The sequence below is a fragment of the Streptomyces sp. NPDC058051 genome (genome assembly GCF_042885475.1).
Classification (GTDB): Bacteria; Actinomycetota; Actinomycetes; order Streptomycetales; family Streptomycetaceae; genus Streptomyces.
In genome coordinates this window covers 1-114435 of sequence record NZ_JBHVRW010000016.1, presented here as the reverse complement: position 1 = coordinate 114435, position 114435 = coordinate 1, and the positions used below count along the sequence as shown (strand labels likewise).

The following is a 114435-nucleotide window of genomic DNA, read 5'->3' as shown; positions in this document are numbered from 1 at the left end:
TCCTTGAACGTCAGGACGACGGTCTTGCCCTGCACCGCGACCCCGTCGAACGGGATGCCGTTGCCGTTGAGCGCCGGGTGCTTCTTCAGCAGGTCGAAGGTGTACGCGACGTCGTCGGCGGTCAGCGGCTTCCCGTCGGCCCATGTGGCCTTCGGGTCGAGGGTGAAGGTGACCTTGGTGAAGTTGGACTCCCACTTCCAGTCGGTCGCCAGCCACGGGGCGGCCTTGTCCGCGGGGCGGATCTGGTTCGTCATCGCCAGCGGCTCGTAGATCATGAAGCGGTAGCCGAGCGTGGCGCCCGCCGAGGTGCTCAGGAACGGGTTGCTGTTGTTGGTCTGCGGTCCGTCCGGCTTGCCCAGGGTCAGCACCCCGGAGGCGCCGCCCCCTTTACCGGCACCCGAGTTGGCGGACGAGCACCCGGCGGCGAGAGCAACCACCGCGGTAGCGAGTGAGAGCGCTCTCAGAGTTGCGTGACGTCGTACGGACATGGCGGCTCCATGAGGGACTGCGGGTCTGGGAGATCCGGAAACGGACAGCGCTCGACGCGCCGGGTACAGGGCGGTGCGGGACGGTACGGGCGAAGCAGGTGGACGCGCGAGGCGGTGCGGGGCACAGGCGGCCGGGTGTCCGGCCGGACTGCTACGGCGCCGAGTGGCGCACGACCAGTTCGGTGGGCAGCACGACCGGTACGTCGGGTACGGCCGTGCCTCCGAGGTGGGACAGCAGCATCCGGGCGGCCGTCTCACCCATCTGCCGGGTGGGCTGGCGCACGGTGGTCAGCGGCGGATCGGTGTGCTCGGCCATCGCTATGTCGTCGAAGCCGACCACGGCGATGTCGTCCGGTACGGACAGCCCGGCCGCGCGCAACGCCCGCAGCACGCCCGCCGCGCTGATGTCGTTGTGCGCGAAGACGGAGTCGAAACCGGTGCCGGACGAAAGGAGTTGCTCCACGGCCAGTCGGCCGCTGCGTTCGGTGAAGTCCCCGTGGAAGACGAGATCGGTGGGCAGGACCGTACGGAATCCGTCCAGTCGGTCGCGTACGCAGCCGAAGTTCTGGGGACCGGTGATGACCAGGGGCCTGGTGCGTCCGCCGGAGAGCAGATGGCGGGCCGCGGACGCGCCTCCTTCGCGATTGGTGGTCACGACGGAGGGGAAATCGGGGTGGTGGCCGCGATCGTCGATCAGGACGATCGGCAGACCACCGCGGTGCAGTGCGGTGAGGTGGTCGAGCGTGTTCTCGGGTTCGACGACGACGAGACCGTCGAAGGCGCGCGCCGACACCTGGCTGGTGAAGCGCTCCACGGACTCGGCACCTCGGTTGCAGGTGAAGAGCAGCAGTCCGTAGTCCGCGGCCTCGACCGTGTCGACGACACCCTGGAGCACCTCACCCATCCACGGCCAGGTGAGGGAGGGCACCAGCATGCCGACCGTACGGCTGCTGCCGCGGGCCAGTCCGACCGCGCCCGAACTGGGGACGTAGCCGAGTTGTGCGATCACTTCACGAACGCGGGCGGCCGTGGAACCGTCCACGTCGCCCTTGGTGTTGATGACCCGGGACACGGTCGTCTTGCTGACGCCGGCCTCACGGGCGACATCGGCGATGGTGACGCGCATCGGGGGGCCTCCAGGGCAGGACGGGGCAGCTCGGGACCAGGAGTCGGAACCGGTGCCGCAACCGGTTCCGCAACCGGTTCCGGTACCGGTACCGGCGTTGCGGCGTGAGTTAACCCCGCCGGAACAGTGCCGTCAATACTTCACGCCGACATTGGTCCGTACCGATCTCCCGTGCAGGCCGGACGAGTTGTGTGTTCAGGTCATGAACGCACACCCTCTTGACGCGGTCCCCCAGGAGCAGTTCACTCTCGCCTCGATCGACGGCTAATCCCCCACGCTCCCGCCGAGGAAGGCATCAGCCCATGATCCGATCAGGAAGAGCCGCACGGGCCCTGCTCGCCGCCGCACTCGCCGCAGCCGGTCTCACCGGGCTCTCGTCCGGTACGGCCCAGGCCGCCGGCGAAACCGTGAACATCGCCCTGACCAGCACCGACGACTCCAGTGGCCGCCATGTCACGCGCGGCCTGGAAGCTCAGGCCCCGATCTCCTTCACGGCCGGGAACGGCGGCAGCGGTACGAACATCACGGTCGACGAGAACACCCGCTACCAGACCTTCACCGGCGGCGGCGCCTCCTTCACGGACACGGCCGCGTACCTGCTGAACAGCAGCGGAGCGCTCAGCCAGGCGACCCGCGACGCCACGATGAAGAAGCTGTTCTCCCCCACCGAGGGAATCGGGCTGTCCTTCGTACGCAATCCCATGGGCGGCTCGGACCTGGCGAGGTACGGGTACACCTACGACGACGTACCGTCCGGCCAGAGCGATCCCTCGCTCGCGAACTTCTCGATCGGACACGATCTGGAGGACGTGCTCCCGCTCACCAGGCAGGCCAAGCAGCTCAACCCCGCGCTGACGACGGTGGCCTCTCCGTGGACGGCCCCGGCCTGGATGAAGGACAGCGGGCAGTTGAACGGCGGCTGGCTGAAAGCGGAGAACTACGGCACGTACGCCGACTACTTCGTGAAGTACCTTCAGGCCTACCGGGACCAGGGCGTTCCGGTCGACTACGTCACCGCGCAGAACGAGCCGACCTGCTGCTCGGGCTACCCGTCGATGAGCTGGAACGGCTCGGGCCTCGCCTACTTCACCAAGAACGAACTGCTGCCGAAGCTCCAGTCCGCGGGCCTGGCGACCAAGGTCCTGGCCCATGACTGGAACTGGGACAGCTACGACGCGTACGCGGCGGCCACCGTGGACGACCCGGCCGTGCGCGACCACCCCAACTTCGGCGGCGTCGCCTGGCACGGCTACGGCGGCGACATCGGCAAGCAGACCGCCGTGCACAACCAGTACCCGTCGATGGACGCCTTCCAGACCGAGCACTCCGGCGGCACCTGGATCGCCGACCAGCAGCGCGAGGACATGCTCAACATCATCGATTACACCCGCAACTGGGCGAAGTCGGTGACCAAGTGGTCCCTGGCCGTGGACCAGAACCGCGGCCCGCACAACGGCGGCTGCGGCACCTGCGACGGCCTGATCACCGTGCACAACGGGGACAGCAGGAGCGGTCAGGTCGACTACACCATCGAGTACTACACGATGGGTCACCTGACGAAGTTCGTCCGTCCGGGCGCTGCCCGGATCTCGTCCACGGCCAGCTCCACCGTGCCCAATGTCGCCTGGCGCAACCCGGACGGTTCCAAGGCGCTGATCGCCTACAACGGCACCGGCTCGGCCCAGCAGATCACGGTCGACTGGGGCGGCCAGAAGTTCGGTTACTCGCTGCCGGCCCGTACCTCGGCGACCTTCACCTGGTCGGGCACCCAGTCCGGATCCGCCGGCACCTCGGGTGTCTTCTCCGGACCGGCGGACAAGTGCCTGGACGCGGCGGGCGGCAGCGGCGCCGACGGGACGGCCGTCCAGCTCTACGACTGCAACGGCACGGCGGCGCAGCGCTGGACGGTCGCGGCGGACGGCTCCCTCCAGACGCTCGGTGCCTGCCTGGACGTGACGTCGGGCTCGACGGCGAACGGGGCGAAGGTCCAGCTGTACACCTGCAACGGTTCGTCGGCGCAGCGCTGGACGTACAACGCGTCCACCGGCGACATCGTCAACACAGCCGCGGACAAGTGCCTGGACATCACCGACCAGTCGACGGCGAACGGGGCCCGCGCCCAGATCTGGACGTGCACGGGGGCGGCCAACCAGAAGTGGCGTCTGCGGTAGTCCGTCTCTGCCTCCTCGGCCGTCGTCCGGGCCCGTTGCCGGGTCCGGACGACGGCCGAGGACGGACCGCGCTACTCCGTCGGCTCGATCCCGGCGCGCAGCAGGCCGAACGTGTAGGCGTCCTCCAGTGCCTGCCAGGACGCCGCGATGACGTTCTCCGCGACGCCGACCGTCGCCCAGTCACCCGTGCCGTCGCTCGTGGTGATGAGGACGCGGGTGGTGGACTCGGTGCCGGTGCGGCCTTCGAGGATGCGGACCTTGTAGTCGACGAGTTCCAGCTTGGCGAGCTGCGGGTAGATCCGCTCCAGCGCGACCCGCAGCGCCCGGTCGAGCGCGTTGACCGGGCCGTTGCCCTCGGCGGTGGCGACGATGCGCTCGCCCTTGGCCCAGAGCTTCACCGTGGCCTCGTTGGCGTGCGTGCCGTCGGGGCGGGTCTCGACGATGCCGCGCCAGGACTCGGTGCGGAAGTAGCGGCGGGCGCGGCCCTCTGCCTCGGCGCGCAGCAGCAGTTCGAAGGAGGCGTCGGCGGCCTCGTACGTGTAGCCCTTGAGCTCGCGCTCCTTCACGCGCTCGACGACCCGGCCGACGAGTTCGCGGTCGCCGCCGAGGTCGATGCCGAGTTCCTTGCCCTTGAGCTCGATGGACGCGCGGCCCGCCATGTCGGAGACGAGCATCCGCATGGTGTTCCCGACCAGCGCGGGATCGATGTGCTGGTACAGGTCGGGGTCGACCTTGATCGCGGAGGCGTGCAGTCCGGCCTTGTGGGCGAAGGCGGACACCCCCACATAGGGCTGATGGGTGGAGGGCGTCAGGTTGACGACTTCGGCGATCGCGTGCGAGACCCGGGTCATGTCGGCGAGTGCGCCCTCGGGCAGGACGGACCAGCCGTACTTGAGTTCCAGGGCGGCGACGACGGGGAAGAGGTTGGCGTTGCCGACCCGCTCGCCGTAGCCGTTGGCGGTGCACTGGACGTGGGTGGCGCCCGCGTCGACGGCGGCGAGGGTGTTGGCGACGGCGCAGCCGGTGTCGTCCTGGGCGTGGATGCCGAGCCGGGCGCCGGTGTCGGCGAGCACGGTGGAGACGACGGCCTGCACCTGGGCGGGGAGCATGCCGCCGTTGGTGTCGCAGAGGATGACGACGTCGGCACCGGCCTCGGAGGCGGCGCGGACGACGGCCTTGGCGTACTCGGGGTTGGCGCGGTAGCCGTCGAAGAAGTGCTCGCAGTCCACGAAGACCCGGCGGCCCTGCTCGCGCAGGTGGGAGACGGTGTCGCGGACCATCTCCAGGTTCTCTTCGAGCGTGGTCCGCAGGGCCAGTTCCACATGGCGGTCGTGGGACTTGGCGACCAGCGTGATCACCGGGGCGCCGGAGTCCAGGAGCGCCTTGACCTGGGGGTCCTCGGCGGCCTTGCCACCGGCTCTGCGGGTCGCGCCGAAGGCGACCAGCTGGGCGTTCTGGAAGTCGATCTCCTGCCGGGCGCGGGCGAAGAACTCGGTGTCGCGGGGGTTGGCACCGGGCCAGCCGCCCTCGATGAAGCCCACGCCGAAGCTGTCCAGGTGCCGCGCGATGGTCAGCTTGTCCGCGACCGTCAGGTTGATGCCTTCACGCTGGGCTCCGTCGCGCAGCGTGGTGTCGAAGACATGGAAACTGTCGTCGGTGGCCTTGGCCTTGGTGGTCATGCTGGTCTGACTCCTGTCGGATGAGTGGATCCGGACGATCTGGCTCCACTTGCCCCCATCATCCCGCGCGCCACGTCCCGGCCGAGGTGAGGGCCGGAAAACGAAAAAACCCCTCGCGGGTGCGAGAGGTCTGCGCGCGGGTCTGGGGCACGGTGGCCGTACCGCACGTGGTGGTGCGGGACGGTCACTGCGGACCGGCGCGCCTGCTGCCGATAATCATGGCGAACGAGGGCACGGACGCAGTCTTGCACAGCGCCGCCTCCCTGCCGTGCCCCGTCTCAGGATGCGGGCGTGACGCTCGTCCCTCCGGACGGCTCGGGCGAGGCCGCCCGCCCGGCCTTCCCGTCGGCAGCGCCGACCCGGCCCAGGTCGATGTCGCGGGTCTCGCGCATGGTCAGGTAGACCACCAGGGAGACCGCGGCGCAGCCCGCCACGTACCAGTAGAAGCCGGACTCCACGCCTGCCTTCTTGAACCAGAGCGCCACGTATTCGGCGGTGCCGCCGAAGAGCGCGTTGGCGACGGCGTACGGGAGGGCGACGCCCAGGGCGCGGACGCCGGTCGGGAAGAGCTCGGCCTTCACGCAGGCGTTGATCGAGGTGTACCCGGTGACGACGACCAGGGCGAGGAGCGCCAGGCCGAAGGCGGGCCAGAAGGTGCCCGCGTGTTTCAGCATCGTCATGATCGGCACGGTCAGGAAGGTGGAGCCGAGGGCGAAGGTGATCAGCAGCGGGCGGCGGCCGATCCGGTCGGAGAGCATTCCGGCCGGCGGCTGGACGCACATGAAGACGAACAGGGCACAGAAGCTGACGAGCGAGGCGGTCGACTTCTCCATGCCCGCGCTCTTGGAGAGGAACTTGGTGAGATAGGTCGTGTACGTGTAGTACGCGACGGTCCCGCCCATGGTCAGCGCCATCACCAGGAACGCCTCGCGCCTGTGCTGCCACAGCGCCTTCAGCGTGCCGCGGTCCTCCTGCTGGGCGGCGCCGGACTCCGCGTAGACCTCGGTCTCCAGCATCGAGCGGCGCAGGTAGAAGACGATCGCGGCGCCGAGCGCACCGACGATGAACGGGATGCGCCAGCCCCAGCTGTGCAGGGCCGCCTCGGACATGTTGCGCTGCAGGATGATCTGGAGGCCGAGCCCGATGAGCTGACCGGCGGTCATGGACACGTACTGGAAGCTGGAGGCGAAGCCGCGCCGGTGGGGTGCGGACGCCTCGGTCAGGTAGGTGGCGCTGGCGGCGTACTCACCGCCGACGGAGAGGCCCTGGAGCAGCCGGGCCACCAACAGGACGGCCACTCCGCCGTATCCCGCCACGTCGTAGGTCGGCGCGGCGGCGATGAGGATCGCGGAGGCCGACATGAGGGTGACGGTGAGGGTGAGCGCGGCCTTGCGGCCCTGACGGTCACCGATCCGGCCGAGCATCCAGCCGCCGACCGGTCGCATGAAGAAGCCGACGGCGAAGATGCCCATGGTGTTCATGAGGTTGGCGGTCTCGTTGCCTTCGGGAAAGAACGAATCCGCGAAGTAGACGGCGAAGGTCGCGTACACGAACCAGTCGAACCACTCGACCATGTTTCCGGCGGATCCGACCCAGATCTTCTTCCACTGCTCTCGTCCCATGGTCCGCCACCGTGCCGGAACCCGGGGGGACGGAACAAGACCGCAACGGGCGACGAACACGCGTCCTTACGCGCGTGCCGTTCGCACGGGCCCGCACCTGCGTGCCGTTCGCATGGCCGCTTCCGTGCGTGCCGTTCGCGTGCACCCGCGCATACGTGCCGTTCGGACCGGCCGGATCGGTGAGCGGGGCACGTGGGGCTCGGCACACGCCGAGCCCCCGCTCACCGGCCCACGCGGATCCGGACGAAACGCCCTAGCCGAGCGGGTGCATCCAGCCGTGGGTGTCCTCGGCGACACCGCGCTGGATGTCCAGCAGGCGCTCGCGCAGCTTCACCGTGACCTTGCCGGGCGCGCCCTCGCTCTGGGTCCACTCGCCGCCCGCGGACTTGACGGTGCCGACGGGGGTGATGACGGCGGCCGTGCCACAGGCGAAGACCTCCGTGAGGGTGCCGTTCTCGGTGTCGGCCCGCCACTGGTCGATGGAGACCCGGGCCTCCTCCGACTCGTAGCCGAGGTCCCGGGCGACCGTGAGCAGGGAGTCACGGGTGACGCCGGCGAGCAGGGAGCCGGTCAGGGACGGGGTGATGATCTTGTTCCCGTACACGAAGTACAGGTTCATCCCGCCGAGCTCCTCGACCCACTTGTGCTCGACCGCGTCGAGGTAGGCGACCTGGTCGCAGCCCTTCGCCGAGGCTTCCGCCTGGGCGAGGAGGGACGCGGCGTAGTTGCCGCCGGTCTTGGCGTCGCCCATGCCGCCGGGGACGGCGCGCACGCGGTCCTCGGAGAGCCAGATGGAGACCGGCTTGACGCCACCGGGGAAGTAGGCGCCGGCGGGCGAGGCGATGACGAGGAAGAGGTACTCGTTGGCGGGCTTCACACCGAGGCCGACCTCGGTCGCGATCATGAACGGACGCAGGTAGAGCGACTCCTCGCCGCCGTGCGCCGGAACCCATGCCTTGTCCTGCTGGACGAGCACGTCGCAGGCCTCGATGAACGTCTCGACGGGGAGTTCCGGCATGCCCAGCCGGTACGCCGACGCCTGGAAGCGCTTGGCGTTCGCCTCGGGACGGAACGTGGCGACGCCGCCGTCGGGCCCGCGGTAGGCCTTGAGGCCCTCGAAGATCTCCTGCGCGTAGTGCAGGACCGTGGTCGCGGGGTCGAGCGAGAGCGGGCCGTAGGGGACGAGCTGGCCGTCGTGCCAGCCGCGGCCCTCGGTCCACCGGATCGTCACCATGTGATCGGTGAAGTAGCGACCGAATCCGGGCTTGGCCAGGATCGCCTCGCGCTCGGTGTCGGACAGGGGGTTCGAGGAGGGCTTGAGCTCGATCGTGGGCGTCGTCATGAGTGCTTGTCCTTCACCGGTTGTATGTGTCGGACCGCGCTCACGCCGCTCCTGCCGGATCCTGTCGGACAGGTGCTAGGACATCCGAGCTTCCACGCGAGCCACGGCCCCGTTCGATTATCGCTCCCGGGTGGCCGTGCACGAAATGGGTGTGAATGCGGTCCAGTGGTCGATGGTGGCACCCGGGAGCGCATGCGAGAAGCCGCCGGGTGCGGTTGCGACCCGGCGGCTTCTCGATGGAGTCGTCGGGTCAGCTCGCTACGCGTACCGCGAGCGCGTCGCCGATCTGTTCGGTCGTGCGGGTCGTCCCGTCGCGTTCCGCGAGGTCGGCGGAGACGGCCTCCTCGATGCGCGCGGCCTGGGCCTCGTAGCCGAGGTGGCGCAGCAGGAGGGCGACGGAGAGGATCGCGGCGGTCGGGTCGGCCTTGCCCTGGCCCGCGATGTCGGGGGCAGAGCCGTGGACCGGCTCGAACATGGAGGGGAACTCGCCGCTCGGGTTGATGTTGCCCGAGGCCGCGACGCCGATGCCGCCGGAGACGGCCGCGGCGAGGTCGGTGATGATGTCACCGAAGAGGTTGTCGGTCACGATCACGTCGAAGCGCTCGGGCTGCGTGACGAGGAAGATCGTCGCCGCGTCCACGTGCAGGTAGTCGGTGGTGACGTCCGGGAACTCGGCCGCGACCTTGTTGAAGATGTTGGTCCACAGGTGGCCGGCGTGGACCAGCACGTTGTTCTTGTGAACCAGCGTCAGCTTCTTGCGCGGGCGGGCCTGGGCGCGGGCGAAGGCGTCCCGCACCACACGCTCGACACCGAAGGCGGTGTTGACCGAGACCTCGGTGGCGACCTCGTGCGGGGTGCCGGTGCGGATCGCGCCGCCATTGCCCGTGTACGGGCCCTCGGTGCCCTCGCGGACCACGACGAAGTCGATCTCCGGCTGGCCCTTGAGCGGAGTCTCGACACCCGGCAGCAGCTTCGACGGCCGCAGGTTCACATGGTGGTCGAAGAGGAAGCGCAGCTTCAGCAGGAAGCCGCGCTCCAGGACACCGGACGGGACCGAGGGGTCACCGATCGCGCCGAGCAGGATCGCGTCGTGCTGCTTGAGCGCCTGGACATCCGCGTCGGTCAGCGTCTCACCGGTGGCGTGGTAGCGCTTGGCGCCGAAGTCGAACTCCTTGGTCTCCAGCTTCACATCCTGCGGGAGAACAGCGTTGAGGACCTTGAGGCCCTGAGCCACGACCTCCTGGCCGATACCGTCACCAGGGATCACTGCGAGATTGATGCTGCGAGACATGTCCGCACCTTACTGCGCGTCCCATCCCGTGACACGTAACGTCCATCATTCGGACACATGGTGCGCTGTACGTGTATCGTTCACCTATTCGCCGGGGAGGCGTCAGACAACGGGTGGATGTTCTCGTCCATGGACATCCCCCGTTTCGGAATCCCCGAGAAGCTCGCCGACCGCATGAGCATGGCCGAACAGCACGCGTACCTGCGCAGCCGGCTGACCCGGCGTGGCGTACTCCGTACGAGCGTGGCGACCGCGGCCGTGGCCGGTCTCGGCACCTCCCTCGCCGCCTCACCGGCCTACGCGGCGCCGACCGTCCTCACCTCGTCCCGCACCTCCACCCGGGTGGACGGCTCGCTGGTCGCCCCGTTCGGCCGGCACCTGGCGTACGGCGCCGACCCGAAGACGCAGATGGCGGTCTCCTGGCAGGTCCCGTTCGCCGTGCGGCGGCCCTACATCCGGATCGGCCTCAAGCCCTGGGCGCTGAGCCGCAGGATCGACGCCGAGGTCCGCCACCTCACCACCCCCGAACTCAACGGGGGCAAGATCGCGGCCGCCGAGCAGTTCTACGTCCACGCGAGCCTGGAGCGGCTGCAGCCCGGCACGACGTACTACTACGGCGTCGGCCACGACGGCTTCGACCCCGCCGACACCCGCAACCTGGGCACGCTCGGCACCTTGACCACCGCGCCCGCGCACGCCGAGTCCTTCACCTTCACCGCCTTCGGCGACCAGGGCGTCAGCTACCACGCGCTGGGCAACGACCAGTTGATCCTCGGTCAGAACCCGGCGTTCCACCTGCACGCGGGCGACATCTGCTACGCCGACCCGTCCGGCTCCGGGCAGAGCACCGACACCTACGACGCCCGCACCTGGGACCAGTTCCTGGCGCAGACGGAGACCGTGTCGAAGACCGTGCCATGGATGGTGACCACCGGCAACCACGACATGGAAGCCTGGTACTCGCCGGACGGCTACGGCGGCCAGAACGCCCGCTGGACCCTGCCCGACAACGGCCCGGACCCGGTGAACCAGCCCGGCGCGTACTCGTTCGTGCACGGCAACGTGGGGGTCGTCGCCCTCGACGCCAATGACGTCTCCTACGAGATCCCGGCCAACTTCGGAATCAGCGACGGCAGGCAGACCCGCTGGCTCGACCGGCGCCTCGGCGAGCTGCGGGCCCGTCCCGACATCGACTTCCTGGTGGTCTTCTTCCACCACTGCGCGTTCTCGACGACCAACGCGCACGCCTCGGACGGCGGGGTGCGCGACGCGTGGGTACCGCTCTTCGAGAAGCACCAGGTGGACCTGGTCATCAACGGCCACAACCACGTCTACGAGCGCACGGACGCGATCCTGAAGAACGCCGTGCGGCGCACGGTGCCGATCGGCGAGCGCACCGACCCGACGCGGGACGGCATCGTGTACGTCACGGCGGGCGGCGCGGGCAAGGCGCTGTACGACTTCCCGGCGCCGGACACCTACGAGGGACACGTCCGGGACCAGGACAGCGTGGACACGTACCACGTGGTCAAGGGCGGCGGGAAGGCCGTCGAGACCGTGGAGTGGTCCCGGGTGCGCTACACCGGCTTCTCGTTCCTCGCGGTGGAGGTGCAGTCCGGACGGAACGCCCGGATGAAGGTGACGGCACTGGCCGAGTCGGGCGAGCGCATCGACCACTTCGAGATCAGCCGCGGCTGAGCGCCTGCGGAGAGCCGCTCATCGCGGGCCGGTCGGCCACGACCGGCCCCGGCGACCGGTCTCAGTGACCCGTGGAGCCGCCGTTGTCCCTGCGGTCGAGAGCCCGCTGCAGGGCGGCGGCGGCGTTCCGGCGCTCCGACTCGGTCGGGCGGTGGGTGTGACGGACGCGGCGGACTGTGGTCTCGGCCATGGTGGATCGACTCCTTGAGATCGCGAGGATTTCGAGATCGAAACTTCGTGAACGTGATGTCGAGATCGGGATTTCGAGGCGCCGGAAGGGGCGGGGAGCGGGCGTCGCAGGGGTTGCCTGCAAGGGACACGCGCTCACGACCGCCAGTCGCTGGATCGAGCGAGACGTTCGGCTTCTACAAAGTTAGGACAGCTCGGCCGTTCTGTCTCCACAATTACTCGGACTTCCTACTATCTGAGACGGAGGTTTACCGTCATCCGCTCCCGGTTCCCGGACCGGGGCCCGGACCGTGCGCCATCGTGCCTGTTCAGAGGCGGTGGCACGGCCGGCGGATCACCTCCGCCGACGGTGGCCCGGGAGCTGTGATCCCGGTCTCGTCCGCCGCTCTCCGAGTGACACCGGATCTCCCGCCCATGGAAACCGCCTCCCGGCCGGCAGGAAAACCGGGCGGGAGGCGGAAATCGGGGCGGGGCGCCGGCACGGCGGCGCCCCGGGGGTGTCAGCCCTGGTGGGGGTAGGTGTAGTCGGTCGGCGGGACCAGCGTCTCCTTGATGGCCCGGGTCAGGGTCCAGCGCTGGAGGTTCTGCGGGGCGCCGGCCTTGTCGTTCGTACCCGAGGCCCGGCCGCCGCCGAAGGGCTGCTGGCCGACGACGGCACCGGTCGACTTGTCGTTGATGTAGAAGTTGCCCGCGGCGTAGCGCAGCTTCTCCATCGCGTGCGCGACCGCGGCGCGGTCGTTCGCGATCACGGAACCGGTCAGCGCATAGTCGGAGACCGACTCCATCTGCTCCAGCATCGCGTCGTACGCGTCGTCCTCGTAGACGTGCACGGCGAGGATCGGGCCGAAGTACTCGGTCGTGAAGACCTCGTTCTCGGGGTCGCCGCACTCGATGACGGTCGGGCGGACGAAGTAGCCCACCGAGTCGTCGTACGTGCCGCCCGCGATGATCGTGCAGGACGGGTCGGCCGCGGCGCGGTCGATCGCGGCCTTGTTCTTGGCGAACGAGCGCTCGTCGATAACGGCACCGGCGAAGTTCGACAGGTCGGTGACGTCACCCACGGTGATGGAGTCGACCTCGGCCGCGAACTTCTCCTTGAAACCGGAGTTCCAGATGGAGGCCGGGATGTACGCACGGGAGGAGGCCGAGCACTTCTGGCCCTGGTACTCGAAGGAGCCACGGGTCAGCGCGGTCTTCAGGACGGCGTGGTCGGCCGACGGGTGGGCGACGACGAAGTCCTTGCCGCCGGTCTCGCCGACGAGCCGCGGGTAGGTGCGGTAGTTGGCGATGTTGTTGCCGACCGTCTTCCACAGGTGCTGGAAGGTGGGCGTCGAGCCGGTGAAGTGGATGCCGGCCAGGTCGCGGTGGTTCAGGGCCACTTCGGAGACGGCGATGCCGTCGCCGGTCACCAGGTTGATGACGCCCTTGGGCAGGCCCGCCTCTTCGAGGAGCTGCATCAGCAGCACGGCGGCGTGGGTCTGCGTCGGGGACGGCTTCCACACCACGACGTTGCCCATGAGGGCGGGGGCGGTGGGCAGGTTGCCCGCGATGGCGGAGAAGTTGAACGGCGTGATCGCGTAGACGAAGCCCTCCAGCGGGCGGTGGTCCATGCGGTTCCACACGCCCGGCGAGTTGGCCGGGGGCTGCTCGGCCAGGATCTGGCGCGCGTAGTGCACGTTGAAGCGCCAGAAGTCGACGAGCTCACAGGGGATGTCGATCTCGGCCTGCTGGGCGGTCTTCGACTGGCCGAGCATCGTGGACGCGGCCATCGTCTCGCGCCAGGGGCCGGACAGCAGCTCGGCGGCGCGCAGGATGATCGCGGCGCGGTCGTCGAAGGACATCGCGCGCCAGGCCGGGGCGGCGGCCAGCGCGGCGTCGATCGCGTCCTGGGCATCCTGCTGCGTGGCGGCGGCGAACGTACCGATGACGGCCTTGTGGTTGTGCGGCTGCACGACGTCGAAGCGCTCGCCGCCGCCCATCCGCTTCTCGCCGCCGATGGTCATCGGGAGGTCGATCGGGTTCTCGGCGAGTTCCTTGAGCTTCGCCTCCAGGCGGGCCCGCTCCGCGGAGCCCGGGGCGTAGGAGTGGACCGGCTCGTTGACCGGCGCGGGGACGTGAGTGACGGCGTCCATGAGTGCCTTGTCTCCTTGTGTCGTCGGGGGGGTGGGGGTCAGCCGGGCAGGTCAGCCCTTGGTGAGGATGGAGCGGCCGAAGAACAGCAGGTTCGCCGGCTTCTCCGCGAGGCGGCGCATGAAGTAGCCGTACCAGTCGGTGCCGTACGCGGTGTAGACGCGCATCCGGTGGCCCTCGGCCACGAGGCGGACGTGCTCGTCGCTGCGGATGCCGTACAGCATCTGGAACTCGTACTCGTCCAGCTTGCGCCCGGCCTTCCGGGCCAGCTCCTGGGCGATGGCGATCAGACGCGGGTCGTGCGACCCGATCATCGGGTAGCCCTCGCCCTCCATCAGAGTCCTCAGGATGCGGACGTACGCCTTGTCGACCTCGGCCTTGTCCTGGTACGCGACGGAGGCGGGCTCCTTGTAGGCACCCTTCACGAGGCGTACGCGGCTTCCGGCGGCGGCCAGGCGGCGGGCGTCGTCCTCGGTGCGGAACAGGTACGCCTGGATCACACAGCCGGTCTGCGGGAAGTCCTTCCGCAGCTCCTCGTGGATGGCGAACATCGAGTCGAGCGTGGTGTGGTCCTCGGCGTCCAGCGTGACCGTGGTGCCGATCGCGGCGGCGGCCTCGACGACCGGGCGGACGTTGGCGAGCGCCAGCTCGTGCCCACCGGGGAACCGGGACGCGGACCCGGATGTCTCCCCGCCCCGGTCCGTGGCGGGCAACGGGAGGGACTGGCCGAACATGGAGAGCTTGACGGACATCTCGGCCCTGGTGCCCAGGCCCAGGGCCTTCAGGCGCTCGATCAGTTCCAGGTACGCGTCGCGGGCGGCGGCGGCCTGCTCGGGGGTGGTGATGTCCTCGCCCACCACGTCGAGGGTGACTTCGAGACCCTTGTCTGCGGCGTCCTCGATGACCGGCACGACCTGGTCGACGGTCTCACCGGCGATGAACCGGTCGACGACCTGCTTGGTACCGGGTGCGGCCGAGATGAAACGGCGCATCTTGTCGCTGCGGGACGCGGCGAGGATCACAGGAGCCAGCACGGGGCACCTCCACGGAAAGTACGAACAAAGGCCGTACCGGCAGAAAGGGAACAGAGCGGCACAGCACGGAGAACCACCGTGAAATCTAAGGATCCCTCCGATCGTGTGCCATCGACAGCTGTCACGCATCCAGTCCCGGGTTCTCAGACATATGTCTGAAGGGGTGCGAGAATGGCCGGGTGAAGGGCGATTACCAGGAGCTGGTCGACGAGATCTCCGGGCTGCTCGGCGCCCCCGCGACGCTGGAGAACCGGGACTTCGGCCTGGTCGCCTTCGGCGCCCACGACAGCGACGACACGGCGATGGACCCGGTCCGCACCCGTTCGATCCTGACCAGACGCTCCACACCCGCGGTCCGTGCCTGGTTCGAGGGCTTCGGCATCACCCGCGCCACCGGCCCCATCCGCATTCCGGCCGCCCCGGAGGCCGGGGTGTTCCGCGACCGGATCTGCCTGCCGGTACGCCATCGGGGTGTCGTGCTCGGTTACGTCTGGCTGCTCGACGCGGACCCCGGGCCGACCGACGAGCAGCTGAAGGCGGCCATGGAAGTGGCGGCCCGGATCGGCGGCCTGCTGTTCGACGAGGCGCGGGCCGGCACGGATCTCTCCCGGGAGTTCGGCGCGGTGCTCACCGCCGGGCGGGGCTGGCAGCGCGACATGGCGGTGGCCTCGCTGCACGAGGCGCTGGGCCGGGACGCGGAGGGCCTGCACACGGTGGTGTGCGTGACCCCGTGGACCGGCGATCCGCCGTCGGCCCGCACGGTGTCGGCGGCAGCGGCACTGGCCTCGGTTCCGGGGGCCGTCGGCACCCAGTCGCTGGCCGCGCTGGTCCGGCTGCGCTCCGCCGATGTACTCGACCCGGCACTCGGCGCGGCCGACCGGCTGCGGTCCGCCGCGGGCCGGGGCGCCACCGCCGGGGTCGCGGAACCCTGCCGGGGCCTGACGGATCTGGCCGAGGCGTGGCACGAGGCATCGGCCGCGGCCCGGGCGGCGGCGGCCGAATCACGCTTCGGTCCGGTCGCCCAGTGGTCGGCGATCGGCCCGTACCGGCTGCTGACGGGCCTTCCCCGCAAGGCGGCAGCGGACCCCGCGGTCCGTGCCCTGCTCACCCCGTCGCACACGGATCTGGCCCGCACCGCGGAAGTGTTCCTCGACTGTGCGGGCCAGGCGTCCCGCACGGCCGCCGCCCTCGGCATCCACCGCCAGACGCTCTACTACCGGCTCTCCCGGGTCCAGCAGCTCACCGGCCTCGACCTGAACGACGGCGAGGACCGGCTGCTGCTGCACATGGCCCTCAAGGACGCACGGCTCTGACCCCCGGGGCCTTCGCCAACGCCTCGTCACCCTCGCGTTGCGGCGCAGGCGTTCACCGAGGAGCACCCTCGGCGACAGATCCGGTGCTCGGTGACACAGCCGGCGCCGTCACACCGCCCGCCCGTCCAGCACCGCCTTCAGACCGTCCGTCAGATCCTGTGCGGACGGGGCCGATTCGCTGTCCATCAGCCACTGGACCATCACTCCGGCGAGCAGCGCCTGGCAGAACAGCCCCGCCACCCGCGCCTTCTCCGGATCCTTGTCCGGGTCGATGCCGAGCAGGTTCTCGGCCAGGCCGTTCCGGCCCTCGCGCTGCGGGCCCGCCAGGGCCCTGTGCAGTTCGGGATCCTTGTCGATCCGGGAGACGACCTCCATCTGGAGCCGCCAGACGGCCCGGGTCCGCTCGTAGCTGTCGATCACGCGCTGCCAGGTGTCGCGGAACTGGTCGAGCGGTGATCCGGATCCGTCGCCGCCGACCGTGTCCGCGTCCGGCCGCTCGGCGAGCATGCTGCCCCACTCCTCCGTCACCTTGAGGAAGGCGAGGTTGAGCAGGGCCTCCTTGGAGCCGTAGTGGTAGCCGATGGAGGCGAGGTTCGTACCGGAAGCGGCCACGATGTCACGCGCCGTCGTCCCGGCGTACCCCTTCTCCAGCAGGCAGTGCTTGGCGCCTTCGAGCAGATCCTCACGGTGTCCCATGACAGCAGCGTACCCGGCATGTAGACGTCCGTATAAAACGCTCGTCTGAATGCCGGGTACGTGAAGGGTGTCGAAGGTCAGTCGTTGAGGTTCACCGTGCGGGCCGACGTGGCACCGATCTCCGTGGAGATCTCGGCGAGCACCGGCGCCGGGACGTCGTCGTCGACGGTGAGCACGACCAGCGCCTCGCCGCCCGCACCCGTCCGCGAGACCTGCATGCCCGCGATGTTGAGACCGGCCTCGCCGAGGATCCGGCCGACCGTGCCGACGACCCCGGGACGGTCCTCGTAACGCAGCACCACCATGTGGTCGGCCAGTGCCAGGTCGACGTCGTACTCGCCGACGGCGACGATCTTCTGGAGGTGCTTGGGTCCGGCCAGCGTGCCGGAGACGGAGACTTCCTCGCCGCCCGAGAGCGTCCCGCGGACGGTGACCACGTTGCGGTGGTCCGGCGACTCGGAGCTGGTGGTGAGGCGGACCTCGACCCCGCGCTCCTGCGCGAAGAGCGGGGCGTTCACATACGACACCGTCTCGTCGACGACATCCTCGAAGACGCCCTTGAGCGCGGAGAGTTCGAGCACCTTGACGTCGTGCTGGGTGATCTCGCCGTACACCTCGACGTCGAGGCGGACCGCGACCTCGCCCGCGAGCGCGGTGAAGATCCGGCCGAGCTTCTCGGCCAGCGGCAGGCCCGGACGCACGTCCTCGGCGATCACGCCGCCCTGGACGTTGACCGCGTCCGGCACGAGCTCACCGGCGAGGGCGAGCCGCACGGACTTGGCGACCGCGATGCCCGCCTTCTCCTGGGCCTCGTCGGTGGAGGCACCGAGGTGCGGGGTGCAGACGACCTGGTCGAACTCAAACAGCGGGGAGTCCGTGCAGGGCTCCTTCGCGTACACGTCGAGGCCGGCGCCGGCGACCCGGCCCTCCTTGAGGGCGGAGGCGAGCGCGGCCTCGTCGACGATGCCACCGCGCGCGGCGTTGACGATGCGCACCGAGGGCTTCACCTTGTGCAGCGCCTCGTCACCGATCAGGCCAAGCGTCTCGGGGGTCTTGGGCAGGTGCACGGTGATGAAGTCGGCGACTTCGAGCAGCTCGTCCAGCGAGAGGAGCTTGACGCCCATCTGGGCGGCTCGCGCGGGCTGCACATAGGGGTCGTACGCGACGATCTTCATACCGAAGGCCGACATGCGTTGGGCGACCAGGACACCGATGCGGCCGAGGCCGACGACGCCGAGGGTCTTCTCGCTCAGCTCGACACCGGTGTACTTGGAGCGCTTCCACTCGCCGTTCTTGAGGGCGGTGTTGGCCTGCGGGATGTTGCGCGCGGTGGCGACGAGGAGACCGCAGGCCAGCTCGGCGGCGGTCACGATGTTGGACGTCGGCGCGTTGACGACCATCACGCCGGCCTTGGTGGCGGCGGAGACGTCGACGTTGTCCAGACCGACGCCGGCACGGGCGACGACCTTCAGCTTCTTCGCGGCGGCCACGGCCTCGGCGTCGACCTTGGTGGCGGAGCGCACCAGGATGGCGTCGACGTCGGCGATCGCGGGGATGAGCTCGGCGCGGTCCGCGCCGTTGCAGTGCCGGATTTCAAAATCCGGGCCCAGCGCGTCAACCGTGGCAGGCGACAGCTCTTCAGCGATGAGTACGACAGGTTTCGAGCTCACGTGAGTCCTCACAGGTCCAGTGCGGACGGCCGTCCCGACGGCCGCAGGCGGTGGAGGGGCTTGCCGCGTGGAAGACGCACGACACTGTGGGCCTGACGCGTGTATGTGTGGAGAAGTGTAGTCATGCGCCGCGACGCATTCTGCGCCCCGTTGGAAGGATCACCCACACGGGGGTGGACAGCTTGTACACACGTACGGCGCCGCCTCTTCCGGCGGTGAAAAGCGAGCGCCGCCGGGACGGGCAGGATGACCCGTCCCGGCGGCGACCGGGTTACGCGTCCTCGTCGTTGACCCAGCTCATGAGCTTGCGCAGCTCACGGCCGGTGGTCTCCAGGAGGTGGTCGCTGTCCGCCTTCTTGTACTCGTTGTACTTGGGCAGACCGTTGTGGTACTCCGCCATCCAGTTCCTGGCGAAGGTGCCGTCCTGGATCTCCGCGAGGATCTTCTTCATCTCGGCCTTGGTGGCGTCCGTGATGATCCGCGGGCCGGTGACGTAGTCGCCCCACTCCGCGGTCTCCGAGATCGACCAGCGCATCTTCTCCAGGCCGCCCTCGTACATGAGGTCCACGATGAGCTTCAGCTCGTGGAGGCACTCGAAGTACGCGATCTCCGGCTGGTAACCGGCCTCGGTCAGGGTCTCGAAGCCGGCCTTGACCAGGGCGGCGGTGCCACCGCAGAGGACGGCCTGCTCGCCGAACAGGTCGGTCTCGGTCTCCTCGGTGAAGGTCGTCTTGATGACGCCGGCGCGGGTGCCGCCGATGCCCTTCGCGTACGACAGGGCGAGCGCCAGGCCGTTGCCCGAGGCGTCCTGCTCGACGGCCACGATGCACGGAACGCCGCGGCCCTCCTCGTACTGACGGCGGACCAGGTGGCCCGGGCCCTTCGGGGCGACCATGCAGACGTCGACGCCGGCCGGCGGCTTGATGAAGTCGAAGCGGATGTTCAGGCCGTGTCCGAAGAACAGGGCGTCCCCGTCCTTGAGGTTGTCCTTGATGGACTCCTCGTAGACCTGGGCCTGGATCGGGTCCGGAACGAGGATCATGATGACGTCGGCCTCGGCGGCGGCCTCGGACGGGCTCACCACGCGCAGGCCCTGCTCCTCGGCCTTGACCTTGGACTTGGAGCCCTCGTGCAGACCGACACGGACGTCGACACCCGAGTCACGCAGCGACAGCGCGTGGGCGTGGCCCTGGCTGCCGTAGCCGATGACCGCGACCTTGCGGCCCTGGATGATGGAAAGGTCGGCATCGTCGTCGTAGAACAGCTCGGCCACTGGGTCTCTCCTTGTGTGCAGGTGTTGCGTCCCACCGTACGGCGGGGTGCGTCAGATACGTTTTCGGGTCTCGCCATACGAGCGGCGAGGAGGCGGTGCCTGGTGCTTTCGGATCAGGCCGAACGGTCGAGGGCGCGCAGCGAACGGTCGGTGATCGAGCGCGCGCCACGCCCTATGGCGATGGTTCCGGACTGAACCAGCTCCTTGATGCCGTACTGCTCCAGCATCTTGAGCATGGCCTCCAGCTTGTCGGCGCCGCCGGTCGCCTCGATCGTGACGGCCTCCGGGGAGACGTCCACGGTCTTGGCGCGGAACAGCTGGACGATCTCGACGATCTGGGAGCGGGTCTCGTTGTCGGCGCGGACCTTCACCAGGACGAGCTCGCGCTGGATCGCAGCGGACGGCTCAAGTTCGACGATCTTCAGGACGTTGACCAGCTTGTTGAGCTGTTTGGTCACCTGCTCAAGAGGCAGGTCCTCGACATTGACGACGATGGTGATGCGTGAGATGTCGGGGTGTTCGGTGGTACCGACCGCGAGCGAGTCGATGTTGAAGCCGCGGCGGGAGAACAGGGCGGTGATCCGGGCGAGGACACCGGGCTTGTTCTCGACCAGGACGGAGAGCGTGTGCTTGGTGGACATGGAGTCGGTCTCTCTCTGTCTCTCAGTCGTCTTCGTTGTCGCCGAAGTCGGGGCGGACACCGCGGGCGGCCATGACCTCGTCGTTGGAGGTGCCGGCGGCGACCATCGGCCACACCATGGCGTCCTCGTGGACGATGAAGTCGACAACGACCGGGCGGTCGTTGATCGCGTTGGCCTCGGCGATGACCTTGTCCAGATCGGCCGGGTCCTCGCAGCGGATCGCGTGGCAGCCCATGGCCTCGGACAGCTTCACGAAGTCCGGGACGCGGGTGCCCTTCGCCGGGACGCCCTCGGTGTCGGCACCGGAGCCCAGCACGGTGTTCGAGTAACGCTGGTTGTAGAACAGGGTCTGCCACTGGCGGACCATCCCGAGCGCGCCGTTGTTGATGATGGCGACCTTGATCGGGATGTTGTTGAGCGCGCAGGTGGTCAGTTCCTGGTTGGTCATCTGGAAGCAGCCGTCGCCGTCGATCGCCCAGACCGTACGGTCCGGCGCGCCGGCCTTGGCACCCATCGCCGCCGGGACCGCGTACCCCATCGTTCCGGCGCCGCCGGAGTTCAGCCAGGTGGCGGGCTGTTCGTAGTCGATGAAGTGGGCGGCCCACATCTGGTGCTGGCCGACGCCCGCCGCGAAGATCGTGCCCTCGGGGGCGAGCTGACCGATGCGCTGGATGACCTGCTGCGGGGAGAGGCTGCCGTCCTCGGGCAGGTCGTAACCGAGCGGGTACGTGTCGCGCCAGCGGCTGAGGTCCTTCCACCAGGCGTCGTAGTCACCCACGTGGCCTTCGGTGTGCTCGGCCTGGACGGCCTGGACCAGGTCGGCCAGGACCTCGCGGGCATCGCCCACGATCGGGACGTCGGCGACGCGGTTCTTGCCGATCTCGGCAGGGTCGATATCGGCGTGGACGATCTTGGCGTACGGGGCGAAGCTGTCCAGCTTGCCGGTGACGCGGTCGTCGAAACGGGCTCCGAGGGCGACGATCAGGTCGGCCTTCTGCAGCGCGGTGACGGCGGTGACCGCACCGTGCATGCCCGGCATTCCGACGTGCAGCGGGTGGCTGTCGGGGAATGCTCCGAGCGCCATCAGTGTGGTGGTGACGGGCGCTCCGGTGAGTTCCGCGAGGACCTTCAGTTCGGCGGTGGCCCCCGCCTTGATGACACCCCCGCCGACGTACAGCACCGGGCGCTTGGCCTGGGTGATGAGCTTGGCGGCTTCGCGGATCTGCTTGGCGTGCGGCTTGGTGACCGGGCGGTAGCCGGGCAGGTCCTGGGTGGGCGGCCAGCTGAACGTCGTCTGCGCCTGGAGGGCGTCCTTGGCGATGTCGACGAGGACGGGGCCCGGACGGCCGGTGGAGGCGATGTGGAAGGCCTCGGCGATGGTGTGCGGGATGTCCTCGGCCTTGGTGACCAGGAAGTTGTGCTTGGTGACCGGCATCGTGATGCCGCAGATGTCGGCTTCCTGGAAGGCGTCCGTACCGATGGCCTTGGAGGCGACCTGGCCGGTGATCGCGACCAGCGGGACGGAGTCCATGTGGGCGTCGGCGATCGGCGTGACCAGGTTGGTGGCGCCGGGGCCCGAGGTGGCCATGCAGACGCCGACCTTGCCGGTGGCCTGCGCGTAGCCGGTGGCGGCGTGTCCGGCGCCCTGCTCGTGGCGGACCAGCACGTGGCGGACCCGGGTGGAGTCCATCATCGGGTCGTACGCCGGAAGGATGGCGCCGCCGGGAATGCCGAATACCGTGTCGGCCCCCACCTCCTCAAGGGAGCGGATGAGGGACTTCGCGCCCGTGACGTGCTCAACGGTGGCGGCGGACGGTCCGCCGTTACGGGCCCGCGGCTGGGGATGGTGGGCCCCGGTGGCCTGCTCGGTCATCGGCATTCTCTTCTCGAAGCTGAGGGTTTCTGCGGGTGTTTTACGAGGGTTTGCCTGGTATCAGTGCAACAAAAAACCCCTCGTGCCGTGAGGCAAGCGAGGGGAGCGCGCCGGTGCGGTCTGCGAAGTGTCAGTGAGTGACTCCGCTTCAGCCGACGCGCTTTCCAAGTACGAGAATTCGGGTGCGCATGGCAATGACCCTCTCTCCGGCGCATGCGACGTGTCAAGTGGGTGGGACGGGCGTCTCAGCATGTGAGCCACTGTAGAGGGGGATCGAGCCGCCGGTCAGGACCGGCTGGGCGGTGGTGCCGCCGGGCACCGGGAACTCACCGCGGGCCAGGGCGCGGCGCAGCCGGTACTCGTCGAGCGGCCCGGAGAAGGCCATTCCCTGACCGTGTGTGCAGCCCATGGCGCGCAGCGCGAGGACCTGCTCCGGTACGTCGACCCCCTCGGCCACGGACTGCATGCCGAGGTCGCAGGCGATGCGCAGGAGGCCGCTGGTGATCTTGTGCAGCCGGGCGGATTCCACGACGCCCTCGACGAGACCGCGGTCCAGTTTCAATACGTCGATGGGGAGCCGCCGCAGGGCGTTGATCGCCGCGTAGCCGCTGCCGAAGCCGTCGAACGCGATGCGGACGCCGAGCCGGCGCAGCGCGACGAGGCGCTGTTCGAGTTCGTCGAAGGGGATCCGGGGGTCGCTGTCGGCCACCTCGATCATCAGGGCTCCGGAGGGCAGCCTGTGCCGGGTGAGCAGCGCTTCGACGGAGCTGGACGGCACGCCCTTGTCGAGGAGCCTGCGGGCCGGGAGCCGCACGGCGACGGAGACCGTGTGCCCGGCCCTGGCCCGGTCGGCGGCCTGCTCGACGGCCTCTTCGAGGACCCATCGGCCCAGCTCCGCGGTGCGGTCGCTGTCCTCGGCGACCCGCAGGAACTCGGCCGGGGTGAACAGGATGCCCTGGGCGGAACGCCAGCGGGCCTGGGCGGCGACGGCGGCGACGGTGCCGCTGGCCAGATGCACCACGGGCTGGTGGAGCAGGGCGAACTCGCCCTCCCGCAGGGCGGTGCGCAGCCGGGCTGCCAGCTCGGAGCGGCGCACGACTTCGGCCTGCATCTGCGGGGCGTACAGCTCGACGCGGTCCTTGCCGCCCGCCTTGGCGCGGTACATGGCGAGATCGGCGTTGCGCATGAGGTCGCTCGGCGAGATGCCGGGTTCGGCGAAGGCGACCCCGATGGACGCGGCGACCCGGACCTCGCCGGCGCCGATGCGGTAGGGCTGGGAGAGGGTGAGACGCAGCCGGTCGGCGATCTCGTGGATCTGGTACTCCCGGGCGGACTGGTCGCGGATGCCGTCGCCGAGGATGATGGCCGCGAATTCGTCACCGCCGAGGCGGGCGGCGGTGTCACCGGCCCGTACGGATTCCTGGAGGCGGCGGGCGGCGTGGATGAGGAGCTCGTCGCCCGCCTGATGGCCGAAGCGGTCGTTGACCGCCTTGAATCCGTCGAGGTCGATGAAGAGCACGGCGGTGCCGGGGTCGCCGGAGCGGCGCCCGCCGAGAGCCTGGCGCACCCGGTCGGTGAACAGGGCGCGGTTGGGCAGGTCGGTGAGCGGGTCGTGCTCGGCGTTGTGCTGCAACTGGGCCTGGAGACGGACCCGTTCGGTCACATCACGGCTGTTGAGGATCAGCCCGCCCTGGTGGCGGTTGACCGTGGATTCGACATTGAGCCAGTCGCCCGTACCGGATCTGAAACGGCACTCGATCCGGGTGGTGGGTTCGTCGCCCGGGGTGGCGGCGAGGAACCGGCGCACCTCGTGGACCACCTGCCCCAGGTCCTCGGGGTGGATGATCGAGGCGAGTTCGGCGCCGACCAGGTCGTCGGCGTCGCGCCCGTACACACCTGCGGCGGCGGGGCTGACGTAGCGCAGGACACCGGTGGGCGCGGCGATCATGATGACGTCGCTGGAGCCCTGCACCAGGGAGCGGAAGTGGTTCTCCTTCTGCGCGAGCTCCTGGGTGAGCGCGATGTTGTCGACGAGCATGATGCCCTGCCGGACGACCAGGGCGAGCACCACCGTGCAGCCGGTGAAGACCACGACGCGGTCCACCCGGCGGCCCTCGATGACGTTGTACAGAATGCCCAGGGTACAGACGGCGGCGGCGAGATACGGCGTGAGCGCGGCCAGCGATCCCGCGATGGGCCGGCTGGTCGGGCGCACGGTGCCCGGCGGCGGCAGGGCATGGTCCGTCGCACCGCTCGCGGCCCAGGGCGCGTACGCGAGGAGCAGGGAACCGGCGAACCAACCCGCGTCCAGCAACTGGCCCGAGTGGTAGGTCTGGCGCAGCAGCGGGGAGGTGAACAGGGCGTCGCACAGGACCGTCAGGGCGAGCGCGGCGACGGCGGTGTTCACCGCGGAGCGATTGACGTTGGACCGCCGGAAGTGCAGGGCCAGCACCATGGAGACCAGCACGATGTCGAGCAGTGGATAGGCCAGCGCGAGCGCCGCGCGGGCCACGCTCGCGCCCTCGGCGTCGACGAGGTGTGCGGTGTGGGCGAGAGCGAGACTCCAGGACAGCGTGAGGAGCGATCCGCCGATCAGCCAGGAGTCCAGCGCGAGACAGACCCAGCCGGCCCGGGTGACGGGGCGTTTCGCGAGGACGAGCAGCCCGACGATGGCGGGTGGTGCGAAGCAGAGGTAGAAGGCGTCGGCGAGGGAGGGGCTGGGCACCTGGAGACCGAGCACGACCTCGTACCAGCCCCAGACCGCGTTGCCTCCCGCGGCCATCACCGAGGAGAACGAGAACAGCAGCCAGGCGGGCCGGAACCGGTCGTCGCCGGCGTGCGCGTACAGGAAGCAGGAGACGGCGGCGACCAGCGCGGCGGCGCTGAGGCCGAAATCCCCCATGACGAGCGCCAGTTCCGAAGAGCCCCAGCCGAAGGCCGCTCCCACCGCGTATCCGCCGCAGACGAGGCCGAGCAGGACCTGCGAGACCAGTGCGGACGCACCGCCGGCGGTCGACCGCCGGGAGAGGAAAGCCCCGAGGGAGCCGGCCGACGCGCTCACCGGGGCGCACCCGACGCCGCCGGGCGTGCGCGCACCCTGCGGCTCGGCGGGGTCCGCCCCTGACATCCCGGTCGCGTCATGACGCTTGCGTCACGGACGGGCGGCAGGGCACCCGGAGCGGGCCCCGGTCGCCGTCGACCGTGCTGCGGTGTCGGATCGTTCGCCCATCGGCCATGCATCGCCCGTCGCCCCCTCGCGTGTCGCGTCCTCCCCGGCGCAGTCCCTTCCCTGGCTCAGCGCCCCTTTCGGGACGATACACCAGACTGGTCACACAGGGACATACCTTATCTACTCTCTGTGACGACCAGGGGGTTCCTCGGAACGCCGTGCAGTCGGGCGGATCCGTAGCGTGGTCAGCCGGTGGTGCGGACGACGTTGTGCACCGGCTCGCCCGCGGCGAACCGGCTGAGCTGTCCGGCCACCAGACGCTTGGCGCGGGGGCGGAACGCCGAGGTGCTGCCGCCGACATGAGGAGTGATCAGGACGTTCGGAGCATGCCAGAGGGGATGGCCGGCGGGCAGCGGTTCCGGGTCGGTGACATCGAGTGCCGCGCGCAGCCGACCGGACTCCAGTTCGAGCAGAAGTGACGCGGTGTTGACGACGCCGCCCCGCGCGACGTTCACGAGCAGCGCTCCGTCCCGCATCGCGGCGAGGAAGTCGGCGCCCACCAGCCCTTGTGTGGACGGGTTCAGCGGGGTGGACAGCACGACGATGTCGGCCTCGGGCAGGAGTGCGGGCAGGTCGTCGAGCGTGTGTACGGGTCCGCGTGCGGTGGTCCGCGCAGAGCGCGCGACGCGCGCCACCCGCGCGCACTCGAACGGCGCGAGCCGGTCCTCGATGGCGGACCCGATGGATCCGTACCCGACGATCAGCACGGACTTGTCGGCGAGCGCGGGGTAGAAGCCGGACAGCCACTCCTCCTTGTCCTGGCCGTGGACGAACCCGGGAAAGCCGCGCAGGGAGGCGAGGATCAGCGCCAGAGCCAACTCGGCGGTCGACGCCTCATGGACGCCCTTGGCATTGCACAGCCGCACCCCGGCCGGCAACAGGCCGAGCCCCGGCTCGACATGGTCGATGCCCGCGGAGAGCGTCTGCACGATCCGGACCTGTGCCATGTCCGCGAGCGGCCGGACCGCGACCTTCGGACCCTTCATGTACGGCACGACGTAGAAGACGCAGTCGGCCGGATCGGCCGGGTAGTCCTGCTCACCGTCCCAGAAGTGGTAGTCGAGGCCCTTGGGGAGTCCTTCGATCTCATCGGCGGAAAACGGCATCCATACGGCGGGGGTCTTGGTCGAAGTCATGGTCAGGAGGCTAATCCCCGGGAGGCTGCGCGAGGGGCGGTGGGCGGCAGAGGTTACTTTGGGTGCGGTGCGGCCCCGTGACGGTGGGGCCGAGACCCTGTCGTCACGGGACCTTAGGGAGGGTTCGGGGAGTTGGAGCGCAGGAGCCTCGGTGCGGCGGCGCTCGCCGTGGGCGCGGTCGGTCTCGGCTGCATGCCGATGAGCTGGGCGTACAGCACGTCGCAGCAGCGCGGTGACCGTGCGTCGCGTGCGGTGCACGCCGCGCTCGACGCGGGCGTCCACCTGCTCGACACGGCCGACATGTACGGTCCCTTCACCAATGAGCTGCTGGTGGGCCGGGCGCTGAAGGGCCGCCGGTCCGACGCCTTCGTCTCCACCAAGTGCGGGCTGCTGGTGGGCGATCAGCACATCGTCGCCAATGGCCGCCCCGGCTACGTGCGGCGGGCCTGCGACGCCTCGCTGCGCCGGCTGCAGACCGATGTGATCGATCTGTACCAGCTGCACCGGGCCGATCCCGAGGTGCCGGTCGAGGAGACCTGGGGTGCGATGGCGGAGCTGGTGGCCGCGGGGAAGGTGCGGGCGCTCGGACTCTCTGCGGTCGGTGCGCGGGCTTCGCGCCGGCCGGGCGCCCGCAAGTACGACGAAACGATCCGTCAGCTGGAGCGCGTGCAACAGGTCTTCCCGGTGAGCGCGGTGCAGGCGGAACTCTCGGTCTGGTCGCCGGAGGCGCTGGAGTCGCTGCTCCCGTGGTGTTCGGCCCGGGGCGTCGGGATGCTGGCGGCGATGCCGCTGGGCAACGGCTATCTGACGGGCACGCTGACACCGGGGCAGGGCTTCGAACCGGACGATCTGCGCGCCCGGCATCCGCGGTTCACCGCGGAGATGATGGCGGCCAACCAACCGGTGGTGGTCGGGCTGCGGCGGATCGCCGAGCGGCACGGGGCGACCGCGGCGCAGGTGGCGCTGGCCTGGGTACTGCGGCAGGGGCCGCATGTGGTGCCGGTGCCGGGGACCAAGCGGGAGCGGTGGGCGGTCGAGAACGCGGCGGCGGCCGGACTGACGCTGACCGACCGGGATCTGATGGAGATCGCCCGGCTGCCCGCGGCACGGGGGTCGTGGGACTGACCACCGGACCCGCGCCCGCGGCCGGCGATCGAGAAATGTGGCCGGCATACGGAACCCTGGGCGGGGTCGCGGTGTAAGAACAGTGGTCGGGTGGCCGTCGAAGGGATCGGTGTCGTGCGCGGTGTTCTGTTCGGATCTGCACAAGCCCCTGCGGGGCGTCGGGGGCGGCGAGGTGCGCGCCGCGGGGCGGCGGCCTCGCTGGCAGTGAGCGCGCTGCTGCTGGCCGCGGGATGTTCCGGCGGCACGCGGGGGGTGGGGCAGCTGCCGTCGCCCTCCCTGCCCTCGTCCGCCGCCTCGGACTCCTCCGGCTCCTCGGCCTCCCCGTCCGCGTCGACGGCCCTGCCGCCGGCGAAGGGCTCGGTGACGGTGGTCTCCACGCTCACCGAGGGCCTCGACTCGCCGTGGGGGCTGGCGGAGCTGCCCGGTGGCGACCTGCTGGTCTCCTCACGCGACAAGGGCACGATCACCCGGATCGACGGGAAGAGCGGCAAGAAGACCCTGCTGGGCACCGTGCCCGGGGTGGCACCGGGTGGAGAGGGCGGGCTTCTGGGCCTCGCGGTCTCCCCCACCTACGGTGCGGACCATCTGGTGTACGCGTACTTCACGACCGCGTCCGACAACCGCATCGCGCGCATGCAGTACGACGAGAACGGCACGACTCCGGGTCAGCTGCTGGGTGCGCCGGACACGATTCTGCGGGGCATCCCGAAGGGCTCGATCCACAACGGCGGGCGGATCGCCTTCGGCCCGGATCACATGCTCTACGCGGGCACCGGCGAGACGGGGGACACCGGACTCGCCCAGGACAAGAAGTCACTGGCCGGCAAGATCCTGCGGATGACCCCGGACGGCCAACCGCTGCACGGAAATCCCGAGGCCGACTCCGTGGTGTATTCGTACGGTCACCGCAACGTGCAGGGGCTGGCCTGGGACGAGCACAAGCAGCTGTGGGCGTCCGAATTCGGCCAGGACACCTGGGACGAGCTGAACCGGATCGTGCCGGGTGGGAACTACGGCTGGCCGGAGGTCGAGGGCAAGGCGGGAAAGCGGGGGTTCATCGACCCCGTGGCACAGTGGAAGACCTCCGAGGCGTCCCCGAGCGGTATCGCGTTCGCCGAGGGTTCCATCTGGATGGCGGGCCTGCGCGGTGAACGGCTCTGGCGCATTCCGCTGTCCGGCCGGGCGGACGGGGAATCTCTGGCGGCCCCCCAGGCGTTCCTCAAGGGGAAGTACGGCCGACTGCGCACGGTGCTCGCCGCAGGCGGCGACAAGCTCTGGCTCGTCACGAGCAACACGGACACCCGTGGCACCCCCCGGCCGGGAGACGACAGGATCCTGGTGCTGGCGGTGCGGTAGCGGCTACAGCAGGTGAAAGGGCGTGCGACGGTGTTCAACTTCTTCGAGGAACTCTTCGCGCCGGGCCGTAAGCACGCCGCCGAGGAGCAGAAGCGGCTGGAGCTGACCCGGGTGGACCTGGGCGTCGGAGACCCGGGGCGCGGACCGATAGACCTGGCCTCCGGAAAGGTGATCGTCAAGGCGTCGGGTACCGGCAGCGGTCCCGGCACGGACGGTGGAACGGCACCGGAGCACACGGCCGCACCGGAGGCGGACTCCGGCGCCGTACCGGAACCGGAACACGTGACCGCACCGGAGACGGACGGTGCACCGGCACCGGAGCGGACGGCCGCACCGGAGACGGGCTCCGGCGCCGTACGGGATTCCGACGACGACATCGCCGCTCCGGACGAGGGCACCGGCATCCGGGAGAACATCCCGGAAGAGGCCCCCGGGTCACCGGCCGCGGACGCACCGGGGCCCCGTCCGTAAGGCGGCCGCAAACGCCCGCGGCCGGGCACCCGGAGCTGCGGAGGGCGAGGACGGCCGAGGGCGGCCGGACAGCGGCTCAGTGCCGTCAGGGCGTGTTGCGGGCCGGGTACAGGCGGAGCCGGTGGGCCAGCGCCGCCGCCTCACCGCGGCTGGAGACGCCGAGCTTGGCAAGGATGTTGGAGACGTGCACGCTCGCGGTCTTGGGTGAGATGAAGAGCTCCTCGGCGATCCTGCGGTTGGTGTGACCCGCCGCGACCAGCCGGTGCACGTCCTGTTCGCGTCGCGTCAGCCCGAAGGACTCCACCGCCGCGGCTGCCGCCTCGCGCAGGTGTTCCTCGGTCTGTTCGCCGTCCGTCGCCCCGTCGGTGGCGCCGTCCCGGTCGGGGACCGTGACGGCGGTCGGTATCTCGTGAGCGATGCCGTCGGCCGGGGGCCCGTCGGGGACGGTGAGGGTGATACGGGCGCGGCCGGCCAGCAGCTCGATCATCTCGGTCAGCGGGCGTGCGCCCAGTTGCCCGGCGGTGCGGTGGGCCTCGCGCAGCAGAGTGGTGGCCGCGGACCGGTCGCCGGAGGCGATGAGCAGGGCCTCGGCCCAGCGATGGCGGATCTGCGCCAGTTCGTACGGACGCTGAAGGGGGGCGAAGGCGGCGGCGGCGCGGGACCAGTGGTCGGGGGTGTCGAGGCCCTCGGCCCGAGCCAGTTCGGCGTCGACCAGAACCCCGTAGGCGGCCCAGACGGGGACGAGCATCGGCAGCCGCTTCAGATGGGTCCGGATGCCCGCGAGGATCGCCGGCCTGCCGGGGTCGGCGGCGGGCAGCCCCCGGGCGTCGGCCTCGGCGGCGGCGGCGACGTGGAGCAGGGGCAGGGCGTATCGCTGGGTGCCGGGCGGGAAGCCCTCCTCCGAGCGGGCCTCGAACGCTGCCCGCGCCTCGGCGAGCCGACCCTGCTGCACGGCGAGGATCATGGCATGGCGCACCGGCGGGATGAGGTGCTGGGGCTGCGGGTCGCGGGAGCCGAAACCGCGCCGGGTCAGATCGAGTTGGATCTCGGCCTCGGCCAGGTCCCCCTGAGCGAGAGCCAGTTCGGTACGGCGTGCGGCGACGAGCCCCTGCGCCTTGCTGGACTGGGCGACGCGGGCCGCCGCGTCGGTGGTCGCCCGGCTCTCGTTCCAGTGCCCGAGGGAGAAGAGCGAGGTCGCCTGATTGCAGCGGACCCATGCCTCCCTGTCGACCATGCCGTGGCTGCGGCTGATCTCGATGCCGTGGTCCGCGGCGGCCACGGCCTCCAGCGAGCGGCCCATGGATTCGAGCGTGGAGGGGAGGTTGACGCCGGTCCGGCCCATGATGTCGACCAGGTGCAGTTCGTCGGCGCGGTCGCGGACCGCGTACATCTCGGCGATGCCGTCGTCGACACTGCCCGCGTCGGCCGTGAGCCAGCCGCGGGTGAGCCTGGCGTGCAGTTCGATGTGCTCGTCGCCGACGAGCCGGGCGTACTCCACGGCCCGGTCGGCGGCGTGCAGCGTCTCGGCGCCCGGGCGGTGCAGGGCGCCCCATCCCGCCACGCTCATCAGGACATCGGCGTGCACGGCTGACGGTGGCAGCCCGCGAACGAGCTCCTGGGCGTTGGCCAGTTCCTGCCATCCGTCGCCCCGGGCGAGGTCCTGCATCAGCCGGGAGCGCTGCACCCAGAACCAGGCGGCGCGCAGCGGGTCGTCCTCGCCGTCCAGGACGCGCACGGCCTTCTTGGCGATGGCCAGGGCCCGTTCGCGTTCGCCGCCGGACCGGGCGGCGACGGTGGCCTCCGCCATCAGGTCGAGACAGCTCAGAGGGGTGGCGTCGGGATCGCAGCCGCAGGCGGGGTAGCTCTCGGCGTAGTCGATGGGGCGCAGGGTGCGGCGCACACCGTCGGGGGTGTCGTCCCACAGCTCCATCGCCCGTTCCAGCAGCCGGAGCTGTTCGGTGAAGGCGTAGCGGCGGCGGGCCTCGACCGAGGCCTTCAGAATGGCGGGCAGGGCCTTGGACGCGTCGTGTGCGCCGTACCAGTAGCTGGCGAGCCGGGTGGCGCGTTCGCCGGCGCGGACGAGCGTGGGATCGCGTTCCAGGGCTTCCGCGTAGCGCCGGTTGAGGCGGGAGCGCTCGCCCGGCAGCAGATCGTCGCTCACCGCTTCGCGGACCAGGGAGTGCCGGAAGCGGTAGCCGTTGCCTTCCGGCGTGGTGAGCAGCAGGTTGGCTCCGACAGCCGCCCGCAGTGCCTCGATCAGCTCGTCCTCGGCGAGCCCGACGACGGCGGCCAGCAGGTCGTACTCGACGGTGGAGCCGCCTTCGGCGACGATCCGGGCGATCCTCTGGGCATCGTCCGGGAGCGCTTCGACGCGGACGAGCAGCAGGTCGCGCAGGGAGTCGGAGAGCCGGGAGTGGTCGCCGTCCTCCAGGCTGCAGGCGAGTTCCTCGACGAAGAAGGCGTTGCCGTCGGAGCGGTCGAAGATCTCGTCGACCAGGGCGGGTTCGGGGGTGGTGGCGAGGATGCCGGTGAGCTGGCGGCGGACCTCGGCGCGGTTGAAGCGGGCCAGTTCGATCCGGCGGACGGTCCGGAGCCGGTCCAGCTCGGCGAGGAGAGGGCGCAGGGGGTGGCGGCGGTGGATGTCGTCGGAGCGGTAGGTGCCGATCACGACGAGGCGGCCGGTGCGCACGGTGCGGAAGAGGTAGGCGAGGAGGTGGCGGGTGGAGGCGTCGGCCCAGTGCAGGTCCTCCAGGACGAGGACGATCGCGCGCTGCGCGGAGATGCGCTCCAGGAGTCGGGCGGTCAGCTCGAAGAGGCGGGCGGTGCTGTGCTCGTCGGCCGCGTCCCGGTCGGCCTCGCCGAGTTCGGGGAGCAGCCGGGCCAGCTCGCCCTCCTGCCCGGCGCAGGCCGCGGCCATCTCGTCGGGCAGGGTGCGCAGCAGGGCGCGCAGGGCGGTGGAGAACGGGGCGTAGGGCAGGCCGTCGGCGCCCACCTCCACGCAGCCGCCGACGGCGACGACGGCCTCGCGGCGGGCCGCCGCCGCGAGGAACTCCTCGACCAGCCGGGTCTTGCCGACGCCCGCCTCGCCGCCGATGAGCAGCGCCTGTGGCTCGCCTCCGGGGTGACCGGGGAGGCCGGTGTCCTCCGCGGCGGCGCGGGTCAGCGCGTCGACGAGCTTCGCGAATTCACCTGCGCGGCCGACGAACACCGGACTGACGGACCTGGTCTCCACGTCGCCGAGCATCGCACACGGGTCCGACAGCCCGGGCCCCGGAATCGGGTCGTTCTGCATCGTCCGGCCGTCACATGGCTGCTAGGCGGCGTGGGCGAACCGGTTCCGGTCCGTACTCACCGGCCCCTCGTCGTTCGTGCCCCCGGAATCACGGGCGGCCCTGCGCTCGGCCCGGCGGGCGCGGCGGACCTTCCCGGCGAGGCGTTCCCGCTCGGCCCTGCGCAGCAGTTCGGTCTCGTTCAGCTTGTGGATCTCCAGCGCGTACATGTGCTTCTCCCGGAGGACGAAGGCCCTTGAGGGCCTGGGGGGCGGCAGTGCTTCTGCCGTGCCCCCACTGTCGTCTCCCAGGAGGTGTCGCCACATCGGGCAAGTGCCGCATCTTCGCGGGTCAAAGGGCCTTAGCCGGGTACGTGGACCGCCGTATACGGGCCGTGGCCGTCGGGGCGGATGCCTTACTGATCGGTTCAGAATGAGTCGGTCCGCCGGCTTGGCAGTTGAGGGGGGTGTCGGCAGGATCTGCCGGGTGTCTGCTGATCCTGTGCCTGATGACCTGTGGGAACGCACAGCCCCGTTGCTGCCTCCTCGTCCGCCTCGGCGGCATCGGTATCCCGGGCGGTTGCCGGTGGACGAGGGCGGCGCCCTGACGGAGCTGCTCAGGCGGGAGCTGCCGAGGCGCTGCCGATGGCGCCGCACGGGAGCGGTGTGCGGCGCCGGACGGTGGCCGCTAGAAGCGGGCGATGGTGTAACGGTCGACCACTGACTCGTCGAGCTCGATGCCGAGACCGGGGCCGGTGGGGACGGTCAGGGCGCCTTCGTGGAACTCGGGCGGATTGACCAGGATGTTCTCGCGGATGGGGTTGGGCAGCCGGTTGTATTCGTAGGTGCGCAGGTTGGGGGTGGCCGCGCACAGGTGCAGGGCCGCGGCCAGGCTGACGCCGGAGCCGACGCCGTGCGGGGCGATGTCGACGTGGAAGGCGGAGGCGAGGGCCGCGATCCGGGTGGCCTCGGTGATGCCGCCGCATCGGGCCACGTTGGGCATGAAGACGTCGATGGCTTGGTGCAGCAGTGAGTCGCGCAGGTCGAACCGGGTGAAGTGGGTCTCGCCGTTGACGATCGTCAGACCGGTACGGCGGCGCAGCTCGGCCAGGTTGCGCAGGTCGTCGACCTGGAGGGGCTCCTCGTACCAGTTGATGTCCAGGTCGCGCAGGACCCGGCCGACGCGGGTGGCCTCGTCGAGGTCGTAGGCGCAGTTGACGTCGGTGAGGATGTCGATGTCCGGGCCGACGGCCTCACGCACGGCAGTGAGGTGGGCGTGGTCGGTGCGTTCGCCGCGGCCGATCTTCACCTTGAGGGCGCGGAATCCCTTGCTGACGTAGTCCAGTGCTTGGCGGGCTGAGTCCTCGGGATCGCCGTGCAGGGCGACCGGGCTGGCGTAGCAGTCGATGCGTTCGCGGACCGGCCCGCCGAGCAGCCGGTGTACAGGCTGCCCGGCGACCTTGCCCCGCAGGTCCCACAGCGCGAGGTCGATGCCGGCCAGCGCCTCCAGGTAGAACCCGCGGTTGTGGCCGCCGGCCGCCTGTCCCTTGAAGAGCCGGTCCCAGACCGCCGTGGTGGCGAGCGCGTCCTGCCCCACCAGCAGCGGCGCCAGGACCGTGGCGACCACGGTGGCGGTGACCTGGGGAGAGGGCAGGCCGTAGCACTCGCCGATGCCGACGCTGCCGTCCTCGGCATGCACCTTGACGAGCGTCGCGTACTGGCCGTGGCGCGGCAGAACGCGGTGACTGGAGGCAGGGAAACGCAGCCAGTCGGGGACGTCGTCGGGCGAGTCGTACAGGTCGGCGAAGCTGGCGGACAGGGCCAGCGCCTCGACCTTGGTGATGAGAAGAGGGGTATTGCTCACGTCGTACTCCACTGGGTTGGTACGGGCCACGGTGCGGTACCGGCTCAGGCGGGGATGGCCCCGTATTCCTTGGGCGCGCTGTGCGCCGTCTCCTTGCCCGCGAACACGGCGATCAACGTCACGATGCAGCCGGCGATGACGTACAGCGCGACGGGGGTGATGGAGTGGCTGGACGCCTGCAGCGCCGTGCCGATGAAGGGGGCGGTGCCGCCGAAGAGCGCACCGCCGATCTCACGGCCGGCACTGACGCCGCTGAAACGGACGCGGGCGTCGAACTGCTCGGCGACCAGCGCGGCCTGGGGCCCGAAGACCATGTCCTTGCAGATCGGGATGGCCAGCACCATGGCCAGGTAGATCAGCGGGGTGCTCCTGGTCTCCAGCAGGGAGAAGAAGGGGAAGGCGTAGGCGACCGTGCACACCAGACCGATGGTGACCATCATGCGGCGGCCGATCTTGTCGGACATCCAGCCCCAGAACGGGATGGCGACGATCTCCAGGGCTGAGGCGAGGGCGATGGCCCACAGCATGGTCGACCTCGGCAGGTGCAGGGTGCCGGTGGCGTAGGCGAGGGCGAAGGCCTGGATCAGGTAGCCCCAGACGAACCCGGAGACAGTGATGCCCATGGTGCGCAGGATCGCGCCCGGCTGCTTCTTCAGGGCGACGAGGAGTGGAAAACGCTCCCTCTGACCATGGTCCTCCAGCTCGGCGAAGACCGGCGTCTCGTCGATGCCCTTGCGGACCCACAGGCCGAAGAGCACCAGCACCGCGCTGATCAGGAACGGCACGCGCCAGCCCCAGCTGTTGAACGAGCTGTCAGGCAGCAAGGAGACCAGACCGAAGACGGCGCTGGCGAGGACGAAGCCCGCGCCGGTGCCCATGGCGGGAACAGCGCCGTACAGGCCCCTCTTGCCCGGTGGGGCGTTCTCCACCGTCAGCAGCGTGGCGCCGGCGAACTCGCCGCCCACGGCGATGCCCTGGCAGACGCGCAGGACGATCAGCAGGACGGGAGCCCACACGCCGATCGACGCGTGGGTGGGCAGGACGCCGACCAGGGCGGTGGCAAGGCCCATGCCGACCATGGTGATCAGCAGGACGGTCTTGCGTCCTATGCGGTCGCCGAGGTGGCCGAAGAGGATGCCGCCGATCGGGCGGGCGGCGAAACCGACGGCGAACGTGGCGAAGGAGGCCAGCGTGCCGCCGGTGGAGGACGAACCGAAGAACAACGGGCCGAACACCAGCGCCGAGGCCAGGCCGTAGAGGTTGAAGTCGTACCACTCCATGACCGTGCCGACGGTGCTCGCCACCATCGTGCGGCGGCCGGCCTTGGCGCGCCGCGGGTCCATCTCGTTGTCTTCGGTAACCACGACTGTGGTCATGAGGGTCTCCACCTTTGAACAGAGGACGGGCGAGAGGAAGGTATTCGATATACGAAATGAACGCCAGCCTTCCGGAGAAGAAAGTCTGACGATCCTCTCTGTAAGTTGCGCTGCTACACGGAGTGCTGAGTGGATTCCGGGCGGAACGGCCGCGCGGCCGGTGCCGACCACGGCGTGCGGCATGTCAGTACCGCTCCGGCCAGCGGGTCCGGACACTCCAAGCGGTGACGTGCCGTGCTCACGTACATGCGGCCGTGCCCGAAGGCCACGCTGCTGGGGTTGGGCGTCGGCAGGCGCAGGCGCGCCGACACGCTGCCGTCCGGAGCGTAGCGGCGCACTTCCGCGCCGCCCCAGAGCGCGACCCACAGATGGCCCGCACTGTCCACGATCATGCCGTCGGGACGCCCCTCGGCCGACTCGAACCGCGCGAACGTCTCGTGTGCGCCGAGGGCGCCGGTGTCCGGATCGACGGTGAACCTCCTGATGATCCGCTCGGCGCTGTCGGCCAGGTACATACAGCTGCCACAGACGCTGAAGGCGGGACCGTTGGGAACGGTGAGACCGCACAGCACGTGGTGGACACGGCGGTCCGGATCGACCCGGTACAGGCTGCCGACCGTGCCGGTGCCCGTGCGGGCCATGCTCGTGGCCCAGAAGCGCCCGGCCGGGTCGCAGGCGGCGTCGTTCATCCGCATGGGGACCGCGGCGCTCTCCTCCGGCCGGGCCAGCCACTGAAGAATCCGTCCGCGCAGGGCGAGGGCGATGCCCGGACCCGCGGCCACGATCCAGTCGCCGGGGGAGCCCGCGAGGGGTGCCGCCGCCCCCAGCGGCATGTCGAGGCGAAGCAGCCGCTCGGCGGCTTTGCCGGCCCGGTCGGGACAGCGGTACAGCGCACCGCGCAGGAGGTCGACGAAGAACATGGTGTCGTCGTACAGGCGCAGCCCCTCCGCCAGTTGGTAGCGCCCCGGGGTCCACGCCTGCCATTCGGCGTCGGTGTCGAGGGGTGGCCGGCCCCGGTCCGGTGGTGGCTGCGCCTGCATGCCGTGACCCAGGGGGGTGCGGGCGGTGTGGGATCTGCCGTCGCGTTCCGTGCTCATCCGCGGTCACCTTCCATTTCCATGAAAGTCACCTGATGGTGCCGCCTGGCGCGACGGACAACAGGTCCAGCTCCTCACGTGTCGGCGAGCCTTCCCAGTCACCGCGGGAGGCGACCGCGAAGGCACCGGTCGCGACGGCTCGTGCCAGCCGGGCCTGCACCGGCTCGCCGTCGAGAAGGCCGGACAGGTAACCCGCGACGAACGCGTCGCCCGCTCCGACCGTGTCGCGGACCCGGACCGGCAGGGCCGGAAGGGACGTCGAGCCGCCGGCGTGGAACACCTCGGCGCCGTCGGCCCCGCGCTTGATCACCACTTCGTTCACGCCCCTCTCGAAAAGGGACTCCACGCGGGCGCGTTCCGTCGTCGCCCGCTCGTCCGCCACCAGGGACAGCTCGTCGTCGGAGGCGATGAGGATGTCGGTGTACCGGGCCAGCGGACGCAACGCCGATGCGGCCTCGCCGGGCGGCCACAGTCGGCTGCGGTAGTTCACGTCCACGCAGACGAGAGCCCCGCGACCCGCCGCGCGCTGTACGGCTTCTGTGACGGCCCCCCTGGGACCGGGGCCAAGGGCCGCCGTGACGCCGGAGACGTGCACGAGTCGGGCGCCGTCATTGAGCGCTTCGCGCAGATGGACGGCGGACAGAGTGCTGCCGGCGGAACCCGTGCGGTAGTAGGTCACCCGGACCAGGTCGGCGATGCGGGGCTCGAACACCACCAGGCCCGTGGGGCCGGCGTCGGTGGTGCCGGCAAAGGAGACATCGACGTTCTCCGCGCGCAGGGTCCGCAGCACCAGGCGCCCGAACTCGTCGTTGCCGGTCAGCCCGGCCCATCGGGCCGAGTGGCCGAGCCGGGCCAGGCCGATGGCCACGTTCGACTCCGCGCCCGCCACGGACAGGTTCAGGCTGCCACCCAGCTGCAGCGGCTGACCTGCCCGGAGGGCGGCCATGGTCTCTCCGAAAGTCAGCACGTCAATCATCGGGACGTCACCTCTCGAAAGCGCGCCGCACGTTCGGCGAGCGCGTCGAGCGACCCGCCGCGAGCCGCGTCACCGACGAGCGGACCGCCGACCCCGACGGCCAGGGCGCCGGCGGCCAGGTAGTCCCGGGCGGCCTCCGCGTCCACGCCGCCCACGGGTACGAACGGGATGTCGGGGAAGGGATCGCGCAGGGCCTTGAAGTACAGCGGTCCGCCGACGGAGGCGGGGAACAGCTTGACGGCACTCGCGCCCTCGCCCACCGCCGCGGCGACCTCCGTAGGGGTGAAGGCACCGGCGAACACGGGCAGATCCAGGGCCCGGCACTCCGCGACGGCAGCGGTGACACCCGGTGTGACCCCGAAGCAGGCGCCGGCCTGCGCAGCCGAACGGGCTTGCCGCGCCGTCAAGAGGGTTCCGGCGCCCAGCAGGGCGTCCGGGCCGAGCGCGGCTCGTGCCTTCTCGATGACGGTGAGCGCGTCGGTGCTGGTCAGGGACACCTCGACGAGGTCAACCCCGGAACGGAACAGGGTGAGCACCGTGTCGAGCGCGGCTTGCGTGTCGGTTCCGCGCACGATGGCCAGCAGTCTTTGCCTGCCGAGTTTGCTGAGGAGCTGCGGGGTCGGCATGGGCGCCTCCTGGTGCCGTTGCTGTTATTTAGTAGATCGTATACCTTTCTTTCGATCCTTCAACCCCGGCCCCGGGACCGACCCCGAGGCGTCACTGCCGCAGAACAGGTGGTCGTTTCCGAATGAGCAGAACAGCGTTGATCACTGGTGCCGCGGGCGGCATCGGCCGCGCGGTCGCGAGCCGCTTCGTCGCAGACGGCTTCCGCGTGGTGGGTGCCGACCTCCATGACCCGAAACTGAACGGTGTCTTCCCCTGCCGTGCCGACGTGACGTGCGCGCAGGATGTGCGAGAACTCGTCCGCGGTGTGATCACCGACCACGGCGGCATCGACGTCCTGGTCACCTGTGCGGGACTGACCGAGGGGACGGCCCTCCATCACACCAGCGAGGAGGAATGGCACAGAGTCCTCAAAGCCAACCTCACGTCCGTTTTCCTGTGTGTGCGAGAGGTGCTGCCATCGATGATCTCGGCCGGCGGCGGCCGCGTCGTCATGATCGGTTCGGTGCTGCACCGCACGGCGGCTCCCGGGCTTCCGGCCTACGCGGCCGCCAAGGCGGCACTGGCCGCCCTCGGCCGGCAGCTCACCGTCGACTACGGGCGCCACGGCATTTCTTTCGTGACCGTCTCGCCGGGCTGGGTACGCACCCCGGCCACGGAGTCGCGCCTGGGCTCGGGCGACGACGAGGCGAGATTGCGCGAGTCCAACCCCATGCGCCTGCTCGGCACCCCGGAGCAGGTCGCCGCCGCGGTCGCCTACGCCGCGTCCGAAGAGGCGGCACTGCTCGCCGGCTCGGAGCTGGTGCTCGATGCGGGCGCCTCATCCGTCAGCGCTGCCAGTCTGCTGCGTGACGAGCACCGGGAGCACATGGGGCTGCCGCCTCTTCACCAGGGCTGAGGAATCCGGCTTCGAACCCGGCAGGAGGGAACTCGCCCCGTGCCGGTCCTCAGGTGTGATCGGCCACCTCGTGGCCGGCCTGCGAAATGGTGTGTGCCTGGGCGGCGGTGGCCGCTGCCGCGGGATCTTCGCGGCGCAGGGCGTCCATGATGGCGTCGTGCTCCTCGATGATGACGGACCAGTTCTGGGTGTCCTGCGGAGCCGCAATGCGGTAGCGGCGAATGGTCAGCAGCAGTTGCTCGGTCAACTCCGCCAGGATGCGGTAGCCACTGGCCTCGGCCAGGACCCCGTGGAACTCGGAGTTGAGCCGCTGCAGCTCGTCGGTGTCCCCGGTGCGCAGGGCGGCCCGCATCTCGTCCTGCACGCCCTGCAGATCGGACAGGAGCCGGTCGTCGCTCCTCTCGGCGGCCAGCCTGGCGACCAGCCCGTCGATCGCCTCGCGAGCCAGGAACACCCCGCGCATCTCGGTCTTGTCGACATGGGCCACGACCACACCGGAGTGGACGCGTGAGGTGACCAGCCCCTCGGACTCCAGCCGCTTGATGGCTTCGCGGATCGGGATCTTGCTCACCCCCAGGTTCCGGGCCACCTCGTCCATGTTGATGCGCTCGCCCGGGCGCACGTAGCCGGAGACAATGGCGTCGCGCAGGCTGTCGTACGCCAGGTCGGCTTTGCTCTTCACCTCGGGGAGCCGGGTGGCCCAGGTCTTCTCTGCCATTCGTCCATCGTATGCGATATTCGTTCCAGTTCGGAGGCGCTTTCCGGCCCTCCCGGACCCGCACTCCTGCCTCCGTCCGACGGTCTTCCAGGCGCGGTTGCACGCCACGATCCGCCCCTGCCGGAGGGCAGCCGGAGGAGCCGACGGGCCGGCTGCCCGGTCTTCTCGGGTGCATGGTGGCCGGCCTCCCGTCCGGGTGCCGGACCGACCGACGCCACATGCCGTGGCCGTGACCCCGAGCGAGAGGCCGCCCCGCGGAACGGGACGGCCTCTCGGACGGTGGCGTGGTTGGAGCGGGGCGTACTCACCGCTGCCGCTCACTCAGGTGGCGGAGCCGGCGGTCGGCAGGGCGACGATGAGGTCGAAGTACATGCCGACAGAGATCAGCAGGCCGAGGACGCCGAGCGCGATACCCGCTGCCGCGACGGCGCGCACCCAGCCGGGCTGCGGCTGCGCGGACGGTGCGCCGAAGGCCGGACGGACCAGGGCGAAGATGCCGACCAGCAGGGCGAGCAGCGCGAAGAGACCGTTGACCAGCGCGGTGGAGTGCCAGGCATCGCCGTAGATCTCGGAGATCTGCTGGGCCGCGGTGCCGCCGCCCGAGGTCTTGATCTGGCCGATCAGGGTCTCGCGCTCGGCGATGACCTTGCCGGTCCAGGATCCCGTGAGGGCGACGACACCGAGCCCTGCGGCGGCCACGGCCGCGGCGGCCGGTACCAGGCCGGACGGCCCGGTGTCGGAGTCCTCGTCGTCGAGGTCGGTCAGGTCGGAGTCCTCGCCGTCAAGGTCCGTGAGGTCGACATCCTGGACGTGGGAACCGGCGTCGCCGGGGGCCTCGGATCCGGGGTCCTGGCCGGGATCCGCAGCGGCACCCGCCTTGCTGCCGTCCGCCGCCGCGCGCTCTCCTTCGGCTCCGTCCGCCCCCTTGTCGAGGGTGCCGGCCGCGTCCTCGGTGGTGTTCTCGTCGGCCGTGGCCGCCTCGCCGTCGAGCACGGCGGGGCCGGTGGGGTTCTTGGAGGTTCCAGGGTTCATGTCCCGCACGCTAGGCGGCCCGGATGAGAACCCTCTTAACGTCCGCCCGGCCCCGGCGGGCGCCCGCCGGGGCCGGGCCTGATTGCGCAGGGGGTCAGCCGGCCGTGTCGAACGAGTCCTGGAGCCGCGGGATGTAATCGGCCAGCGCGGGGGCCCAGCAGCCGTAGTTGTGGCCGCCGTCACAGGTGGGCGCCAGCGCCGACCCGTCACCGTAGTCGACGAGGCGGCTGGGGAGTCCGAGCCGGTCCAGCCGGGCCTTGACGTTCCGGGCGGCGATCTGGGTGAAGTGGTCGATCAGGCCCTGGTCACCGGTGTAGAGCGTGACGTCGGCACCGGCGAGCTCGGCCAGGTTGGTCGTGGCGGCGGGGTCGACCGCCTTCCAGACCCGGTCCGCGTCCAGCACCGGGTAGGGGGAGCCGAAGATCGCGTCGCTGTCGACGGTGGGGCCGTAACCGGTGCACTGGCCGGTCCCGGACGGGGTGGAGGTGCTCACGGCGCACCAGGCGCCCGTGACGTTGAGTTCCGTGGCCAGGACCGCGCCGCGGACCTCCGCCATGCCGAAGTCGATGCCGCCGGACAGCGAGGCGACATGGCCGAAGAGGTCGGGGCGGGCCTCGCCGTAGTGCAGGGCGCCGAACCCGCCCATCGACAGTCCGACGACGGCCCGGTGGCCCTTGTCGGCGATGGTGCGCAGGTTCGCGTCGATGAAGGGGACGACCTGCTCCAGGTGGAAGGTCTCCCAGTTCGCCGCGCCCTCAGCGGTGTTCTGCATGACCCAGTCGGCGAACCAGCCCTTCAGGCCGGCGTCCGGCACGACGGTGATCATCGCGTCCGAGCGCAGCGCCGGGGCAGCCGCGGCGTCGTTCACGGTTCCGCCTCCGCCGTGCAGGAAGTACGTCACCGGCCAGCGCTTCCCGGGGTCGGCGCGGTAGCCGCTGGGCAGGAAGACGCGGATCTTGTGCTGCCCCGCCACCTGCCGGGTGGTCACGGTGATCGTGAAGTCGGTGTCCGAGCGCACTTCGGTGCCCCCGGCGACCTGGGTCAGGCCGAATCCGTCGGACAGCACCGGCGGGGCGGGGTCCTCGGCGTGCGCGAGCGGGGCCGCGAGTGTCGCGGTCACGGTCAGCACGGCGGCGGCGACAGCCGTCCGCGTCCGCCAGGCGGTCAGCAGCGTTCTCATCGGGTGTCCTCTCCGAGAGCGGGCGGCTCTCGCGGTGGGTGAAGAGCCTTGCCGGGTGGCCGGGCCGCGTATCGGCCCGGCCACCCGGAGCGCCCGTCCGGTCGCAGCTCTCGGAGCGCCCGTCCGGTCGCAGTCCTCAGAGCGCGCAGAACGCGTCCGTCATGGCCGTGCCCGTGTGGGCCTGTCCCTGAGTTCCGGCGAGCATATGGAACTCGTTGTTCGCGTGCAGTGCCTGCTCGGTGCCGTCCTCGCTGGTGATCCACTCGCTGAAGTAGCCGAGCACGGCGCCGTTGTGCCCCCAGGCCCACTTCCCGCAGGACAGCTTCACGTGTTCGATGCCCAGCCCGTAGCCGGCGTCGGCGGTCACCGGGACAGTGGTCTTGAGCTCGGTCATCTGCGCAGGCTCCAGGAGTTGTCCGGTGAGCAGCGCCCGGGAGAAGGTGGCCAGGTCGTCCATGGTCGACACCATGGCACCGGCGCTCCCGCTGACCTGCACGTTGGAGACCGTGGCGTCGTCGATGAGGATCGCCCGGAGTACGTAGCCGTGGAGGTAGTTGCCGTAGAGCACGGGATCGGCGGTGGGGAAGCTGGTGTCGCTCAGACCGAGCGGCTCGATGATGCGCTGCTGGACCTCCGCGGCCGGTTCCGAGCCGGTGACAGCCTTGATCACCATGCCGGCGAGCACGTAGTTGGTGTTGGAGTAGGCGAACTTCTCCCCCGGCGCGGAGGTCGGCGCCCGCAGGCCGAGGCCGACGTTGACCAGGGTCTGCGGCGGCAGGACCTCCCTGGGGTTGATGTTGAGGTAGTACGGCCCGTTGATCTGCACGGCGCTGAGGTAGTCGGGCAGGCCCGAGGTGTGGTTGAGCAGCTGACGGATCGTGATCTCCGAGCCGTCGTAGCCGTTGGCGGCGACCGCCCCCGGCAGCCATCGGGCGACGGTGTCGTCCAGCGAGAGCTTCCCCTCGCCCTCCAGCTGGAGCAGCACGGTGGAGATGAACGCCTTGGTGTTGCTGCCGATCCGGAACGTCGCCTTCGGGTCCGCGGGTACGTTCGTCGCGCGGTTGCCCACACCCGCGTGGACGTACTGGGTGGTGTCGCCCTTCCGGACCATGCCGATCACGCCCGGGTATCCGTCGGCGACCCCCTGCTGGGCGCCGGCCTGCAGGATGTCGGCGGGGGTCTGGGCATCGGTGGCCGGGGCGGCGGCCGAGGAGTCGGCAGCCGGGGCAGCGGCGGTCGCCGGGCCGACGCCGGTCATCAGCAGGCAGGCGGCGGTGGCCACCGGCAGCAGCCAGCGCCGGTGCCCGCGCGCCGGCGAGGGGCGCCCGGCCGCGCCACGGGCGTACGGGGTCAACGGAACGGTCGCACCGGCTGTTCCGAATTCGTCGAACATGCTCATTTTATTTCCTGTCCCTTTCGGTCGGTTGGTCATTCCGGCTACGTGATGGGATTCCGGCCGCGCCTCAGCGTCGACACGCGACCGCGATGATCAGCAACAGGACGATGATTCCCGCCGCTTGAAAACATCCGAGGCCGCCGTCCGGATTTTTCCGATTGGTTTCCACATGGCCGCCTGCGGGAATTTCGGGGTGTTGCTTGGTGTAGTGCTCCAACTGGCGCCGCGCACCCTCGGATTCCGCAAGCCACGGCGTCTTGAATCCGCATTCGCCGCACCAGAACCGGTAGGCCATGTCCACTCCTCATGAGTCGTTGCAGGAGAAAGCCATGAGAGGCGATCACGTCCGACGCCGGAGCCGGCCCGGCCCTGCGGTCCGCGGCGGCCGGCCGGTGGTTCCCCGCCGGCCGGCCGCGGACGCCTTCTGCTTCTCGAATGCCCGGCGGGGTGCGCCGCCCCGTGTCGGCGCACCTGCCGGACACCACCGATCGTGGCGTTCGCGCCATTGCCCGAACAGGACAGGCGACCGGTCATTTATGACCGGTCGTCACCGGTAGGGTCATCGGCGACCGCGCCCGGTGGTGGAGGGATGTCGAAGTGGCGGATCAGCTCGGCACGTTGTTGCGTCGGCTGCGGAATCGATCGGGACTGACGCAGGAGCAACTGGAGGCACGGTCCGGGGTGAGCGTGCGTACGATCCGCAGACTGGAGAACGGCAGAACCGGCGATCACCGGCTGGGGACGGTGAACCTGCTGGCGGACGCGCTGGAGGCCGGGCCCGAGGACCGTCAGCGGCTCGCGGCCACGCTCGCGAGGTCGACGGGCGAGCCGGATGCCGCGGCCGCCGAACCGTCCGACGGCCCCGCGGCACCGGATCACGAACCGGCGCACGAGCCCGTTCCCGGACCCGGACCCGAATCCACGCCCGTCGCAGTTCCCGCGCAGAACTCCGGCCCGAAACCCCGCCCTGCCTCCGTCCCGTCACCGGTTCATGGCGAACTCATCACCGCCGCGACAGAATTGGCGAGGGAAATCAGGCGCCGCTGGCAGCGCGAGGAGGAACACCGGCGCGTCCACGATCCCTTTCCGCTTCCCGTGCGCTGGAAGGACGCACCCGAATCCCTGACGGATCATTCGGAGAACATTCAGCGCCTGCCGCCGGGAGCGACGTCGGAACGAATGGATCTGAGCGGCGATCTGGGCAGTGTGGCCGAGGTCTACCGGCGCATCCTGTCCGGGCGGCTGGTGGTTCTCGGCCGGGCGGGCTCCGGAAAATCGATCCTGACGATCAGGTTCGCCCTGGACCGGCTGGAGGCCCGGGAGGCGCACGACCGGGTACCGGTGATCTTCAGTCTCGGGTCCTGGGATCCCACGGCCGTCGCGCTGCGGGACTGGCTGATCGACCGGCTGGTGCGCGACCACCCGCATCTCACCCGCAGAGCCCCGGGCGGGTCGACGCTGGCCTCCGCCCTGGTCGACGCAGATCTCTTACTGCCGGTCCTGGACGGGTTCGACGAGCTCGCGGAAGGTCTGCGGAGTACGGCCCTTGAGGTACTCAACTCCACCTCGCTCCCACTCGTCCTGACCAGCCGCCGCGGCGAGTTCGCCGAGGCCGTCCAGGAGGCGGGTGCCCCGCTGGTCTGGGCCGCCGGTCTCGAACTCACCGATCTCACCCTCGACGACCTCGCCGCCTATCTGCCCAGGACGGCCCGGCCGGTCCCCCGCGGCGACGGCGGCAGCGGGGCGGTGTGGAACCCCGTCCTGGACCGGCTGCGTGCTCAGGAGGACGGCGCGGGCACACCCCTGGCCAGGGTTCTGAGCACTCCGCTCATGATCATCCTGGCGCGGACGATGTACAGCGAGGCACCCGACAGGAATCCGGCCGAACTGCTGGACGCCGAGCGGTTCCCGGACGAGAACTCGCTCGAAGAGCATCTGCTGGCGGGTTTCGTCCCGACGGTCTACCGGCGCCGCGTCGCCGAGCGGAGCGCCGCCGGCCGCCGGGAGCGGCACCGCGATCCGGAGCGCGCCGAGCGCTGGCTCGGCTATCTCGCTCACCATCTGGCCCGGCTCGACCTCGACCAGCAGGACCTCGCGTGGTGGCGGATCGGTGATTCGCTGCGGCTGTCCACCCGCCTCCTGTCGGTGGTGGTGTCCTCGGCGCTCTGCGTCGCCCTCGCCGAGTGGTTCGTCAACCTGGTCAACCTGCCGTTCCCGGTCGGCGAGGCCCTCCTGCTGGGGGGTTCGATGGGGGCGACCGCGGGTCTCGCCTTCGGGTGCGTCCACGCGATCCTGGCCCGGTTCGGCACCACGGCCTTCGAACCGGCCCATGTGCGGCTGCGGCTGCCCGGCGCGGGCACCGGCGTCGGCCGCAGACCGGTCCGTACGTTCGTCGCCCGGTTCGCCACCGTTCTGCTGGGCGGATTCGTGATGGGGGTCGGATGCGCCTGTGCCCTCGCCCTCCAGCGCTGGCTGTTCTACGGAATTCCGCTCGCGAACGAGCAGGTGGTCAAGGGCACGCTCATCAACATGCTGGTCCTCGGGCTGATCTTCGGGGCGGGCGCCGGACTCGTCTTCGGAATCATGGCCGCGCTCGAAGCGCCGCTGGACGTCGCCTCCGCGGCCACCCCGGCCGGTCTGCTGGCCTCGAACCGCGCAACGGTGGTCCGGCAGGTTCTCGTACTGGTGCCGATGCTCACCCTGGCGATCGCGGTCGGCGGGCATCTGATCACCGGCCTGCTCGACGGCGTCCTCGGACCACTGGTCTGGAGCGCGGCGGACGGGCTGGTCATCGGCGCCATCGGCGGGCTCGGCGGCACGTGCTCGTACGCGCTCTCGTTCACCGCCTGGGGGCGGTGGCTGGTCCTGTCGCGGGTCTGGCTGCCGCTGACCGGCAAGCTGCCCTGGGACACGGTGGCCTTCCTGGACGACGCCTACCGCCGGGGCGTCCTGCGCCAGACCGGCGCGGTGTACCAGTTCCGCCACATCCGGCTCCAGCACCACCTGGCCCGGTCGTACCGCGAGCACCAGAGCACGTACACACCGGCCAGGTTCGGCCCCGGGGCGTAGCAGGCGTGGAGGGCCGGGAGGGCGCAGGGGCGCGGCGCCCCGGCCGGCGGTACGCCGCGCCCGCCCGGTCTCAGCCCTTCCGCGCCCGCCCGGTCTCAGTCCATCCGCGCTCGCCCGGTCTCAGTCCTTGCGCGCCCGCCCGGTCTCAGCCCTTCCGCGCCCGCCCGGTCTCAGCCCTTCCGCGCCCGCCACTCCCGGGCCAGTACGGACCAGATCTCCGAGTCGTGCCGCTCGCCGCGGTAGAGGTAGCTCTCGCGCAGCACCCCGTCGCGGGTCATGCCGAGCCGCTTGGCCACGGCGATGCTGCGGGTGTTCGCGGCGGACGCGTGCCACTCCACCCGGTGCATGCCGCGCTCGTGGACCGCCCAGTCGATCAGCTTCCCGGCCGCCCGCGTGACCAGGCCGCGCCCCTCCCCCGCCGGTTCCAGCCAGCAGCCGATCTCGCAGGTGCCCGACTCCGCGTCGAAGATCCGGAACAGGACACCGCCGACGAGCGTGTCGTCCAGCCAGATGCCGTAGAGCCGCCCCGTGTCGGCCGCCTGCTTCTCCGCGTACCGCCGGAGCAGGGCACGCGCCGAGTCCAGGTCGGTGGCGAAGGAGGCGAAGGGGATCCAGGGGTCGACGATCTCGCGGGCCCGGTCCACGTGCGCGAGGAACTCCTCCGCCTGCCAGATCTCCAGCGGACGCAGTTCCGCGCCGTCGTCGCCCAGGGATGTCGCGAACATCATGCTCCTCCTCGAACCGCTTCCACCGCCCGTGCGGCGGACACGGCTTCCGCCGACGGTGCCGCCTGCGGGATTTTCGCACGCGGCGCACGGCATGCGGGAGGTTCGATGCTGATCCGCGGAAGACGCCGGTCCAGCCAGCGCGGCAGCCACCAGTTCGCGCCGCCCAGCAGGTGCATCAGCGCGGGGACCAGCAGCGTACGGAGGACGAACGCGTCGAGGGCGACCGCCGCGGCGAGCGCGATGCCGAACATGGCGATGACCCGGTCCCCGCTGAGGACGAACGCGAGGAAGACCGAGATCATGATCACGGCCGCGGAGTTGATCACACGGCCGGTCTCGGCGAGGCCGACCCGGACCGCCCGCCGGTTGTCGCCGGTCTCCAGCCACTCCTCGTACATCCGCCCGACCAGGAACACCTGGTAGTCCATGGAGAGTCCGAAGAGCACGGACACCATGATGACCGGCAGGAACGGTTCGACCGGTCCCGAGCTGCCCAGTCCCAGCAGCTCGCTCCCCCACCCCCACTGGAAGACCGCGACGACGACTCCGAACGAGGAGGCGACGGCGGCCACGTTCATCGCGGCGGCCTTCAGCGGAATGCCGATCGACCGGAAGGCCAGCAGCAGGAGCAGACAGCCGAGCGCTATGACGACGCCGACGAAGAGCGGGAGCTTGCCGATGATCACCTGGGCGAAGTCGTCGTAGCCGGCCGTCACTCCGCCCACGTGCGCCCGGAGCGAGGTGTTCTCCTCGGCCTGCGGGAGGACGTCCGCACGCAGCCGGTCCACGAGCGCGCTGGTCTCCCGCGACTGCGGCGACGAGGTCGGCAGGACGGTGACGAAGGCCGCGCTGCCCCTGTTGTTGTACGTGACCGGGCCGACCGAGGCCACGCCGTCGGTGGCTCGCAGCGTGGCCGGAAGGCCGTCCATCGCGAGCCGGTCGTCCGCGCCGTCGAGCTGCGCGGCGATCGTCAGCGGGCCGTTGACGCCGGGACCGAAGGCGTCGGCCAGCAGGTCGTACGCCTGCCGGGTGGTCGACGAGGAGGGGTTGTTGCCCTGGTCGGAGGTGCCCAGGTGCAGGGAGAACGTGGGCAGCGCGAGGACCAGCATCACCACCGCGGCGAACGCCCCGAGCAGCTTGGGCCGGCGCTCGACGAACGCGGACCAGCGGGCGGCGAAGCCGGTGGGCGGTTCCGGCCGCGGTCCGTGCTCGGCCAGCCTTGCGCGTTCGCGCCGGCTCAGCGCCCGCATGCCGATGAAGGACAGCAGGGCCGGCAGCAGGGTCACCGACGCGGCCACGGTCAGGACGACCGTGAGCGAGGCGGCGATCGCGACACCGTTGAGGAACCCGAGGCGCAGGATCAGCATGCCGAGCAGGGCGATACAGACGGTGGCCCCGGCGAAGACGACGGCCCGCCCGGTCGTCGCGACGGCGTTGCGCGCAGCCTCGTCGACCGTCATGCCTCGGCGCAGTCCCGTGCGGTGCCGGGTGACGATGAACAGCGCGTAGTCGATGCCGACGCCGAGCCCGATCAGCATGCCCAGCATGGGGGCGAAGTCGGCGACGGTCATCACATGGCCGAGCAGCACGATGCCCGCGTACGCCGTGCCGACGGAGACGAGGGCGGTGGCGATGGGCAGCATGCTGGCGGCGAGCGAGCCGAACGCGAGGAAGAGGACGACCGCCGCGACGAGGACCCCGATGGCCTCGCTGAAGTGGATGGACGACGCCTCGGTGAGGGCGACGGCCGAGCCGCCCAGCTCCACCTGGAGGTGATCGCCGGCGGCTGCCTTCGCGGTGTCGACGACCGCACGGGCCTGCTGCACCGGTATGTCCTCGGGCTGCCGGTCGAAGGTGATCGTGGCGTAGGCGGTGTGGCCGTCCTCGCTGATCTGCCCGGCGCCGGACTCCCCGTAGGGACTGGTGACGGCGCCCACGCCCGGCAGTTCGTCGATCGCGTGCAGGGTCCGGGTCATCGTCTGCCGGACATCGGCGGCCCGCACGGTGGAGTCGGTGGTGTGCCAGACGACGGTGTCCGTGTCACCGCCCAGGTCCGTGAACCCGCTCTGGAGGATCTCGGCGGCCCGGCCGGCCTCCGTGCCTGGCACGTCGTAGTCGTTGGAGTAGGCGGAACCCGCGAAACCCGCCGCGGTGGCCGCGCCGCCGAGAGCGAGGAGCCAGATGAGAACAGCGACGAGGCGGTGCCGGACGCACCAGCGGGCAATGGCAGCCAACGGACGTGCTCCCTGAGGGTTCGTGGCTCTTTACCGGGACAAGACATGAATTACCCGCAAAGAACACATGACCTGAGAACCGACACTCTGGCAGCCGCCGTTGATCCTTTGCCCCTTTCGTGGCCTTACTCACAACTGCTTGCGCACGCGCGACGGCGTGCTGAAGTCATCGCACCCGCCTCCACCGCGCGTTCCCCGCCCACCGCGTCTTCCGTACCCACCGCGTGCTGCGGACCCACCGCGTCTTCCGTACCCGCCGCGTGCTGCGGACCCACCGCGCCGTCGCCGCCCTCGGGCCTGGTGGGGCCTGTGCACCACCTCGGCATCCGGGCCCGCTCCGCTCCCTGGTCCGGCCACGGGCTCCGGACCGACGGGGTCCGCCGTCGGCTCACCCGGCCAGTCGCTCCTGCTCCGCCTCCAGTTCGTCCTCGTACAGGTCCTCGATCTCCTTGTGGCCAGGGTTTGCGGTTGACCGTTGACCACTTCCTCATCTGGTCGCCGATCGCCTGGAGGGGATGGGGGCAGGCGAGTGACGCCCATGGCTGCCTCAAGTTCTTCTCTCAGCTTCTGGTTCTCCAGAGTGATTCGCTGGATGTGGCAGGCGGCGAGGGTGAGGGTCTCGGTGAGCTCGCGGTTGTGACGCTTGAGCTTGGCGTTTCGGGCGACGAGCCTGTCGTAGCGGGTCGGTTCGCTTGGGGCTCCTGGCGTCGGCGGTGCTGATCGGAGGGCGGCGATCTCCTGTGCGATGTCGGGGAAGTAGCGGCAGAAGGTCGTGTTGCTCATGCCGAACTTGCTGGCCAGGGCCAGGACGCTCGGCTGGGTGCCGTTGGCGCCCGCTCGCTGGCGAAGTTCGTCCAGTGCTGCCCGGACCCGGGATTCGTGGGGTGCGTCAACGCGGCGGGCCGGCAGGCGAGGGGTTGGCGTTGGCCGTGATCGGGCAGCCCTTCGAAGCGGCCTCTGCGGGCTCGTTCGCAGAGTGCCTTGCTGTGGTCGTGGACGCAGGTGATGCAGGTGCCGGGACAGACAGCGGGGTCTTCCCGTTCCATGATCCGTTTCAGGCGCCGTTCGTCGGTGACGACGATGCCCTGGAAGCGGGTCCGGTGGCCGAAGCCTTCGAGGCGGCGGGCCGCTTCGGCGGCAGCCGGGCCGGTCAGGTCGGTGTGTTCGTGGGCGTCGACCATGGCGAGGTAGTGCTCGCCGCGGGCGAGGGCTTGTTCGCTCTCGACTTCCGCGCGGAATCCGGAGTCGCTGGTGCCGGCGTAGCCCTCGAAGATTTGGATGCCGTGGTGGCGGTCTTGCAGGGCTCCGGCGATCGAGCCGCCTGGTCGGCGAGCGATGAACCAGGCCAGGTTGTGAACGCGGTTCGTGACTGACCATTGACCACGTTGAGCCCTCCTTCTGATCTGGTCGGCAGTCAAAACCTGTTCAGCCGGTGCAGGCGGATTCGATACGGTCTCGCCTCATGGGCCTGGAGCATCCCCTCGTTCGCGACGTATTTCCTGAACTTGTCAGCGAGCTGGTTGCCCTTCTGGAGGAAGAGGGCGAGAGCGCGCTCGCCATCTGCGCGTGGGACCTGCGCTTGGTCGCTGGTTGCGGTTGCACCGACGCCTTCTGCCAGAGCTTCAAGACGGAGCCGCATCCCGACGGGCAGCCGTTCGGCCCGGGGCATCGGTGTGTGCCACTGTCACCCTCCAAGGGAATGATCATCCTGGATGTCGTGAACGGGAAGATCATGTATGTCGAAGTGCTCGACAGAGAGCCGCTGCAGGACATGCGCGTCGGCGGGAACGGGCCAGCCACTCAGGTCACGCCCGGCCCCGCAGAACCTGACTGACGCAACTGCTGGCCAGACGGCCTGGCGGCTAAGCTCGCGACATGTCGAGGCAGCACCAAGACGCAGGTTCCATGGATGAGCAGTTGTCGATCATCGACCGGTTGAGCGCGCTGTCGTTTCCAGACCAGGCAGTCAGGCCAGGAGAGAATGGCCTGTGGGGCGGGCCCGGATATCACCTGGCCATTCTTCGAGAGAGCCAGGATTTCTGGGACGACCGGAACGCTGAGTTGGTCGAGACAGCCGAGGCGGAGTTGGAGGGCAACCTCGCCGTCTTGACCCTTGCGCTGGCTGTCCGGTGGGGGGATCGGGCCTTGACCCCGACCTTGGCCTCTGCCTGGTCGATGAGCACCTGGTAGGCGGGATCATCCAGGGATCTTCGGCTGCATCCGATCTGCTGGGCGAGGACCTTGCGGTTGGGTGCTCCCCGCCAGCCCGGCAGCGGCCGACCGCTGCTGACGTACTCCTCCAGATGATCGGAGATCGCCTGGGGCAGGTTGCCGGTGGACCTGTGGAACTTCCGGACCGGAAGCCGCTGGTAGACCCCGGCGAACCGGGTCTTCCTCCACTGCTGGTCGGCGGCGATGATGTCGTGGAGGACGAAGACGTCGTCGCCGGGAAGCGCGACGCTGCGGGCGAGGGCGGTCACATCTGCTCCCAGGGTTCCTCGACCAGGTCCAGCAGGACGTCGGTCGGCTTGACCCGCTCTGCGTGCTCGCGTTCCGCGGGACTGAACTTCGCGAGGATGTCGTGGCGGACCGCGGCCCAGGCAGGCCCGTAGCGGCGCCACCACTCGTCCTCGCTCATCGTCAGGCGACGCTCGGCCAAGGCGTCCCTAACCGGTCAGTGACCGCCTGCTCACAAGCGAGCCCGCCCGGCCCCGTGTTTCTGTCGCGGACATCAGGGGCGCCGACGGAACCCGCTGGTCACGACTTGTACGACTGCCTGCGAAGATCCTTTCCCGCGCCGGTCCCCGCAATTTTTCCCGCGCCTTAAGGTCAAGAGCACACCTACAGTCCACGGGAAGAGTCCCTCGCCCTGTGATCCACGAGGTCTGCATCCGGGCAGACCAGCGTCCAGGGCAGAAAGGTCACGCCGGTGTCCCAGCCAGCTCCACCGCCCTGCGGCGCAGGGAGAGGCAGGCCGGAGCGACCGCCGAGATCACCGCGAGCACCGCGCAGGCACCCAGGGCCGCCGCGAGCGTCGCCCACGGGATCTCGATGGACGTCCACACCGAGAGCAGGCCCAGCGCGCTCCACATGCCCACCAGGTTGAGCCCGGCGACCAGCGCTCCCAGCAGTCCGCCGACCATGACCACCATCAGCGCCTCGGCGCCCACCAGCCGCAGCACCTGCCACCTGGTGGCGCCGGCCAGCCGCAGCACAGCCAGCTCGCGGACCCGGTCGGAGGTCGCCATGACCATCGTGTTGGCCAGCGAGATGCCGGTGTAGAGGAGAGCGATCCCGAGGATCAGGAGGAACCCCATCCGGGTCGTCCGGTTGGTCTCGGGATACGTCGCTCGCACCCAGGCGTCCCTGGTGAGGACCTGCCCGCCCGACGTCCGCACCGCCTGACGCAGACCGGCGGCCACGATGCCTGCGTCGGCCCCGTCCGCGCGGCGTACGTCGACCCGGTCGACGAACGCCGCGGGGGCGTTGCGCGGTGTGACGTAGACGCCGTTGTTGCCGGTGCCGATGGTCATGACCGCGGCGATCTTCAGGGACCTCCTCGCGCCGTCACCGAGCCACACGTCCACCCGCTCGCCCACGGTGTGCTTCTCCCACTCCTCGTTGACGATGATCGAGTCGTCGTCCAGATCGCCCACCTTCCCCGCGGCGAGCGGGAGACGGGCCGTTGCGGCGAGCGGTTCCGGCTCGACGGCCCTGGCATCGGACCTGATGAGCGCCACGCCGTCCTCCAGGACGTACACGGCGCTCGACGAACTCGCCGAGACCTCGGCACCGGACACGGCCCGAAGCCGCTGTAGCGTCGCCTCGTCGAAGCCGGCGTTGCCCGCCGGAGTGACCACGAAGTCGGCGGCCGTCTGATCGCGCACCTCGGTGGCCTTCGCCTCGTTGAGGGTGGCAGTGGCGCCGAGCAGCGAGCCCGCCAGCGCGACCGTGACCAGCACGGGCGCCGCGACGGCGGCGGTACGGCGCACCCCGGTGGCGGCGTTCTCCCGCACCAGCATCCCGCCGGCGCCCGGCAGTTGGGCCGGCAGCCAGGCGATCAGCCGGGCCAGTGGCCGCACCAGCACCGGCGCGAGCAGCGCGACCGCGGTGATCAGCAGCATCGGCCGGCTCACATAGGTCTTGCGCTGCAGCAGGTCGCCCGGGTTCGTCACCAGGGCCAGGGTCAGTGTCACCGCGGCGGTGATCAGCAGGGCCGCGCCGAACAGCCAGCGGCCCCAGGTCATCGGCCGAGTGTCAACGGACGCCTCGCGCAGTGCCTCGGTGGGACCGGTGCGCCCGGCCCGCCAGGACGCGGCCAGCACGCCGCACAGGGCCACGAACAGGCCCGTCCAGAACGCCATGTGATAGGGCCAGGTGTCGTCGCCGATGGTGAACCAGCGGGGCGCAAGGCTCTCGTCGACCGCCCACTCGGCGAGCTTCGGAGCCCCGTAGGAACCGAGCACACAGCCGACGGCCGAGGCGAGCACACCGACCGCGAGCGCCTCGTACACGACCATGCGGCGAATCTGTCCCGGGGTCGCCCCGGCGGTGCGCAGCAGCCCGAACTCGCGGCGCCGCTGGGCCACCGCGAACGCGAAGGTCGAGGCCACCACGAACACCGACACGAATCCGGTGACGCCGCCGGCCGTGCCGAACATGGCGTTCATCGCGGTGAGGGCCTCGCTGTCCCGGTCGGGGTCGGCGTCGGCGTACCGGCGCGCGTTGCCGGTGAGGACCTGGACACCTTCGCTGCCGCGTACCGCCTCGCGCACGGCCGCCGCATCGGCGTCGACCACGAGCTGGAGGCTGCGCGGCGACAGTTCGGCGGCGCGGGTGTCGGTGTAGAACACGGCGTTCTCGAAGCCGAGCCCGGCCACGGTGCCGACGACGCGCACCGTCCCGCCGTCGGTCCGTACCCGGGTGCCCGGACGGGCCCAGTCACCGCTGACGACGACCTCGTCCGCGGCCTCGGGCGCGCGCCCCGCGTCGAGGTGGTACGGCGCGAAGGCCGCCGTGGACCAGGGGTGGCCCACCAGATCGGCGGGCCCGCCCTCGGCCCGCACGGCGAACGACCGGTCCTCGACGACGGTCCCGAGGTCCCGCAGCTTCGCGGCCGCGTCGTCGGGCACCGCACGCGGCTGCGCGAGCTTGTGGGTGCGGTCGCCGATCGAGGTGGGCACCTCAAGGGTGTCCTGACCCTTGACGACGACCGGCGCGGCGGCGAACCGCTCCGCCCCCCGGTCGGGAGCGTCCAGCGAGGACGCCAGGGCCAGCCCCATCACAGCGATCAGCGCCACGCCCAGGGAGAGGGCGACGAAACTGCCGACGAAGGTGACCCAGCGGGTACGCAGGGTGCGCAGCGTCGTGCTCAGCACGACGCCGCCTCAAGCTTGGTCATGCGCGCCGCGATGTCCTCGGCGGAGGCGCCGATCAACTCACCGTTGACCCGGCCGTCGACGAGGAAGACGACGCGGTCGGCGTAGGAGGCCGCGACGGGATCGTGGCTGACCATGATGATCGTCTGGCCGTCCCGGTCGACCATGCCGCGCAGCAGGCTCAGCACCTCGCGGCCGGTCTGCGAGTCGAGCGCGCCGGTCGGCTCGTCACCGAACAGCACTTCGGGGCGGGTGATCAGGGCGCGGCCCAGGGCAACCCGCTGCTGCTGGCCGCCGGACAACTCCGTCGGGCGGTGCCGCGCACGGTCACCGAGTCCGACCTGTTCGAGCACCTCGCGCACCTGGGCCTTCTTCGGGCGGCGGCCGGCCAGCCGCAGCGGCAGGGCCACGTTCTGCTCGGCGGTCAGCGAGGGCAGCAGGTTGAACGCCTGGAACACAAAGCCGATGCGCTCGCGGCGCAGCAGGGTCAGCTCGGTCTCGCTCATCCCGGTCAGCTCGGTGTCGCCCACGGTGACCGAGCCCGACGTGGGCCGGTCCAGGCCCGCGGCGCACTGCAGCAGGGTCGACTTGCCGGACCCGGACGGGCCCATCACGGCGGTGAAGGTCCCCCTCGGGAAGGCGAGCGATACCTGGTCGAGGGCCGTGACGGACGTGCCGCCCGAGCCGTACCGCCGGGTTACGGAACGCAATCGGATCGCATCGTTGCTCATATGTTCCCCACCAGTACCTGCTCCTTGGCTCGTTGATGCCTCCACGAAACCGCGGAAGCCCCTCGTGACGCAGTACGGCCCGACCGAGACTTGGGGTAGTGCCAGGCCTACCCCCGATACGCGCCCTGGACCGATGGCACCGGACCGGTGGGCCGCTTACGGTCATGCACATGCACCCTCGGAATGTGTGGCAGGCCATGTCCCGGCCGGGCTTCCTGCTGTCGGCCTGGCCCTGGCGCTCCGCCGCGTATCTGCTCACCGGCGCGGTGACCGGCGCCGCCACCTTGGTGGGGATCGTGACGGTGGCAGCAGTCTGCGGTGCGCTCGCCATCGTCTTGGTGGGGCTGCCCATGCTCGTCGTGGTTGCCCTCAGCGGTATCCCGGTGGCCTGGGTGGAGCGGCGCAGGGTGCACTTGATCGACCGCAACCCGGTGTCCAGCCGGCACCAGGTGCCGACCGCGCCAGGACTGTGGGCCTGGCTGACCACCCGGCTGCGCGAGCAGGCGACCTGGCGGGAGCTCGGGTACGCGCTGCTGTTCGCCGGACTGCTGTGGCCTGTCGACGCCTTGGTGATCACGGTCGCCCTGCTCTTCCCACTGTCCATGGTCGCCACCCCGTTGCTGATGGCCACGGTTGGCGACGGCCACGAGGCGAAGGTGCTCAAGCAGTGGACGGTCACCACATGGCCGACCGCTTTCGGCGTCGCCGTACTGGGCCTGCTCCTGATGGGCCTGTGCGCTTACGTGCTCGGCGTCACGGCGGGCGCCCGCGCCGAGCTGGCACGGCTGCTGATCGCCTCCCGCGAGGGCGAACTCGGAGCCAAGGTGGTCGAACTGGCCCGCTCCCGCGTCCGGTTGGTGGATGCCTTTGAGGCCGAGCGGCGCCGTATCGAGCGCGATCTGCACGACGGCGCCCAGCAGCGCCTTGTGGCCCTGACGATGGCCCTCGGGCTGGCCCGCCTCGATGCCCCGCCCGGCCCGCTCGCCGACCAGCTCACCAAGGCCCACGAGGAGGCGGGCAAGGCGCTCGCGGAGCTGCGCGAGCTCATCCACGGCATCCATCCCAAGGTCCTCACGGACTACGGCCTTCAAGCCGCGGTCGCCGACGCCGCGGACCGCTGTGTGGTCCCCGTCGACGTCGACCTCGAACTGCCGGGCCGGCCAACCCAGGCGGTCGAGTCCGCGGCGTACTTCGTGGTCTGCGAGGCGCTGGCCAACGTCGCCAAACACAGCGGGGCCGACGGCGCGCAGGTGAGCGGCGGTCATCACGACGGACGCCTGTTCCTCGAGGTGCGCGACGACGGCTGCGGCGGCGCGGATCCCTCGGTGGGCAGCGGCCTCACCGGTCTCGCGGACCGGGTATCGGTCCTTGATGGCAGACTTGCCCTGACCAGTCCGCCGGGTGGACCGACTCTGTTGCGTGTGGAGTTTCCTTGCAAGTTGACCAAGGCGGCCAATCGCTCCGCGTAGTGCTGGCCGAAGACAGCGTGCTGCTGCGGGAAGGGCTCATCGGCCTGCTCAGCCGCTGCGGCCACGAGGTGGTGTCGGCCGTCGGGGACGCGCAGGCACTGGTCGCCGCGGTCGAGGAGCACGCCCCCGACATCGTGGTGACGGACGTACGCATGCCGCCCGGATTCCAGGACGAGGGCCTGCACGCGGCCGTGCGGCTGCGCGCGAAGCGCCCCACACTGCCGGTCCTGGTCCTCAGCCAGTACGTGCAGCGGACATACGCCGCCGAACTCCTGGACTCCGGCGACGGATCAGGCGTCGGCTATCTGCTCAAGGACCGGGTCGGCCAGGTTGAGGAGTTCGTAGAAGCGCTGCACAAGGTGGCGGACGGCGGGACGGTGGTCGACCCCGAGGTGGTGCGCCAGTTGCTGCGCCGCCGCCGCGATCCGCTGGAGCAGCTCACCCCGCGCGAACGCGAGGTGCTGGCACTGATCGCCGAAGGCAAGTCCAACGGCGCGATCGCCAAGGAGCTGGTGGTTTCCGAAGCGGCGATCGGCAAGCACATCGGCAACATCCTCACCAAGCTGGACCTGCCTCCGACGGACAAGACCCACCGCAGGGTCCTGGCCGTCCTCACTTACCTGCGGGCCTGACCCACCGAGCGCACTGGCCGCCATGCCTGGCTGACATCAGCCGCAAGGTACGGCGGCGACACAAGCCCGTTTTGATACTCGACACAGGTTGTCGCCAGGGCCGGCGTTCGGCGTGCGCTCCCACGTTGGCCGTGACTAGCACAAAGCCGATAGGGCGCGTCCTTCAACTTGTTTACGGCACGGGGGAACGAAGCGGTGCTTCGGGGCCCGCCCCGAAGCACCGCTTCTGCAGATGGTCACTGCCCGACTGTGCACAAGGGCCCGCGACGCCCTTCGTCACGATGTCCGCCAGATGGACGGGACAGGCCAGCAGCGCGCTCGCGGGGCCCTCGCCGGGGGCGGGGCAGGTGTCGGGGGCGTAGAGGTGTGCGATGCGGGCATCGAGGTCGTCGGTGTGACGGGACGCGTGGCCGTCCACGTGGGCACAGGTGCCGCCGGGCAGCGTGGTGGCAGCGGTACGCAGGACGCCGAGGATCTCCCGGGCGATCCCGTACGACAGGTCCAGGGAAGAGGCCGCGGTGCCCATCAGGAGGAGCAGGACGGTCCGGTCGAGCTCGGGCCCGTCGGGGCCCAGCTCCTCGTACCGCCGCGCGGCCCAGAGGGCCGCCTCCTCGGAGGCCGTCCCGTCCCGGTACGGGACGTGCCGCGCGGACAGCGGCGCTATGTCGAGCCGGCCGTCGGAGCGCAGTTGCACGGGTCCAGATGTGCCGTCTCCCGGGTACCGAAGAGGGTGTCCAACGCCTCACGCAGGTGGTCGCGGGCCTCGACGGCAAGCCCTCGGAGGAAGGTCGTACAGGTCCATGCCTCCAACGAGGCCCCGACTCCGGCCCTGTGATCGTCGCGCAGGACGGCCCGGCCACCCGGGCTCTGCAACTGGATGCCTTCGGCGGCCTGCCGATCGGTGCCGGATCCCACGTGCGGGTGCTCGGCACGCGCGTGCGCGCACGCCTCGTCCGGCAGCAGCGGCAGTACGGACTCCAGTCCCTCGATCATGTCGTCCAGCAGCGACCGTTGCCTGATCCTGCCCGAACCGGCGTACCAGCAGCTCGCATGGGCGACGACGACATATGCGGCGAGAGCGCCCCGGGAGGGGCTGCTCGGCGGCGCGGCGTGGATCTCCAGGTCCCAGAGCGGATCGCCTTCGGGATAGTCGTTCAGCACGTTGCCCAGTCTCCGGATGGAGCGCTGGTCGTACTCCGGGATGATCTCGGGGATGCCGTCAGCGCTGCCCGGCAGAATCACATCGGCGACTGTCCGCGCCCATCCGGCGGCGTTGCGGGGGCAGACCTCGGCCTCGTCCCACACCTCCGGCCCGTCCTGCGTATCCGGCGCGCTGAGCAGCGCGTCCACGTCCCCGTCCCACTCCTCCAGACTGTCGGTGTACGGATGGTCAGGGTGGCCGCACCCGCCGGCCCGGAGCACCCGCTCGTCCATGGCCTCCGCGGCGGCGACGAGCGCGTCCACCACGGCGCGTTCGACGGGGGTGCCGGGTCGTCCGAGGACGTACGGGGCCATGTTCACCAGACCGAAGGCGAGCAACACCGCCTGCTCGCCGCCCGGTTCGTCGGCCAGCAGCCGGGCGCACTCCAGAACGACGGGATCCGCCTCAGCGGGGTCGGCGCCCGGCGTGACGTCCGCCCATTTCTCGGTTGCTTCATTCATGATCGAGGAAACGCCGGTCGCGCCTCCTGCGGTTCCCGTCGGTGCCGCACTCTTTTTGCTCATCACGGCCCTGACGGGCCGACGGACGGACGGTCTGATGACCGGCCACTCGGCCACGCGGCAGGTCAGCCGCTCCACGGCCGTCCCGGCATGCCCCGTCAGCCGGTGCCGGAAGACAGCGTCCCCGGCGGACTCCGGTCCACGACGCCGGGCCGGGGACGTCACACCCCGATCACCCGCAGCGCCCCCCACAGCGCGACCGTCGACACCGCCAGCGTCGCCGGTACCGTCAGCAGTCCCAGCCGGGTGAAGTGGCCGAGATCCGGAGCGGCTCCGTGGGTGTGCAGGATGCGGCGCCAGAGCAGGGTGGCGAGCGAGCCGACGTACGTGAGGTTAGGGCCGAGGTTCACCCCGATCAGGGCGGCGAGCAACGGGCCGGGACCGGCCGCCGCGACGACCGGAAGCAGGGCGAGGATCGCGGGCAGGTTGTTGATCAGGTTGGCGAGCACGGCCGCCACCGCGGCCACCGCCAGCAGCGCGGGCAGTGACGTGCCGTCCGGCAGGAAGGTGCTGATGCCCGCGCCGAGGCCGTTGTCCACCACGGCCCCGACGACGACGCCCAGGGCCAGGACGAACAGGCAGAACAGCGGGTTGGCGGAACGGACGAGCCCCGTGACGGTGGTCTCGCGCCGCACCAGCGCGCGCACGGCCAGCACCGCGGCACCCGCCAGCGCCGCCCACAGAGGTTCCGCGCCGGCGAACGAGGTGACGACGAATCCGGCCAGGGTCAGGGCGAGGACGACGAGGGTGAACACGGGGACGCCCGGACGGTCCTCCTCCGGCTTCGGCGGATGGGCGCCCGCTGCCAGGTCGGCAGCGAAGACGCGGCGGAAGACGAGGTACTCCACGGCGATGGCGGCCAGCCACGGAAGGGTCATCAGCGCGGCGAAGCGGGTGAAGGAGAGGCCGCTCGCGGTGAACGCCAGGAGGTTGGTGAGGTTGGAGACGGGCAGCAGCAGGGACGCGGAGTTGGCCAGGTGCGCACAGGCGTAGACGTACGGGCGGGGGCGGGCGCCTACGCGGGACGCGGTGGCGAGGACGACCGGGGTGAGCAGCACCACGGTCGCGTCCAGGCTGAGCACCGCGGTGATCACGGCGGCGACGGCGAAGACGCCGCCCAGCAGGGGGACGGTCCGCCCGCCGCAGACCCGGGCGACCAGATCACCGGCCGCCGTGAACAGCCCCTCGTCCGCGCAGAGCTGGGCCAGGACCAGAATCGCCGCGAGGAAACCGACGACCGGAAGCAGGTCGCCCACCTGCTCGCGGGCCTGCGGCCACGACACCGCGCCGACCGCGGTCACCAGCACCGCCGCGGGCACGGCGAGGGTCGCCTCCGGCAGTCCCCGGGGGCGTACGACGGCGAAGGCCAGCACGCCGAGCAGAAGAGCGACGGCGACGATCTCGGCAGGGACGGTACTCAGCGGAATCGGACTCTCGGGATGGGTGAAGGGGCGGTGCACCCGGGGTGCACCGCCCCTTCGGGGACGTGCGGGAACCGCTCGCGCGGGGGCCGGATCAGCCCTCGACGCCGAGCTTCTCCAGGATCAGCTCGCGCACCCGGGCCGCGTCCGCCTGGCCGCGAGTGGCCTTCATGACCGCGCCGACGAGCGCACCGGCCGCCGCGACCTTGCCGCCGCGGATCTTGTCGGCGACGGCCGCGTTGGCGGCGATCGCCTCGTCCACGGCCGTGCCCAGCGCGCCCTCGTCGGAGACGACCTTCAGGCCGCGCCTCTCGACGACGGTGTCCGGGTCGCCCTCGCCCGCGAGGACGGCCTCGATGACCTGGCGCGCCAGCTTGTCGTTGAGGTCGCCCGAGGTGACGAGCTCGGCCACTCTGGCGACCTGCGCCGGGGTGATGGGCAGCTCGTCGAGGCCGCGGCCGGTCTCGTTGGCGTTACGGGCCAGCTCGCCCATCCACCACTTGCGGGCCTGGTCCGAGGGGGCACCCGCGTCGGTCGTGGCGACGATGAGGTCGACCGCGCCGGCGTTGAGGATGGACTGCATGTCGTGCTCGGAGACACCCCACTCCTCCTTGAGCCGGTTGCGACGCAGCCGCGGCATCTCGGGAAGCCCCTTGCGGAGCTCCTCGACCCACTCGCGGGCCGGGGCGACCGGCACCAGGTCGGGCTCGGGGAAGTAGCGGTAATCCTCGGCGTTGTCCTTGATGCGGCCGGCCGTGGTCGAGCCGTCCTCCTCGTGGAAGTGCCGGGTCTCCTGCACGATCGTGCCGCCCGAGCTCAGCACCGCGGCGTGGCGCTGGATCTCGAAACGGGCGGCGCGCTCGACGGAACGCAGCGAGTTCACGTTCTTCGTCTCGGACCGCGTACCGAACGTCTCGGTGCCGTTGGGGCGCAGCGACAGGTTGACGTCGCAGCGCATCTGGCCCATTTCCATCCGCGCTTCCGACACCCCGAGCGCCTTGATGAGCTCGCGGAGCTCGGCGACGTACGCCTTGGCGACCTCGGGGGCGCGTGCGCCGGCGCCCTCGATCGGCTTGGTGACGATCTCGATGAGCGGGATGCCGGCGCGGTTGTAGTCGAGCAGGGAGTGGGACGCGCCGTGGATACGGCCGGTGGCGCCGCCGACGTGGGTCGACTTGCCGGTGTCCTCCTCCATGTGGGCGCGCTCGATCTGGACCCGGAAGATCTCCCCGTCCTCCAGCTGGACGTCCAGATAGCCGTTGTAGGCGATCGGCTCGTCGTACTGCGAGGTCTGGAAGTTCTTCGGCATGTCCGGATAGAAGTAGTTCTTCCGGGCGAAGCGGCACCACTCGGCGATCTCGCAGTTCAGCGCGAGACCGATCTTGATGGCGGACTCGATGCCGATCTCGTTGACGACCGGCAGCGCACCGGGCAGGCCGAGGCAGACCGGGCAGGTCTGGGAGTTGGCGTCCTGCTTGAGTTCGGTCGAGCAGCCGCAGAACATCTTGGTCTTGGTGCCGAGCTCGACATGGACCTCCAGGCCCATGACGGGGTCGTAGGACGCGAGCGCGTCCTCGTACGACACCAGGTCGATGACAGTCACGGTGAAACTTCCCTCTCAGCCCAGCAGTACGTCGTCATCGCCGATGCGCTTGAGTTCGCGCAGCAGCAGGGCGACACCGGTGGCGATGGCGGCGGCGGAGACGACGGCGTCGATCAGTCGGAGCGTGTCGTGTTCGTAGCGGGCCTTCTTGGCCTGCTTGATGACACCGAGCGCCCCGAAGGCGGTGGAGCCGATGGACAGGTACGTACCGGTCTTGGACTTCTTGAAGCCCTTGGCCTTGGTCAGTGCACTCACAGCGACGGAGCCTCCTCCAGCAGTGGGTGTCCCCACTTTTCCACGAAGGCGGCCTCGACGGCGGCTCCGACCCTGTACAGCCGGTCGTCCTTCATGGCGGGGGCGATGATCTGCAGTCCGACCGGCAGGCCGTCCTCCGGGGCCAGGCCGCAGGGCAGCGACATGGCGGAGTTGCCGGCGAGGTTGGTCGGGATGGTGCACAGGTCCGCGAGGTACATCGCCATCGGGTCGTCGGCGCGCTCGCCGATCGGGAAGGCCGTGGTCGGCGTCGTCGGGGAGACGATGACGTCAACCTGCTCGAAGGCCTTCTCGAAGTCCTGGGTGATGAGGGTGCGGACCTTCTGCGCCGAGCCGTAGTACGCGTCGTAGTAGCCGGAGCTGAGCGCGTACGTACCGAGGATGACGCGGCGCTTGACCTCGTCGCCGAAGCCGGCCTCGCGGGTGAGCGCGGTGACGTCCTCGGCGGACCGCGTGCCGTCGTCGCCGACCCGCAGGCCGTACCGCATGGCGTCGAAGCGGGCCAGGTTGGAGGAACACTCGGACGGCGCGATCAGGTAGTACGCCGACAGGGCGAGGTCGAAGGACGGGCAGTCCAGCTCGACGATCGTGGCGCCGAGCGACTTCAGCAGCTCGACCGACTCGTTGAAGCGCTGGACGACACCGGCCTGGTAGCCCTCGCCGGCGAACTGCTTGACGACGCCGACGCGCATGCCGTCGACGCTGCCGTTGCGGGCGGCCTCGACGACCGGCGGGACCGGGGCGTCGATGGAGGTCGAGTCGAGCGGGTCGTGTCCGGCGATCACCTCGTGCAGCAGGGCCGCGTCCAGGACGGTGCGGGCGCAGGGGCCGCCCTGGTCCAGGGAGCTGGAGAACGCCACCATGCCGTAGCGGGAGACGCCGCCGTACGTGGGCTTGACGCCGACGGTGCCGGTCACGGCCGCGGGCTGGCGGATGGAACCGCCGGTGTCCGTGCCGATGGCGAGCGGGGCCTCGTACGACGCGAGCGCCGCGGAGGAGCCGCCTCCGGAGCCGCCCGGGATCCGGGTGAGGTCCCACGGGTTGCCGGTCGGGCCGTAGGCGCTGTTCTCGGTGGAGGACCCCATGGCGAACTCGTCCATGTTGGTCTTGCCGAGGATGACGACGTCGGCGGCCTTCAGCCTCTTGGTGAGGGTCGCGTCGTAGGGCGGGATCCAGCCTTCGAGGATCTTGGAGCCGACGGTGGTCGGCATGCCCTCGGTGGTGAAGATGTCCTTCAGCGCGAGCGGCACACCGGCCAGCGGGCCCAGCTTCTCGCCGGCCGCCTTCTTCGCGTCGACGGCGCGGGCCTGCGCGAGCGCGCCCTCGCGGTCGATGTGCAGGAAGGCGTGGACCTTCTCGTCGACCGCGTCGATCCGGGCCAGATGGGCCTCGGTGACCTCGACGGCCGTGAGTTCGCCCGACGCGATCTTCGCGGCGATCTCGGCGGCGGTGAGCTTGATGATGGTGCTGTGGTCCGTCATGGCTGTTAGTCCTCCCCCAGGATCTGCGGCACCTTGAAACGCTGCTGCTCCTGGGCCGGGGCGCCGGAGAGCGCCTGCTCGGGGGTGAGCGACGGACGGACCTCGTCCGCCCGCATGACATTGGTCAGCGGCAGCGGGTGAGAGGTCGGCGGTACGTCTTGGTCGGCGACCTCGGAGACGCGGGCGACCGCGCCGATGATGTCGTCGAGCTGTCCGGCGAAGTGGTCGAGCTCTTCGCCCTTCAGCTCCAGACGCGCCAGCCGGGCGAGGTGGGCGACCTCCTCGCGCGTGATGCCAGGCATGCAGCGATCCTCAGGGGTTGGTGTGTTGTTTTGGCCCAATCCTATGGTGTCGCCCACAGGCCCTCCCGCCACCCGGGCGAACACCCTGGTCGGCGGCCGGTCCCGACCCGCCCGGCGAACCCGGACGACCGGGGCGAGGGCAAGGCCGCGCACGGGCCGGCGCCGTTCCCTCCCAGGTCCTCGGGCAGGCCCCGCTCAGGTCGTTGCGGGCCGTGACCCGACCGCCCGCTCGGAGGGCTGCTGCTCCAGCTCGGGCGCCGCGGCGGCCCCCGGCCGCCGCCACCCGTGCTCGCCCCGCGCGCGCAGCCAGGCCGTCGTCTCCAGCGGCGGCATCGCGGCGGCGACCAGCCATCCCTGCACCGCGTCGCAGCGCAGATCGCGCAGCCGTTCCCAGGTCTCGTCGTCCTCGACCCCTTCCGCGACGACCAGCAGACCGAGCGAGTGGGCCAGGTCGATGGTGCAGCGGACGATCTCCGCGTCCTCGTTGTCGACGGCCAGCCGGGCCACGAACGAGCGGTCGATCTTCAGCTCGCTGACCGGCAGCCGGCGCAGGTGGACCAGCGAGGAGTACCCCGTGCCGAAGTCGTCGAGCGACATCTTCACGCCGTGCCCGGTGAGTCCGGCGAGGGTGTCGGCGGCGCGCTGCGGGTCCTCCAACAGCACGTGTTCCGTTATTTCCAGCTGCAGCGCCCCGGCCGGGACGCCGTGCCGGGCGAGCCGGGCCGCGACGCCGCCCGCGAACCCGGGGGTGTGGACGTCGCGCGGGGAGACGTTCACCGCGACGGGCACGAACAGCCCCTGCGCCCGCCACCGGGCGACCTGGGCGAGCGCCGTCTCCAGGACGTACTCCGTGAGGTGCGGCATCAGACCGGACGACTCGGCGATGGCGATGAACTCGTCCGGAGGAACCCGACCGCGCTCCGGATGCACCCAGCGCACCAGCGCTTCGAGCCCGGCCACCTGGCCATCGAAGCGGACCTTCGGCTGGTAGTGCAGCTCCACCTCGCCCGCGTCGAGCGCACGCCGCAGGTCGCCGAGGAGCCCCAGCCGGTCCGGGGTGTTGCTGTCCCGCTTCGACTCGTACACCTCGACGCCCGTGCGGTCGCGCTTGGCCTGGTACATCGCCACGTCCGCGCGCCTGAGCAGTCCTTCGGCGTCCAGTGCGTGGTCCGGGTAGACGGCGACTCCGGCGCTCGCCTCCAGCACCAGGGTCAGACCGTCCAGGTCCAGCGGGGACGACAGCTCGGCGACCAGGTGACGGGCGACCCGCTGGGCACTGGTGGTGGAGTCGGCGGTCGGCAGGAGCACGGCGAATTCGTCACCGCCGAGCCGCGCCGCCTCCGCTCCTCGCGGGAGCGCGAGCCTGAGGCGTTCCGCTATCTGCAGCAGCAACCGGTCTCCCGCCAGATGCCCCAGGGTGTCATTGACCGCCCGGAAACGGTCGAGGTCGATCAGTACGAGAGCGGACCGGGCACCGATGGACTCGGCTTCCTCCAGGGCCGTCCAGGTGCGCTCCAGGAGCCATTGCCGGTTGGGCAGTCCGGTCAGCGGGTCGCGCAGTTGCTCCTCGGCCCGGGCACGGGCGATCCGGAGAGTGGAGTCCAGGGCGATCAGCGGGACCGCGAACAGCGGCAGGAGTACGGGCATGGCCATCGCGACGACGCAGATCAGCGGGGCGATGCCGAGGAGGGCGACCGCGACGAGGCCCTGGCGCAGCAGGGCGGTGCGGGCGACGGTCGGCAGCCCGCCGCCCTGGGGTGCCCGCGCGTACCACAGCAGGACCCGGGTCACCAGGAGATAGGTGGAGGCGGCCAGGAGGACTTCCGGGACGGCGGCGATGCCCCAGTCGAGTGGATGCCAGGGCGATTCGACCGTCTGCACGTCCCCGAACGCGGCGAGCACCAGGGCTGCCGCGCCGATCCCCAGGATGTCCACCGAGCCGTGCAGCAGCCCCTGCCACCAGCGGTGCCTGCGGGCCACACCGACGAGAACGACGACCACCAGGCTGACCAGACCGGCCGGCACCCAGCCGTAGAGAAGCAGCACGGCAAGGGTGAGTGCGGCTCCGGAACCGGTGCCGCCCCACCAGCGGTCGCGTCCGAGCGCGACCAGATGGCCGACGATGACTCCAGTGAGAACGGCGAGGGACCAGCCGACCCGGCCGTCGGGGAAGAGTGCCCGGCCTTCGCTCAGGGTCCGGTAGAAACCGGTCGCGAGCTGGACAACGGCGATCACCACGACAACGGCACCCACTTTGGGCGTGAGGCCGACGAAACCCTGCAGCCGCGACACCGATGCGGCGCTCTCGGTCGGTTTCATTCCGTCCCTCTCACAGCCGGCGGTGCCGATGGCGCCCGATGGTTCGGCTCCATGCCACCACGACCCGATTTCCCACCCCGTGGCCGGGCACGGCAGGTGCACCTCTCAACAGTAGGCCGCAGAGGCCCTCTACGGGCAGCGCTCTACAGCTCTTGCCCGAATGCGAACCGATCGTCCGTCACCATCTGCTATGCGCCGATCGGGTGAACCGGCTGCCCGACGGCACCTCTTGCCCCCACCCATCCACGTACACCCGTTCTGTGTACATGTGTTCGCCATGCAGCCCGGCCAACCGGACCGCTCCCCCGGTTTCCTGCTTCCTCCGGCGGGGATTTGTCGGATCCGCCCTATTCCGCCGGTTCTGCGGCGGGTACGGCTGCCTCGCGCGCGGCGTCGGGCCCCTGGCCGAGCAGTACGGCGAAGCCGTTCTCGTCCAGCACGGGCACCTTCAGCTGCACCGCCTTGTCGTACTTCGAGCCCGGGTTGTCGCCGACGACCACGAAGGAGGTCTTCTTCGACACGGAGCCCGTGACCTTCGCCCCGCGGCTCTGGAGCGCCTCTTTCGCGCCATCCCTGGTGTGCCCGGCCAGCGTGCCGGTGACGACGACGGTGAGTCCTTCGAGCGGGCGCGGCCCCGCTTCCTCCCCCGCGCCCTCGTCCGCCATCCGGACCCCGGCCTCCCGCCACTTGCGCAGGATCTCCCGGTGCCAGTCCTCGGCGAACCACTGCTTCACCGAAGCGGCGATGATGGGGCCGACCCCCTCGGTGTCGGCGAGTTCCTGTTCGGTCGCCTCGTCGATCCGGTCGATGGAGCGGAACTGACGGGCCAGCGCCTCGGCCGCGACCGGGCCGACGTGGCGGATGGAGAGTCCGGTGAGGATCCGGGCCAGCGGGGCGTCCTTGGCCGCGGCGACGGCGTCGAGCATGGCGAGGGCGTTCTTCTTCGGCTCGCCCTGCTGGTTGGCGAAGACCCAGGCGGTCTTCTCCTCGCCGGTCTTCGGGTCGCGCTTGGGCAGTCCGCTGTCCTGGTCCAGGACATAGGCGCGGATCGGCAGCAGCTGCTCGACCGTCAGCCCGAAGAGATCGCCCTCGTCGCGCAGCGGCGGCTCGGCGGGCTCCAGCGGCTTCGTCAGGGCCGCGGCCGCGACGTAGCCGAAGTGGTCGATGTCGAGGCACTTGCGGCCCGCGAGATAGGCGAGGCGCTCCCGCAACTGGGCGGGGCAGGAGCGTGCGTTGGGGCAGCGGACATCGACGTCCGCCTCCTTCATGGGCTTCAGCTCCGTACCGCACTCCGGGCAGTGCGTCGGCATCACGAACGCCCGCTCGGTGCCGTCGCGCAGATCGACGACCGGGCCGAGGATCTCGGGGATCACGTCGCCCGCCTTGCGGAGCACCACGGTGTCCCCGATGAGGACGCCCTTCGCCTTCACCACGTTCTGGTTGTGGAGGGTGGCGAACTCGACCTCGGAGCCCGCCACCTCGACCGGCTCGACCTGCGCGTACGGGGTGACCCGGCCGGTGCGTCCGACGCCGACCCGGATGTTCACCAGCTTGGTGTTGACCTCTTCCGGCGGGTACTTCCAGGCGATCGCCCAGCGCGGGGCGCGCGAGGTGGAACCGAGCCGGCCCTGGAGCGGGACCTCGTCGAGCTTGACGACGACGCCGTCGATCTCGTGCTCCACGGAGTGCCGGTTCTCGCCGAAGTACGCGATGAACTCCCGTACGGCGCCGAGGGAGTCCACCACCTTGTTGTGCCGGGCGGTGGGCAGACCCCACGCGTGCAGGAGTTCGTAGGCGTGCGAGAGGCAGTCGATGTCGAAGCCCTCACGGGCGCCGATGCCGTGCACCACCATGTGCAGCGGGCGGGTGGCGGTGACCTTCGGGTCCTTCTGGCGCAGTGAACCCGCCGCCGCGTTGCGCGGGTTGGCGAAGGGTTTGTCATCGGCCTCGACGAGCCGGGCGTTGAGCTCCTCGAAGGCGTCCATCGGGAAGAAGACCTCGCCGCGGATCTCGACCAGCGCCGGAACCCGGTCGCCCTTCAGCCGGTGCGGGATCTCGGCGATCGTACGGATATTGGGAGTGATGTCCTCGCCGGTGCGGCCGTCGCCACGGGTCGCGGCCCTGGTCAGCCGCCCGTGCTCGTAGGTGAGGTTGACGGCCAGTCCGTCGACCTTGAGCTCGCACAGGAAGTGGTGGCCGGCGGAGCCGACGTCCTTGGCGATCCGCTCGCCCCAGGCCGCCAACTCCGCGTCGTCGAAGGCGTTGTCCAGCGAGAGCATCCGCTCGCGGTGCTCGACGGAGGTGAAGGCCGTCTGGTACGGCCCGGCGACCTTCTGCGTCGGCGAGTCCGGGGTGCGCAGCTGCGGATACGTCTCCTCCAGGGCCTCCAGCGCGCGCATCAGCCGGTCGAACTCGGCGTCGCTCACGACCGGCTGGTCGTTCACGTAGTACCGGAAGCGGTGTTCCTCGATCTGCTCGGCAAGGAGCGCGTGCTCCTCCCGAGCCTGTGCGGGCACTGCCGTCTGCTGTTCGCCGGCCATCGTCTCGTCCTCCCGTTACCCCATGGCCCCGTTACTCAGGGTTGTCTGCGAGCGATCTCGCGGCCCGGGCGCAGTGGGCGAGCGCGGCGCGCGCGTACGCGGGCGAGGCACCCGCGAGCCCGCACGACGGGGTGATCACCACGGAATCCGTCAGAATCCCCGGATTCAGCCCCAGCCTGCGCCAAAGCGTCCTGACACCCATGACGCTACCGCCCGGGTCCGACAATCCGCCCGAGGCCGGGTCGGTGCCCGGCACCACCCCGAGGAAGAGCCGGGTGCCGCCCTCGACCGCTTCCCCGATCGCGTCCTCCTCACGCTCGGTGAGCAACGAGAAATCGAACGAGATGCCGTCGGTCCCGGCCCGGCGCAGCAGGGCGAACGGCACGTCGGGGGCGCAGGTGTGCACGACCGTCGCCCCGTCACCGGCCGCCGCCAGGACGTCGCGCAGGGCGCCCTCCACGACCTGACGGTCCACGGCCCGGTAGGTGCGGTAGCCGCTCGCCGTCCTGATCTGCCCGCGCAGGACGCTCGTCAGTGACGGCTCGTCGAGCTGGAGGATCACCTCGGCGCCGGGGATCCTGCGCCGTACCTCCGCGAGATGGGTACGCAGCCCTTCCGTCAGGGAGCCCGCGAGGTCGCGGCAGGCTCCGGGGTCGCCGAGCGCGGACTCGCCGCCCCGCCGTTCCAGCGAGGCGGCCAGCGTCCAGGGACCGACGGCCTGGACCTTGAGCGGTCCCTCGTACCCCTGGGTGAACTCCTCCAGCGCGTCGAGGTCCTCACCGAGCCAGGACCGGGCCCGGCGGGTGTCGCGCCCGGGCCGGTCGCTGATCCGCCAGCCGCTGGGCTCGACGTGGCCGTACAGGTCGACGAGCAGCCCGATGGTCCGCCCGATCATGTCGGCGCCGGGCCCTCGGGCCGGCAGTTCGGCCAGATACGGCAGGCCCTCACCGTCCCCGAAGGAGCCGGTGACGGTCTTCGCCGCCTCCCGTGCGTCTCCCCCGGGCATGGAACCGATTCCGGTGGCCGGGCACCGGCTGAACTTGCTCTTCTCGCTCACACGGGAAGCCTAAGGCCGTGCCCGGCCCGTCCGGTCGGCGGCCGTCGAGGGCGGCCGGGCGGCACGGTGGTGGCGGTACCCGGTCCGTCCGGTCGGAGCCGCCCTGACCGTCCGGTCGGAGCCGCCCTGGGCCGGACGGGACGGCGGCGGTCAGCGTCCGGGGCGGACCGTGAGGTCGTTGACCTCGGCGTCGCGCGGCAGGTCGAGGGCCATCAGGATCGTTTCGGCCACCGACTCCGGATCGATCCAGCGCGAGGGGTCGTACTCCTTGCCCTCCTGCTGGTGGACCTTGGCCTGCATGGGGCTGGCGGTGCGGCCCGGGTAGACGGAGGTCACCCGGACGCCGTTCGCGTGCTCCTCCTGGCGCAGGGAGTCGGCAAGCGCCTTCAGGCCGTGCTTGCTCGCGGCGTACGCGCTCCAGTCGGCATGGGCCGCGAGGCCGGCGCCCGAGTTCACGAAGACCACCTGGCCCTGGGCGACCCGCAGCTGCGGCAGGAAGAGCCGGGTCAGCTCGGCGGGCGCGACGAGGTTGGTGTTGAGCTGGAAATGCCATGCCTTGGGCGTGAGGTCACCGACCCGGCCGAGTTCGACGACGCCCGCCACGTGCAGGAGCGAGTCGATCCGCTCCGGCACCGGCTGCTGGGCGAACGCCCAGGAGAGCCGGTCCGGGTTGGAGAGGTCACCGACGAGCGTCCGGGCACCGGGGTGCAGCGCGGCCAGCTCCTTCGCGCGGCCGGCGTCACGGGCCAGCAGCACGGTCTCGTCACCGCGCTCCAGCAGACGACGGGTGACAGCTGCGCCGATACCGGAGCCGGCGCCGGTGATGACATGAGTGGACATCCCGCCATGATCGCACCCGGCGCCGCGTCACCGGAGGCCGGACCACTCCTCCAGGTGGGCGAGGGCGCCCACGCCGTCCTTCGCGAAGAACACCAGGTCGCTCAGCGGGAGGGGCAGGAAGCCCTCGTCCTCCATGCGCTGGAACTGCTGGCGCAGCCCGTCGTAGAACCCCGCCGTGTTGAGCAGGACCACCGGCTTGTCGTGCTTGCCGTGCTTCTTCAGCTCCAGGATCTCGGTCGCCTCGTCGAGCGTCCCGGTGCCTCCCACCATGATCACGATCGCGTCGGCCTTCTCCAGGAGGAGCGCCTTCCGCTCGGCGAGGTCGCGTGCGATCACCATCTCGTCCGCGTCGGTGCGCGCCTTCGCGGCCAGGAAGTCGACCGAGACCCCGACCAGCCGTCCGCCCGCTTCCTGCACCCCGTCGGCGACGACCTTCATCAAGCCGCTCTCCGACCCACCCCAGACCAGGGTGTGTCCGCCCCGGCCGAGCAGTTCGGCGAACTCGCGGGCGGGCTGGGTGTAGCGGTCGTCGAGATCGGCAGCGGAGAGGAAAACGCAGATATTCATTCTGCAACCGTACGGGCCACCACCCACATTCCGGACTCCCAGGTCGAGAACCAGCCACGCCATGCCGAAAAGGGGAAGAAATCGGCACGTGCCGGGGCTTAATGAGACATGACTTCCACACAAGGCCACGTCATCACCGTCGAACCCGGTACCGAGCACGTACGTGTGGTGCACAGCGGGCAGGTGCTGGCCGAGAGCCGGCGCCCGGTCGTCCTGCGCGAGACGGGCTGTCCGGACCGCTACTACCTGCCGCCCGAGGACGTCCGTACGGATCTGCTGACGGCCTCGGACACCCGCACCCACTGCCCGTTCAAGGGCGACGCCTCCTACTGGTCACTGCCGGACGCCGCAGATCTCGTCTGGGCGTACCCCGAGCCCAAGCCCGAAGTAGCCGCGATCAAGGACCACTTCTGCTTCTACGACACCGAGAAGGTCTCCGACTGATCGTCAATCACCGTGACGGCCTGGGGATTTAAAGACATCTCACATATCTCCCGGTCGCGGCGATGACTTTTCGGCGCCGTCGCAGTCCACCTTCACATGGACAAGACTCTCTCCCGCGACGGCGCCTCGATCGCGTACCGGCGCCGGGGCGACGGACCGCCGGTGATCCTGGTCGGCGGGGCACTGAGCACGGCGGTGACCGAGGCCCCGCTGGCGCGCCTCCTCGCACCGCACTTCGAAGCCGTCACGTACGACAGACGCGGTCGCGGCTCCAGTGGCGAGGGCGGGCCGTACGCGGTGGCCCGTGAGATCGAGGACCTGGGCGCGCTGGTCGCCGCCGTGGGCGGCCGGGCGTCGGTGTTCGGCGTGGGCGCGGGCGGGGCGCTGGCCCTGGAGGCCCGGGCTGCCGGGCTCCCCGTCGACCTGGTGGCGGTGTACCAGCCGCCGTACACCCCCGGGGCCTCGGGGGCGCAGTTCAAGACCTGTTCCACGGCCCGCCTGCACCGGCTGCTGTCCGCCGGGGACCGGGACGGGGCCGTGGAGCTGTTCCTGTCCGTGACGGGCGTCCCGACCGACATGATCGCCCGGATGCGACGTGCACCGATGTGGCCCGGTCTGGTGTCGCTGGCGCACACGCTGGCGTATGACGACGCCCTGCTCGGCGACGGCTCGATCCCGGCCGAGCGGTTCGCGTCCGTGACGGCGCGCACGCTGGTGGTCTGCGGCGGTTCCAGCCCCGCCCCGGCCCGGCTGGCGACCCGCGCCCTCGCCGACGCGATCCCGCGCGCCCGCCACCGCACCCTGACGGGTCAGACACGCGAACTGGCACCGCAGGCGATCGCCCCGGTCCTGACCGAGTTCTTCGGCACGGACCTGTACGCGGGGCGAGTGGCCTGAACCCACGGTCCACCCGCACGGCCACGCCCGTACAGGGGTCGGACGTGACCGGGCGGGGGGGGCCAGTGCGAGCGTCGCAGGGCCGTATCCCCTGGTAAGGGGTGGGGCCTGTCGTTCGGACCCGGGGCGCCGCGGCGCCCCGGCGGTCAGCCGGCTACCGCGGTCTCCCGCCGCACCGTCGTCGCGATCGTCGCCGAGCCGACCACCCTGGTGCCGTCGTACAGCACGACCGCCTGGCCGGGGGCCACGCCGCGTACCGGCTCGGTGAAGGTGACGTGCAGCGTGCCGTCCAGCAGCTCTGCCGTCACCTCGGTCTCGCCGCCGTGGGCGCGGAGCTGGGCGGTGTACGTGCCGGGGCCGGACGGGGCCGTGCCGCACCAGCGGGGCCTGATGGCGGTGAGCGCGGTGACGTCGAGGGACTCGGCCGGGCCGACCGTCACCGTGTTGTTCACCGGGGAGATGTCCAGGACGTAGCGCGGCTTGCCGTCGGGCGCGGGGTGGCCGATGCGCAGGCCCTTGCGCTGGCCGATGGTGAAGCCGAAGGCGCCTTCGTGGGTGCCGACCTTCGTGCCGGACTCGTCGAGGATGTCGCCCTCCGCCTTGCCGCCGAGGCGGTCCGCCAGGAAGCCCTGGGTGTCGCCGTCGGCGATGAAGCAGATGTCGTGGCTGTCGGGCTTCTTGGCCACGGCGAGGCCCCGTCGCTCGGCCTCGGCCCGGATCTCGTCCTTGGTGGTGAGGGTGTCGCCGAGCGGGAACATCGCGTGGGCGAGCTGCTTCTCGTCGAGGACACCGAGGACGTACGACTGGTCCTTGGCCATGTCGGAGGCGCGGTGCAGCTCGCGGCTGCCGTCCTCGTTCAGCACGACGGTGGCGTAGTGGCCGGTGCACACGGCGTCGAAGCCGAGCGCGAGGGCCTTGTCGAGCAGCGCGGCGAACTTGATCTTCTCGTTGCAGCGCAGGCAGGGGTTGGGGGTGCGCCCGGCCTCGTACTCGGCGATGAAGTCGTCCACGACGTCCTCGCGGAAGCGTTCCGCGAGGTCCCAGACGTAGAACGGGATGCCGATGACATCCGCGGCGCGACGGGCGTCGCGGGAGTCCTCGATCGTGCAACAGCCCCGCGCTCCGGTGCGGAAGGACTGCGGGTTCGCGGAGAGGGCGAGGTGCACACCGGTCACGTCGTGGCCCGCCTCGGCGGCGCGGGCCGCGGCGACGGCGGAGTCGACACCGCCCGACATGGCGGCGAGCACACGGAGGGGGCGCTGGGAAGTCTGAGTCATAGCCCCACCAGAGTACGGGCACAGCCCCGCCGAAGTGCGGGGCGCCGGGAACCGAACGCCCGCGGGCGAGCGTTGTGGATCACATGGGCACCAAGGGGACAGCGGGCGCCGAGGGGTCCGCGGGGGCGAAGTCCGGGATCGGCATCAGTCGCCGCGGGCTGCTGATCGGCGCTGCCGTCACGGCCGCGGGTACGGCGGTGCTGGCCCGGGAGAAGCTGGAGCGTGCCTGGTGGCGGCTGCCCGGGGTGGACAAGCCGCGCACGCCGGGCGCGGTGGACTACGCGCGGGCCGAGTGGATAGCGGCCTCCTCGGCGAACTGGCGGCGGGCCGACCGCCCCGCCGACTACCGGATCGACCGGGTCGTCGTCCATGTCACCCAGGGCAGCTACGGGAGTGCGGTGAAGGTCTTCCAGGACCCGGGGCACGGAGCGGCGGCGCATTATGTGGTGCGCAAGGACGGTCATGTGGCGCAGATGATCCGTGAGCTGGATGTGGCGTTCCACGCGGGCAACAGGTCGTACAACGAGCGCAGTGTCGGAATCGAGCACGAGGGGTTCGTCGACCGTCCGCAGGACTTCACGGCGGCGATGTACGCGGCGTCGGCGCGCCTGACAGCGGCGATATGCGGGCGGTACGGCATGCCGGTCGACCGCGAGCACATCGTCGGGCATGTGGAGGTGCCGGGTACGGACCACACCGATCCGGGGACGCACTGGGACTGGGACCGGTATCTGAAGCTGGTCCGGGCGGCGGATCCGGGACCGTCAGGCGCTTGAGGAAGTCCTCCGAAGGAAGTTCTCCGCGCCTGCCGGACGGAGTGGAACCCTTCGGCGGGCTTGAGCCGGTCAACGGGCCTGATCCGCTCGACGGCTCGACGTGGAAGATCCGCTCGACGGGTCCGGTCCCGTCTCAGCTGAGGCCCGCCGTCCGTGCCCGCTTCACCGCCGGTCCGATCGCGCGGGCCACCTCGTCGACGTCCTGCTTGGTGGAGGTGTGGCCGAGCGAGAAGCGCAGGGTGCCGCGGGCCAGGTCCGGGTCGGTGCCGGTGGCCAGCAGGACGTGGCTCGGCTGGGCGATCCCCGCGGTGCACGCGGAGCCCGTGGAGCATTCGATGCCCTGCGCGTCCAGCAGCAGGAGCAGGGAGTCGCCCTCGCAGCCGGGGAAGGTGAAGTGGGCGTTGGCGGGAAGCCGGCCGCCCGGGGCGGGGTCGCCGCCGAGAACGGCGTCGGGGACGGCCGCCAGCACGGCTGCGACCAGATCGTCACGGAGACCGCCGATCTCGCGGGCGAACTCCTCGTACCCGTCGGCGGCCAGCCGTCCCGCGAGAGCGAAGGCGGCGATGGCGGGCACGTCGAGGGTGCCCGAGCGGACGTGCCGCTCCTGGCCACCGCCGTGGAGCACGGGTACGGGGGTGTACTCGCGACCGAGCAGCAGCGCACCGATGCCGAACGGTCCGCCGATCTTGTGCGCACTGACCGTCATCGCGGCGAGCCCGGACCGGGCGAAGTCGACCTCCAGCTGCCCGAACGCCTGCACCGCGTCGGCGTGCATCGGCACATCGAACTCACGGGCCACGTCCGCCAGTTCGCGGACGGGCATGATCGTGCCGATCTCGTTGTTCGCCCACATCACGGTGACCAGTGCGACATCGTCGGGGTTGCGGAGGATCGCCTCGCGCAGTACGTCCGGGTGGACACGCCCGTGCTGGTCGACCGGGAGGTATTCGACGTTCGCGCCCTCGTGCTCCGCGAGCCAGTCGACGGCGTCCAGCACCGCGTGGTGCTCGACGGGACTGGCCAGCACCCGGGTGCGGTGGGGGTCGGCGGCCCGGCGGGCCCAGTACAGGCCCTTCACCGCGAGGTTGTCGGCCTCGGTGCCTCCGGAGGTGAAGACCACCTCGCTGGGGCGTGCGCCGAGGGCGTCGGCGAGAGTCTCTCTCGACTCCTCGACGGTACGGCGCGCCCGGCGGCCGGCGGCGTGCAGGGAGGACGCGTTACCGGTGACGGCGAGCTGGGCGGTCATCGCCGAGATCGCCTCCGGAAGCATCGGCGTGGTCGCGGCGTGGTCGAGGTAAGCCATGGTGGGCTCGATTCTACGAGCCCGCGGCGGGGCGTATGGCGGGCGCATCACAGCCCGACCCCCGCGCACCGGCTACGCCACCCCGTCGCCCGCCCTGATCCGGAGCCCGATCCGGTCACGGACGGCGTCGGCGGCGGCCGGCGCAGGCGGTGCGTACGGGCCATCGGCGCGGGCCGCACGTGTCGGCCGAGCGTGTCGGCCCCGGTCAGCCGACGGCGTTCCAGGAGACGGTCCCGCTGCCGGTGACCAGCAGGGCCAGCACCACGAGGTCGGCGATGCCCAGGGCGAGTCCGAGGCAGGCACGGCCGCGGCGGGAGGTGGAACGCGCCAGAGCGATGATCGCCATGACGATGGCCGCGGGGCCGAGCAGGAGGTTCATCACCAGCAGGCCGACGAGCCCGAGCACGAAGGAGGCGACGGCCAGTCCGTCGGCGTCCCGGGTGCGGCCCGGGCGGCTCACGGGCCGGGTTCCGGCGGCGGCTTCGACGGCGGCTCCGCTACCGGCCTCGGTGGGGAGCTCCGTCCTGGCACCGGGTCCGGTGCCGGGTCCGGCGTGCGTCCCGTTGCCGGCACCCGCCTCCGTAGCGGGGCGGCGGATGGATGCGCCGAGTGTCATGGTGCGGACCCCTTCGGATCGTTGGTCGTCGGATCGATGGCCGTCGGATCGATGGCCGCGGGCATGATCGGATCGGAGAACAGATCGGCGGCCGGGTCAGCCATTGGATCGGCCGTCGGATCGGCACCGGTCGGCAGTCAACGGGACCTGCGCCGCACACCCGTCCGCTCCCGCACGGCGAAGATCAGCAGCCAGCAGCCAATCAGGGCGGCGAGTACGAACGACAGCGGGAGCGGAATCTGGACCACCGCTCCGAGCACGACCCCGAGCAGGAGCAGGGCGGCGACGAGGACGATCATGTTCAGCCTTTCTGCGGGCTCTCCACGGAACTTTGAGAGCACAACTGTCCACTGACCACTCAGTCTAGACCGGCCACCCCTTCCGCACCTCAGAGAACAGTTGTTTACTGAATGGCATGAGTCACACCGTCGGTATCCGCCAGACCCAGAAGCTGAGAACCCGTCAGGCACTGCTGGACGCCGCACTCGGACTCCTCGAACACCAGAGCCTCAGCAGCCTGGGGCTGCGCGAGGTGACCCGGGCCGCGGGCGTCACGCCCACCGCCTTCTACCGGCACTTCGACGACACCGCCGCCCTCGGCGTGGCGCTCGTCGAGGAGACGCTGGGGAGCCTGCACGGAATGATCGGCGCGATGCTCGCCGAGACCGGCGACAGCGAGGAACGGCTGGACCGCAGCGTGGAGCTGATCGCGCGCCATGTCGGCGCACAGCCCGGCCACTTCCGCTTCATCGCCCGCGAACAGCACGGCGGAGTGGGCCCGGTTCGCGAGGCGATAGCGGCCCAGCTGCGGCGATTCGCCGAGGAGGTGGCATCGGCGCTCGCCGAGGAGCCGCAGTCCCGGGGCTGGAGCCGGGAGGACCTGCTGATGCTGGGCGGCCTCTATGTCGACCACATGGTGACCACCGCCTCGGCGCTGCTGGACGCGGGGCCGGACGGCGAGCGGCAGGTCACCGAAGTGGCCCGCCGCCGGCTGAGGCTGGTCACCCTCGGCAGACGGCACTGGCTGGACAGCACGGACGCCTGAGCTGCCCGGCTGAGGTCAGCCCGCCTTGCCCCGCGCGCCCGGCCGGACGGCACGGACGCCTGAGGGCTGCCCGGATCAGGCCCGTCCACCTTGCCCCGCGCCCCGGGCCAGTGGGTCCACCTTGCCCCGCGCCCCGGGCCAGTGAGTCCGCCTTGCCCCGCACCCCGGTCCAGTGCCCCTCCCGGAACTAGCCGAGCGTCAGTGGGCGGACGGTGAGGATCTGCTCGGCGTGGCCGACGGGGCCGTTGATGTCGTGAAGAACGCTGCTGGTGAGCCCTTGTCCGGAAGGGCCGAAGGTGACGGTGGTGTCCAGTCCGGTCCAGGGGCCCTGGGGCGGGCGGTGCAGGTGGATCGTCAGGTCGACGTTGGGGAACATCCACTCCGTGGGGTCCTGCTGCACCGCGATGCCGTTGGCGGTGTCCACGAGGGCGATGTAGGAGGCGAGTGGGCTGCTGGGCTCGCCGGCGACCAGGTCGAGCCGGGTGGAGACCCAGGCGGTCGCGCGGCCCCTGCGGCCCGGTGGCATCCGTCGGACGTCGATGGACGCGATGTAGCCGCCGTTCCACACGTCGCTCATCGCCCACGGCGCGAGGACCTCGGGGGCGGGGAGGGGGTCGTGCGGGGTGTCGGCCACGGCTGAGGTGTCCAGGGAGGCCAGGAGCCAGGCACGGGCGCGGACGACCGGACGGTCACCGATGCTCAGGACAGCTTCGAGGAGTTCGATGGTCCGGCCGGGGCGGACCGTCTTGACCTCGATCTCGCACTCGTCCAGGGCGAGGGGCCCGAGGATGTCGTAGCTGATCCGGGCGGGCGTCAGGCTGCTGCCGGGGCGTTGAGCGAGGTGGCGGTCGAGCGCGTGGACGATGAGGCCGGCGAGTGGGCTGAAGTGCTGCTCGTCGGTGTTCCATGCGCCCCCCGCATGGGCCGTGGGCTTGTAGCGGTGCTCGCCCGTGCGCTCGTAGTAGCTCTCGCGCGCCGCGGTGCCGTTGGTCACGGGACGGATCTCCTTAGAGGGAACAGGGAGGTGCGGGGGGACGGCTGCGACGGCCGCGCCCATGCCCGTGACCAGGATCGTAGGCGGCCGAGCAGCCCGCGCGCCGCAGCCGTGACACATCCCACAACCGGTCCGCCCGGCACACGGGGGCGGGCTCGGGCACCCGCTTCGGCGCAGTCGGCGCTGCCCCCTCGCCGCACCGCGCGATGCACCGCGTCCGACGCCGCGCGCTCATCCACCAGGGACCGCGGAACAGCCCTCAGGAGCGCGGCGCCCGGGCCAGTTGGCGGGACTGGGCCACCAGCCGGTCCGCACTGTCCCAGACGTCCGCATCCTCCTCCAGGAAGCCGCCCGCGAGGTTGCGGGTGGTGATGGAGACGCGCAGCGGGCCGGGGGCCGGGCGGCAGCGGATGTGGGCGGTGAGTTCGATCGTCGGCGTCCAGCCCTTGAGTCCCAGCTCGAACGAGGTGGGCGGCAGCGCGTCGACGGCGAGCAGCAGCGAGAGCGGGTCGGCGTCGCGGCCGTCCGCGAGACCGAACCAGCCGCGCATCTCGCCCTTGCCGGAGGGGGCGCCGACGGCCCAGCCGACCGTCGCCGGGTCGATCCTGATGTCGAGCCGCTCGGTGATGGCCGAGCTCCCCGCGATCGGGGCGGGGCCGTCGCTCGTGCCGAGGCAGTGCTCCAGCGGCGGCATGGCCGGCGGCTTCGCCACGGTGCGGACCTCGTCGGACAGCTTGTCCAGGTCGCCGTACGTGCCGATGACACGGATGCGTTCGATCTCGGAGCCGTCCTCCGCGAACTGATGGAGGGACGCCTGACCGGTGGAGAGGGTGCGGCCCGAGCGGGCGACCTGGGTCCGGATCACCGCGGGACCGGGGACGGATGCGGTGAGGTAGTGCGCGGAGACCGAGAAGGGGTCCTGGTGCGGCAGGGCCTCGCCGAGCGCACGGCCGAGCATGGCCAGCAGGTAGCCGCCGTTGACGGCCTCAAGGATGGTCCATCCCGCCGAGAGTTCGGCGTCGTACACGCCGCCCCCGCGAGGGGTGACCGCGGTGTCGCGGTCGAACTCGCTGTCCCCGATGGTTGCCCGCGCGGTCCGTGCCGTCCGCTCTGCTGCCTGTGCCATGCGGCGCACAGTACAGTAATTGTATTACTGAGCGGTAGCTTTTTTGTGGCCGGAAGATGTCCGCGCGGATGTCCGGGGCCGTGGTGCCGATGGGAGCCTGGTCAGGTGGCCGGGGGCCCCTCCTCGGCCGTCGCCGAGCGCCGGTTGTAGGCGCGCGGGGCCCGCAGGTGGTAGCGCATCGAGAGCAGCCGCAGCGCGAAGGCCAGGATGGCCGCCGCGCCGCTGGTGAAGGCGTTGAGCACCTCGAAGCGGATGCACAGCACGATCATGGCGGCGCCGACGATCGCGGGCACCGCGTACAGGTCGCGGTCCCAGCGCAGCAGCGACGGCACCTCGTTGGCCAGTACGTCGCGCAGCACACCGCCGCCCACCGCGGTGGCCAGCCCCAGGGCCGCCGAAGCCGTGAGGCCGAGCCCGTAGTCGTACGCCTTCACCGTGCCCGTGACGCAGAACAGTCCGAGGCCGGCCGCGTCGAAGACATTGACTCCCACCTGGATCCGCTCGACCTGCGGGTGCAGGAAGAACACCAGGCCGGCGGCGAGGAGCGGGGTGGTGAAGTAGCCGAGGTCCGTGAACGCCGCGGGCGGGACCGCCCCGATGACGACGTCACGGAACAGCCCCCCGCCCAGCGCTGTCACCTCGGCGAGTACCGCGATGCCGAAGACATCGAAGTTCTTGCGTACGGCGAGCAGAGCGCCGGAGATCGCGAAGACGAAGATTCCGGCGATGTCGAGCGCATGCTGGACGGAGGGCGTGAACAGTTCGTTGAGCACCGGGCAATTGTGCCGGTACTACTCCTTCGGGTTGTCCTCCGACGTATCGGACGACGCGACGCCGTTCTCCGGCGTCTCCGACGGCGCGGTGCCGTTCTCTGCCTCACCGGACGACGCGGCACCGCTCTCCGGCGCTTCCGACGGCGCGGCACCGTCGTCCGGCTCCTGTCCCGCACCGGCGTCCGGCTTCGACACGTCGACGATCTCGATCGCCTCGCGCGCCTCGGCCGTCACGGTCTCGCCGGGCGCCTGGTCGGGGGCGTTCTCCGGATGGTGGCAGGCGACCTGGTGCCCGGTCTTCAGCGCGGCCAGCGGCGGTTCCTGCGTCGTGCAGATCTCCGTCGCCTTCCAGCACCGGGTGTGGAAGCGGCAGCCGCTGGGCGGGGCGATCGGCGACGGCACGTCGCCCTTCAGCAGGATGCGCTCGCTCTTGACCGAACGGCGCTTCGGGTCCGGGATCGGGACCGCCGAGAGCAGCGCCTTGGTGTACGGGTGCATCGGCGCCTTGTAGAGCGACTCGCGGTCGGCCAGCTCCACGATCTTGCCGAGGTACATCACCGCGATCCGGTCGGAGACGTGCCGGACGACCGAGAGGTCATGCGCGATGATCACGTACGTCAGGCCCAGTTCCGCCTGGAGGTCGTCGAGGAGGTTCACGACCTGCGCCTGGATCGAGACGTCCAGCGCCGACACCGGCTCGTCCGCCACGACCAGCCTCGGGTTGAGCGCGAGCGCGCGGGCGATACCGATGCGCTGGCGCTGGCCGCCGGAGAACTCGTGCGGGTAGCGGTTGTAGTGCTCGGGGTTGAGGCCCACGACCTCCAGCAGCCGCTGCACCTCCTTCTTGACGCCGCCCTCGGGCTTGACGCCCTGGAGCTTGAAGGGGGCGCCCACGATCGTGCCGATCGTGTGCCGGGGGTTCAGCGAGGAGTACGGGTCCTGGAAGATCATCTGCATGTCGCGGCGCATCGGGCGCATGGCGCCGACGCCGAGGTGCGTGATGTCCCGCCCCTCGAACTCGATCTTCCCCGCGGTGGGTTCGAGCAGCCGGGTGATCAGCCGGCCCATCGTCGACTTCCCGCAGCCGGACTCCCCGACGACGCCCAGGGTCTCGCCGGAGCGCACCTCGAAGTCGATCCCGTCGACGGCCTTCACGGCACCGGCGCTGCGCTGCAGCAGCCCCGCCTTGAGGGGGAAGTGCTTCTGCAGCCCGGTCACCCTGAGCAGCACCTCGCGGGAGGCGGTACCCTCGGCCGCCGCGCCGCTCCCGGCAGACCTCTGCCCCGGAACCGGAACGTCCACGGCCGCCCCGCTCGCCACGGTCTCGTCCCCGCTCGTCAGCGCCTTGTCCTCGCTCGTCACGGCCTTGTCCTCGCTCACAGCTTGGGCGCAATCTCTTCGGTCCAGATACGCTCCCGCTGCTCCTGCGACATGTGGCAGGCCGCCCAGTGCCGGCTGCCGACCTCCTGCAGCTCGGGCCGTACGGTGCGGGTCACGTCGTCCTTGGGCACGTCCGCGTACCGGCAGCGCGGGTTGAAGGCGCAGCCCGACGGGATGTTGATGAGCGACGGCGGAGAGCCCTTGACCGGGATGAGCCGGTCGGTCTGGTCGCGGTCGAGACGCGGCATCGAGCCCAGCAGACCCCAGGTGTAGGGGTGCCGGGGCTCGTAGAACACCTTCTCGGCCGGTCCGCGCTCGACGCAGCGCCCGCCGTACATCACGAGGATGTCGTCGGCGAGCTCGGCCACGACGCCCAGGTCGTGGGTGATGATGACGACCGCGGAGCCGAACTCCTTCTGCAGGTCCCGGATCAGGTCGAGGATCTGCGCCTGGACGGTCACGTCCAGGGCGGTCGTCGGTTCGTCGGCGATCAGCAGCTCGGGGTTGTTGACCAGCGACATGGCGATCATCGCGCGCTGACGCATGCCGCCGGAGAACTCGTGCGGGTAGCTGTCGACGCGCTTGTCGGGTTGCGGGATGCCGACCCGGTCGAGCATCTCGACCGCGCGCTTGCGGGCGGTCTTCCGGTCCACGTCGTGGTGGACCCGGTACGCCTCCACGATCTGCTTGCCGATCGTGTAGTACGGGTGCAGCGCGGACAGCGGGTCCTGGAAGATCATGGCCATGTCGCGCCCGCGCAGCGCGCGCACCTCGTCGGGGTCCGCGGACAGCAGTTCCCTGCCGTTCAGCCAGATCTCGCCGGAGACCTGTGCCTTGCGCTTGCCGTACTGGCCCACGGTGTGCAGGCCCATGATGCCCAGCGACGTGACGGACTTGCCGGAGCCGGACTCGCCGACGATACCGAGGGTCTTGCCCTTCTCCAGCTGGAAGCTGAGCCCGTCGACGGACTTGACCAGTCCGTCGTCGGTCGGGAAGTGCACCTTGAGGTCGCGCACTTCGAGGAAGGCGGTCGGAGCGGGCGAGTCGGCCGGGGCGGGTTCGCCCAGCGCGGCGCCGCTCTTGTGCAGTTCGGTCATCCCAGCCTCACTCGCGGGTCGATGACGGCGTACAGGATGTCGACGAGGAGGTTGGCGACGGCGATCGCGAGAGCCGCGAACAGGGTGACGCCGAGGATCACGGGCAGGTCCTTGTTGCTGATGGCCTGGACGGCCGCGAGCCCGAGCCCCGGCAGGTTGAACGTGGACTCCGTGAGGACGGCGCCGCCGAGGAGCGCGCCGATGTCGAGGCCGAAGACCGTGAGGATCGGCGTCATCGCGGACCGCAGGGCGTGCCGGGTGATGACGGCGCCCTCACCCAGCCCCTTGGAGCGGGCGGTGCGGATGTAGTCCTCGCCGAGCACTTCGAGCATGGTGGCCCTGGTGAGCCGGGCGTACATCGCGGCGTTCAGGAAGGCGAGCACGATCCACGGCAGGATCAGTGTCTGGAACCAGGTGCCGACGCTGTCGTCCGTGGAGAGGTTGTCAGCGATCTTCACCCAGCCGAAGTTGTGCACGAACAGGCCCATCGCGACCATGCCGGTGAAGAAGATCGGCAGGGAGACGCCGGCCAGGGCGGTGGTCATCGCGGCGCGGTCCCAGATGCTGCCGCGCCGCAGCGCGGACACCACACCGGTGGCGACGCCGCCGAGGAGCCACAGGACGCAGGCACCGGCGGCGAGCCCACCGGTGACGGGCAGAGCGTCCTTCAGCGTGGTCCAGACCGGCACTTCCGTGCGGAAGGAGTAGCCGAAGCAGGGCGCGGCGCAGTGGGTGACGTCGTCACCGTTCGCGTAGTCGCGCCCCATCGGGATGCCCTTGACGAAGTCCCAGAACTGGACGAGGAGGGGGTCATCGAGACCCAGTTTGATCCGGATGCCCGCGAGCTGCTCGGCACCGGATGCCTTGCCGGCGAAGAGGACGGCGACGTCCTGACCCGCCCACTTGGGCAGCATGAAGAAGATGGTGAACGTCGCGAGCAGGACGACGAGCACCATGATGACTACGGCGAACAGGCGCCGGATGAGATAAGCAAGCACTGTGCGCGGCCCGGCGGTGGCCGGGAACCCCTTGTGGGGGCTCCCGGCCACCGCCCCGGCCATCACCTGCCCTTCGGACTGGCGGGTTTCGGCGGCGGTGGGGCAGTCAACCGGATTGACTGCGAATGCTGTTGGCTACAGCGATTACTTGACGACGCCGAGCGAGACGTAGTCGTAACGGCCGTTGAAGGCGTCGGACATGTAGGCGTTCGTCAGCCGGTCGCCGCGCCAGGTGATGTTCTTCTCGTAGATGAAGGGCATCCAGTCGGCCTGGTCGAGGATCCGCTTGTCGAGGGCCTTGTAGATCTCGCCGGCCTTGGCCGGGTCGGTCTCCGCGATCGCATCGTCGAAGAGCTGGTCGATCTGCGGGTCCTTGAGCTGCGACTCGTTGTAGTTACCGGTCTCCGAGAGGAACCGGCTGTCCCACAGCGGCTGGCCGAAGCCCTGGCCGGACGGGAAGTCCGGGCCCCAGCCGCTCATCGTCATGCCGTAGCCGCGCTTCTTCACGACAGCCGGGGAACCGGTGATGCTGGATGCCTCGGCGCCGTCGATCGAGTCGACCTCGATCTTGATGCCGACCTTGCCGAGCTGCTCCTGGAGCGCCTCGGCGGTGTCGACCTCGCCCGGGTTGTTGGTACGGGCGGTGATCTTGGTGGAGAAGCCGTTCGGCTGGCCGCAGGCCTTCAGCTCTTCCTTGGCCTTGGCCGCGTCCGGCTTGCCCTTGCGGGCGAGAACGCCGTACGGGTCGTAGTCGCTGTGACCCTTGATGGAGGCCGGAAGCGTGCTGTTGGCGATCGCACCACCGGCGATCTCGCCACCGCGGGTCTGCTGCAGGCCCGCGAAGTCCGTGGCGTAGAAGACGGCCTTGCGGCAGTGGACGTCGTCCAGCGGCTTGGCCGTGTGGACGAGCGCGACGTAGCGGACGAAGGACGTCTGCATGTTGTCGACGCTGCCCTTGTGGTCCTGGACGGCGGTGACGCGGCCGGACTGGGTCATGCCGGTGCCGTTGAGGTCGACGTCGTAGTCGCCCTCCATCAGCTTCTTGTCGTTCTCCTCCAGGTTGGCGGAGATCGTCACGGTGACCTTGTCCGGCAGCGCGGCGCGCACCGAGTCCGAGGACTTCTGCCACTTGTCGTTGCGCACGAGCACGATGCTCTTGCCCGGCTTGTACGACTCGAACTTGTACGGGCCCGAGGAGAACGGCCGCTGGGTGTACTTCGCCTTGGTGTCCTCGGACGCCTTCACGGGCGAACCGGTCGGCATGGCGAGGAACTGCTCGAAGTCACCGTTGGGCTTGGGCAACTTGAAGACGACGGTGGTGTCGTCGGGCGTCTCGATCGCCTTCAGGCCGAGCTTGTCCGCAGACGTGTCCTTGTAGGGGCCCTTGTACTCGCCCTTGGGGTCGAGCGTCTGCTTCAGGTACTGCGGGCCACCGGTGATGGTGTCCGTCGCCCAGATGCGCTCGATGCCGTACTTGACGTCCTTGGACGTCACCGGGGAGCCGTCCTCCCAGGTGACGCCGGGGCGCAGCTTGTACGTGTACGTCTTGCCGCCGTCCGAGATCACACCGGGGCCGGTGGCGAGGTCGCCGACCAGCTTGGTGGAGGCCGCACCCGGCTTGGCGTCGTACGTGACCAGCTGGCGGGTGTAGAAGCGCATGAAGTCCCAGGCCATGCCGTAATAGGAGCGCTGGGGGTCGGCGGAGTCGAGGTCCTGCTTGCCGATCATCTTCAGCGTTCCACCCTTTGCGGTGGAAGGGTTGGCGACCTTGTCGAACGCCGCGTTGAAGCCGGCGGCCTTCGCCTTGCTCCCACCGCCGCTGTCGCCGTCGTCGTCGCCGCCGCACGCCGTGGTGGTCATCAGCGCCGCGACCACGAGGGCCGCACCAGCGGTGAGCCGTCGTTTCGAGGTAACTGTGGACATTTTCTCGTAACCTCCGAGATCGCGGTCCCAGGCCGTTGCTTGCCTCAGAACCATGGGAAGAGCCACCTGACAGTGCGGCAGGGGCAAGTCGTGGGCTATCGGGTTCCCTTGGGGTCCAGGGCGTCGCGCAGCCCGTCCCCGAAGAGGTTGAAGGCCAGTACGGTGATGAAGATCGTCACGCCGGGGAAGACCATGAACATCGGGTCGTGCTCGTACGTCTCCAGGGCGTCGCGCAGCATGCCTCCCCAGGAGGCCGTGGGCGGCCGGACACCGGCGCCGAGGAAGCTGAGGGCCGCTTCGGTCAGGATGTTGGTCGGGATCATGAGCGTCGCGTAGACGGTGATCGGCGCCACCAGGTTCGGCAGCAGTTCGCGGAAGAGGATGTGCGTCCGCCCGCCACCGAGGCTGCGCGCCGCTTCCACGTATTCGCGTTCGCGCAGCGAGAGCGTCTGGCCGCGGACGATGCGGCCCACGTAGGGCCAGCCGAAGAAGCCGATGACGGCGACGAGTACGGCGATGCGCACCCCGCTGCCGGTGAGGCCCAGCAGGTCGTCGGGGAGGACGGAGACGAGGGAGATGATGAAGAGGAGCTGCGGGAAGGACAGCAGCACGTCCATCACCCGGCTGATCAGCGCGTCCACCCAGCCGCCGAAGTAGCCTGCGACGATCCCGAAGAGCGTGCCGAGCGCCACCGCGACCAGGGCCGCCAGGAACGCCACGAGCAGCGAGATCCGGGCACCGTAGACGATCCGGCTGAAGACGTCGCGCCCCTTGTTGGGCTCGACGCCGAAGAGGAAGTCGCCGCTCACGCCACCGAGGGAGCCCGTGGGGAGATTGGTCAGCGGATCGAGCTTGTCCTGGTGGAAATCGTTCGGCGGGTGTCCCAGCAGACCCACGATCAGGGGCGCGAAGACGGCCACCACGATCAGGGCGAGGACAACGATGCCACCCGTCAGAGCGACCTTGTCCTGCTTGAGGCGATTCCAGGCGATCTGCTTGAGGGAACGCCCCTCGACCTTCTTCACCCCGGAGTCGGCTGCGGGACCGCCGGTCGCGATCGGGTCCGCTTCCGTGCTCGGCTCGTGCAGTGGTGCCGTCATCGTGGCAAGGACCCCTCTCAACCGGCGGTGGCCGGGCCGAACTGGCCGCTGTAGCGGCTCGATCAGTCAGTCGTACGCAGAGGCGGCAAGACGCCCTTGCTGCGGGAGTCTTCATTGCGGTCGCGCGCCGTAGCCATACCGTCAGGCGAATGGATGCCTAACCGTGATGCGGTCAGCAGTGTTCCGTTATCCGGACGCATGTGAACGCCCGTCGAACACTGGTCAGTTGAGGCGGAAAGTGGGCAGGCTCATGGATTCACGCCGTTTTCACCACAGAGACACCAGCACGGAAATGCCGGACATGGAGGGTCCGGGACCGGCGTGCCCGCACGGGCGCACATGGATCAGCCGTGCGGAACGGGATGTGCGGCAGCATTCCGGAAGTCGGTTGCGTACAGCGGCATTTCGGGCAACGGGAACGGGTGACTACGCTTCCGGCACCGTCAGTACGCGCCCTGCGGCGGCGGATAGCCGTAGCCCGCCGCCGGGGCGTGGGCCTCGCGGTCGTAGAACGGGCGGGAGTTGGCGCGCAGCCACATCGCGACCGGGTCGTACTCGTCGGACATCGCGACGGTGGAGACGGGCAGCCCCTCCGGGACCGCGCCGATCGACTGCTGCATCATCGCGCGCACCGCGTCCACCGACGGCTGGCTCGTGTCGTAGAGGTCGAGACCGATGGCGAGGTACGGGACGCCGAGCGCGGGCTGCACCCAGGCGCGACGCAACGAGCGGATCGCGGGGGTGTGATGGGCGTTCTGGGTGAGGAGGGCGTAGAACTGCGGGATCTCGATGGCCGGCTCGGTGAGCCGGAGCGGGCCCGCGGGCATCCGGTCGAGGCCGGTGGCGATCCGGCGCAGGTCCAGCCAGGGGATGCCGACGCCGCCGCCGGGGGCGTGCGGATTGAGCCAGATGCCCCAGCGGTCGGGGAACAGGGCTCGGGCGATGTCGCGGCCGGTGACGAGTTCGTGGGCCCGGTTCCAGCCACTGGCGGAGAGCTCCTGGGCGGAGGTCACGCAGGGGGCGTAGCCGAGGCCGTCGACCTCCATGTTCCCGTACTGGGCGTCGGGCGAGCCCGCCCGGCCGTGCCAGAGGAGCATCCAGACCCGGTCGTTCGCGAGGGCTTGCAGCAGTGCCTCGTACGCGTCGTAGCGCCCGGGCGTCACTTGGCGCAGCATGTGCTCGACCTGCCCGGCCGCCGCGGTGCCTGACGCACTCACCTGGTCCCGCCCCTCATCGATCCACTGTTCGGCCCGCCGCTCCGGGGCACACGGATGCGGCATGGTGCCGTGGCATCAGCCATCAAACCAGCTTATGCGCCGGTCCTGACACCGACTTGACGCCATGGGTCGGCGTGGTGGTCCACTCCGCGGGCGTCCGCGTGGTACCGGCCGCTACGGGGCCGCGCGCCGGTAGAACGGCCGGAGCTTCTCCCGCATCCAGTCGCCGACCGGGTCCTGTGCCACATCGAGCAGGACCAGATTGACCGGCCAGGGCACCTCGACGCGGCCGAGTGCGCGGCCGAGGGCGTCCATCGGGGCGTTGCGCCCGGCGCCCTCCCAGGTGGAGAACTCGACGCCGATGAAGAGGACGGGGTCGCCGCCCTCGATGCTGGCCAGTGCCCTGCGGGCGGTGAGCACGACACCGCTCTCCTCGAATTCGCCGGCTGCCGCGGCGAGGAAGTCGACGGGCTCCTCCTGCCAGGCCGGTTCGTACAGCCGGACCCGGCCTCCGGTGGTCGGTCCGTCCAGCGGGGTGCGTCCGGTGCGGCAGAGTTCGGCCACGGCGGGGGGCGGCAGCGGCAGGCCGACGGCTCCGCCCGGGTTCACCGCGATGCCGAGCTGCGGAGGCAGGCCGCGGGCGAAGTCGCGGGCGGGCGCGACGGTGAAGGACATGTGCCTGCCGACGCAGCTGAAGAACTGCTGTTCGGAGCTGAACACGGGGACGAAGGCGGCTCCCTCGATCTCCATCGTGGGCAGGTCCAGGTCGGGGGAGTCGGGTGCGCCGCCGTTGGGCAGGGGCACCCAGACGTGGCTCCGTCCGAGCACCTCGACGAGCCGTCCGCCCGCCTCCGGGACGCCCACCGAGGCCGCCAGGACCTCTTCGAGCTCATTGGCCGGCCATCCGCTCTGCGGATGGGACTGGACCTGTGCCGGAATGTCCACTGCTTCCCCTTCTTGCCCGAGCCTTCCGGCAGAAGGTTAACGTCCGTCCGCCGGACCCTCCGGGCGCTCGCCGTCGCCGGGCGCATGCCATACGTCCGCGAAGGCGATCACGTCCAGCTTCGCCGCCGCCGTCCGGTCCAGGAGGACCGCCGAGGCGCAGCCGAGCGGCAGCAGGCCGGTCCCGGTGTTCCGCAGCAGTCTCCCCACCGCTCTGCGGTGCCGGGCGAAGGCGTATCCGGAGACGCCTCGTCCACGCTCCCGCTGCCCCTCTCGCGCCGTCCGCGCCGGGACGTCGAGCAGGACGAGGTGGAGAACGCGGCCCCGGCGTCGTGCGTCACGGGCCAGCCAGCCGCGTACCCACGCCTGGGTTCCGCAGTCGTGGACGACGAGGGACGCTCCGGAGCGCAGGGCCCGCCACAGTCCCCAGTAGTGGGCGGCGCGGACGAGCGGCCGGTAGAGGGCGTACGGGAGTAACCGGGGCATCAGTCGCGCCCAGCGCTCCCGGGTGTCCTGGGAGTCGATGGCGCGGGCCGTCGTGACCGCCCTGCGGATGAGCGTCGACTTGCCGCTTCCCGGCAGCCCGGAGACCACCACCACATCGCCCGCCGCGAAACGCAGGGCGCGCGGGCTGCGACCGGACCGGTCCCGCAGATCCCGTACGACGGGCGCGTGCGCGCCGAGTGCTTCCGCGACCGGGGCCCCCGGTCGTGCGGGACTCGCGTCGTGCGCGACCCCCACCGTCGTCGCGTACCGCTGCAACGTCATCGCCCTCCCCCTCGCCTCGCCCCACGTATGCCCATGAAGTGTAAAGAAAAGGTAATGCGGCACAACCGTCCACGCCGCCGAATTCCGGTCAGGGACCGGGGCCCCACTCCGGCGCGATGCATGCGATGATGGCCCGGCCAACTGCATAAAGGCCGCTTGAATCCGCGCGGGAGAGTCCCGGTCACTGCCTGTGCCGGGCGCCGAAGGAGCAAGTTCCTCCCTTGAATCTCTCAGGCCCCGTACCGCGTGGATGAGGCAGATCTGAAAAGCGGGCCGCTCCGCGGCTCCACCCAAGGTGCAAGCCGATCCCTTCGGGGCTCTCGGCGAACCTCTCAGGTTCCGATGACAGATGGGGAGGGATCGTCCTCGTCGTCATGCCCTGGGAGCCACATCCATGAGCACTGCCCCCCGTCTCACCGCCCTCGACGCGCTGCACCGTTCGCTGGGCGCGACCATGACCGACTTCGCGGGCTGGGACATGCCCCTGCGCTACGCCAGTGAGCGCGACGAGCACCACGCGGTCCGCACCAGGGCCGGTCTCTTCGACCTGTCGCACATGGGCGAGATCACCGTCACCGGACCCGAGGCCGCCGCGTTCCTGGATTTCGCGCTGGTCGGCAACATCGGGACCGTCGCCGTGGGCCGCGCCCGCTACACGATGATCTGCGCCGAGGACGGCGGCATCCTCGACGACCTGATCGTCTACCGCCTCGGTGACGCCGCGGCCCCCGAGTACCTGGTCGTCGCCAACGCGGGGAACGCCCGGACGGTGCTGGACGCGCTGACCGCGCGGGCCGACGGCTTCGACGCCGAGGTGCGCGACGACCGCGACGCGTACGCCCTGCTCGCCGTCCAGGGCCCCGAGTCCCCCGCCATCCTGGCCTCCGTCACCGACGCCGACCTGAATGGCCTGAAGTACTACGCCGGTCTGCCCGGCACGGTCGCCGGTGTGCCCGCGCTCATCGCCCGTACCGGTTACACCGGCGAGGACGGCTTCGAACTGTTCGTCGCCCCCGAGCACGCCGAGCGCCTGTGGAAGGCCCTCACCGAGGCGGGCGCCTCCCACGGCCTGGTCCCGTGCGGTCTCTCCTGCCGCGACACGCTGCGCCTGGAGGCCGGCATGCCGCTCTACGGGCACGAGCTGACCACCGAGCTGACGCCGTTCGACGCGGGTCTGGGCCGGGTCGTGAAGTTCGAGAAGGAGGGCGACTTCGTCGGCCGCAAGGCCCTGCAGGCCGCCGCCGAGCGCGCCGAGACCGCTCCGCCCCGCAAGCTGGTCGGGCTGATCGCCGAGGGCCGGCGGGTACCGCGTGCCGGTTTCTCCGTCGTCGCCGGGGGCGAGGTCGTCGGCAGTGTCACCTCGGGCGCCCCGTCGCCCACCCTGGGCAGGCCGATCGCCCTCGCGTACGTGGACGCCGCGCACGCCACGCCCGGCACCGAGGGCGTCGGAGTGGACATCCGGGGCAGCCACGAGCCGTACGAGGTCGTGGCACTGCCCTTCTACAAGCGCCGGAAGTGAAGTCCCCGCATCCCGGAAGTGACGCAGTCGCGTCTCACACCGTAAGACCACCGTTCATCAGCACTCCCCCGCGTACAGGAGAATTCAGGTCATGAGCAACCCCCAGCAGCTGCGTTACAGCAAGGAGCACGAGTGGCTGTCGGCCGTCGAGGACGGTGTGGCCACGATCGGCATCACGGAGTTCGCCGCCAACGCGCTCGGCGATGTCGTCTACGCCCAGCTCCCGGAGGTCGGTGACACGGTGACCGCGGGCGAGACCTGCGGCGAGCTGGAGTCGACCAAGTCGGTGAGCGACCTGTACTCGCCGGTGACCGGCGAGGTCACCGCCGCGAACCAGGACGTCGTGGACGACCCGTCGCTGGTGAACTCCGCTCCCTTCGAGGGCGGCTGGCTGTTCAAGGTACGCGTGGCGGAGGAGCCGAAGGACCTGCTCTCCGCCGACGAGTACACCGCGTTCTCCGGCAACTGAGACCCCAAGGGACCACCTGATGTCGCTTCTCAACTCCTCCCTCCACGAGCTGGACCCGGACGTCGCCGCCGCTGTCGACGCCGAGCTCCACCGCCAGCAGTCCACCCTCGAAATGATCGCCTCGGAGAACTTCGCTCCGGTCGCGGTCATGGAGGCCCAGGGCTCCGTCCTGACCAACAAGTACGCCGAGGGCTACCCCGGCCGCCGCTACTACGGCGGCTGCGAGCACGTCGACGTCGTCGAGCAGATCGCCATCGACCGCATCAAGGCGCTGTTCGGCGCCGAGGCCGCGAACGTCCAGCCGCACTCCGGCGCACAGGCCAACGCCGCCGCGATGTTCGCGCTGCTGAAGCCGGGCGACACCATCATGGGCCTGAACCTGGCCCACGGCGGGCACCTGACCCACGGCATGAAGATCAACTTCTCCGGCAAGCTCTACAACGTGGTCCCGTACCACGTCGACGAGACCGGCGTCGTGGACATGGCCGAGGTCGAGCGTCTGGCCAAGGAGTCCAAGCCGAAGCTGATCGTCGCCGGCTGGTCCGCGTACCCGCGCCAGCTGGACTTCGCCGCCTTCCGCCGCATCGCGGACGAGGTCGGCGCGTACCTGATGGTCGACATGGCGCACTTCGCCGGACTGGTCGCCGCGGGCCTGCACCCCAACCCGGTGCCGCACGCCCACGTCGTCACGACCACCACGCACAAGACCCTCGGCGGTCCGCGCGGCGGCGTCATCCTGTCGACGCAGGAGCTCGCCAAGAAGATCAACTCCGCGGTCTTCCCGGGCCAGCAGGGCGGTCCGCTGGAGCACGTGATCGCGGCCAAGGCGGTCTCGTTCAAGGTCGCGGCGAGCGAGGAGTTCAAGGAGCGCCAGCAGCGCACCCTGGACGGCGCCCGCATCCTCGCCGAGCGTCTGGTCCAGCCGGACGTCACCGAGGTCGGCGTCTCCGTGCTCTCCGGCGGTACGGACGTCCACCTGGTCCTCGTCGACCTGCGCAACTCCGAGCTGGACGGCCAGCAGGCCGAGGACCGCCTCCACGAGATCGGCATCACGGTCAACCGGAACGCCATCCCGAACGACCCGCGACCGCCCATGGTCACCTCGGGCCTGCGGATCGGTACGCCGGCCCTGGCCACCCGCGGTTTCCAGGCCGAGGACTTCACCGAGGTCGCGGAGATCATCGCGTCGGCGCTCAAGCCGTCCTACGACGCGGACGGCCTGAAGGCCCGCGTCGTCGCGCTGGCCGAGAAGTTCCCGCTGTACCCCGGCCTGAAGTAGGTCCGGAACGCGGACCGGCCCGAGGTACGCACCGGGCTCGGCCCGTCCCGACGTGGTTCGGGACACAGTTCGTCACCTTTCGGGCGGGGCACCACGCACACTGGCCAGTGAGCGTGGTGCCCCATCCCTTGTCCCCACCGCTCTTCGGGCCGACCGGCCCGTACCGCACCACCTGGCAGACGACGGCGTCTACCAACCCTGAGGAGTTCCCCGTGGCCATCTCGGTCTTCGACCTGTTCTCGATCGGCATCGGCCCGTCCAGCTCCCATACGGTCGGCCCGATGCGCGCCGCCCGTATGTTCGCGCGCCGGCTGAAGAACGAGGGCCTGATCGCCCACACCGCCGTGATACGCGCCGAGCTGTACGGCTCGCTCGGTGCGACCGGCCACGGCCACGGCACCCCGAAGGCCGTCCTCCTCGGCCTGGAGGGCGAGTCGCCCCGCACGGTCGACGTGGAGTCCGCCGACGAACGGGTGGAGCGGATCCGCACCACCGGCCGGATCAACCTGCTCGGTATGCACGAGATCGACTTCGACGCCGACGCACACCTGGTCCTGCACCGCCGCAAGGCGCTTCCCTACCACGCCAACGGCATGACGATCTTCGCGTTCGACCACGAGGGCGCCCTTCTCCTGGAGAAGACCTACTACTCCGTCGGGGGCGGCTTCGTCGTCGACGAGGACGCGGTGGGCGAGGACCGGATCGTCCTCGACGACACCGTGCTGAAGCACCCCTTCCGCACGGGCGACGAGCTGCTGCGGCTCTCGAAGGACACCGGTCTGTCGATCTCCTCGCTGATGCTGGAGAACGAGAAGGCGTGGCGCACCGAGGACGAGATCCGCGCGGGTCTGCTGGACATCTGGCGCGTCATGCAGGCCTGCGTCTCGCGCGGCATGTCGCGCGAGGGCATCCTGCCGGGCGGCCTCAAGGTCCGCCGCCGTGCCGCGACCAGCGCGCGCCAGCTGCGTGCCGAGGGCGATCCGCAGACCCACGCGATGGAGTGGATCACTCTCTACGCGATGGCGGTCAACGAGGAGAACGCGGCGGGTGGCCGCGTCGTCACCGCACCCACCAACGGCGCCGCGGGCATCATCCCGGCCGTGCTGCACTACTACATGAACTTCGCGGCCGGCGGCGCCACCGAGTCGGAGAAGGAGGACGGCGTCGTCCGCTTCCTCCTCGCCGCCGGGGCCATCGGCATGCTCTTCAAGGAGAACGCCTCCATCTCCGGCGCCGAGGTCGGCTGCCAGGGCGAGGTCGGCTCCGCCTGCTCCATGGCCGCGGGCGCCCTCGCCGAGGTGCTCGGCGGCAGCCCCGAGCAGGTCGAGAACGCCGCCGAGATCGGCATGGAACACAACCTCGGCCTGACCTGCGACCCGGTGGGCGGCCTCGTCCAGATCCCCTGCATCGAGCGCAACGGCATGGCCGCGGTCAAGGCCGTCACGGCGGCGAAGATGGCACTGCGCGGCGACGGCAGCCACAAGGTCTCCCTCGACAAGGTCATCAAGACCATGAAGGAGACGGGCGCGGACATGAGCGTGAAGTACAAGGAGACGGCGCGCGGCGGGCTTGCGGTGAACATCATCGAGTGCTGACGGGACAGGCCCTGACCAGTGCCTTTGCATCTTTCGGCGCTGTCGGGGCCTTCCCTGCTTACGCGGCGGAAAGTCCCTGGCCCCCCCTGGGACAGACGTGAAAGTCCCTGCGAAATCCCTGGGAAATCACTTGCGGATGGGCGTCTGACCTGCAGGTTCGTGGCGCACAGTCAAGGACGGAAGCTCTGCCCCCCACCATCTGAATGTATCAAATCGATCCCCTAGACACACCAAAGGGGTATCATTCGATACATGAGTGCTGCTGAAATCTCGCGCCTGGAGCAGCGGCTGGCCGGTCTCTCCCCGACATTCACGACAGCGCAGGCACGTCAGGCCCTGCTCTCCGCTCGCGATCTGGCATACCTGGTCACCGAAGGGGAGATAGATGAACTGTCCCGTGGTGTGTACCGGCGGGCAGACGCGCCGGAGACCGCATACGCAGACCTACTGGCCGTGTGTACGCGGGCGCCTCGCGCTGTCCTGTGCGGGGAGTCCGCCCTGGCTCTGCACGAGCTGATCGACGACATCCCCAGTGCCGTACACATCGCCGTACCACGCGGATCACGCCGTCCCGCGATCTCTTATCCCCCGACCGTGGTGGCGCAGTACGCGGCGAAGACCTTCAACCTTGGCGTCGAACGGTTCGAGGCCGCACCAGGAGAGACCATTCCCGCATACAACGCCGCCCGCAGCGTCGTCGACGCGATGCGCCACCGTGGCAGAATCGGCGAGACCATGGCCCTGTCCGCACTCGGTCGCTACCTGCGTCGCAGCGGGCGGAGTGGGGTCGGCGAACTCCAACTCATCGCCCGCGAGCTGGGCGCGCTCTCCGTCATCCGCCCCGCCGTAGAGGCGGTGCTCGCCTGATGGTCAACCCAACTCGCGATACCACCGCAGGCCGCGTCTACAACGACCTGCGCAATCTGGCTCGTCGCAACGGCCGTTCAACGGACGAGGTCATGGTCGAGTACGTACTCGAACGCTTCCTGTACCGCCTGGCAGCATCCCCCCTCGGCCGCGAGCACTTCGTCCTCAAGGGCGGCCTGCTGCTCGCCCAGTTCGGCGCCCGCCGGATGACCCGTGACATCGACATCCTCGGCCGCGCGTTCTCTGGCGAGGAAGCCGAGATCATCCGCAGAATCGCCGCGATCGCCACCACTGAGGTCGACGACGGCGTGGCATACGACTCCGCCACGCTCAGAACCGTACCCATCCGAGAGGAAGACGAGTATCACGGCCTACGGCTGTCCATGGCCGCATCGATCGCTCGGGCACGTCTCAAGCTCCAACTGGACATCAGCTTCGGCGACCCCGTCACTCCCGGACCTCAGACCATCAACTACCCGCAGCAGCTCACCGCGGACAGCTTCCAACTTTTCGGTTACCCGCTCGCCACCGTCATCGCCGAGAAGCTCTCCACCGCCATCTCGCTCGGCGATCTCAACACCCGCGACCGGGATTACGCGGACCTCTACCGCCTGCTGACGCTCAACAACCTCAACGGCGAAGAACTGGCCGCAGCCCTGACCGCCACCGCCACACACCGCGGCATCGAGCTGAAGCCCCTCAGCGCCGCGATCACCGACCTCGCCAAGCGCCGCCAATCCTCCTACGCCGCCTGGCTCCGCCGACAGGGGCCTTCCTCGGCCGGCTATCCGAATCTCTTCACTGACGTGGTCGGCCTAGTCATCGCATTCGCAGACCCACTGCTCGCAGGCACTGCCGCCACACGTAGTTGGAACAGCTCAGCCAGTACGTGGACGTGATCCAGCTCCCTGATACACCGCAGGAGATGCCCACCCCCTGAAGCGTCAATGACGTCCCGTCACTGACTGTCGGAGGCGCGTCCGACACACGGAGTGGTGGATGCCCAGTCGTTCGTGACACCAGGGAAATGCGGGAACTTCCCATCCGTAGGACACCGTTGCGAACCGGGGCTACGTGGGTCCGGAACAGTGGGTCCGGAGCCCGGCGGCCAAGGCAAGGAGGCTGCGGGCGCGAGCAGGAAGCAAGGAGGACCCGTTCGACCCCGGCGATCACGCTGCGAGGACCGCATCCGAAACGCGGAGGCAGGCACCGGGGTGGGCGCCTGCCTCCCGGTCGACAGCAACTACACGGTAATGGTCGTCACATAGGCGGCTGTGGCCTTTACTCCACCTGCACAATGACTGGTGGAGAGTATACCGGCCTTCACCCAGGGGCCGACTCCCGAGTATTTTCCATTGCAGTAGAGCATGACGGCGTGGCGGCGATTGGACGGAAGCTGCGGACAGGACGAATATCCGGTGCCACCGCCCTGGTCTGCGTCTATGGCGTAGAACTTCGCTTTGCATCCCCAGCGGGTCTCGGAATCCGCTGCCGCCGATCCGGCGGTCGATATGATCCCCGTCATCGCCATCGCGGATATGACGAATGCCGTCACTGTTCGTCTCAAGGCGTTCCCCCTTCATTGCCGTTGGTTCGATTACGCCGACGAGCGTAGCCCGACGTCACAACAGGCCGACAGGACAGTGGGGTGCTGTTACCGGTCTCGCACGAGGTGAGAACACGTTCGTCACCGAAGCCGCCCGGACGGCCGGCCGGTGTCGTCTGCACGGTGGCCCGTCCGGTCAACTCTGTGTCCCGGGCAGGTGACATCGGGCCCTGCGCCCCGGCTGCGGAGCAGCCCGGTGTCACAACCCCTCTCATCGGCCGCCCACTCCGGGCCTCGGCCGGTGATCGTCGTCGTCTGCGGCAGCATCGTCCCGCCCACCGAAGCCATCGCCCGCCACGCCGGCAAGCTGCTCGCCGCCGTCGGCCTGCACGGCCACAAGTACGCCCTCGGCGCCCTCGGCGCCCTCGCGGCTGCCACCGCACTGGCCTCGCCCGCTCCAGGAACCGTCTTGACCTCAGCCCCCCGAAGATCTCCTGATGCTGAGCGGCCCCGGCGTACGCGTGGTGAAGATCTGACCCGCACCGCAACTCATGGCGGAGAGAGCTGCCCGGACACGGCACGCTTCACCAGTACGCGAGGCAGCGCCCCCGGTCCGAGGTCTGTCGATGCCGTCCCTGCTTCTTGCTCGACGTCCTGGCACCGTCCTTGCCGGGTGCCGACGCGCCGGATGCCTCGCAGGCTCGCAGTGAAACTGTCGCTCACAGGTAGAGCTGGCGCTTGCAGGTGCCGCAGTGGGTCTTGCCGTCGCGTTGCTCGGTCTGCCGGTGCTCGCACGTCAGGGGCTTGTTCGTGGCCGGGTCCGTGGTCCTGTTCCCGGACGCGCTCCCCGCCCTGTTCCCGTACGTGCTCCCGGTCGTACTCCTGAATGTGTGCCTGGCCTCCGTCCTTTCCGTCAGGTCTCCCCCGCGGGCGGGTACGGCGGGCTGCGCGGTGGGGGCGGCAGCGGGTGCGTCCCTGTCGTGCGACTGGAGGCGCACCATGTGGTTGAGTTCCGCGACGCACGGGCCGCACGCATACATGTCACCCGTCGCACCAGGGGTGCGTACGGAGCCGATCCACAGCACGCGCACGCCCGCGCGTCGGCAGTACAGCCAACAGGTCCCCGTCACCCACGCGTTGCCGTCGTCCGGCTGCGCGACCAGCGGCCACGCGTCGCGCCACGGACGTGCGACGGCCGGGGCGAAGATCATCCCGCGCGTCCGGTCGCGTCGTCGGAGACGCGACGGGCCTCGTACTCCGGCTCCGCCGTCGCGCCCTGCTCGATGGTGAACGGGACGTGGCGGAAGTCCCGCCGGGTCACCGCGCCGCCCCCTTCTCGATGACCGCCGCCAGCGCGCAGGCCACGGGCGCGGAGCAGTCGCCGAGGGTCACCAGGGCGTATCCGGCGCCGTCGGTGCGCGCCACGGGACGGACGTCCAGCGCGGGAAGCTGGATGCCTGCCCGCCGGAGCGCCGCGCCGAGCGCGTCGCGCGCTTCCTCGGCTTCGTTGATCTTCTTGACCGCTCGCCGCTGCGTCGTCATGAGTTCCGCTCCGTTCGCCCAACACCTGCGTGAGATGCGAGGACTTCGACTACTGTGCGTGTTCCGGGCATTACGAGAATGGACCCGGAACAGGGAACGAACACCATCGGCGGGCTGTACTTCCCCGGCCCCGGCGGTAGTTCCACACCTTCCACGGAGGAGCACGTCATGCCGCCGAGACGGGTGGTCACGGGGCGGAGCCAGCAACCACGTCAACGGTTCGTCGAGGAGCTGCGGTTACTCCGCTCGCAGCGCGGACACAGCCTGCGCAAGCTGGGTGAAGTGCTCGGCTGGGACTGGTCGTTGTTCGGCAAGATGGAAAGCGGCGAGACCCTGGGCGGTCCGGAGGTCGTGCAGGCACTCGACCAGTACTACGGGACGCCCGGCCTCCTGCTCACGCTGTGGGAGCTGGCCGTAGGTGACCCGACCCAGTTCCGCGAGCAGTACCGCCGGTACATGACCTTGGAGGCGGAGGCGGTGAGCCTGTGGCAGCACTCCGTGAGCGCCCCGCCGGGTCTGCTCCAGACGGGCGGATACGCACGCGAAGCACTCGCGGCGGGCGGCATCCGGAGCGAAGAACTGAACCAGCAGGTCGAAGCGCGCATAGGGCGACGGAAGCTGCTGGAGAGGGACGACGCACCGCCGTTCCGCGTCATCCTCTCCGAGGCGGTGCTGCGCACGCAGTTGCGCGACGCCCAGGCATGGCGGGAGCAGGTGGAATATCTGGCCGAGGCGTCGGACCGCCCCAACATCACCCTCCACGTACTGCCGTTCAGTGCCGGTCCTCACGGTCTGATGAACACCGACACCATGTTCCTGCGGCTGCCGGACGGTCGTACCGTGGCCTACACCGAGAACGACGTACGTGGTGAACTGATCGAGGAATCAAGCAGAGTCGAGCGTGTGCAGCGCAGATATGATGCGGTGCGTGACCTGGCGCTGTCCCCGGTCGCGTCACGGAAGTTCATCATGCGGATGTTGGAGGAAGTGCCGTGCGAGCCATCGACCTGAGCAATGTGACATGGCGCAAGAGCAGCCACAGCAACACGGACGGCGGCAACTGCATCGAGGTCTCCGACGACTTCCTGAGCGCCGTCGCCTGGCGCAAGTCCAGCTACAGCAACTCGGACGGCGGCGCGTGCATCGAGGTCGCCGACGGCTTTCCCGCCGTCGTGCCCGTGCGTGACAGCAAGAACCCGGACGGCCCCGCGCTCATCTTCGAGTCGGCCGCCTGGTCGTCGTTCGTGACCGCCGCCAAGGGCGGGGACTTCACCGTCTGAGCCACGCGACAGCCTTCGAACGACCGGCCCTCGCCCGACAGCGGGGGCCGTCGTCGTGCCGGAGCGCCAGCGAAGTCCGCGAGAGCCGGTCACCGTGGTCCACTGTGCGATGCGCCGCGGAGCGTTCCCCCGGGGCTGAGTCCAGAGGCGCGGACACCGACCGGCCCTGCCGGGCCCCACGCGGCGAGAAGTGCCGCCGCCGAGCGCACCAGTGGACGCCCGGCGTGTCCCAACCGCTCGGCGGCCCGCACGACATCGGCCAGGACGTCCGGATCGTGTGCCTGGACGCCGAGTGCCAGCAGCGGATCGAGGTGCACGGCCCAGGCCGTACGTACGGGGGCCGGGGCGGTCCCGGCCGCTTCGGTCGCCCTGCGCAGCCACTGCCGGATCTCCTCGGGGTCCGCGCGTGGCAAAGGGAATCCGGTGAGGTCCGGGGCCCGGGTGCGCTGCGTGTCCGGGCTTCGAACGGTGGCGGCGAGGGCAGCCGCGAGGGTGGTGTGGTAGCAGGTGCCGAAGAGGTAGGCGGTGGCGCGGTCGCCCGTGAGACCGGCCAGGACCTCGGGGTGGTGCACGGGGCTGGGCACGGCACCGTCGGCGTGCTGGGCGGCGGCCAGGGCGTTCCACCCGGCGAGCCTCAGCGGCCCCGGCCCCGCGTTCTCGTTCTCGTTCTCGTTCTCGTTCTCGTTCTCCCAGCCGTCGTCCAGGGCCGCGTCGCACAGCAGCAGTTCCGCCAGGAGGTCCAGACCGCCCCGGGCGAGGTGGACGCCGAGCAGCACCCGTACCGTCTCGCGCACCTCGGCCACCGCCCCGCTCCGGTCGGGCAGACGGCGGTGGTGTCCGAAGTCCGTCACGTAGAAGAGGACATGGGTCAGCGCGTACGTCTCGCTCCCGGTCAGTTGGAGGACGTCGGGGCCCCGGGCGGCGACGCTCTCCCGGTAGAGCGCGCCGATTCCCGGCAGCGCGGGGGGAGCCGTGAAGCCGCCGCGGTCGATGAAGTAGCGCAGCTCGGCCCTGGAGAGGACCGGTTTGTACGGGCGGCAGTGGCCGCCCGCGTCCGCCGCGAGCAGTGCCTCGCAGGCCGTGCGCAACGCGGGATGGGGGCGGCCGAGCAATTCCAGGAGCGCGGTCAGGTTGAGGTGGTACGGGAAGAACGCGTCGCCACGGTGCAGGCCGCGCACGAAGTCGGCGTCGTGGACGGCCTCTTCGGCGAGGGTCAGTGCGCGACGGCACACGGGTGCGTCCCTGGTCACGATGCCCGACCGGTCCAGCACCCGCACCAGTGCGAGGAGTTCGAGGAGAGGGCCGGGACGGAAAGGGCGGCGGGGCAGGAACTCCTCCCAGCGACGCGGCGCGAACCACTCCAGGTGCGTCTCGATCCAGCGCAACGCACCCGTCAGCACCCGCCGGGCCGCCTGCTCCTCGTCGTCGAGAGGCGCACCGACGGCCCGCGCGTGGGCCGGGAGCGCGGGCCAGTCGGCGTTCATCGTCCGCTCCGCAGTCTCAGCAGCGCCAGGCCGGCCACGAGCATTCCGGCCAGTGCGCAGAGGTCCACCAGGGGCGGCAGCAGGCCGCCGCCGTCCAGCAGGGTCTGACGGGCCAGATCGACGGCGTACGTCATGGGGTTGATGTGCATGATCCAGCCCAGCCAGGCCGGAACGTCCTTGGCGCTGAAGACCGATCCGGACAGGAACAGCATGGGGAACATGACGAGTTGGACGGTGGCCTGGAGCGTCTGGACCCGTGTGATGACGGTGGCCAGACAGAGTCCGATGACGCTGAACACGGTGGCGGCGAGCGCGTAGCAGCCGACCCCGGCGGCGAACCGGCCCGCGGTCAGTTCCACCCCCATCAGCGGCGAGAAGGCGAGCATCACCGCGCTCTGCACGGTCACCGTCCCCGCTCCCGCCACGACCTTTCCCAGAGGCAGGCAGACACGGGGCACGGGAGCGACGAGGAGTTCACGCAGGACGCCGTACTCGCGGTCCCAGGCGTATGTCTGACCGGAGGCGACCCCGATCGAGACGACCTGGATGGCGATGATCCCGGGGAAGACATAGGCGCTGAACGGGACCTGGCCGACCGCGCCGATCATCCCGTCGAAGCCGACCGCGTAGACCAGGACGAAGAAGAGGATCTGCGCGGCCTGACTGAGCAGCACACCGGGACGCCTGCCCTGCCGCAGCAGATCGCGATGGGCGATGACGCCGACGGCGAGCAGCGCCACCCTCAGCCGGCCGTCACGCGCGCCACGGGGCAGTGCGCCGGCGATGGTCACGGTCATGGTGTGCCCACGCCTTCCCGCGTCTGTTCCGGTCCGCTCCGGCCGGCAGCCGCCACGTAGACGTCGTTCATGGACGGATGGTGCACGGACACGGTCAGTGCCGGGACGTCCAGCGCCCGTACCAGCTCCGCGACCCGGGCCTCCGGGTCGGCGCAGTGCACCGCGACTCCGCCGGGCCCGATCAGCGGCTCGAAGCCGGCGGCGCGCAGCTGCCGGGCGGCGGCCTCGTCGTCCGCGCAGCTCACCACGCAACGGGACGATTCCAGGCTGCTCTTGAGCTGGGCGACGCTGCCCCGCCGGACAACCCGGCCCTGGCGCAGGATGACGATCTCGTCGGCATACTCCGCCTCGTCCATGTAGTGCGTCGCGTACAGGACGGTGACGCCCAGATCGTCGCGCAACCGCAGCAGATCGTTCCACACGGTGGCGCGCGCGGTCGGGTCCAGGCCGTTGGTGGGCTCGTCCAGGATGATCAGGCCGGGGCGGTGCAGCAGGGCGCGGGCGATCTCGACCCGTCTGGCGAGTCCGCCGGACAGCTCCTCGACGGGCTGACGCCGCCGGTCGGTGAGGTCGAAGCGCTCCAGCATCAGGTCGATCCCGGCTCGCGCGTCCGCCCGCTTCATGCCGAACAGGCGGGCGTGGAACCACAGGTTGCGCTCGACAGAGAGTTCCTTGTCCAGGGTGCGTTCCTGGAAGACGAGCCCGAGGCGGCGGCGTGCGGCGGCCGGGGCCTCGCGGACGTCCTGGCCGAAGATCCGGACCGTCCCCGCATCGGGCCGGGACGCGGTCGACACCGCACCCAGCAGGCTCGACTTCCCCGCACCGTTGGGGCCGAGCAGCGCGGTGACCCGGCCCGGTGGCGAGCTGATCGACACGCCCTGTACGGCGGTCGCCCGGCCGTGACGCACGACGAGACCGATCACCTCGAAGGCGGGAGGGCCGTGCGCCTCGGACGAGGTTGCGGGAGCGTCGGACGGGGTTGCGGACGCTTCGGACGGGGTTGCGGGCACGTCGGACGGGGTTGCGGGCGCTTCGGACGGGGTTGCGGGCGCTTCGGCCGAAGTGCCGGACGCGTCGCCCGCCTGCGTCGGCCGGCCGGTCATGCCAGCCCCAGGGTGCGGTCCCACGGGTGGGGGCCGCGGCCGACGGGCAGGAGCGCGAGGGCGACGCCCGCGGCGCCCTCCAGCATGCCCGCGGTGTTCACCGCACGGTGCGGTACGGGTGAGCGGGCGGCGGCGGGGAAGCGCATGAGGTGGCGGAACCCGAAGGGGGCGTTCTCATCGGCGCACGCCAGTACCTTGCCGGTCAGGCGACGGCGTCCGGCGTGCAGTTCGGGATCGCCCGTCGCCTCGGCCACGCGGGCCACGATGCGCAGCAGGCCGGCGTAGCCGTGGCAGACCGTGGCCCCCTCGATCGCCCACGCCGATTCGTCGCGCCGGAGTGCGACCCGTAGCGCGTCGGCAGCGGTGGCGCACCAGTCCGGCCGGTCCAGGGCGGTCCCGGCCCGGAAGAGGGCTGCGGCGACCCCCGGGGTGCCGTAGCACCAGGCGGTACGGGTGAACAGCTCGCGTGGACGCCGCGGCGCCAGTTCGTGCTCCCAGGCGGCCCGCGCGGGCCAGTACGGTCCGGTCTCGTCGCGCAGTGTCCAGCCGAGCAGCCAGTCGGCGATGCGGTGGATGGCGTCGCGGATGTCCGGCGTCCCGTGCCCGGCCTCGTAGGCCGAGCTGAGCACGGCGAGCGGTCCGGCGATGCCGTGGGCCATCCCGAGGTTGAAGTCCCCGCGGGGGTAGGTCTCGCGGTCCCGGGCGCCGACCTGGAGCCCGGCGGGCACCCACCATCCGGGGATCTGATGGCCGTCGACCGGGACCGGAGCGGTGAGGTCGACGAGGTGGCGGAGGGAAGCGGCGAGCGCCGCCTCGACGGCGGGACCGGCCTCGGCGGGGTCGGCCACCGAGTCCAGGAGCAGTCGGGTCGTCCCCGAAACACCGTTGACCAGGTCGTACGCGGCCCAGTCGACACCGGTGGCACCGCCCTGGGCGCGGGCACGGAAGAGACGCAGCCGCTCGGTCTGGTCCTCGGCGACCCAGGCCGCCAGCCCCCGCCGCAGGGAACGGTAGTGCCCTTCCGGGCCCGCGCAGGTCTGGGCGGCGGCGAGCAGCGCGGCCGGTCCCGAGAACAGGCCCCGGCTCGGCGCGGCCCCCATGACGCGCCCGGCGGCGGCGAGGTGACGGTGAGCGGTTCGCCGCCGGGCGTCGTCGGTACGGGCCAGTTCGCCATGGAGGAGCGCGGTGCCGGGGAGGCCGTTGGCGAGCGTCAGAGGGCCCCACATGACGGCGCCGTAGACCGGGTCGCGGTTGTCGTCGTGCGAGGCCACGGCGGCGATGTGTTCGGGGTCGGCGAGCCGCTCGGCAACGAGGTGGACGATCTCATCGGTTCGGGCGGACTCGTGGGTCGAGGCGGACCCGTGGGTCGGGGCGGTGCTGTCGGTTCGAGTGGTGCTGTCAGTTCGAGTGGTGCTGTCGGTTCCAGTGGTGCTGTCGGTCCGGGCGGACTCGTCGGTTCCGACATCGCTGGGGGGATTCACTGTCGGTACCTCCGGCGGTTGGCGTGATCCTGTACAGCGCCGCGGGCGACGCCCAGCACGGTCAGCTCGCGGGCGCTGGAACCGCCGAAGAGGCGGTTGCACACCATGTGCAGCAGACTGCCGACGACCCGGCCCTCCGCCGTGTCCCCGGACTCCCGTACGCGTGCCGCCAGTCGGCGCACCTCCCGGTCGCGCGGGCGCAGCGCGTCGAGGACGCGGATCCCGGCCGGATCCCCGGTGAGCGCCGGCCAGCCGCCGTAAGGGTCGACGAGGTGGCGCCAGCGTGCGGAACGGGCGCGGAAGGCCGTGGGCAGGTCGCGGCGCTCGCCGGTCATGGACAGCCAGGTCGCGGCACAGTCGTCGCCATAGCTCTCGGTGAACCGCGGACCGGTGCGGGTCGGCGGTCCGAAGGCGTGGGCCAGCGCGGCGCAGGAGACGACGGCGAGATCGTCGACGTCGTAGCCGTTCGCCGGGTCCTTGGCCACGCGCAGCAGCTCGACGGCGGCTTCGCTGTCGTACCGGAAGACCTCCTCGGCCTGCCGCCGGGCGGAGGGTCCGCCGTAGCGCTCGGTCTCCGGGTCGTACTGGTCGAGGGTGTGGCCGCGCAGCAGCCCCGCCAGCTGCCACCCCCGGAGCAGCTCGCCGACCGCCGGAGCGACGGCCCCCCACAGCTCGTCCGGACGGGCGCCGTGCAACCGCAGGCGCACATGGTGGCCGGTGTCGTCGGTGTACCGGACGAAGAACCATCCGTCGGCGCCGTTCCGCCCTGCCACGTCGACCAGTTCGGGGATGTGATCACGCAGCAGGTCGTCCTGGGTACGGACGGAGCCGTGCAGTTTGAGGTAGAGCCACTCTCCGCCGAGGCCGTGGACAGTGCGGGTGGAACGTGCGATGGGTGCGGTAGGTGGAGTGTGAGCGGTGCGTGGGGCGTGTGCCGTGGGTGGGGTGTGAGCGATGCGTGGGGTGTCTGCGGTAGGTGGGGCGTGTGCGGTACATGGGGTGCGTGCGGCCGCAGCGTCGGCTTCGGTGGCACGGCGCGCCCCTGCATACGGCCTGCGGCGGGGATGGCCGGCCTCGCGGCGGACCATCGGCACGACCAGTTCGACGGTGTGCCCGGCGAGTGGGCTGTCCAGCCAGTTCTCGTACTCACCGGGGACTTCCTGGGCGATCAGGTCGGGATGGCGCAGCAACTGGTCGAACAGCAACTCGCGGTGCCACGCGTCGTCGAGATCGAGCAGCAGCCGCTGGTCGGCGGTGACCGCGAGGATGTGGCGCGGTACGTCCCAGGCGGCCCGCCAGTCGGCGATCGACCGCTCCCGGTCGGCCACGCGCGCGTCGTCGCTCCGCGCGCGCGTCTCCTGGGCCCGCGCGTGGAGCACGTCCAGTCGCCAGACGGCACAGGCCAGTACGAACCGTCCGTAGCGCACCCGCGGCACGAAGGGCGCGTCGGCGAACGGGCCCCAGTTCCACGGCTCCCAGAGCCGTTGGCCCTCCAGTCCGATCTCCCACAGCAGCCGCACGGCGTTGGGGGCCTGGGCGGGTGCACTGATCATGTTGCCGAGTACGGGCACGATCTCGCGGCCGGTGGGCATGTGCACGGCGGTCAGCCGGTTCAGAGTGGCACCGATCCCGATGTCGCTCAGGCGCAGTTCCTCGGTGTCGGGGGCGTCGGGGAGCCCGACACCGATGCGACGGCCGGTGGCCGGGGCGGTGTGGGCGAGGTTCGCGGCCCGGCCCGAACGCGGCCTGAAGGCAAGATCGACGGGGAACGCGTCCTGGATGTGCACCGGGTTGTCCCGGTGCAGTGCGGCGAACTCAGCGCGCCAGTCGGGGTGCTGGTCGGCGAACCGGGCGAAGGTGGAACCGGCCCGGTGCGATCCGGGCGAGGGCGACAGGAAGACGCGGAACTCGCCCTCGTCCAGCGCCTCCACCGAGGGGGCGACGACCTGCACCGTCACCTCGCAGGAGTTGGGTACGTCCGCGTGGTCGGCCGTGTCGTGGCACAGCTCGTCGAGGTCCGTGTCGCGGAGGACGACCTCGCGCCGTCCGGCGCGCTGTGCGAGCGCGACCAGCCGGGCCATGGCACGGTCCCGGCGGGCGGTGCGGGGGACGTCGGGCGAAACGGGCGGGGCCTCGCTGTTGGGCCAGCCGTAGCCGGCCGGGGCGCCCGGTCCGGTCGATGCGTCGAGCAGCTCCAGGACTGGCACGAGCCGGTCGGCCCCGTACACGTCGAGGAAGCGGCGGTGGTGGTCGCGCAGGGCGAGCAGCCCGAGCTTGGGGCGGGAGAGCCGCCACATCACACCGGTGGCTGCCTCGATCTCCTCCCGCACCGCGTACGGCAGGCGCACAGCGGCATCGAGGCGGGTGTCGACGTGCAGGGGCGTGTCGTCGGGCTCCGCCGAACGGGCCGTGCTCAACAGCCGGTTCAGACGCGGGCGCCCGTCCCCGACGGGCGTGGCGTCGTACTCCTGCCGTTGCCGTTCCACGTCCAGCAGCGTGTCCCGTATCCGCCGGGTCTCCTCGGACGGGTCGACGACCGCGGCGAGCAGACCGAGGACATGGTGCAGCGGGTCGCCGCCGTCCAGGGGCGGGCGCAACCCGGTGACGAGGATCTCCTGGCGGACCAGATCGACGAGCAGGCCGCGTACCCGCTCGGGTGGTGCGCCGGGGAACGCCTCGGTGGTGCGCCGGAGCAGTTCCTCGTACGGCAGGGGTGAGGCGGCCTCGGCCACGGCTCGTTCGACGACCGGGGTCCTGCGTACGGACACCGTGGAGCGTCCCTCGCCGCCCGCGCCCGGAGGCACCCCCTGGGTGGAGGGCGCGGTGAGGACGAGCCGGTTGCCGCGCGGGACCAGGGCCTGGTGGGCCTGGACGGTGAGCGTGGACAGGACGGCCGGGTCTCGTTCGAGACGATGGCCGATCCGGGTGAGCCACTGCATGTCGGCGTGGGTACGGGTGCGGTGCGCCGTGCCGCGCTCGACCTCGGCCGTGGGGCCGAACTGCCCTCGGGCGACACCCGCGAACAGGCCGAAGGGGGTGGGCCTGGTCCGCATCCTGATGTCGTAGCGGAGCAGGGCGAGCGCGGCCCGGCGCAGCTGCCCCGCCTTGATGCCGGCCGCGCCGTGGTCGGTGACGCGGCGGACCATGGAGGCGAGGCTGGGGGACGCGAGGTCGAGGGCCTCGCCCAGCACCCCGTCCACGGGAACGGAGGCGAGCAGGTCGGCGCAGGCGGCGAGGGACCGGGGGTCGGCCCCGACGGGGACGCGCAGACCGGATCCTCCCCGGTCCCGGGCCTCTGCCGGAAGCAGCGGCGCACGGTACAGGAAGACGTCCCTCGCCTCGAACGGTGCCTCGAACGGTGCCTCCCGCGGCGGTTCCCTCACGGGTGTCCCCCCTCTCGTCCTCGTCCCGGCAGGCCCGGGAACAGCCCGTGGAGCCGGGCCGGTATCCGCCCGACCCCAGGGATGCGCGCCGTCAACAGCAGTGGCTGCAGCCGGAGCCGCCGCCCTCGCTGGTGCAGCCGGGGGTGCAGTAGGAGACGCTCGTGATGGCGGGTCCGGCGACGGACTGCTCCACGCCGATCTCCAGGTCGAGATCGAACAGGTTCGTATCGTTCTGTGACTGCGGACTGGCCTTGATTCCCATGCTGGCTCCTTACGGAAAACCGAACGATGGTCACGGATCGTGACCTGTCCCTCACCATCCATGGCCGCCCACCGCCGTTCAATAGGTTCGCTTCCGCTTGGCAGTCCTGGCAGTCCGGGCAGTCCCCGCAGTCCGCTCCGCGGCGGGCCGGGTTCATTACCACGGAGGCCCGTGGCGCGGCTGTCGCACACCACTCCCCCGGCTGAAAAATCGGCCCTCGTGGCGACGGACAGTGAACCGGCCGTCACTTTCTTGATACGTACCTGGTGTGTGCTCGGACGAAGCTCTGCTATCCGCCGTCGCCCACGGCGACCAGACCGCTCTACGAACCCTCTACGAGAGGCATGCCGGCGCAATGCTCCGCCTCATCCGCAGACTCACCTCGGACCAGGGCGTGTCCGAGGAGATCCTGCAGGAGACCTGGCTGGCCGTCTGGCGCTCGGCCGCGGGATTCCGTGGCGACTCCTCCGTACGGGGCTGGCTGATGGGCGTGGCCAGACGGCAGGCACACAACCAGCTCCGCAGGTCACGGCCGCACCTGACGGATCTGTCGGAGGCGCGGCATGTGGCCGACTCGGCGCCGAGCGTCGAGGACCAGATCGTGGTGGAGTCCGAACACACCGCCTTACGGACAGCCGTGCGCGCGCTTCCCGAGCATCTGCGTGAGGTCCTCGCGCTGGTGCTGTTCGAGGAGATGGCCTACCCGGAGGTGGCTGCCGCGCTCGCCATTCCTGTGGGCACCGTCAAGAGCCGCATGTCCCACGCCCGAAGGCGCCTGGGCGCCATGCTCGCCGCCACCCGGCTGGAAGGATCGGGACAGCTATGAGCGATCACCTCTCAGACGACGTCCTGGCATGTCTGGCGCGAGCCGGAGCCCTCGCCCCGCACCGTGGTGGACACCTGGCCGACTGCTCCGACTGCCGTACGAGATTGGCAGTTTGGCAGGACATCACGTGTGCCGTGCGCGCCGAAGCGGCGGAAGAGGCCGTGCCCGTACCGTCCTTCGACGGCTTGCTGGGGGCCCTGCCCACCGCTGTCGGCCCCGTGAGCACGAGCGGCGGGCCCCCGGCCGTGCCGGTCGCCGTGCACGGACGGAGCGCCCGCGTCGGGTCCGGCAGCCTGCGCATCCCCCCGGCCCGGCCCGGACCGGCCGCGAACGGCGGACGCCGCGCGGCTCCCGGCCTCGCCCGGCCCTGGCGGACCGCGTGGCAACTGGCCAGGGGACAGGCGCTGCTGATGCCCGGGCTGTGGGCACCGCTCAGCGCGATCTTCCTGGTCGCCGCAGCCCTTGTGGCATCGGCCCAGGTGCACGAACGGCTCGGGGTGCGGCTGTTCGGCGCGTCCGTCGTGCTGCTGGTGCTGTTCGGGGCGCTGATCGTCGCCTCGCCACGGCGGGATCCCCGGCGCGAGCTGCTGTTCACGCTGCCGGTGCCGCCCGCAGCGGTGTTCCTGGCCAGGCTGGCGGTGGTTCTCTGCGTCGATCTGGCACTCGCCATGATCTGTTCGGTGCTCGTTCAGGGGCCCGGCTGGTGGGCGGTGGTGGCCAGTTGGCTCGGCGAATCACTGCTGGCCGCGTCGCTCGCGCTCGCGCTCTCCGTCCGCTTCTCACCACCGGTGGGCGCGGCGGCGGGCGGCACGCTCTGGTTCCTGGGCGTGGTGGGCGGTCCGCACGGACTGTTCAGCACACCGGTCGACGCGTTCTTGGACGTGATCCTCGCGACGACACCGTGGACGATCGCCTCGGCCGCCGTCCTGCTGGCCTGGGCCGCTCGTGCCATGCGGTCCTACCGCGAGCCCGCACCGTCCTAGTGCCGCAACAGACAGGGATTGCCCGCCGCGGCACCGGCCGGGCGCCCGCGCGCGATACGTCGCTCACACGGCTGGTCGTCGGCTCCAGGCGTGAACCGCCACAGGCCGGACCGCTACGTACGGGGTGTACGGGAGGCTGGGGAACGACGGGAGGAGCAGCGCCATGGCCGCTGCATCATGGTGGGCCCACGAAGCACGCCGCTGTGGAAAGCAAGCGATCGTGCTGCCGGTTCTGGCCGCGCTCCTGGCATCCGCGGCAGTGGCCGCAGGCCCCGGCGCGGGAGTGGTCCTGGACCGCGCGCTGCTGAGCTGCGCGCTCCCCACCGCCACGGCCCTGGTCTGTGCGGCAGCGGTGGCACGCGAGCCGATGCTGGAGCTCCATCTGTCGCTGCCCACCCCCTATCCACGCACCGTCGCCCGCCGGTTGGCCTGGCCCGGCTCCGTCGCGTCGATCGCCGCTCTCGCTCTGGCAGGGCTGGTGGCTGCCACCGGACATCGCCCCGGCCCCGTGGTCACCCTGCTGGAACTGGCCGGTCTGACCGCGTTCCTGAGCGGGGCCGCCGTGTGGTCGGCGGTCCGGACCGGATCGGCCGCGCCGTCCGCCGGTCTGGTCGTCGCCGTCGTCCTCGCCAAACTGCTCCTGATCGACCAGGTGGTACCGGAAGGAGTGGGGCAGGCGATTCCCGCGCTGCTGGCCGGCGCCTGGCTGACCGCGCTCGCACTGCGTGCGCTCGGCCCGGCCGGACGCCCCGGCGCCCGGCTCGGCAGCGGTGCGGGCGCACATGTCGGCCCCCGGGAGGCATGATGACCGCCCTGCTGTGGACCCTGCGCTACGAAGCCCTGATGGCGGCTCGCCGAAAGGTCGTATGGGGTGCGGTGCTGCCCCTGGTCCTGCTCAGCCTGCTCCTGGTCGCCACCTCACCCGTCATCACCGGCCACAGCGATCCGGCCGCCAGAGCCGGGGCGGCAGCGGTGGTCATCAACACCTTCTGCACCCTCGGCGTGGGCATCGCGCTCGCCGACCGCTTGCACCGCTCCCTCGAAGCCCGCGGCATGACGGAGCTGTTGGCCGCCACTCCTGCCGGACCGCTTCCGCGAACCGCCGGGATACTGGGCGGCCCCCTCCTGACCGCCCTGGCGCCGGTCGCCGGTCTCTTCCTGCTGTACGCCGCGGTGTTCTCGGTGGCCGAGGGTTCCCCGGCACCGTTCGGCTCGGCGGTCGTCTCGCTGGTGGCGGTCATCGTTCCGGCGGCCCTGCTGGTCACCACTTTCGCCGGACTCCTCGGCGTACTGCTTCCGGTGGCCGCGGCGCGCGCCGTCACGGTCGTGGTGTGGCTGTGGGCCTGTCATTTCCCACCGGCCTTCTCACCCCTTCCCACGCCGACCGGCACCGTCCTCTCCCCGCTCGGCGGCTACCCGCTGGTCGCCTGGGCGCACGCCCCCGAGGTGTGGGCAGCCCGGCAGGGCACCGGCGCGCTGCGGCCCGCAGTCGGCGACGCGACCGCGGGGGTGAACGTCGCCCTCGTCCTCACGATGGCCGCGGTCTGCTACGCGCTCGGCCATTTCGTCGCCCGCATCAGACGACACGGAGCATCATGAACATCACCACGGAACGACTCACCAAGGTCCACCCCGGCGGCTTCCGCGCGCTGAACGCAGTCGATCTCCACATCGAGAGCGGCACGGTGGGACTGCTCGGCGCCAACGGAGCAGGCAAGACCACCCTGTTGCGCATCCTGACGGGCGTGCTGCGGCCCACCTCGGGCCGGGTGTTCGTCGCCGGACACGACCTGTCGACCGGCGCCGGACTCGCCGCCGTCAAACGCACCCTGGGCTATCTTCCGCAGGAACTGTCCCTCTACCCCGACCTCACCACACGCGAGTTCCTCGACTACATCGGCGTGCTCAAGGGCATGCACGACAAGCGTGAGCGCCACCGTCAGGTCGACGAGCGGATCGCCGAAGTCGGCCTGGACGAAAGGGCCGACGAGCGGCTGGCAGGGTTCTCCGGCGGTATGAAGCGACGGGTCGGCATCGCACAGGCATTGATGGGCGCCCCCTCGGTGCTGATCGTGGACGAGCCCACGACCGGCCTCGACCCGCACGAACGGATGCGCTTCCGCGCGCTGCTCGCCCGTCTCGGTCACGGCCGCACCGTGCTGCTCTCCACCCACATCCTCGACGATGTCGCCCAGACCTGCCCCGAAGTGGCCGTGCTCGCCGCCGGCCGTCTGGTCTTCCACGACTCGACCACCGCTCTGGTCAGCCAGGCAGCCGGCTGCACCTACGTGTGGCGGGCCGGGAGCTCCACCGAAGGGCCGCCGCCGGGCGCCGAAGTGGTGAGCGCGGTGACCACCTCCGAAGGCACCGAGTACCGCGTCGTCACCACCACACCACCCACCCGTGCCCGCCCGGTCGAGCCGACTCTGGAGGACGGTTACGCCGCCCTGCTGGACGCCGACGGCCAGGCACACCCCACCAGCATTCCGACAGTGAGGTAGCCGACACGTGATCGCGAAGAACCGGTACGCAGCCGTCACATACGCAGCCGTCACAGCCGTGGCAGGTCTGGCGCTGCTGACACTGACCGCCTGCGGGGGCAGTGGCCGCAGCGAGCCGACCACCACCGATCCCGTACCGCTCCCGAGCCCGACCGCCACCAAGCAGCGGATCAGTGAAAAGAACCTCGGCTACACCTGGCCGTTGACGGTCGATCACGGCACCGCCGAATGCCGTAAGGGCGACCAGGCCGTCTTCACCGTCCCCGACGGCATGACGTACGCGCTCAACGACCGTGCTCGGGACGCCGGTTATGACGACATCGCACCCGTGCGGGTGTCCGGGGACAGCGGCGACAAGGTGAGCCTCGGCTCACTGATCAGCAGGACCCTGAAGCTCTGCAAGGCGGGCCGATGACGGGACACGGATGGGCGCGGGCGCGGGGGGCGCGGGCGCGGGCGGCGCGGGCGCGGGCGGCGCGGGCGCGGGCGGCGCG

At 70.5% G+C, this 114435-nt stretch carries 99 protein-coding genes, 2 pseudogenes and 1 riboswitch (1 of these 102 only partly in view); of the genes and pseudogenes, 31 read left to right on the top strand and 70 right to left on the bottom strand.

The window, feature by feature from the left end; genetic code table 11:
- Positions 1–488, bottom strand: the start of a protein-coding gene (locus ACFVUT_RS24235) for an ABC transporter substrate-binding protein (RefSeq protein ID WP_389659248.1). Its footprint begins 1186 nt before the window's first position; the window shows 488 of its 1674 coding nt (coding positions 1–488); its start codon is at positions 486–488; its stop codon lies beyond the left edge, outside the window.
- A gap of 151 nt (positions 489–639) precedes the next feature.
- Entirely contained in the window at positions 640–1614 is a 975-nt protein-coding gene (locus tag ACFVUT_RS24230; protein ID WP_389659245.1) for a LacI family DNA-binding transcriptional regulator, read from the bottom strand.
- 302 nt (positions 1615–1916) lie between these two features.
- On the opposite strand from ACFVUT_RS24230, the gene ACFVUT_RS24225 reads away from it, so the two are divergent.
- Positions 1917–3785, top strand: a complete 1869-nt coding sequence (locus ACFVUT_RS24225; RefSeq protein WP_389659242.1) for a lectin — start codon at positions 1917–1919, stop codon at positions 3783–3785.
- A gap of 71 nt (positions 3786–3856) precedes the next feature.
- Here ACFVUT_RS24225 and cimA read toward each other — a convergent pair whose 3' ends face one another.
- The 4 genes from cimA to ACFVUT_RS24205 all read right to left on the bottom strand — a co-directional run bounded on the left by cimA (position 3857) and on the right by ACFVUT_RS24205 (position 9719).
- The gene (gene cimA, locus ACFVUT_RS24220; protein ID WP_389659239.1) at positions 3857–5464 is read right to left on the bottom strand and encodes a citramalate synthase; all 1608 of its coding nucleotides are present in this window, start codon (positions 5462–5464) and stop codon (positions 3857–3859) included.
- Between the two features lie 278 nt (positions 5465–5742).
- The gene (locus tag ACFVUT_RS24215; protein WP_389659236.1) at positions 5743–7086 is read right to left on the bottom strand and encodes an MFS transporter; all 1344 of its coding nucleotides are present in this window, start codon (positions 7084–7086) and stop codon (positions 5743–5745) included.
- Between the two features lie 253 nt (positions 7087–7339).
- Entirely contained in the window at positions 7340–8428 is a 1089-nt protein-coding gene (locus tag ACFVUT_RS24210) for a branched-chain amino acid aminotransferase (RefSeq protein WP_389671038.1), read from the bottom strand.
- Positions 8429–8678: 250 nt separating this feature from the next.
- Positions 8679–9719: a 3-isopropylmalate dehydrogenase gene (locus ACFVUT_RS24205; RefSeq protein ID WP_389656966.1), complete on the bottom strand. Its 1041-nt coding sequence runs from the start codon at positions 9717–9719 to the stop codon at positions 8679–8681.
- A gap of 129 nt (positions 9720–9848) precedes the next feature.
- Here ACFVUT_RS24205 and ACFVUT_RS24200 point away from each other — a divergent pair, with 129 nt between their 5' ends.
- Positions 9849–11417: a fibronectin type III domain-containing protein gene (locus tag ACFVUT_RS24200; protein WP_389656963.1), complete on the top strand. Its 1569-nt coding sequence runs from the start codon at positions 9849–9851 to the stop codon at positions 11415–11417.
- A gap of 61 nt (positions 11418–11478) precedes the next feature.
- On the opposite strand, the gene ACFVUT_RS24195 is transcribed toward ACFVUT_RS24200, so the two are convergent.
- The 3 genes from ACFVUT_RS24195 to ACFVUT_RS24185 form a co-directional block, all read right to left on the bottom strand.
- On the bottom strand, positions 11479–11607 hold the full coding sequence (locus tag ACFVUT_RS24195; protein WP_266748797.1) for a hypothetical protein: 129 nt from the start codon (positions 11605–11607) through the stop codon (positions 11479–11481).
- 499 nt (positions 11608–12106) lie between these two features.
- Positions 12107–13738, bottom strand: coding sequence for an L-glutamate gamma-semialdehyde dehydrogenase (pruA, locus tag ACFVUT_RS24190; RefSeq protein WP_389656960.1), 1632 nt, complete (start codon positions 13736–13738; stop codon positions 12107–12109).
- Between the two features lie 51 nt (positions 13739–13789).
- The gene (locus tag ACFVUT_RS24185) at positions 13790–14770 is read right to left on the bottom strand and encodes a proline dehydrogenase family protein (protein WP_389656957.1); all 981 of its coding nucleotides are present in this window, start codon (positions 14768–14770) and stop codon (positions 13790–13792) included.
- A 179-nt stretch (positions 14771–14949) separates the two neighbouring features.
- Here ACFVUT_RS24185 and ACFVUT_RS24180 point away from each other — a divergent pair, with 179 nt between their 5' ends.
- Entirely contained in the window at positions 14950–16083 is a 1134-nt protein-coding gene (locus ACFVUT_RS24180; protein WP_389656954.1) for a PucR family transcriptional regulator, read from the top strand.
- Positions 16084–16191: 108 nt separating this feature from the next.
- Here the strand turns inward: ACFVUT_RS24180 and ACFVUT_RS24175 are convergent, their stop codons facing one another.
- The 7 genes from ACFVUT_RS24175 to ACFVUT_RS24145 form a co-directional block, all read right to left on the bottom strand.
- Positions 16192–16779 (bottom strand): TetR/AcrR family transcriptional regulator, encoded by a 588-nt coding sequence (locus tag ACFVUT_RS24175; RefSeq protein ID WP_389656951.1) that lies wholly within the window; start codon positions 16777–16779, stop codon positions 16192–16194.
- Between the two features lie 77 nt (positions 16780–16856).
- Entirely contained in the window at positions 16857–18449 is a 1593-nt protein-coding gene (gene serA, locus ACFVUT_RS24170) for a phosphoglycerate dehydrogenase (protein WP_389656948.1), read from the bottom strand.
- 271 nt (positions 18450–18720) lie between these two features.
- A complete protein-coding gene (gene ilvC, locus ACFVUT_RS24165; protein WP_389656945.1) occupies positions 18721–19722 on the bottom strand; it encodes a ketol-acid reductoisomerase in 1002 nt (333 codons plus the stop codon).
- Between the two features lie 113 nt (positions 19723–19835).
- Entirely contained in the window at positions 19836–20363 is a 528-nt protein-coding gene (gene ilvN, locus ACFVUT_RS24160; protein ID WP_018102507.1) for an acetolactate synthase small subunit, read from the bottom strand.
- A gap of 22 nt (positions 20364–20385) precedes the next feature.
- Positions 20386–22242: an acetolactate synthase large subunit gene (locus tag ACFVUT_RS24155; protein ID WP_389656941.1), complete on the bottom strand. Its 1857-nt coding sequence runs from the start codon at positions 22240–22242 to the stop codon at positions 20386–20388.
- Positions 22243–22459: 217 nt separating this feature from the next.
- Complete coding sequence (locus tag ACFVUT_RS24150; protein ID WP_389656938.1) at positions 22460–25297, bottom strand: putative bifunctional diguanylate cyclase/phosphodiesterase; 2838 nt, start codon at positions 25295–25297, stop codon at positions 22460–22462.
- Positions 25298–25650: 353 nt separating this feature from the next.
- Complete coding sequence (locus ACFVUT_RS24145) at positions 25651–26601, bottom strand: 2-hydroxyacid dehydrogenase (RefSeq protein WP_389656935.1); 951 nt, start codon at positions 26599–26601, stop codon at positions 25651–25653.
- A 132-nt stretch (positions 26602–26733) separates the two neighbouring features.
- On the opposite strand from ACFVUT_RS24145, the gene ACFVUT_RS24140 reads away from it, so the two are divergent.
- From ACFVUT_RS24140 to ACFVUT_RS24130, 3 genes are all read left to right on the top strand, one after another.
- Positions 26734–27726: an aldo/keto reductase gene (locus ACFVUT_RS24140; protein WP_389656932.1), complete on the top strand. Its 993-nt coding sequence runs from the start codon at positions 26734–26736 to the stop codon at positions 27724–27726.
- Between the two features lie 114 nt (positions 27727–27840).
- Positions 27841–29082, top strand: coding sequence for a PQQ-dependent sugar dehydrogenase (locus ACFVUT_RS24135; protein ID WP_389656985.1), 1242 nt, complete (start codon positions 27841–27843; stop codon positions 29080–29082).
- A 30-nt stretch (positions 29083–29112) separates the two neighbouring features.
- Positions 29113–29553 (top strand): DUF6191 domain-containing protein, encoded by a 441-nt coding sequence (locus ACFVUT_RS24130; RefSeq protein ID WP_389656929.1) that lies wholly within the window; start codon positions 29113–29115, stop codon positions 29551–29553.
- 85 nt (positions 29554–29638) lie between these two features.
- Here the strand turns inward: ACFVUT_RS24130 and ACFVUT_RS24125 are convergent, their stop codons facing one another.
- From ACFVUT_RS24125 to ACFVUT_RS24095, 7 genes are all read right to left on the bottom strand, one after another.
- Positions 29639–32797, bottom strand: coding sequence for an AAA family ATPase (locus ACFVUT_RS24125; protein WP_389656982.1), 3159 nt, complete (start codon positions 32795–32797; stop codon positions 29639–29641).
- 69 nt (positions 32798–32866) lie between these two features.
- Positions 32867–33052 carry a hypothetical protein gene (locus tag ACFVUT_RS24120; protein WP_389656925.1) on the bottom strand — a complete coding sequence of 62 codons (186 nt, stop codon included), beginning with the start codon at positions 33050–33052 and terminating at the stop codon, positions 32867–32869.
- A gap of 457 nt (positions 33053–33509) precedes the next feature.
- On the bottom strand, positions 33510–34685 hold the full coding sequence (locus ACFVUT_RS24115; RefSeq protein WP_389656922.1) for a mandelate racemase/muconate lactonizing enzyme family protein: 1176 nt from the start codon (positions 34683–34685) through the stop codon (positions 33510–33512).
- 44 nt (positions 34686–34729) lie between these two features.
- A complete protein-coding gene (locus tag ACFVUT_RS24110; protein ID WP_389656919.1) occupies positions 34730–36061 on the bottom strand; it encodes an MFS transporter in 1332 nt (443 codons plus the stop codon).
- Between the two features lie 113 nt (positions 36062–36174).
- A complete protein-coding gene (locus tag ACFVUT_RS24105) occupies positions 36175–37158 on the bottom strand; it encodes an SMP-30/gluconolactonase/LRE family protein (protein ID WP_389656916.1) in 984 nt (327 codons plus the stop codon).
- A gap of 28 nt (positions 37159–37186) precedes the next feature.
- Positions 37187–38134 (bottom strand): sugar kinase, encoded by a 948-nt coding sequence (locus tag ACFVUT_RS24100; protein WP_389656913.1) that lies wholly within the window; start codon positions 38132–38134, stop codon positions 37187–37189.
- Positions 38131–38760: a bifunctional 4-hydroxy-2-oxoglutarate aldolase/2-dehydro-3-deoxy-phosphogluconate aldolase gene (locus ACFVUT_RS24095; protein WP_389656910.1), complete on the bottom strand. Its 630-nt coding sequence runs from the start codon at positions 38758–38760 to the stop codon at positions 38131–38133. The genes ACFVUT_RS24100 and ACFVUT_RS24095 overlap by 4 nt, the downstream gene beginning before the upstream one ends.
- A 122-nt stretch (positions 38761–38882) precedes the next feature.
- On the opposite strand from ACFVUT_RS24095, the gene ACFVUT_RS24090 reads away from it, so the two are divergent.
- Positions 38883–39656, top strand: a complete 774-nt coding sequence (locus ACFVUT_RS24090) for an SDR family NAD(P)-dependent oxidoreductase (RefSeq protein ID WP_389656907.1) — start codon at positions 38883–38885, stop codon at positions 39654–39656.
- 49 nt (positions 39657–39705) lie between these two features.
- Here the strand turns inward: ACFVUT_RS24090 and ACFVUT_RS24085 are convergent, their stop codons facing one another.
- From ACFVUT_RS24085 to ACFVUT_RS24065, 5 genes are all read right to left on the bottom strand, one after another.
- Positions 39706–40374 (bottom strand): GntR family transcriptional regulator, encoded by a 669-nt coding sequence (locus ACFVUT_RS24085; protein WP_389656904.1) that lies wholly within the window; start codon positions 40372–40374, stop codon positions 39706–39708.
- A gap of 321 nt (positions 40375–40695) precedes the next feature.
- Positions 40696–41406, bottom strand: a complete 711-nt coding sequence (locus ACFVUT_RS24080; RefSeq protein ID WP_389656901.1) for a hypothetical protein — start codon at positions 41404–41406, stop codon at positions 40696–40698.
- Between the two features lie 94 nt (positions 41407–41500).
- Entirely contained in the window at positions 41501–42586 is a 1086-nt protein-coding gene (locus ACFVUT_RS24075; protein ID WP_389656898.1) for an alpha/beta hydrolase, read from the bottom strand.
- Between the two features lie 136 nt (positions 42587–42722).
- Positions 42723–43985, bottom strand: a complete 1263-nt coding sequence (locus ACFVUT_RS24070; protein WP_389656895.1) for a serine hydrolase domain-containing protein — start codon at positions 43983–43985, stop codon at positions 42723–42725.
- Positions 43986–44049: 64 nt separating this feature from the next.
- Positions 44050–44277, bottom strand: coding sequence for a hypothetical protein (locus tag ACFVUT_RS24065; protein ID WP_389656892.1), 228 nt, complete (start codon positions 44275–44277; stop codon positions 44050–44052).
- A gap of 302 nt (positions 44278–44579) precedes the next feature.
- Here ACFVUT_RS24065 and ACFVUT_RS24060 point away from each other — a divergent pair, with 302 nt between their 5' ends.
- Positions 44580–47051, top strand: a complete 2472-nt coding sequence (locus ACFVUT_RS24060; protein ID WP_389656889.1) for a helix-turn-helix domain-containing protein — start codon at positions 44580–44582, stop codon at positions 47049–47051.
- 170 nt (positions 47052–47221) lie between these two features.
- Here the strand turns inward: ACFVUT_RS24060 and ACFVUT_RS24055 are convergent, their stop codons facing one another.
- Together ACFVUT_RS24055 and ACFVUT_RS24050 are read right to left on the bottom strand one after the other, a co-directional pair.
- Positions 47222–47776, bottom strand: a complete 555-nt coding sequence (locus tag ACFVUT_RS24055; RefSeq protein ID WP_389656980.1) for a GNAT family N-acetyltransferase — start codon at positions 47774–47776, stop codon at positions 47222–47224.
- Entirely contained in the window at positions 47776–50013 is a 2238-nt protein-coding gene (locus tag ACFVUT_RS24050) for an MMPL family transporter (RefSeq protein ID WP_389656886.1), read from the bottom strand. The genes ACFVUT_RS24055 and ACFVUT_RS24050 overlap by 1 nt, the downstream gene beginning before the upstream one ends.
- Before the next feature lie 923 nt (positions 50014–50936).
- Here ACFVUT_RS24050 and ACFVUT_RS24045 point away from each other — a divergent pair.
- Positions 50937–51386 carry a hypothetical protein gene (locus ACFVUT_RS24045; protein ID WP_389656883.1) on the top strand — a complete coding sequence of 150 codons (450 nt, stop codon included), beginning with the start codon at positions 50937–50939 and terminating at the stop codon, positions 51384–51386.
- An 89-nt stretch (positions 51387–51475) separates the two neighbouring features.
- Positions 51476–51847 (top strand): hypothetical protein, encoded by a 372-nt coding sequence (locus ACFVUT_RS24040; RefSeq protein WP_389656880.1) that lies wholly within the window; start codon positions 51476–51478, stop codon positions 51845–51847.
- 172 nt (positions 51848–52019) lie between these two features.
- Here the strand turns inward: ACFVUT_RS24040 and ACFVUT_RS24035 are convergent, their stop codons facing one another.
- The 4 genes from ACFVUT_RS24035 to ACFVUT_RS24020 all read right to left on the bottom strand — a co-directional run bounded on the left by ACFVUT_RS24035 (position 52020) and on the right by ACFVUT_RS24020 (position 56122).
- Complete coding sequence (locus ACFVUT_RS24035) at positions 52020–52493, bottom strand: hypothetical protein (protein WP_389656878.1); 474 nt, start codon at positions 52491–52493, stop codon at positions 52020–52022.
- Positions 52490–52651, bottom strand: coding sequence for a hypothetical protein (locus ACFVUT_RS24030; RefSeq protein ID WP_311586116.1), 162 nt, complete (start codon positions 52649–52651; stop codon positions 52490–52492). Before ACFVUT_RS24030 ends, ACFVUT_RS24035 begins: the two co-directional genes overlap by 4 nt.
- 283 nt (positions 52652–52934) lie before the next feature.
- Complete coding sequence (locus tag ACFVUT_RS24025; RefSeq protein WP_389656872.1) at positions 52935–55391, bottom strand: FtsX-like permease family protein; 2457 nt, start codon at positions 55389–55391, stop codon at positions 52935–52937.
- Positions 55385–56122: an ABC transporter ATP-binding protein gene (locus ACFVUT_RS24020; protein ID WP_389656869.1), complete on the bottom strand. Its 738-nt coding sequence runs from the start codon at positions 56120–56122 to the stop codon at positions 55385–55387. Before ACFVUT_RS24020 ends, ACFVUT_RS24025 begins: the two co-directional genes overlap by 7 nt.
- A gap of 197 nt (positions 56123–56319) precedes the next feature.
- On the opposite strand from ACFVUT_RS24020, the gene ACFVUT_RS24015 reads away from it, so the two are divergent.
- Positions 56320–57591: a sensor histidine kinase gene (locus ACFVUT_RS24015; RefSeq protein ID WP_389656978.1), complete on the top strand. Its 1272-nt coding sequence runs from the start codon at positions 56320–56322 to the stop codon at positions 57589–57591.
- Positions 57591–58223, top strand: coding sequence for a response regulator transcription factor (locus tag ACFVUT_RS24010; RefSeq protein ID WP_345203355.1), 633 nt, complete (start codon positions 57591–57593; stop codon positions 58221–58223). The genes ACFVUT_RS24015 and ACFVUT_RS24010 overlap by 1 nt, the downstream gene beginning before the upstream one ends.
- A 172-nt stretch (positions 58224–58395) precedes the next feature.
- Here ACFVUT_RS24010 and ACFVUT_RS24005 read toward each other — a convergent pair whose 3' ends face one another.
- The 12 genes from ACFVUT_RS24005 to ACFVUT_RS23950 all read right to left on the bottom strand — a co-directional run bounded on the left by ACFVUT_RS24005 (position 58396) and on the right by ACFVUT_RS23950 (position 72348).
- Entirely contained in the window at positions 58396–58917 is a 522-nt protein-coding gene (locus ACFVUT_RS24005; RefSeq protein ID WP_389656865.1) for a hypothetical protein, read from the bottom strand.
- Positions 58884–59885, bottom strand: a complete 1002-nt coding sequence (locus tag ACFVUT_RS24000; RefSeq protein WP_389656862.1) for a hypothetical protein — start codon at positions 59883–59885, stop codon at positions 58884–58886. The genes ACFVUT_RS24005 and ACFVUT_RS24000 overlap by 34 nt, the downstream gene beginning before the upstream one ends.
- A 221-nt stretch (positions 59886–60106) precedes the next feature.
- The gene (locus ACFVUT_RS23995; protein ID WP_389656859.1) at positions 60107–61405 is read right to left on the bottom strand and encodes an SLC13 family permease; all 1299 of its coding nucleotides are present in this window, start codon (positions 61403–61405) and stop codon (positions 60107–60109) included.
- A gap of 55 nt (positions 61406–61460) precedes the next feature.
- Positions 61461–62969 (bottom strand): Asp-tRNA(Asn)/Glu-tRNA(Gln) amidotransferase subunit GatB, encoded by a 1509-nt coding sequence (gene gatB, locus ACFVUT_RS23990; RefSeq protein WP_389656856.1) that lies wholly within the window; start codon positions 62967–62969, stop codon positions 61461–61463.
- Between the two features lie 15 nt (positions 62970–62984).
- Complete coding sequence (locus ACFVUT_RS23985; protein WP_389656853.1) at positions 62985–63224, bottom strand: hypothetical protein; 240 nt, start codon at positions 63222–63224, stop codon at positions 62985–62987.
- The gene (gatA, locus tag ACFVUT_RS23980; protein ID WP_389656850.1) at positions 63221–64723 is read right to left on the bottom strand and encodes an Asp-tRNA(Asn)/Glu-tRNA(Gln) amidotransferase subunit GatA; all 1503 of its coding nucleotides are present in this window, start codon (positions 64721–64723) and stop codon (positions 63221–63223) included. Before gatA ends, ACFVUT_RS23985 begins: the two co-directional genes overlap by 4 nt.
- A 5-nt stretch (positions 64724–64728) precedes the next feature.
- Positions 64729–65025 carry an Asp-tRNA(Asn)/Glu-tRNA(Gln) amidotransferase subunit GatC gene (gatC, locus tag ACFVUT_RS23975; protein WP_015036350.1) on the bottom strand — a complete coding sequence of 99 codons (297 nt, stop codon included), beginning with the start codon at positions 65023–65025 and terminating at the stop codon, positions 64729–64731.
- A 195-nt stretch (positions 65026–65220) separates the two neighbouring features.
- Positions 65221–67344: a putative bifunctional diguanylate cyclase/phosphodiesterase gene (locus ACFVUT_RS23970; protein WP_389656846.1), complete on the bottom strand. Its 2124-nt coding sequence runs from the start codon at positions 67342–67344 to the stop codon at positions 65221–65223.
- 347 nt (positions 67345–67691) lie between these two features.
- Entirely contained in the window at positions 67692–69884 is a 2193-nt protein-coding gene (gene ligA, locus ACFVUT_RS23965; RefSeq protein WP_389656843.1) for an NAD-dependent DNA ligase LigA, read from the bottom strand.
- Positions 69885–69915: 31 nt separating this feature from the next.
- A complete protein-coding gene (locus ACFVUT_RS23960) occupies positions 69916–70941 on the bottom strand; it encodes a methionine synthase (RefSeq protein ID WP_389656840.1) in 1026 nt (341 codons plus the stop codon).
- 150 nt (positions 70942–71091) lie between these two features.
- A complete protein-coding gene (locus ACFVUT_RS23955; RefSeq protein ID WP_389656837.1) occupies positions 71092–71781 on the bottom strand; it encodes an SDR family oxidoreductase in 690 nt (229 codons plus the stop codon).
- 27 nt (positions 71782–71808) lie between these two features.
- A complete protein-coding gene (locus ACFVUT_RS23950; protein ID WP_389656834.1) occupies positions 71809–72348 on the bottom strand; it encodes a TIGR00730 family Rossman fold protein in 540 nt (179 codons plus the stop codon).
- A gap of 108 nt (positions 72349–72456) precedes the next feature.
- Here ACFVUT_RS23950 and ACFVUT_RS23945 point away from each other — a divergent pair, with 108 nt between their 5' ends.
- Positions 72457–72792 carry a DUF427 domain-containing protein gene (locus tag ACFVUT_RS23945; protein WP_389656831.1) on the top strand — a complete coding sequence of 112 codons (336 nt, stop codon included), beginning with the start codon at positions 72457–72459 and terminating at the stop codon, positions 72790–72792.
- 96 nt (positions 72793–72888) lie between these two features.
- Positions 72889–73689, top strand: coding sequence for an alpha/beta fold hydrolase (locus tag ACFVUT_RS23940; protein ID WP_389656828.1), 801 nt, complete (start codon positions 72889–72891; stop codon positions 73687–73689).
- Positions 73690–73835: 146 nt separating this feature from the next.
- On the opposite strand, the gene mnmA is transcribed toward ACFVUT_RS23940, so the two are convergent.
- Positions 73836–74966: a tRNA 2-thiouridine(34) synthase MnmA gene (mnmA, locus tag ACFVUT_RS23935; RefSeq protein WP_389656825.1), complete on the bottom strand. Its 1131-nt coding sequence runs from the start codon at positions 74964–74966 to the stop codon at positions 73836–73838.
- Between the two features lie 83 nt (positions 74967–75049).
- Here mnmA and ACFVUT_RS23930 point away from each other — a divergent pair, with 83 nt between their 5' ends.
- Entirely contained in the window at positions 75050–75742 is a 693-nt protein-coding gene (locus ACFVUT_RS23930; protein ID WP_389656822.1) for an N-acetylmuramoyl-L-alanine amidase, read from the top strand.
- A gap of 133 nt (positions 75743–75875) precedes the next feature.
- Here the strand turns inward: ACFVUT_RS23930 and ACFVUT_RS23925 are convergent, their stop codons facing one another.
- From ACFVUT_RS23925 to ACFVUT_RS23915, 3 genes are all read right to left on the bottom strand, one after another.
- A complete protein-coding gene (locus ACFVUT_RS23925; protein ID WP_389656819.1) occupies positions 75876–77045 on the bottom strand; it encodes a cysteine desulfurase family protein in 1170 nt (389 codons plus the stop codon).
- A gap of 205 nt (positions 77046–77250) precedes the next feature.
- Positions 77251–77661, bottom strand: coding sequence for a DUF4190 domain-containing protein (locus ACFVUT_RS23920; protein WP_389656816.1), 411 nt, complete (start codon positions 77659–77661; stop codon positions 77251–77253).
- Between the two features lie 137 nt (positions 77662–77798).
- A complete protein-coding gene (locus tag ACFVUT_RS23915; RefSeq protein ID WP_389656813.1) occupies positions 77799–77960 on the bottom strand; it encodes a hypothetical protein in 162 nt (53 codons plus the stop codon).
- Between the two features lie 116 nt (positions 77961–78076).
- On the opposite strand from ACFVUT_RS23915, the gene ACFVUT_RS23910 reads away from it, so the two are divergent.
- Positions 78077–78706: a TetR family transcriptional regulator gene (locus ACFVUT_RS23910; RefSeq protein WP_389656810.1), complete on the top strand. Its 630-nt coding sequence runs from the start codon at positions 78077–78079 to the stop codon at positions 78704–78706.
- 187 nt (positions 78707–78893) lie between these two features.
- On the opposite strand, the gene ACFVUT_RS23905 is transcribed toward ACFVUT_RS23910, so the two are convergent.
- The 11 genes from ACFVUT_RS23905 to ACFVUT_RS23855 form a co-directional block, all read right to left on the bottom strand.
- The gene (locus ACFVUT_RS23905) at positions 78894–79700 is read right to left on the bottom strand and encodes a thioesterase family protein (protein WP_389656807.1); all 807 of its coding nucleotides are present in this window, start codon (positions 79698–79700) and stop codon (positions 78894–78896) included.
- A 259-nt stretch (positions 79701–79959) separates the two neighbouring features.
- Positions 79960–80826, bottom strand: a complete 867-nt coding sequence (locus ACFVUT_RS23900) for a thioesterase family protein (protein ID WP_389656804.1) — start codon at positions 80824–80826, stop codon at positions 79960–79962.
- Positions 80827–80927: 101 nt separating this feature from the next.
- Positions 80928–81599 carry a trimeric intracellular cation channel family protein gene (locus ACFVUT_RS23895; protein ID WP_389656801.1) on the bottom strand — a complete coding sequence of 224 codons (672 nt, stop codon included), beginning with the start codon at positions 81597–81599 and terminating at the stop codon, positions 80928–80930.
- Between the two features lie 18 nt (positions 81600–81617).
- Complete coding sequence (locus ACFVUT_RS23890) at positions 81618–82901, bottom strand: dipeptide ABC transporter ATP-binding protein (RefSeq protein WP_389656975.1); 1284 nt, start codon at positions 82899–82901, stop codon at positions 81618–81620.
- Between the two features lie 74 nt (positions 82902–82975).
- A complete protein-coding gene (locus ACFVUT_RS23885) occupies positions 82976–84076 on the bottom strand; it encodes an ABC transporter ATP-binding protein (protein ID WP_389656798.1) in 1101 nt (366 codons plus the stop codon).
- Complete coding sequence (locus tag ACFVUT_RS23880; RefSeq protein ID WP_389656972.1) at positions 84073–85074, bottom strand: ABC transporter permease; 1002 nt, start codon at positions 85072–85074, stop codon at positions 84073–84075. Before ACFVUT_RS23880 ends, ACFVUT_RS23885 begins: the two co-directional genes overlap by 4 nt.
- A 144-nt stretch (positions 85075–85218) precedes the next feature.
- Positions 85219–86997: an ABC transporter substrate-binding protein gene (locus tag ACFVUT_RS23875; protein ID WP_389656795.1), complete on the bottom strand. Its 1779-nt coding sequence runs from the start codon at positions 86995–86997 to the stop codon at positions 85219–85221.
- 95 nt (positions 86998–87092) lie between these two features.
- Positions 87093–88097, bottom strand: a complete 1005-nt coding sequence (locus ACFVUT_RS23870; protein WP_389656792.1) for an ABC transporter permease — start codon at positions 88095–88097, stop codon at positions 87093–87095.
- 443 nt (positions 88098–88540) lie between these two features.
- The gene (locus tag ACFVUT_RS23865) at positions 88541–89314 is read right to left on the bottom strand and encodes an enhanced serine sensitivity protein SseB C-terminal domain-containing protein (RefSeq protein WP_389656789.1); all 774 of its coding nucleotides are present in this window, start codon (positions 89312–89314) and stop codon (positions 88541–88543) included.
- A gap of 174 nt (positions 89315–89488) precedes the next feature.
- Positions 89489–90259 carry an enhanced serine sensitivity protein SseB gene (locus tag ACFVUT_RS23860; protein ID WP_389656786.1) on the bottom strand — a complete coding sequence of 257 codons (771 nt, stop codon included), beginning with the start codon at positions 90257–90259 and terminating at the stop codon, positions 89489–89491.
- A gap of 36 nt (positions 90260–90295) precedes the next feature.
- Positions 90296–91024, bottom strand: a complete 729-nt coding sequence (locus ACFVUT_RS23855) for an AAA family ATPase (protein ID WP_389656783.1) — start codon at positions 91022–91024, stop codon at positions 90296–90298.
- 157 nt (positions 91025–91181) lie between these two features.
- Positions 91182–91279, top strand: a riboswitch (glycine riboswitch).
- A 139-nt stretch (positions 91280–91418) separates the two neighbouring features.
- Here ACFVUT_RS23855 and gcvT point away from each other — a divergent pair.
- The 5 genes from gcvT to ACFVUT_RS23830 all read left to right on the top strand — a co-directional run bounded on the left by gcvT (position 91419) and on the right by ACFVUT_RS23830 (position 96753).
- Entirely contained in the window at positions 91419–92543 is a 1125-nt protein-coding gene (gene gcvT / locus ACFVUT_RS23850) for a glycine cleavage system aminomethyltransferase GcvT (protein WP_389656780.1), read from the top strand.
- Positions 92544–92634: 91 nt separating this feature from the next.
- Entirely contained in the window at positions 92635–93012 is a 378-nt protein-coding gene (gene gcvH / locus ACFVUT_RS23845; protein WP_389656777.1) for a glycine cleavage system protein GcvH, read from the top strand.
- A 19-nt stretch (positions 93013–93031) separates the two neighbouring features.
- On the top strand, positions 93032–94291 hold the full coding sequence (gene glyA, locus ACFVUT_RS23840; RefSeq protein WP_389656774.1) for a serine hydroxymethyltransferase: 1260 nt from the start codon (positions 93032–93034) through the stop codon (positions 94289–94291).
- A 212-nt stretch (positions 94292–94503) separates the two neighbouring features.
- The gene (locus ACFVUT_RS23835; RefSeq protein WP_389656771.1) at positions 94504–95886 is read left to right on the top strand and encodes an L-serine ammonia-lyase; all 1383 of its coding nucleotides are present in this window, start codon (positions 94504–94506) and stop codon (positions 95884–95886) included.
- 252 nt (positions 95887–96138) lie between these two features.
- Complete coding sequence (locus tag ACFVUT_RS23830) at positions 96139–96753, top strand: type IV toxin-antitoxin system AbiEi family antitoxin domain-containing protein (protein ID WP_389656768.1); 615 nt, start codon at positions 96139–96141, stop codon at positions 96751–96753.
- A gap of 37 nt (positions 96754–96790) precedes the next feature.
- Here the strand turns inward: ACFVUT_RS23830 and ACFVUT_RS23825 are convergent.
- Positions 96791–96937: pseudogene (locus ACFVUT_RS23825) on the bottom strand (hypothetical protein); the annotation flags it as partial.
- Here ACFVUT_RS23825 and ACFVUT_RS23820 point away from each other — a divergent pair.
- Both ACFVUT_RS23820 and ACFVUT_RS23815 read left to right on the top strand, forming a co-directional pair.
- The gene (locus ACFVUT_RS23820; RefSeq protein ID WP_389656969.1) at positions 96873–97652 is read left to right on the top strand and encodes a nucleotidyl transferase AbiEii/AbiGii toxin family protein; all 780 of its coding nucleotides are present in this window, start codon (positions 96873–96875) and stop codon (positions 97650–97652) included. The pseudogene ACFVUT_RS23825 and the gene ACFVUT_RS23820 sit on opposite strands and share 65 nt — an antisense overlap.
- A gap of 969 nt (positions 97653–98621) precedes the next feature.
- Positions 98622–98835: pseudogene (locus ACFVUT_RS23815) on the top strand (DNA-binding protein); the annotation flags it as partial.
- 183 nt (positions 98836–99018) lie between these two features.
- Here ACFVUT_RS23815 and ACFVUT_RS23810 read toward each other — a convergent pair.
- The gene (locus tag ACFVUT_RS23810; RefSeq protein ID WP_389656765.1) at positions 99019–99510 is read right to left on the bottom strand and encodes a hypothetical protein; all 492 of its coding nucleotides are present in this window, start codon (positions 99508–99510) and stop codon (positions 99019–99021) included.
- 106 nt (positions 99511–99616) lie between these two features.
- Positions 99617–99841, bottom strand: a complete 225-nt coding sequence (locus ACFVUT_RS23805; protein WP_389656762.1) for a hypothetical protein — start codon at positions 99839–99841, stop codon at positions 99617–99619.
- Positions 99842–100009: 168 nt separating this feature from the next.
- Between ACFVUT_RS23805 and ACFVUT_RS23800 the strand changes: the two genes are divergently transcribed.
- Together ACFVUT_RS23800 and ACFVUT_RS23795 are read left to right on the top strand one after the other, a co-directional pair.
- Positions 100010–100852: a helix-turn-helix domain-containing protein gene (locus ACFVUT_RS23800; protein ID WP_389656759.1), complete on the top strand. Its 843-nt coding sequence runs from the start codon at positions 100010–100012 to the stop codon at positions 100850–100852.
- Positions 100834–101121 carry a DUF397 domain-containing protein gene (locus ACFVUT_RS23795; RefSeq protein ID WP_389656756.1) on the top strand — a complete coding sequence of 96 codons (288 nt, stop codon included), beginning with the start codon at positions 100834–100836 and terminating at the stop codon, positions 101119–101121. Before ACFVUT_RS23800 ends, ACFVUT_RS23795 begins: the two co-directional genes overlap by 19 nt.
- Before the next feature lie 89 nt (positions 101122–101210).
- Here the strand turns inward: ACFVUT_RS23795 and ACFVUT_RS23790 are convergent, their stop codons facing one another.
- From ACFVUT_RS23790 to ACFVUT_RS23765, 6 genes are all read right to left on the bottom strand, one after another.
- The gene (locus ACFVUT_RS23790) at positions 101211–102605 is read right to left on the bottom strand and encodes a DUF6895 family protein (RefSeq protein WP_389656753.1); all 1395 of its coding nucleotides are present in this window, start codon (positions 102603–102605) and stop codon (positions 101211–101213) included.
- A complete protein-coding gene (locus tag ACFVUT_RS23785) occupies positions 102602–103402 on the bottom strand; it encodes an ABC transporter permease (protein ID WP_389656750.1) in 801 nt (266 codons plus the stop codon). Before ACFVUT_RS23785 ends, ACFVUT_RS23790 begins: the two co-directional genes overlap by 4 nt.
- Positions 103399–104505: an ATP-binding cassette domain-containing protein gene (locus ACFVUT_RS23780; protein WP_389656747.1), complete on the bottom strand. Its 1107-nt coding sequence runs from the start codon at positions 104503–104505 to the stop codon at positions 103399–103401. Before ACFVUT_RS23780 ends, ACFVUT_RS23785 begins: the two co-directional genes overlap by 4 nt.
- Positions 104502–105986 carry a lanthionine synthetase C family protein gene (locus ACFVUT_RS23775; RefSeq protein WP_389656744.1) on the bottom strand — a complete coding sequence of 495 codons (1485 nt, stop codon included), beginning with the start codon at positions 105984–105986 and terminating at the stop codon, positions 104502–104504. Before ACFVUT_RS23775 ends, ACFVUT_RS23780 begins: the two co-directional genes overlap by 4 nt.
- Positions 105983–109369, bottom strand: a complete 3387-nt coding sequence (locus ACFVUT_RS23770; protein ID WP_389656741.1) for a lantibiotic dehydratase — start codon at positions 109367–109369, stop codon at positions 105983–105985. Before ACFVUT_RS23770 ends, ACFVUT_RS23775 begins: the two co-directional genes overlap by 4 nt.
- A gap of 91 nt (positions 109370–109460) precedes the next feature.
- On the bottom strand, positions 109461–109631 hold the full coding sequence (locus ACFVUT_RS23765; protein ID WP_389656738.1) for a gallidermin/nisin family lantibiotic: 171 nt from the start codon (positions 109629–109631) through the stop codon (positions 109461–109463).
- Positions 109632–109899: 268 nt separating this feature from the next.
- On the opposite strand from ACFVUT_RS23765, the gene ACFVUT_RS23760 reads away from it, so the two are divergent.
- The 6 genes from ACFVUT_RS23760 to ACFVUT_RS23735 all read left to right on the top strand — a co-directional run bounded on the left by ACFVUT_RS23760 (position 109900) and on the right by ACFVUT_RS23735 (position 114356).
- Positions 109900–110457: an RNA polymerase sigma factor gene (locus ACFVUT_RS23760; protein ID WP_389656735.1), complete on the top strand. Its 558-nt coding sequence runs from the start codon at positions 109900–109902 to the stop codon at positions 110455–110457.
- Entirely contained in the window at positions 110454–111440 is a 987-nt protein-coding gene (locus ACFVUT_RS23755) for a hypothetical protein (protein WP_389656733.1), read from the top strand. Before ACFVUT_RS23760 ends, ACFVUT_RS23755 begins: the two co-directional genes overlap by 4 nt.
- Before the next feature lie 163 nt (positions 111441–111603).
- On the top strand, positions 111604–112245 hold the full coding sequence (locus ACFVUT_RS23750; protein ID WP_389656730.1) for a hypothetical protein: 642 nt from the start codon (positions 111604–111606) through the stop codon (positions 112243–112245).
- Positions 112245–113039, top strand: coding sequence for a hypothetical protein (locus ACFVUT_RS23745; RefSeq protein WP_389671036.1), 795 nt, complete (start codon positions 112245–112247; stop codon positions 113037–113039). The genes ACFVUT_RS23750 and ACFVUT_RS23745 overlap by 1 nt, the downstream gene beginning before the upstream one ends.
- Complete coding sequence (locus ACFVUT_RS23740; protein WP_389656724.1) at positions 113036–113941, top strand: ABC transporter ATP-binding protein; 906 nt, start codon at positions 113036–113038, stop codon at positions 113939–113941. Before ACFVUT_RS23745 ends, ACFVUT_RS23740 begins: the two co-directional genes overlap by 4 nt.
- 7 nt (positions 113942–113948) lie before the next feature.
- Complete coding sequence (locus tag ACFVUT_RS23735) at positions 113949–114356, top strand: DUF2511 domain-containing protein (RefSeq protein WP_389656721.1); 408 nt, start codon at positions 113949–113951, stop codon at positions 114354–114356.
- Positions 114357–114435 lie beyond the last annotated feature (79 nt).

Bases quoted from the DNA above. Each gene is read 5' to 3' on its own strand.
- ACFVUT_RS24230 (WP_389659245.1), bottom strand. From the start codon at position 1,614: ATGCGCGTCACCATCGCCGATGTCGCCCGTGAGGCCGGCGTCAGCAAG.
- ACFVUT_RS24225 (WP_389659242.1), top strand. From the start codon at position 1,917: ATGATCCGATCAGGAAGAGCCGCACGGGCCCTGCTCGCCGCCGCACTC.
- cimA (WP_389659239.1), bottom strand. From the start codon at position 5,464: ATGACCACCAAGGCCAAGGCCACCGACGACAGTTTCCATGTCTTCGAC.
- ACFVUT_RS24215 (WP_389659236.1), bottom strand. From the start codon at position 7,086: ATGGGACGAGAGCAGTGGAAGAAGATCTGGGTCGGATCCGCCGGAAAC.
- ACFVUT_RS24210 (WP_389671038.1), bottom strand. From the start codon at position 8,428: ATGACGACGCCCACGATCGAGCTCAAGCCCTCCTCGAACCCCCTGTCC.
- ACFVUT_RS24205 (WP_389656966.1), bottom strand. From the start codon at position 9,719: ATGTCTCGCAGCATCAATCTCGCAGTGATCCCTGGTGACGGTATCGGC.
- ACFVUT_RS24200 (WP_389656963.1), top strand. From the start codon at position 9,849: ATGGACATCCCCCGTTTCGGAATCCCCGAGAAGCTCGCCGACCGCATG.
- ACFVUT_RS24195 (WP_266748797.1), bottom strand. From the start codon at position 11,607: ATGGCCGAGACCACAGTCCGCCGCGTCCGTCACACCCACCGCCCGACC.
- pruA (WP_389656960.1), bottom strand. From the start codon at position 13,738: ATGGACGCCGTCACTCACGTCCCCGCGCCGGTCAACGAGCCGGTCCAC.
- ACFVUT_RS24175 (WP_389656951.1), bottom strand. From the start codon at position 16,779: ATGGGACACCGTGAGGATCTGCTCGAAGGCGCCAAGCACTGCCTGCTG.
- ilvN (WP_018102507.1), bottom strand. From the start codon at position 20,363: ATGTCCACCAAGCACACGCTCTCCGTCCTGGTCGAGAACAAGCCCGGT.
- ACFVUT_RS24155 (WP_389656941.1), bottom strand. From the start codon at position 22,242: ATGCCGATGACCGAGCAGGCCACCGGGGCCCACCATCCCCAGCCGCGG.
- ACFVUT_RS24145 (WP_389656935.1), bottom strand. From the start codon at position 26,601: ATGACTTCGACCAAGACCCCCGCCGTATGGATGCCGTTTTCCGCCGAT.
- ACFVUT_RS24125 (WP_389656982.1), bottom strand. From the start codon at position 32,797: ATGCTCGGCGACGTGGAGACCAGGTCCGTCAGTCCGGTGTTCGTCGGC.
- ACFVUT_RS24120 (WP_389656925.1), bottom strand. From the start codon at position 33,052: ATGTACGCGCTGGAGATCCACAAGCTGAACGAGACCGAACTGCTGCGC.
- ACFVUT_RS24110 (WP_389656919.1), bottom strand. From the start codon at position 36,061: ATGACCACAGTCGTGGTTACCGAAGACAACGAGATGGACCCGCGGCGC.
- ACFVUT_RS24105 (WP_389656916.1), bottom strand. From the start codon at position 37,158: ATGAGCACGGAACGCGACGGCAGATCCCACACCGCCCGCACCCCCCTG.
- ACFVUT_RS24100 (WP_389656913.1), bottom strand. From the start codon at position 38,134: ATGATTGACGTGCTGACTTTCGGAGAGACCATGGCCGCCCTCCGGGCA.
- ACFVUT_RS24095 (WP_389656910.1), bottom strand. From the start codon at position 38,760: ATGCCGACCCCGCAGCTCCTCAGCAAACTCGGCAGGCAAAGACTGCTG.
- ACFVUT_RS24090 (WP_389656907.1), top strand. From the start codon at position 38,883: ATGAGCAGAACAGCGTTGATCACTGGTGCCGCGGGCGGCATCGGCCGC.
- ACFVUT_RS24085 (WP_389656904.1), bottom strand. From the start codon at position 40,374: ATGGCAGAGAAGACCTGGGCCACCCGGCTCCCCGAGGTGAAGAGCAAA.
- ACFVUT_RS24080 (WP_389656901.1), bottom strand. From the start codon at position 41,406: ATGAACCCTGGAACCTCCAAGAACCCCACCGGCCCCGCCGTGCTCGAC.
- ACFVUT_RS24075 (WP_389656898.1), bottom strand. From the start codon at position 42,586: ATGAGAACGCTGCTGACCGCCTGGCGGACGCGGACGGCTGTCGCCGCC.
- ACFVUT_RS24070 (WP_389656895.1), bottom strand. From the start codon at position 43,985: ATGAGCATGTTCGACGAATTCGGAACAGCCGGTGCGACCGTTCCGTTG.
- ACFVUT_RS24065 (WP_389656892.1), bottom strand. From the start codon at position 44,277: ATGGCCTACCGGTTCTGGTGCGGCGAATGCGGATTCAAGACGCCGTGG.
- ACFVUT_RS24055 (WP_389656980.1), bottom strand. From the start codon at position 47,776: ATGTTCGCGACATCCCTGGGCGACGACGGCGCGGAACTGCGTCCGCTG.
- ACFVUT_RS24040 (WP_389656880.1), top strand. From the start codon at position 51,476: ATGGGCCTGGAGCATCCCCTCGTTCGCGACGTATTTCCTGAACTTGTC.
- ACFVUT_RS24030 (WP_311586116.1), bottom strand. From the start codon at position 52,651: ATGAGCGAGGACGAGTGGTGGCGCCGCTACGGGCCTGCCTGGGCCGCG.
- ACFVUT_RS24020 (WP_389656869.1), bottom strand. From the start codon at position 56,122: ATGAGCAACGATGCGATCCGATTGCGTTCCGTAACCCGGCGGTACGGC.
- ACFVUT_RS24015 (WP_389656978.1), top strand. From the start codon at position 56,320: ATGTCCCGGCCGGGCTTCCTGCTGTCGGCCTGGCCCTGGCGCTCCGCC.
- ACFVUT_RS24000 (WP_389656862.1), bottom strand. From the start codon at position 59,885: ATGAATGAAGCAACCGAGAAATGGGCGGACGTCACGCCGGGCGCCGAC.
- gatA (WP_389656850.1), bottom strand. From the start codon at position 64,723: ATGACGGACCACAGCACCATCATCAAGCTCACCGCCGCCGAGATCGCC.
- gatC (WP_015036350.1), bottom strand. From the start codon at position 65,025: ATGCCTGGCATCACGCGCGAGGAGGTCGCCCACCTCGCCCGGCTGGCG.
- ACFVUT_RS23970 (WP_389656846.1), bottom strand. From the start codon at position 67,344: ATGAAACCGACCGAGAGCGCCGCATCGGTGTCGCGGCTGCAGGGTTTC.
- ligA (WP_389656843.1), bottom strand. From the start codon at position 69,884: ATGGCCGGCGAACAGCAGACGGCAGTGCCCGCACAGGCTCGGGAGGAG.
- ACFVUT_RS23955 (WP_389656837.1), bottom strand. From the start codon at position 71,781: ATGTCCACTCATGTCATCACCGGCGCCGGCTCCGGTATCGGCGCAGCT.
- ACFVUT_RS23950 (WP_389656834.1), bottom strand. From the start codon at position 72,348: ATGAATATCTGCGTTTTCCTCTCCGCTGCCGATCTCGACGACCGCTAC.
- ACFVUT_RS23945 (WP_389656831.1), top strand. From the start codon at position 72,457: ATGACTTCCACACAAGGCCACGTCATCACCGTCGAACCCGGTACCGAG.
- ACFVUT_RS23940 (WP_389656828.1), top strand. From the start codon at position 72,889: ATGGACAAGACTCTCTCCCGCGACGGCGCCTCGATCGCGTACCGGCGC.
- mnmA (WP_389656825.1), bottom strand. From the start codon at position 74,966: ATGACTCAGACTTCCCAGCGCCCCCTCCGTGTGCTCGCCGCCATGTCG.
- ACFVUT_RS23930 (WP_389656822.1), top strand. From the start codon at position 75,050: ATGGGCACCAAGGGGACAGCGGGCGCCGAGGGGTCCGCGGGGGCGAAG.
- ACFVUT_RS23925 (WP_389656819.1), bottom strand. From the start codon at position 77,045: ATGGCTTACCTCGACCACGCCGCGACCACGCCGATGCTTCCGGAGGCG.
- ACFVUT_RS23920 (WP_389656816.1), bottom strand. From the start codon at position 77,661: ATGACACTCGGCGCATCCATCCGCCGCCCCGCTACGGAGGCGGGTGCC.
- ACFVUT_RS23915 (WP_389656813.1), bottom strand. From the start codon at position 77,960: ATGATCGTCCTCGTCGCCGCCCTGCTCCTGCTCGGGGTCGTGCTCGGA.
- ACFVUT_RS23910 (WP_389656810.1), top strand. From the start codon at position 78,077: ATGAGTCACACCGTCGGTATCCGCCAGACCCAGAAGCTGAGAACCCGT.
- ACFVUT_RS23900 (WP_389656804.1), bottom strand. From the start codon at position 80,826: ATGGCACAGGCAGCAGAGCGGACGGCACGGACCGCGCGGGCAACCATC.
- ACFVUT_RS23885 (WP_389656798.1), bottom strand. From the start codon at position 84,076: ATGACCGAACTGCACAAGAGCGGCGCCGCGCTGGGCGAACCCGCCCCG.
- ACFVUT_RS23875 (WP_389656795.1), bottom strand. From the start codon at position 86,997: ATGTCCACAGTTACCTCGAAACGACGGCTCACCGCTGGTGCGGCCCTC.
- ACFVUT_RS23870 (WP_389656792.1), bottom strand. From the start codon at position 88,097: ATGACGGCACCACTGCACGAGCCGAGCACGGAAGCGGACCCGATCGCG.
- ACFVUT_RS23855 (WP_389656783.1), bottom strand. From the start codon at position 91,024: ATGACGTTGCAGCGGTACGCGACGACGGTGGGGGTCGCGCACGACGCG.
- gcvT (WP_389656780.1), top strand. From the start codon at position 91,419: ATGAGCACTGCCCCCCGTCTCACCGCCCTCGACGCGCTGCACCGTTCG.
- gcvH (WP_389656777.1), top strand. From the start codon at position 92,635: ATGAGCAACCCCCAGCAGCTGCGTTACAGCAAGGAGCACGAGTGGCTG.
- glyA (WP_389656774.1), top strand. From the start codon at position 93,032: ATGTCGCTTCTCAACTCCTCCCTCCACGAGCTGGACCCGGACGTCGCC.
- ACFVUT_RS23830 (WP_389656768.1), top strand. From the start codon at position 96,139: ATGAGTGCTGCTGAAATCTCGCGCCTGGAGCAGCGGCTGGCCGGTCTC.
- ACFVUT_RS23810 (WP_389656765.1), bottom strand. From the start codon at position 99,510: ATGATCTTCGCCCCGGCCGTCGCACGTCCGTGGCGCGACGCGTGGCCG.
- ACFVUT_RS23805 (WP_389656762.1), bottom strand. From the start codon at position 99,841: ATGACGACGCAGCGGCGAGCGGTCAAGAAGATCAACGAAGCCGAGGAA.
- ACFVUT_RS23800 (WP_389656759.1), top strand. From the start codon at position 100,010: ATGCCGCCGAGACGGGTGGTCACGGGGCGGAGCCAGCAACCACGTCAA.
- ACFVUT_RS23790 (WP_389656753.1), bottom strand. From the start codon at position 102,605: ATGAACGCCGACTGGCCCGCGCTCCCGGCCCACGCGCGGGCCGTCGGT.
- ACFVUT_RS23785 (WP_389656750.1), bottom strand. From the start codon at position 103,402: ATGACCGTGACCATCGCCGGCGCACTGCCCCGTGGCGCGCGTGACGGC.
- ACFVUT_RS23780 (WP_389656747.1), bottom strand. From the start codon at position 104,505: ATGACCGGCCGGCCGACGCAGGCGGGCGACGCGTCCGGCACTTCGGCC.
- ACFVUT_RS23765 (WP_389656738.1), bottom strand. From the start codon at position 109,631: ATGGGAATCAAGGCCAGTCCGCAGTCACAGAACGATACGAACCTGTTC.
- ACFVUT_RS23755 (WP_389656733.1), top strand. From the start codon at position 110,454: ATGAGCGATCACCTCTCAGACGACGTCCTGGCATGTCTGGCGCGAGCC.
- ACFVUT_RS23750 (WP_389656730.1), top strand. From the start codon at position 111,604: ATGGCCGCTGCATCATGGTGGGCCCACGAAGCACGCCGCTGTGGAAAG.
- ACFVUT_RS23745 (WP_389671036.1), top strand. From the start codon at position 112,245: ATGACCGCCCTGCTGTGGACCCTGCGCTACGAAGCCCTGATGGCGGCT.
- ACFVUT_RS23740 (WP_389656724.1), top strand. From the start codon at position 113,036: ATGAACATCACCACGGAACGACTCACCAAGGTCCACCCCGGCGGCTTC.